General features: G+C 68.8%; 101 protein-coding genes and 14 pseudogenes. 58 read left to right on the top strand and 57 right to left on the bottom strand.

What is annotated here, in order from left to right; genetic code table 11:
- The first annotated feature begins 312 nt into the window (after positions 1–312).
- The 6 genes and pseudogenes from OHU89_RS49415 to pflA all read left to right on the top strand — a co-directional run bounded on the left by OHU89_RS49415 (position 313) and on the right by pflA (position 7,838).
- Complete coding sequence (locus tag OHU89_RS49415; protein ID WP_405653117.1) at positions 313–1,527, top strand: globin domain-containing protein; 1,215 nt, start codon at positions 313–315, stop codon at positions 1,525–1,527.
- A 39-nt stretch (positions 1,528–1,566) separates the two neighbouring features.
- Positions 1,567–1,941 (top strand): hypothetical protein, encoded by a 375-nt coding sequence (locus OHU89_RS49410; protein ID WP_405653114.1) that lies wholly within the window; start codon positions 1,567–1,569, stop codon positions 1,939–1,941.
- Between the two features lie 190 nt (positions 1,942–2,131).
- Positions 2,132–3,706 (top strand): oleate hydratase, encoded by a 1,575-nt coding sequence (locus OHU89_RS49405; RefSeq protein WP_405653111.1) that lies wholly within the window; start codon positions 2,132–2,134, stop codon positions 3,704–3,706.
- 173 nt (positions 3,707–3,879) lie between these two features.
- Positions 3,880–4,698: pseudogene (locus OHU89_RS49400) on the top strand (carbamate kinase); the annotation flags it as partial.
- A 138-nt stretch (positions 4,699–4,836) separates the two neighbouring features.
- Positions 4,837–7,095: a formate C-acetyltransferase gene (gene pflB / locus OHU89_RS49395; RefSeq protein WP_405655023.1), complete on the top strand. Its 2,259-nt coding sequence runs from the start codon at positions 4,837–4,839 to the stop codon at positions 7,093–7,095.
- 5 nt (positions 7,096–7,100) lie between these two features.
- Positions 7,101–7,838 carry a pyruvate formate-lyase-activating protein gene (pflA, locus tag OHU89_RS49390; RefSeq protein ID WP_405655021.1) on the top strand — a complete coding sequence of 246 codons (738 nt, stop codon included), beginning with the start codon at positions 7,101–7,103 and terminating at the stop codon, positions 7,836–7,838.
- A gap of 65 nt (positions 7,839–7,903) precedes the next feature.
- Here the strand turns inward: pflA and tnpB are convergent.
- Positions 7,904–9,324 (bottom strand): annotated as a pseudogene (gene tnpB, locus OHU89_RS49385) (IS607 family element RNA-guided endonuclease TnpB).
- Positions 9,325–9,353: 29 nt separating this feature from the next.
- Positions 9,354–9,929: an IS607 family transposase gene (locus OHU89_RS49380; protein WP_405653109.1), complete on the bottom strand. Its 576-nt coding sequence runs from the start codon at positions 9,927–9,929 to the stop codon at positions 9,354–9,356.
- A 593-nt stretch (positions 9,930–10,522) separates the two neighbouring features.
- On the opposite strand from OHU89_RS49380, the gene OHU89_RS49375 reads away from it, so the two are divergent.
- From OHU89_RS49375 to OHU89_RS49345, 7 genes and pseudogenes are all read left to right on the top strand, one after another.
- Complete coding sequence (locus OHU89_RS49375; RefSeq protein WP_405653106.1) at positions 10,523–11,152, top strand: hypothetical protein; 630 nt, start codon at positions 10,523–10,525, stop codon at positions 11,150–11,152.
- 161 nt (positions 11,153–11,313) lie between these two features.
- Positions 11,314–12,219, top strand: coding sequence for a universal stress protein (locus tag OHU89_RS49370; protein WP_405653103.1), 906 nt, complete (start codon positions 11,314–11,316; stop codon positions 12,217–12,219).
- 12 nt (positions 12,220–12,231) lie between these two features.
- Entirely contained in the window at positions 12,232–13,254 is a 1,023-nt protein-coding gene (gene adhP, locus OHU89_RS49365; RefSeq protein ID WP_405653101.1) for an alcohol dehydrogenase AdhP, read from the top strand.
- A 5-nt stretch (positions 13,255–13,259) separates the two neighbouring features.
- A complete protein-coding gene (locus OHU89_RS49360; RefSeq protein WP_405653098.1) occupies positions 13,260–14,132 on the top strand; it encodes a universal stress protein in 873 nt (290 codons plus the stop codon).
- 32 nt (positions 14,133–14,164) lie between these two features.
- Positions 14,165–14,350, top strand: a pseudogene (locus tag OHU89_RS49355) (type I glyceraldehyde-3-phosphate dehydrogenase); the annotation flags it as partial.
- Between the two features lie 349 nt (positions 14,351–14,699).
- Positions 14,700–15,431: a CBS domain-containing protein gene (locus OHU89_RS49350; protein ID WP_405653095.1), complete on the top strand. Its 732-nt coding sequence runs from the start codon at positions 14,700–14,702 to the stop codon at positions 15,429–15,431.
- Positions 15,432–15,446: 15 nt separating this feature from the next.
- Positions 15,447–15,539, top strand: a pseudogene (locus tag OHU89_RS49345) (flavodoxin); the annotation flags it as partial.
- 157 nt (positions 15,540–15,696) lie between these two features.
- Here the strand turns inward: OHU89_RS49345 and OHU89_RS49340 are convergent.
- From OHU89_RS49340 to OHU89_RS49330, 3 genes are all read right to left on the bottom strand, one after another.
- Entirely contained in the window at positions 15,697–16,125 is a 429-nt protein-coding gene (locus OHU89_RS49340; protein WP_405653092.1) for a universal stress protein, read from the bottom strand.
- 130 nt (positions 16,126–16,255) lie between these two features.
- Entirely contained in the window at positions 16,256–16,837 is a 582-nt protein-coding gene (locus OHU89_RS49335) for a hypothetical protein (RefSeq protein ID WP_405653090.1), read from the bottom strand.
- A gap of 57 nt (positions 16,838–16,894) precedes the next feature.
- Complete coding sequence (locus OHU89_RS49330; RefSeq protein ID WP_405653087.1) at positions 16,895–17,314, bottom strand: STAS domain-containing protein; 420 nt, start codon at positions 17,312–17,314, stop codon at positions 16,895–16,897.
- 282 nt (positions 17,315–17,596) lie between these two features.
- Between OHU89_RS49330 and OHU89_RS49325 the strand changes: the two genes are divergently transcribed.
- From OHU89_RS49325 to OHU89_RS49300, 6 genes and pseudogenes are all read left to right on the top strand, one after another.
- The gene (locus tag OHU89_RS49325) at positions 17,597–18,667 is read left to right on the top strand and encodes a zinc-dependent alcohol dehydrogenase family protein (RefSeq protein ID WP_405653085.1); all 1,071 of its coding nucleotides are present in this window, start codon (positions 17,597–17,599) and stop codon (positions 18,665–18,667) included.
- Positions 18,668–18,685: 18 nt separating this feature from the next.
- A complete protein-coding gene (locus OHU89_RS49320) occupies positions 18,686–19,366 on the top strand; it encodes a helix-turn-helix domain-containing protein (protein WP_405653083.1) in 681 nt (226 codons plus the stop codon).
- Between the two features lie 37 nt (positions 19,367–19,403).
- A pseudogene (locus OHU89_RS49315) lies at positions 19,404–19,840 on the top strand (pyridoxamine 5'-phosphate oxidase family protein).
- Positions 19,841–20,085: 245 nt separating this feature from the next.
- Positions 20,086–20,418: a zinc ribbon domain-containing protein gene (locus OHU89_RS49310; protein WP_405653081.1), complete on the top strand. Its 333-nt coding sequence runs from the start codon at positions 20,086–20,088 to the stop codon at positions 20,416–20,418.
- Positions 20,419–20,479: 61 nt separating this feature from the next.
- Positions 20,480–20,923 (top strand): annotated as a pseudogene (gene narI, locus OHU89_RS49305) (respiratory nitrate reductase subunit gamma); the annotation flags it as partial.
- Between the two features lie 169 nt (positions 20,924–21,092).
- On the top strand, positions 21,093–21,929 hold the full coding sequence (locus tag OHU89_RS49300; RefSeq protein ID WP_405653077.1) for a universal stress protein: 837 nt from the start codon (positions 21,093–21,095) through the stop codon (positions 21,927–21,929).
- A gap of 77 nt (positions 21,930–22,006) precedes the next feature.
- Here OHU89_RS49300 and OHU89_RS49295 read toward each other — a convergent pair whose 3' ends face one another.
- Together OHU89_RS49295 and ppdK are read right to left on the bottom strand one after the other, a co-directional pair.
- The gene (locus tag OHU89_RS49295; RefSeq protein ID WP_405653075.1) at positions 22,007–22,474 is read right to left on the bottom strand and encodes a pyridoxamine 5'-phosphate oxidase family protein; all 468 of its coding nucleotides are present in this window, start codon (positions 22,472–22,474) and stop codon (positions 22,007–22,009) included.
- A 164-nt stretch (positions 22,475–22,638) separates the two neighbouring features.
- Positions 22,639–25,326: a pyruvate, phosphate dikinase gene (gene ppdK / locus OHU89_RS49290; RefSeq protein ID WP_405653072.1), complete on the bottom strand. Its 2,688-nt coding sequence runs from the start codon at positions 25,324–25,326 to the stop codon at positions 22,639–22,641.
- Between the two features lie 302 nt (positions 25,327–25,628).
- Between ppdK and OHU89_RS49285 the strand changes: the two genes are divergently transcribed.
- The 5 genes and pseudogenes from OHU89_RS49285 to OHU89_RS49265 all read left to right on the top strand — a co-directional run bounded on the left by OHU89_RS49285 (position 25,629) and on the right by OHU89_RS49265 (position 29,780).
- Positions 25,629–27,371, top strand: coding sequence for a GAF domain-containing protein (locus OHU89_RS49285; RefSeq protein ID WP_405653069.1), 1,743 nt, complete (start codon positions 25,629–25,631; stop codon positions 27,369–27,371).
- Positions 27,372–27,656: 285 nt separating this feature from the next.
- Positions 27,657–27,746: pseudogene (locus tag OHU89_RS49280) on the top strand (IS5/IS1182 family transposase); the annotation flags it as partial.
- Between the two features lie 82 nt (positions 27,747–27,828).
- Complete coding sequence (locus OHU89_RS49275; RefSeq protein ID WP_405653066.1) at positions 27,829–28,428, top strand: Helicase associated domain protein; 600 nt, start codon at positions 27,829–27,831, stop codon at positions 28,426–28,428.
- A 170-nt stretch (positions 28,429–28,598) separates the two neighbouring features.
- Entirely contained in the window at positions 28,599–29,117 is a 519-nt protein-coding gene (locus tag OHU89_RS49270) for a hypothetical protein (protein WP_405653063.1), read from the top strand.
- A gap of 216 nt (positions 29,118–29,333) precedes the next feature.
- A complete protein-coding gene (locus OHU89_RS49265; protein WP_405653060.1) occupies positions 29,334–29,780 on the top strand; it encodes a hypothetical protein in 447 nt (148 codons plus the stop codon).
- Here the strand turns inward: OHU89_RS49265 and OHU89_RS49260 are convergent.
- Positions 29,773–30,219, bottom strand: coding sequence for an anthrone oxygenase family protein (locus OHU89_RS49260; protein ID WP_405653058.1), 447 nt, complete (start codon positions 30,217–30,219; stop codon positions 29,773–29,775). The two genes, OHU89_RS49265 and OHU89_RS49260, sit on opposite strands and share 8 nt — an antisense overlap.
- Before the next feature lie 91 nt (positions 30,220–30,310).
- Here OHU89_RS49260 and OHU89_RS49255 point away from each other — a divergent pair, with 91 nt between their 5' ends.
- The gene (locus OHU89_RS49255; RefSeq protein ID WP_405653056.1) at positions 30,311–30,889 is read left to right on the top strand and encodes a TetR/AcrR family transcriptional regulator; all 579 of its coding nucleotides are present in this window, start codon (positions 30,311–30,313) and stop codon (positions 30,887–30,889) included.
- Positions 30,890–31,403: 514 nt separating this feature from the next.
- On the opposite strand, the gene OHU89_RS49250 is transcribed toward OHU89_RS49255, so the two are convergent.
- Positions 31,404–32,171, bottom strand: coding sequence for a dienelactone hydrolase family protein (locus tag OHU89_RS49250; RefSeq protein ID WP_405653054.1), 768 nt, complete (start codon positions 32,169–32,171; stop codon positions 31,404–31,406).
- Positions 32,172–32,371: 200 nt separating this feature from the next.
- Positions 32,372–32,740, bottom strand: a pseudogene (locus OHU89_RS49245) (nucleotidyltransferase domain-containing protein); the annotation flags it as partial.
- Positions 32,741–33,456: 716 nt separating this feature from the next.
- On the opposite strand from OHU89_RS49245, the gene recA reads away from it, so the two are divergent.
- From recA to OHU89_RS49230, 3 genes are all read left to right on the top strand, one after another.
- Positions 33,457–34,533 (top strand): recombinase RecA, encoded by a 1,077-nt coding sequence (gene recA, locus OHU89_RS49240; RefSeq protein WP_405653052.1) that lies wholly within the window; start codon positions 33,457–33,459, stop codon positions 34,531–34,533.
- Between the two features lie 875 nt (positions 34,534–35,408).
- Complete coding sequence (locus tag OHU89_RS49235; RefSeq protein ID WP_405653050.1) at positions 35,409–35,681, top strand: sigma 54 modulation/S30EA ribosomal C-terminal domain-containing protein; 273 nt, start codon at positions 35,409–35,411, stop codon at positions 35,679–35,681.
- Between the two features lie 85 nt (positions 35,682–35,766).
- The gene (locus OHU89_RS49230) at positions 35,767–36,792 is read left to right on the top strand and encodes a 6-phosphofructokinase (RefSeq protein WP_405653048.1); all 1,026 of its coding nucleotides are present in this window, start codon (positions 35,767–35,769) and stop codon (positions 36,790–36,792) included.
- A 66-nt stretch (positions 36,793–36,858) separates the two neighbouring features.
- Here OHU89_RS49230 and OHU89_RS49225 read toward each other — a convergent pair whose 3' ends face one another.
- Positions 36,859–37,749, bottom strand: a complete 891-nt coding sequence (locus OHU89_RS49225) for a universal stress protein (protein ID WP_405653046.1) — start codon at positions 37,747–37,749, stop codon at positions 36,859–36,861.
- Between the two features lie 316 nt (positions 37,750–38,065).
- Between OHU89_RS49225 and OHU89_RS49220 the strand changes: the two genes are divergently transcribed.
- The 4 genes from OHU89_RS49220 to OHU89_RS49205 all read left to right on the top strand — a co-directional run bounded on the left by OHU89_RS49220 (position 38,066) and on the right by OHU89_RS49205 (position 41,409).
- Complete coding sequence (locus tag OHU89_RS49220) at positions 38,066–38,350, top strand: DUF1540 domain-containing protein (protein WP_405653044.1); 285 nt, start codon at positions 38,066–38,068, stop codon at positions 38,348–38,350.
- Positions 38,351–38,588: 238 nt separating this feature from the next.
- Positions 38,589–39,641, top strand: a complete 1,053-nt coding sequence (locus OHU89_RS49215) for a class I fructose-bisphosphate aldolase (RefSeq protein ID WP_405653041.1) — start codon at positions 38,589–38,591, stop codon at positions 39,639–39,641.
- A gap of 986 nt (positions 39,642–40,627) precedes the next feature.
- Positions 40,628–41,080 carry a DUF6325 family protein gene (locus OHU89_RS49210; protein WP_405653039.1) on the top strand — a complete coding sequence of 151 codons (453 nt, stop codon included), beginning with the start codon at positions 40,628–40,630 and terminating at the stop codon, positions 41,078–41,080.
- Positions 41,081–41,115: 35 nt separating this feature from the next.
- Complete coding sequence (locus tag OHU89_RS49205) at positions 41,116–41,409, top strand: SHOCT domain-containing protein (RefSeq protein ID WP_405653037.1); 294 nt, start codon at positions 41,116–41,118, stop codon at positions 41,407–41,409.
- Positions 41,410–41,450: 41 nt separating this feature from the next.
- Here the strand turns inward: OHU89_RS49205 and OHU89_RS49200 are convergent, their stop codons facing one another.
- The 4 genes from OHU89_RS49200 to OHU89_RS49185 all read right to left on the bottom strand — a co-directional run bounded on the left by OHU89_RS49200 (position 41,451) and on the right by OHU89_RS49185 (position 46,665).
- Positions 41,451–42,830 (bottom strand): chloride channel protein, encoded by a 1,380-nt coding sequence (locus tag OHU89_RS49200; protein ID WP_405653035.1) that lies wholly within the window; start codon positions 42,828–42,830, stop codon positions 41,451–41,453.
- A complete protein-coding gene (locus OHU89_RS49195; RefSeq protein WP_405653032.1) occupies positions 42,827–43,399 on the bottom strand; it encodes a potassium channel family protein in 573 nt (190 codons plus the stop codon). The genes OHU89_RS49200 and OHU89_RS49195 overlap by 4 nt, the downstream gene beginning before the upstream one ends.
- Positions 43,396–44,760: a hypothetical protein gene (locus tag OHU89_RS49190; RefSeq protein ID WP_405653030.1), complete on the bottom strand. Its 1,365-nt coding sequence runs from the start codon at positions 44,758–44,760 to the stop codon at positions 43,396–43,398. The genes OHU89_RS49195 and OHU89_RS49190 overlap by 4 nt, the downstream gene beginning before the upstream one ends.
- A gap of 612 nt (positions 44,761–45,372) precedes the next feature.
- Positions 45,373–46,665, bottom strand: a complete 1,293-nt coding sequence (locus OHU89_RS49185; protein WP_405653028.1) for a DUF2254 domain-containing protein — start codon at positions 46,663–46,665, stop codon at positions 45,373–45,375.
- Between the two features lie 305 nt (positions 46,666–46,970).
- On the opposite strand from OHU89_RS49185, the gene OHU89_RS49180 reads away from it, so the two are divergent.
- Positions 46,971–48,815, top strand: a complete 1,845-nt coding sequence (locus tag OHU89_RS49180; protein ID WP_405653026.1) for a glycoside hydrolase family 15 protein — start codon at positions 46,971–46,973, stop codon at positions 48,813–48,815.
- 39 nt (positions 48,816–48,854) lie between these two features.
- Here OHU89_RS49180 and OHU89_RS49175 read toward each other — a convergent pair whose 3' ends face one another.
- The 9 genes from OHU89_RS49175 to OHU89_RS49135 form a co-directional block, all read right to left on the bottom strand.
- Positions 48,855–50,624: a cation:proton antiporter gene (locus OHU89_RS49175; protein WP_405653024.1), complete on the bottom strand. Its 1,770-nt coding sequence runs from the start codon at positions 50,622–50,624 to the stop codon at positions 48,855–48,857.
- A 50-nt stretch (positions 50,625–50,674) separates the two neighbouring features.
- Positions 50,675–51,727, bottom strand: coding sequence for a cytochrome d ubiquinol oxidase subunit II (locus OHU89_RS49170; RefSeq protein ID WP_405653022.1), 1,053 nt, complete (start codon positions 51,725–51,727; stop codon positions 50,675–50,677).
- On the bottom strand, positions 51,724–53,190 hold the full coding sequence (locus OHU89_RS49165) for a cytochrome ubiquinol oxidase subunit I (RefSeq protein WP_405653020.1): 1,467 nt from the start codon (positions 53,188–53,190) through the stop codon (positions 51,724–51,726). The genes OHU89_RS49170 and OHU89_RS49165 overlap by 4 nt, the downstream gene beginning before the upstream one ends.
- A gap of 36 nt (positions 53,191–53,226) precedes the next feature.
- A complete protein-coding gene (locus OHU89_RS49160) occupies positions 53,227–54,066 on the bottom strand; it encodes an SDR family oxidoreductase (RefSeq protein WP_405653018.1) in 840 nt (279 codons plus the stop codon).
- A 159-nt stretch (positions 54,067–54,225) separates the two neighbouring features.
- Entirely contained in the window at positions 54,226–55,830 is a 1,605-nt protein-coding gene (locus OHU89_RS49155) for a GMC oxidoreductase (protein ID WP_405653016.1), read from the bottom strand.
- A gap of 133 nt (positions 55,831–55,963) precedes the next feature.
- On the bottom strand, positions 55,964–56,881 hold the full coding sequence (locus OHU89_RS49150) for a cyclase family protein (protein WP_405655019.1): 918 nt from the start codon (positions 56,879–56,881) through the stop codon (positions 55,964–55,966).
- A gap of 32 nt (positions 56,882–56,913) precedes the next feature.
- Complete coding sequence (locus tag OHU89_RS49145) at positions 56,914–58,434, bottom strand: gluconokinase, GntK/IdnK-type (protein WP_405653014.1); 1,521 nt, start codon at positions 58,432–58,434, stop codon at positions 56,914–56,916.
- A 20-nt stretch (positions 58,435–58,454) separates the two neighbouring features.
- Positions 58,455–58,793 (bottom strand): hypothetical protein, encoded by a 339-nt coding sequence (locus tag OHU89_RS49140; protein ID WP_405655016.1) that lies wholly within the window; start codon positions 58,791–58,793, stop codon positions 58,455–58,457.
- Between the two features lie 362 nt (positions 58,794–59,155).
- Positions 59,156–60,352 (bottom strand): RNA-guided endonuclease InsQ/TnpB family protein, encoded by a 1,197-nt coding sequence (locus OHU89_RS49135; protein ID WP_405653011.1) that lies wholly within the window; start codon positions 60,350–60,352, stop codon positions 59,156–59,158.
- A 175-nt stretch (positions 60,353–60,527) separates the two neighbouring features.
- On the opposite strand from OHU89_RS49135, the gene OHU89_RS49130 reads away from it, so the two are divergent.
- Positions 60,528–60,872 (top strand): hypothetical protein, encoded by a 345-nt coding sequence (locus OHU89_RS49130; protein ID WP_405655014.1) that lies wholly within the window; start codon positions 60,528–60,530, stop codon positions 60,870–60,872.
- Between the two features lie 531 nt (positions 60,873–61,403).
- Here OHU89_RS49130 and OHU89_RS49125 read toward each other — a convergent pair.
- Positions 61,404–61,871 carry an ester cyclase gene (locus tag OHU89_RS49125; RefSeq protein WP_405653009.1) on the bottom strand — a complete coding sequence of 156 codons (468 nt, stop codon included), beginning with the start codon at positions 61,869–61,871 and terminating at the stop codon, positions 61,404–61,406.
- Between the two features lie 90 nt (positions 61,872–61,961).
- Between OHU89_RS49125 and OHU89_RS49120 the strand changes: the two genes are divergently transcribed.
- Positions 61,962–62,312, top strand: a complete 351-nt coding sequence (locus tag OHU89_RS49120) for a winged helix-turn-helix transcriptional regulator (RefSeq protein ID WP_405653007.1) — start codon at positions 61,962–61,964, stop codon at positions 62,310–62,312.
- 332 nt (positions 62,313–62,644) lie between these two features.
- On the opposite strand, the pseudogene OHU89_RS49115 reads toward OHU89_RS49120, so the two are convergent.
- The 4 genes and pseudogenes from OHU89_RS49115 to OHU89_RS49100 all read right to left on the bottom strand — a co-directional run.
- A pseudogene (locus OHU89_RS49115) lies at positions 62,645–62,830 on the bottom strand (hypothetical protein); the annotation flags it as partial.
- Between the two features lie 106 nt (positions 62,831–62,936).
- Positions 62,937–64,373, bottom strand: coding sequence for a DUF2252 domain-containing protein (locus OHU89_RS49110; RefSeq protein ID WP_405653005.1), 1,437 nt, complete (start codon positions 64,371–64,373; stop codon positions 62,937–62,939).
- Between the two features lie 163 nt (positions 64,374–64,536).
- Complete coding sequence (locus OHU89_RS49105; protein WP_405653003.1) at positions 64,537–64,860, bottom strand: carboxymuconolactone decarboxylase family protein; 324 nt, start codon at positions 64,858–64,860, stop codon at positions 64,537–64,539.
- A gap of 266 nt (positions 64,861–65,126) precedes the next feature.
- Positions 65,127–66,335, bottom strand: coding sequence for an RNA-guided endonuclease InsQ/TnpB family protein (locus OHU89_RS49100; protein ID WP_405653001.1), 1,209 nt, complete (start codon positions 66,333–66,335; stop codon positions 65,127–65,129).
- 161 nt (positions 66,336–66,496) lie between these two features.
- Between OHU89_RS49100 and OHU89_RS49095 the strand changes: the two genes are divergently transcribed.
- Positions 66,497–66,871, top strand: a complete 375-nt coding sequence (locus tag OHU89_RS49095; protein ID WP_405652999.1) for an amphi-Trp domain-containing protein — start codon at positions 66,497–66,499, stop codon at positions 66,869–66,871.
- A 116-nt stretch (positions 66,872–66,987) separates the two neighbouring features.
- A pseudogene (locus OHU89_RS49090) lies at positions 66,988–67,308 on the top strand (GNAT family N-acetyltransferase); the annotation flags it as partial.
- A gap of 148 nt (positions 67,309–67,456) precedes the next feature.
- Here the strand turns inward: OHU89_RS49090 and OHU89_RS49085 are convergent.
- Entirely contained in the window at positions 67,457–68,857 is a 1,401-nt protein-coding gene (locus OHU89_RS49085; RefSeq protein WP_405652997.1) for a pyridoxal phosphate-dependent decarboxylase family protein, read from the bottom strand.
- Between the two features lie 199 nt (positions 68,858–69,056).
- Here OHU89_RS49085 and OHU89_RS49080 point away from each other — a divergent pair, with 199 nt between their 5' ends.
- Positions 69,057–69,545, top strand: coding sequence for an Lrp/AsnC family transcriptional regulator (locus OHU89_RS49080; RefSeq protein WP_266898712.1), 489 nt, complete (start codon positions 69,057–69,059; stop codon positions 69,543–69,545).
- Between the two features lie 274 nt (positions 69,546–69,819).
- Here OHU89_RS49080 and OHU89_RS49075 read toward each other — a convergent pair whose 3' ends face one another.
- The 3 genes from OHU89_RS49075 to OHU89_RS49065 form a co-directional block, all read right to left on the bottom strand.
- Positions 69,820–70,191: a MerR family transcriptional regulator gene (locus OHU89_RS49075; RefSeq protein ID WP_405655012.1), complete on the bottom strand. Its 372-nt coding sequence runs from the start codon at positions 70,189–70,191 to the stop codon at positions 69,820–69,822.
- Positions 70,192–70,217: 26 nt separating this feature from the next.
- A complete protein-coding gene (locus OHU89_RS49070) occupies positions 70,218–70,985 on the bottom strand; it encodes an SDR family NAD(P)-dependent oxidoreductase (RefSeq protein WP_405652995.1) in 768 nt (255 codons plus the stop codon).
- Positions 70,986–71,302: 317 nt separating this feature from the next.
- Positions 71,303–71,809, bottom strand: coding sequence for a YcxB family protein (locus OHU89_RS49065; RefSeq protein WP_405652993.1), 507 nt, complete (start codon positions 71,807–71,809; stop codon positions 71,303–71,305).
- A 110-nt stretch (positions 71,810–71,919) separates the two neighbouring features.
- Here OHU89_RS49065 and istA point away from each other — a divergent pair, with 110 nt between their 5' ends.
- Positions 71,920–73,197 (top strand): IS21 family transposase, encoded by a 1,278-nt coding sequence (gene istA / locus OHU89_RS49060; protein ID WP_405652990.1) that lies wholly within the window; start codon positions 71,920–71,922, stop codon positions 73,195–73,197.
- Between the two features lie 2 nt (positions 73,198–73,199).
- Positions 73,200–74,027, top strand: coding sequence for an IS21-like element helper ATPase IstB (gene istB, locus OHU89_RS49055; protein WP_405652987.1), 828 nt, complete (start codon positions 73,200–73,202; stop codon positions 74,025–74,027).
- Positions 74,028–74,225: 198 nt separating this feature from the next.
- On the opposite strand, the gene OHU89_RS49050 is transcribed toward istB, so the two are convergent.
- Positions 74,226–74,666: a hypothetical protein gene (locus OHU89_RS49050; RefSeq protein WP_405652984.1), complete on the bottom strand. Its 441-nt coding sequence runs from the start codon at positions 74,664–74,666 to the stop codon at positions 74,226–74,228.
- Positions 74,667–74,928: 262 nt separating this feature from the next.
- Here OHU89_RS49050 and OHU89_RS49045 point away from each other — a divergent pair.
- Positions 74,929–76,109 (top strand): IS3 family transposase gene (locus OHU89_RS49045; RefSeq protein ID WP_405652982.1). Its coding sequence is split into 2 segments (ribosomal slippage): positions 74,929–75,193 and positions 75,193–76,109, totalling 1,182 coding nucleotides; the frame shifts between segments, so codons are not numbered across the junction.
- A 144-nt stretch (positions 76,110–76,253) separates the two neighbouring features.
- Positions 76,254–76,739: a hypothetical protein gene (locus tag OHU89_RS49040; RefSeq protein ID WP_405652980.1), complete on the top strand. Its 486-nt coding sequence runs from the start codon at positions 76,254–76,256 to the stop codon at positions 76,737–76,739.
- A 283-nt stretch (positions 76,740–77,022) separates the two neighbouring features.
- On the opposite strand, the gene OHU89_RS49035 is transcribed toward OHU89_RS49040, so the two are convergent.
- Positions 77,023–77,721, bottom strand: a complete 699-nt coding sequence (locus OHU89_RS49035; RefSeq protein WP_405652977.1) for a DUF4232 domain-containing protein — start codon at positions 77,719–77,721, stop codon at positions 77,023–77,025.
- Positions 77,722–77,931: 210 nt separating this feature from the next.
- Here OHU89_RS49035 and OHU89_RS49030 point away from each other — a divergent pair, with 210 nt between their 5' ends.
- Both OHU89_RS49030 and OHU89_RS49025 read left to right on the top strand, forming a co-directional pair.
- Positions 77,932–78,303, top strand: coding sequence for a hypothetical protein (locus OHU89_RS49030; RefSeq protein ID WP_405652975.1), 372 nt, complete (start codon positions 77,932–77,934; stop codon positions 78,301–78,303).
- Positions 78,304–78,369: 66 nt separating this feature from the next.
- Positions 78,370–78,975 carry a dihydrofolate reductase family protein gene (locus tag OHU89_RS49025; RefSeq protein WP_405652973.1) on the top strand — a complete coding sequence of 202 codons (606 nt, stop codon included), beginning with the start codon at positions 78,370–78,372 and terminating at the stop codon, positions 78,973–78,975.
- A gap of 469 nt (positions 78,976–79,444) precedes the next feature.
- Here the strand turns inward: OHU89_RS49025 and OHU89_RS49020 are convergent, their stop codons facing one another.
- The 3 genes from OHU89_RS49020 to OHU89_RS49010 all read right to left on the bottom strand — a co-directional run bounded on the left by OHU89_RS49020 (position 79,445) and on the right by OHU89_RS49010 (position 83,308).
- Positions 79,445–79,804, bottom strand: coding sequence for a LexA family protein (locus tag OHU89_RS49020; RefSeq protein WP_405652970.1), 360 nt, complete (start codon positions 79,802–79,804; stop codon positions 79,445–79,447).
- 203 nt (positions 79,805–80,007) lie between these two features.
- On the bottom strand, positions 80,008–82,809 hold the full coding sequence (locus tag OHU89_RS49015; RefSeq protein WP_405652967.1) for a BTAD domain-containing putative transcriptional regulator: 2,802 nt from the start codon (positions 82,807–82,809) through the stop codon (positions 80,008–80,010).
- A 247-nt stretch (positions 82,810–83,056) separates the two neighbouring features.
- Positions 83,057–83,308 carry a hypothetical protein gene (locus OHU89_RS49010; RefSeq protein WP_405652965.1) on the bottom strand — a complete coding sequence of 84 codons (252 nt, stop codon included), beginning with the start codon at positions 83,306–83,308 and terminating at the stop codon, positions 83,057–83,059.
- A 620-nt stretch (positions 83,309–83,928) separates the two neighbouring features.
- On the opposite strand from OHU89_RS49010, the gene lanL reads away from it, so the two are divergent.
- The 5 genes from lanL (at position 83,929) to OHU89_RS48985 (ending at position 92,817) form a co-directional block, all read left to right on the top strand.
- Positions 83,929–86,712 carry a class IV lanthionine synthetase LanL gene (gene lanL, locus OHU89_RS49005; protein ID WP_405652963.1) on the top strand — a complete coding sequence of 928 codons (2,784 nt, stop codon included), beginning with the start codon at positions 83,929–83,931 and terminating at the stop codon, positions 86,710–86,712.
- Entirely contained in the window at positions 86,709–88,565 is a 1,857-nt protein-coding gene (locus OHU89_RS49000; protein ID WP_405652961.1) for an alpha/beta hydrolase family protein, read from the top strand. Before lanL ends, OHU89_RS49000 begins: the two co-directional genes overlap by 4 nt.
- Before the next feature lie 52 nt (positions 88,566–88,617).
- Entirely contained in the window at positions 88,618–88,776 is a 159-nt protein-coding gene (locus tag OHU89_RS48995; protein ID WP_405652959.1) for an ALQxL family class IV lanthipeptide, read from the top strand.
- Between the two features lie 517 nt (positions 88,777–89,293).
- Positions 89,294–91,024 carry an ABC transporter ATP-binding protein gene (locus OHU89_RS48990; protein ID WP_405652957.1) on the top strand — a complete coding sequence of 577 codons (1,731 nt, stop codon included), beginning with the start codon at positions 89,294–89,296 and terminating at the stop codon, positions 91,022–91,024.
- A gap of 110 nt (positions 91,025–91,134) precedes the next feature.
- Complete coding sequence (locus tag OHU89_RS48985) at positions 91,135–92,817, top strand: ABC transporter ATP-binding protein (protein WP_405652955.1); 1,683 nt, start codon at positions 91,135–91,137, stop codon at positions 92,815–92,817.
- A gap of 236 nt (positions 92,818–93,053) precedes the next feature.
- Here OHU89_RS48985 and xerC read toward each other — a convergent pair whose 3' ends face one another.
- The 3 genes from xerC to OHU89_RS48970 form a co-directional block, all read right to left on the bottom strand.
- Entirely contained in the window at positions 93,054–95,363 is a 2,310-nt protein-coding gene (gene xerC, locus OHU89_RS48980) for a tyrosine recombinase XerC (RefSeq protein WP_405652952.1), read from the bottom strand.
- Positions 95,364–95,480: 117 nt separating this feature from the next.
- On the bottom strand, positions 95,481–95,813 hold the full coding sequence (locus OHU89_RS48975; protein ID WP_405652950.1) for a helix-turn-helix domain-containing protein: 333 nt from the start codon (positions 95,811–95,813) through the stop codon (positions 95,481–95,483).
- A 4-nt stretch (positions 95,814–95,817) separates the two neighbouring features.
- The gene (locus tag OHU89_RS48970; RefSeq protein WP_405652947.1) at positions 95,818–96,945 is read right to left on the bottom strand and encodes a site-specific integrase; all 1,128 of its coding nucleotides are present in this window, start codon (positions 96,943–96,945) and stop codon (positions 95,818–95,820) included.
- Between the two features lie 445 nt (positions 96,946–97,390).
- Here OHU89_RS48970 and OHU89_RS48965 point away from each other — a divergent pair, with 445 nt between their 5' ends.
- A complete protein-coding gene (locus tag OHU89_RS48965) occupies positions 97,391–98,635 on the top strand; it encodes an IS256 family transposase (RefSeq protein WP_405652945.1) in 1,245 nt (414 codons plus the stop codon).
- Positions 98,636–98,654: 19 nt separating this feature from the next.
- Here the strand turns inward: OHU89_RS48965 and OHU89_RS48960 are convergent.
- The 4 genes and pseudogenes from OHU89_RS48960 to OHU89_RS48945 all read right to left on the bottom strand — a co-directional run.
- Positions 98,655–99,017: pseudogene (locus OHU89_RS48960) on the bottom strand (LexA family protein); the annotation flags it as partial.
- Positions 99,018–99,189: 172 nt separating this feature from the next.
- Positions 99,190–99,347 (bottom strand): annotated as a pseudogene (locus OHU89_RS48955) (IS110 family transposase); the annotation flags it as partial.
- A gap of 45 nt (positions 99,348–99,392) precedes the next feature.
- On the bottom strand, positions 99,393–99,719 hold the full coding sequence (locus OHU89_RS48950) for a hypothetical protein (protein WP_405652942.1): 327 nt from the start codon (positions 99,717–99,719) through the stop codon (positions 99,393–99,395).
- 28 nt (positions 99,720–99,747) lie between these two features.
- Positions 99,748–100,284: a dihydrofolate reductase family protein gene (locus OHU89_RS48945; RefSeq protein WP_405652940.1), complete on the bottom strand. Its 537-nt coding sequence runs from the start codon at positions 100,282–100,284 to the stop codon at positions 99,748–99,750.
- A gap of 46 nt (positions 100,285–100,330) precedes the next feature.
- On the opposite strand from OHU89_RS48945, the gene OHU89_RS48940 reads away from it, so the two are divergent.
- Positions 100,331–100,828 (top strand): hypothetical protein, encoded by a 498-nt coding sequence (locus tag OHU89_RS48940; protein WP_405652938.1) that lies wholly within the window; start codon positions 100,331–100,333, stop codon positions 100,826–100,828.
- Between the two features lie 211 nt (positions 100,829–101,039).
- Here the strand turns inward: OHU89_RS48940 and OHU89_RS48935 are convergent, their stop codons facing one another.
- Positions 101,040–101,483, bottom strand: coding sequence for a hypothetical protein (locus OHU89_RS48935; protein WP_405652936.1), 444 nt, complete (start codon positions 101,481–101,483; stop codon positions 101,040–101,042).
- A 612-nt stretch (positions 101,484–102,095) separates the two neighbouring features.
- Here OHU89_RS48935 and OHU89_RS48930 point away from each other — a divergent pair.
- The 3 genes and pseudogenes from OHU89_RS48930 to OHU89_RS48920 all read left to right on the top strand — a co-directional run.
- Positions 102,096–102,359, top strand: a pseudogene (locus OHU89_RS48930) (RHS repeat-associated core domain-containing protein); the annotation flags it as partial.
- Positions 102,360–102,897: 538 nt separating this feature from the next.
- A complete protein-coding gene (locus OHU89_RS48925; RefSeq protein WP_405655134.1) occupies positions 102,898–103,344 on the top strand; it encodes a hypothetical protein in 447 nt (148 codons plus the stop codon).
- Between the two features lie 71 nt (positions 103,345–103,415).
- Entirely contained in the window at positions 103,416–103,814 is a 399-nt protein-coding gene (locus OHU89_RS48920) for a DUF4440 domain-containing protein (protein WP_405652934.1), read from the top strand.
- Positions 103,815–103,858: 44 nt separating this feature from the next.
- Here the strand turns inward: OHU89_RS48920 and OHU89_RS48915 are convergent, their stop codons facing one another.
- The 4 genes from OHU89_RS48915 to OHU89_RS48900 form a co-directional block, all read right to left on the bottom strand.
- Positions 103,859–104,407: a GNAT family N-acetyltransferase gene (locus tag OHU89_RS48915; protein WP_405652932.1), complete on the bottom strand. Its 549-nt coding sequence runs from the start codon at positions 104,405–104,407 to the stop codon at positions 103,859–103,861.
- A gap of 98 nt (positions 104,408–104,505) precedes the next feature.
- Positions 104,506–105,588: a hypothetical protein gene (locus OHU89_RS48910; RefSeq protein WP_405652930.1), complete on the bottom strand. Its 1,083-nt coding sequence runs from the start codon at positions 105,586–105,588 to the stop codon at positions 104,506–104,508.
- 10 nt (positions 105,589–105,598) lie between these two features.
- Entirely contained in the window at positions 105,599–106,492 is an 894-nt protein-coding gene (locus OHU89_RS48905) for an XRE family transcriptional regulator (protein WP_405652928.1), read from the bottom strand.
- Positions 106,489–106,836 carry a hypothetical protein gene (locus OHU89_RS48900; protein WP_405652926.1) on the bottom strand — a complete coding sequence of 116 codons (348 nt, stop codon included), beginning with the start codon at positions 106,834–106,836 and terminating at the stop codon, positions 106,489–106,491. Before OHU89_RS48900 ends, OHU89_RS48905 begins: the two co-directional genes overlap by 4 nt.
- Positions 106,837–107,505: 669 nt before the next feature.
- Here OHU89_RS48900 and OHU89_RS48895 point away from each other — a divergent pair.
- A complete protein-coding gene (locus OHU89_RS48895) occupies positions 107,506–107,856 on the top strand; it encodes a GNAT family N-acetyltransferase (protein ID WP_405652925.1) in 351 nt (116 codons plus the stop codon).
- A gap of 378 nt (positions 107,857–108,234) precedes the next feature.
- Here the strand turns inward: OHU89_RS48895 and OHU89_RS48890 are convergent, their stop codons facing one another.
- The 4 genes and pseudogenes from OHU89_RS48890 to OHU89_RS48875 all read right to left on the bottom strand — a co-directional run bounded on the left by OHU89_RS48890 (position 108,235) and on the right by OHU89_RS48875 (position 110,656).
- Entirely contained in the window at positions 108,235–109,152 is a 918-nt protein-coding gene (locus OHU89_RS48890) for an IS3 family transposase (RefSeq protein ID WP_405638656.1), read from the bottom strand.
- A complete protein-coding gene (locus OHU89_RS48885; protein ID WP_405638658.1) occupies positions 109,149–109,457 on the bottom strand; it encodes a transposase in 309 nt (102 codons plus the stop codon). The genes OHU89_RS48890 and OHU89_RS48885 overlap by 4 nt, the downstream gene beginning before the upstream one ends.
- Positions 109,458–109,654: 197 nt before the next feature.
- A pseudogene (locus tag OHU89_RS48880) lies at positions 109,655–109,850 on the bottom strand (XRE family transcriptional regulator); the annotation flags it as partial.
- Entirely contained in the window at positions 109,841–110,656 is an 816-nt protein-coding gene (locus tag OHU89_RS48875) for a hypothetical protein (RefSeq protein ID WP_405652922.1), read from the bottom strand. The pseudogene OHU89_RS48880 and the gene OHU89_RS48875, both read right to left, overlap by 10 nt.
- 502 nt (positions 110,657–111,158) lie before the next feature.
- Here OHU89_RS48875 and OHU89_RS48870 point away from each other — a divergent pair.
- Positions 111,159–111,671, top strand: a complete 513-nt coding sequence (locus OHU89_RS48870; protein ID WP_405652920.1) for a hypothetical protein — start codon at positions 111,159–111,161, stop codon at positions 111,669–111,671.
- Positions 111,672–112,175: 504 nt separating this feature from the next.
- Here OHU89_RS48870 and OHU89_RS48865 read toward each other — a convergent pair.
- The gene (locus OHU89_RS48865; RefSeq protein WP_405652919.1) at positions 112,176–112,355 is read right to left on the bottom strand and encodes a hypothetical protein; all 180 of its coding nucleotides are present in this window, start codon (positions 112,353–112,355) and stop codon (positions 112,176–112,178) included.
- 299 nt (positions 112,356–112,654) lie between these two features.
- Here OHU89_RS48865 and OHU89_RS48860 point away from each other — a divergent pair, with 299 nt between their 5' ends.
- Together OHU89_RS48860 and OHU89_RS48855 are read left to right on the top strand one after the other, a co-directional pair.
- Complete coding sequence (locus OHU89_RS48860) at positions 112,655–113,164, top strand: helix-turn-helix domain-containing protein (RefSeq protein WP_405652916.1); 510 nt, start codon at positions 112,655–112,657, stop codon at positions 113,162–113,164.
- A 216-nt stretch (positions 113,165–113,380) separates the two neighbouring features.
- The gene (locus tag OHU89_RS48855) at positions 113,381–114,316 is read left to right on the top strand and encodes a GNAT family N-acetyltransferase (RefSeq protein ID WP_405652914.1); all 936 of its coding nucleotides are present in this window, start codon (positions 113,381–113,383) and stop codon (positions 114,314–114,316) included.
- 131 nt (positions 114,317–114,447) lie between these two features.
- On the opposite strand, the gene OHU89_RS48850 is transcribed toward OHU89_RS48855, so the two are convergent.
- Together OHU89_RS48850 and OHU89_RS48845 are read right to left on the bottom strand one after the other, a co-directional pair.
- Complete coding sequence (locus tag OHU89_RS48850; protein ID WP_405652912.1) at positions 114,448–114,780, bottom strand: transposase; 333 nt, start codon at positions 114,778–114,780, stop codon at positions 114,448–114,450.
- Positions 114,781–114,858: 78 nt separating this feature from the next.
- The gene (locus OHU89_RS48845; protein WP_405652909.1) at positions 114,859–115,326 is read right to left on the bottom strand and encodes a hypothetical protein; all 468 of its coding nucleotides are present in this window, start codon (positions 115,324–115,326) and stop codon (positions 114,859–114,861) included.
- Positions 115,327–115,343: the final 17 nt, after the last annotated feature.

Below are 115,343 nucleotides of genomic sequence, written 5' to 3'. Positions count from 1 at the left end.
CTGGCGCATCCCCCTCAGCCGCCAGGACCCGGCCGCACCCCCTGGCCCCCGCGCGCCTGACCGGGGAACCCATTCGGCTCCGTCCCGGCTTCGCCGCGCGACGGCTCCCTCCAGCAGCGGACGCCGCCGTACGGACCTGTCGCCGAGGTAGCTGTTGGGCCGATGCGCCCGAGTCGATGGGGCCGTTGGTCCCTACTTGGCCAGGTGGGGCGAAACAGCGCCGAAACGCGGGCCATCGCCTGATACACAGAAGAGCGCCGCCCAGTCCGATGCGGCGCTCTTCCCCTTCTTCCGCCCTGCCTGGGAGGCTTCATGCTGTCCGCAGAATCCGCCGCCTTGGTCCGTGCCACCCTCCCCGCTGTGGCCGGAGCACTCGACGAGATCACGACACGCTTCTACGGCGCCATGTTCCGGGACCGGCCGGAACTGCTCGACGGCATGTTCAACCGAGGCAACCAGGCCAGTGGCGCGCAGCGCCGAGCCCTGGCCGGCTCGATCGCCGGGTTCGCGACCGCGCTGCTCGACGCCCCGGACACGCGCCCGGACACACTCCTGGCCCGGATCGCGCACAAGCACGCCGCCGTCGGGGTCACCGACGACCAGTACACGATCGTGCACAAGTACCTCTTCGGCGCGATAACCGAGGTCCTCGGCGACGCGGTCACCCCCGAGGTCGCGGCCGCCTGGGACGAGGTGTACTGGCTGATGGCCGGCGCCCTGATCGGCCAGGAGGCCCGGCTCTACCAGGACGCGGGTGTGCAGCCCGGCCGCATCTGGCGGCAGTGGACGGTCGTGGAACGCCGTACCGAGACCGCGGACGTGGTGTCCTTCCTGCTCCGCCCGGCCGACGGCGAACCGGCCCCGCGGGCACGGGCGGGCCAGTACGTGAGTGTGCGCGTCCGCATGGCCGACGGCGTACACCAGCTGCGGCAGTACAGCCTGTCCTCGGACCCCGGCGGGGACCTGCGGCGGATCACCGTGAAGCGGGTCGAGGGGACGGCGGGCGAGCCGGACGGCGAAGTCTCGGGTCTGCTGCACGAGCAGACCCGCGCGGGCGATGAACTCACGCTCTCCGCACCCTTCGGCGACGTCTGCCTCGACGACCCGACCGACGCCACCGCCCCGCTCGTCCTGGTCTCGGCGGGCATCGGCTGCACCCCCATGACCGGCATACTGGCCCACCTCACCGCCCTCGGCTCCCCTCGCACGGTGCTGGTCCTGCACGCCGACCGCTCCCCCGCCGACCACGCCCTGCGCACCGAGACACGAGAGCTCACCAGCCGGCTTCCGGACGCTCGCGCCGTGTTCTGGTACGAGCGGCCCGGTCCGGAGGAACCCGACGCCCGCACCGGCCTGATGGACCTCGGCGGGATCGAAGTCCCTGACGACGCCACGGTGTTCCTGTGTGGCCCGCTGCCGTTCATGCAAGCGGTACGCGGACAACTGCTGCACGCCGGAGTGCCGGCGCGACGGATCCGCTACGAGGTCTTCGGCCCCGACCTGTGGCTGCCCGGCACGGCGGCATGAAACGCGCCGTCCCTACTTCGCTCTGAGGAAGGAACCCCCATGACCAGCGACAACACTCAAGCAGCACCCGCGATTCGGCTGCGCGGCGAAGGAGCCGTGGACGAGGACACCCTGGCGTACGCGCGTACGAAGATCGACGCCGTCGTCAGTCGGCCGGGGCTGCCCGCCGTGACGGGCGAGGTGCGGATCGTACGAGCGGCCGCCCACCACGCGAGCCGCCCCTGGTCGGCCACGGCCGACCTGTACGTGGGCAGTCGGCAGGTCGTGGTCCTCGCGGAGGAGGCCACCGCCACGGAGGTCGTCGACCAGCTCCAGGACCGGCTGCGCCGGCAGACCGACAAGGCCGCCCACTCCGGGGGCACCGGTCACCGGACAGCCGTCCCTCCGTGGCGTGGCGGGCAGCAGTCCGCTTGAGTCCACGGTGACACGGCCCGGTCGGGGACAGTCCGCCGACCGGGCCGTCGCGCTGTCCCCGCGCGTGGGGCGGCCCGATCAGTGGGCCGTCCGGACCGGGCCGGTGACCAATGGCCCACTGACGGCACGACCTGCACGGGAAACCGTGGGACGTGCGGTTCCCGATCGACGGGCGAGAACGAGGAGTTGTGTGATGGCACAGGCGTATCTGGTGGGCAGCGGTATAGCGGCGCTCGCCGCGGCCGCATTCCTGATCCGCGACGGCGGCTTCGACGGAGCGGACATCCACCTCTTCGAGGAGCAGCGCGAGATCGGGGGCAGTCTCGATGCGGGCGGCACGGCGGACGCCGGCTACACCATGCGGGGCGGGCGGATGTTCGAGGCCGAGTTCCGCTGCACGTACGACCTGCTGTCCGCCATTCCCACCCTGGACGACCCCTCGGTGTCCGTGACACAGGAGATCCTGGACGGCCACGAGGACTTCGCCTGGGACGACATCGCCCGTCTCGTCGACGGCGACGGGAAGATCGTCGACACGCGGGCGATGGGGTTCTCCGAGCGCGACCGGCTGGAGCTGGTCCGCTGCCTGGCGAACCCGGAGGGGCATCTGGACGGCAAGCGGATCACGGACTGCTTCGGCGAGCACTTCTTCACCACGAACTTCTGGTTCATGTGGTGCACCACGTTCGCCTTCCAGCCCTGGCACAGCGCCATCGAGTTCCGTCGCTACCTGAGGCGTTTCATCCACCTGTTCCCCGAGTTCGCCTCGATGTCGGGCATCCACCGCACTCGCTACAACCAGTACGACTCGATCGTGCGGCCCCTGACGGCCTGGCTGCGCGAGCACGGTGTCACCGTCCACACCGGCTGCCGGGTCACCGACCTGGGGTTCACCCCGGGGATCCGGAGCGGCACGGTGGACACCATCTACCTGACCAGAGGCGGTCACGAGGAGAAGATCCCGGTCGCCCCCACGGACCTGGTCCTGGTCACCAACGGTTCCATGACCGACGCCTCCAGCCTCGGCACACACACCAGCGCGCCCCGGCCCGCTCCCCCTCGCTCGGATGCCTGGCTGCTCTGGCACCGGCTGGCTCGGGGCCGGGAGAACTTCGGCGACCCGGCCGTCTTCGACAAGCATGTGAAGGAGTCCCGCTGGGAGTCGTTCACGGTCACTTCCAAGGACCCGGCCTTCCTCGGCGCGCTGGAGAAGTTCAGCGGCCGCGAGACCGGAAGGGGCGGCCTGATGACCTTCACCGAATCCAATTGGCTGCTCACCATCGTCGCCAACCGCCAGCCCGTGTACCGGGACCAGCCCGAGGGCGTCTCGGTCTGGTGGGGCTACGGTCTGTTCCCCGGGCGCCCGGGCAACCACACACCCAAGCCGATGACGATGTGTTCCGGCCGGGAGATCCTCGAAGAGGTCCTGCATCATCTGCAACTCGATGAGCCGACGGCGGCCCGTGTCCTTGAGACCTCCACCGTCGTGCCCTGCGTGATGCCGTACATCACCAGCCAGTTCCTGGCTCGCCGCCGGGGTGACCGGCCCAAGGTCGTGCCGGAGGGCTCGGTCAACCTCGCCTTCATCGGCCAGTTCGCGGAGGTGCCCGACGACGTGGTCTTCACCGTCGAGTACTCCGTACGCACCGCCTGGACCGCGGTAGCTCAGCTCCTCGGGCTCGACAAGCAGCCGCCCGCTGTCCACAAGGGTCACCACGACCCGCACGTACTGGCGGTCGCCCTGGAAACCATGCACCGCCGGTGACCCCGTGGTTCGTCACGGCGCGACGAGCATGACGACGGGGCTTCAACACAACGTGGCGTAACCGACCCCTCAGGACTATTTCCCAGGCGGATCGCCATCTGCGCGTGGGACGGGTGGGCGTCCGTCGAAGCCGACAAGTCGTTCGCGCAGGTCCGGCCATTCCCGTGCCTGGTGCCGTCCAGCAGGCCAACATCGACCAGGTCGCCACCGTGCTCGCCGCACTCCCCCGAGCTGGTCATCACCCACGGCAACGGTTCCCCGACGGCCTGCTCGCCGTGGAGAGCGCGGCCGATCCCGCGCTGAGCACCCCGTTTCCACTGCACCTGCTCGTCGCCCGGACCCAGGGCATGATCGGCTCCTTGCCGTCCTGCACCCTGCACAACGCCCTGGCCGGCCGCCGCATCGCCACCCTGGTCGCTCATACCCTCGTACGAGCACATGTCCGGCCTTCGACCGGCCCAGGAAGTTCGTCGGCCAGGTCTGCCCCCGCGAGGTGGCGGTGTCCCTGGTGCGCGAGCGTGGCTGGCACATCGCCCAGGACGCCGGAGGCTGGCGGCGGGTCGTTCCCTCGCCTGTCCCCGACCGAATCGTGGAGACCGACACGATCAACGACCTGCTCGGCGGCGGAGGCGTAGCCGTCACCGCCGACTGCAACACAGGTGCCTTGACGGGCCTGGAGGCCGTCATCGACAAGGACCTCACCGCGGCCCTGCTCGCCTAGGACCTCAAGCGGCACTTCCTGCTAAATCCTCACCGACGTGCCCAACGTCTACGAGAAGTACGGCACCCCGGCCCAGCGCCCCGTCCGCAACGCCACCCTCACGCAACTGCGCGGCCGAGGCATCCCTGAATGTTCCATGGGGCCGAAGGCCGAGGCCTCCGCCCGGTTCGTCGAGCGCACCGGAGGGCCGACCGCGATCGGGGCCCTGAACGCGGCGTACGAGATCGTCAACGGCCGGTCGGGCACGCTGGTCCGGCGCGATCTCACCGCCGCCTGGCGGAGGGGGCCGCACGGGCAGCGAGGCAGGGACCGTATGGCCCTGTCCCGGGCCCTGGTCGGCCCTCCCCTCGACCGCTGCCGCTCACCAGGATCAGAAGGGGACCATGCACGAGTACGGGAGGGAACGGCGATGACCATCACCGTGACAGCAGACGACCGGATGGCCGGTTCCTGGCGAGGCTTCGCGGGAACCGGCTGGCGTGAGCGCATCGACGTCCGTGACTTCATCCAGGCCAACTACACACCGTACGAAGGCGACGCGTCGTTCCTGACCGGTCCCACCGACCGCACCCGCGCCGTCTGGGAGAAGGTCAGCTCGCTGTTCCCCGAGGAACGCCGCCGGGGCATCCTGGACGTCGACACCGCCACCCCCTCCACGATCACCTCGCACGCCCCCGGCTACATCGACCGCGACCGCGAACTGATCGTCGGCCTCCAGACCGATGCCCCGCTGAAGCGCGCGATCATGCCGAACGGCGGCCTGCGCATGGTCGAGAACAGCCTCAAGGCGTACGGCTACGAGCCCGACCCGTTCGTCACGAGGGTCTTCGGCACCTACCGCAAGACCCACAACGACGGCGTCTTCGACGCCTACACCCCCGAGATGCGCGCCGCCCGCAAGGCCGGCATCATCACCGGGCTGCCCGATGCCTACGGCCGGGGCCGGATCATCGGCGACTACCGGCGGGTGGCGCTGTACGGCACCGACCGGCTGATCGAGGTCAAGAAGGGCGAGCGGTCCCTGCTGGACGCCCGTCCCTCCAGCGCCGAGGTCATCCGGGACCGGGAAGAACTCGCCGAGCAGATCAGGGCGTTGGGCGAACTCAATGCGATGGCGGCGACATACGGCTGTGACATCTCCCGCCCGGCGTCCACCGCCCACGAGGCCGTGCAGTGGCTCTACCTCGGTTACCTCGCCGCCGTGAAGGAGCAGAACGGCGCCGCGATGTCCCTGGGCCGTACCTCGACCTTCCTCGACGTCTACCTCCAGCGGGACCTGACGGACGGGATCCTCGACGAGACCCGTACCCAGGAACTGATCGACGACTTCGTGATCAAGCTACGGATCGTACGGTTCCTGCGCACCCCTGAGTACGACGCCCTCTTCTCCGGCGACCCGACCTGGGTGACGGAGTCCATCGGGGGCATGGGGGCCGACGGGCAGACCCTGGTCACCCGTACCTCCTTCCGCTTCCTGCAGACCCTCTACAACCTCGGCCCAGCTCCGGAGCCGAACCTGACTGTGCTCTGGTCGCCCCGTCTGCCCGCCGGTTTCAAGGAGTTCTGCGCCCAGGTCTCCATCGACACCAGCGCCGTCCAGTACGAGTCCGACGACCTGATGCGCCCGCGCACCGGGGACGACACCGCGATCGCCTGCTGTGTCTCCGCGATGGCGGTCGGAAAGCAGATGCAGTTCTTCGGGGCGAGGGTCAACCTGGCCAAGGCGCTGTTGTACGCCGTGAATGGCGGCCTGGACGAGATGACCGGCGAACAGGTCGCACCGCCGACGCCTCCGCTGACCGGGGAGTTCCTGGACTACGACGAGCTGTCGTCGGCGTACGACCGGGTCCTGGACTGGCTGGCCCAGACGTACGTCGACGCACTGAACGTCATCCACTACATGCACGACAAGTACGCCTACGAGCGCATCGAGATGGCCCTGCACGACCACCCGGTGCACCGCTTCATGGCCTGCGGAATCGCTGGCCTGTCGGTCGCCACGGACAGCCTGTCCGCCGTCAAGTACGCCCGTGTGAAGGTGTTCCGGGACGCCACCGGCCTCGCCGTCGACTTCCGTACCGAGGGAGACTTCCCGGCGTACGGCAACAACGACGACCGCGCCGACAGCATCGCCGTGGGCCTGGTGAAGTCCTTCATGGCGAAGGTGCGCCGGCACCCCACCTACCGGGACGCCGAGCACACCCAGTCCGTGCTGACGATCACCTCGAACGTCGTCTACGGCAAACACACCGGCAACACCCCCGACGGCCGCCGTGCCGGAGAGCCCTTCGCGCCCGGCGCCAACCCGATGAACGGCCGTGACCGGCACGGGGTCGCCGCCTCGGCGCTGTCGGTGGCCAAACTGCCGTACGAGCAGGCCCGTGACGGCATTTCGCTGACCACGACCATCACCCCGGAGGGACTCGGGCACTGCCCGCCTGAGCGGGCGGGTCACCTGGTCGGCATCCTCGACGCGTACATGGCCTCGGGCGGCTTCCACATGAACGTCAACGTGCTCGACCGGGTCACGCTGGAAGACGCCATGGACCACCCCGAGAAGTACCCGGACCTGACCATCCGCGTCTCCGGCTACGCCGTCAATTTCGTTCGGCTGACGCGCGAGCAGCAGCTCGACGTGATCAGTCGTACCTTCCACGGAACGCTGTGAGCCCGATGTCGGCGACGATGAACGGCCGGATCCACTCCTGGGACCTGTCCACCGGCGTGGACGGCCCCGGGACCCGGTTCGTCCTCTTCGTCTCCGGTTGTCCTCTGCGCTGCCTGTACTGCGCCAACCCCGACACCTGGCACATGCGGGACGGCAAGGAGACGACCGTGGAGCAGGTGATGGAGGAAGTGGAGAAGTACCGGGCGTTCATCACCACGGCCGGCGGTGGAGTGACCATCACGGGCGGCGAGCCGCTGCTCCAGCCCGCCTTCACCGGCGAGATCCTGCGCCGCTGCAAGGAGACCGGACTGCACACGGCTCTCGACACCTCGGGCCTTCTCGGTGCCCGTGCCTCCGACGAGCTCCTGTCCCGAACCGACCTGGTGCTCCTGGACATCAAGTCCTTCGACGTCACGACCTATCGCCACCTGACAGGCGGCGAACTCGCCCCCACGCTGAACTTCGCCACCCGCCTCCACCGGCTCGGCGTCCGGACGTGGATCAGGTACGTCCTGGTGCCGGGCTGGACGGACCGGGCGGAGCACGTCGACGGCCTGGCCCGCTTCGTCGCGGGCCTCGACTCGGTCGATCGGGTGGACGTCCTGCCGTTCCACAAGCTCGGCGCCGCGAAATACGAAGCCTCGGGCATCCCCTTCCCGCTGCGGGACAACCCCGTCCCCACCCCCGAACTGGTCGCACGCGTGCGTGAGCAGTTCCACGCGTACGGCCTCGCGGCCTACTGAACCGTTGCCGAGACCGTAGTCAGGTCTCAGCATTCCGGACGTTTCTGCCCGGAAGGTCCGTCTCGTCACCAGAGCGTGAGGGCTTCGGCTTGAGTACGGTCTCTCGCTTCCGTCTGCCGCTGGTGCGGCAGGGTCGCGCCACCTGCCCGCCCCGCCTCCGCTTTGCGGCGGGGGCGGATGGTGCGGGTCTTCTGGTCGGCTCCACGAGGCTTCGACACCGCTTGGGCGTCCTGGTCTGCGGCCACTCCGGTACCAGTTGTTGCGGCTGCCGCGAGCGCGGCGAGGTTGAGTGCGGCGTTGTCGTCCCGGTCGATGACCAGACCGCAGGCGTCGCACTGGTAGGTCCTCACGTGCAGCGGCAGTTTGGCTTTCACCGCGCCGCACCCGGAACAGGTCTTCGAGGAGGGGTACCAGCGGTCCGCCGCGATCGTGCGGGTGGCGTGGCGCTGGCGGGTCTTGTAGGTGAGCTGGCGGCGGATCTCCCCGAACCCGGCGTCGGCGATCCTTCGCGCGAGACGCCGGTTGCGGAGCATCCCGGCGACGTGGAGGTCTTCGACCACGACCGTGCCGTACTCGGCCGCCACGGCGGTGGTGAGCTTGTGCAGGGCGTCCGCGCGGAGGTTGGCCACCCGGTGATGCACCTTGTTGCGGGCGGCGTTGGCCTTCTCCACCGCTTCGACGGCTTCTGCCCGGTCCGCCGGTCGGGGCCGCGTCGTCGAGAGGCGACGCGGGAGGCGCGGCGCAGCTGCTTGCGTGCCCGGTCGTAGTGCCCGGGATTGGCGATGGTGCGGATCTCGCCGGTGCTGTCGGCCATGACCGCGAGGGTCTTCACCCCGAGGTCGATGCCGACCGCCACGTCCGGCCGCGCCACGCGTTCGAGGTCCCGCTCGACCTCGGCCTGGAACGAGACGAACCAGCGTCCGCGCTCGTGCCGCACGGTCGCGGACAGGATCCGGGCCGTCCCGGCCCGGACGCGGGCGAGGAGCTTCACCGTGGGCTCGTGGGTGCGGATCGTGCCCAGCCGGGGCAGGGTGACGTGACGGCCGTCAGCGTCCGCGCGGATCACGCCGGTGGTGAACCGGCAGGCAAGGCGCGCCTTGCGCTTCGACTTGAACCGCGGCGCACCCATCCGCTTGCCGCGCCGTTTGCCGTTCTTGGACTTCGCGTAGTTGTCGAACGCGGCCGACGCGTTCGCCAGGCCGGTGGAGTACGCCTCCTTGGAGTTCTCCTCCCACCAAGCGGCGAACCTCGGATCGGTGTGCTTGGCCTCGTTGAACGCCTTCCGCAGCGCGGGCAGCGACCACGGCCGCCACTTGGTCAGCCCGGCCTCGCCGATGCCGTAGGACTCCTCCGCGCGGCGCTGCCACCAAGAGGCACTCACCCAGCCGACGGCCCAGTTGTAGGCGGCACGCGCCGCGCCGCAGTGCGAGCGCAGAGCATGCTCCTGGGTGGCGTTCGGGTCCAGCGCGAAGCGGTACGCCTGCACCACGAACCCGGGCTGCGGCTGGAACTTCTTCACCCGGCGGCCTCGCCGGTCGCTACGGCCACCGCGCGGGCGGCCCGGTTCTTCGCTGCCCGCCGCCCGTACAGGCGGGCGCACATGGAGGTGAGCACCTCGGTGATGTCGCGTACCAGGTCATCGGCGGACTCGGTGGGGTCCAGGACGACCAGGCGCCGCCCGGACGCCGACAGCGCGGCCTCCAGGTGCTCGACGCCGAACCGGGCCAGCCGGTCGCGGTGCTCGACCACGATCACCACCGTCTGCGGGTCGGACAGCAGCCGGTGCAGCTTGCGGCGCCGCCCGTTCAACCCGGATCCCACCTCGGTGACGACCTCAGCGACGGCCAGGCCCAGCCCGTTCGCACCGGACACGACCCGGGCGGCCTGCCGCTCAAGATCGGCTTTCTGGTCAACGGACGACACGCGGCAGTACGCCACCACACGCCCGGACGGCTGGACGGCGACCTCGTCGACCAACCACGTCCCGGACGGCGCCTGGCGAACGGGGACGGGCATCTTCCCGTCCTTCACCCACCGCCAGGCGGTCTGGTAGCTCACGCCCTGCTGACGGGCCCACTCCGAAAGCTTCACCAGACCAAGTTACCTGAGACATACGACTAGGGATGACTATGAATGACTAGAAACGCTGTAGCAGCTTTCACCCCCGTTGGGAATAGCTCCGAGCCGCTCGTCTTCACCCCGGTGAGCCTGGGCAGCTGATCAACCATCATGATCAGCACGGCGCCCGCCGGGTAGCCGATCAGGACGGGCCGGGAGAGTAGGTCGGCGACGCCCGCGTACGCCATGACCTGCGGGACGAGATGCTCGGCCACGGTGACGCCGACCGGCAGGTCACCCCTCAATCAAGTGCACCGGCAGCCGACAACGGCGGCGGCTCCAGGCACCAGGTCGCGCCACCCCGGACCGTGTCTGCCCGCGTCCTGGGAGTTGAGCCGCCGTTCTCCGTTCGATCGGTCTCAGGATCGCCCTGCAGACACCCGATCGCGGCAGGTGAGCCGTGTCCGTTGGGCCGGAGCCCGATCATGCACCCCAACGGCCTCTGAACACAGGGACGTTCAGCCCTCTGGCCACGGGCCTTCGGCATCCGGCGGTCACCGCCGAACGTGGCGAGAGTGAGGGATGTCAGACACCGAACGGACCCACCCCCTGAAGGGATCACCACTATGGCCGTGCACGAGCACCCGCACCGGAGTTCCGGCTTCCGCCTGCCGATCTTCCGCAGGCACCGGACCGCCCCGGCATCCGAGTCCGCCGTGTCGGCACGCAGCGACACGCACACCGCGCGGGCCTACGTCTTCGCATCCCTGCGTCTGCTGACGGGGTTCGTCTTCTTGTGGGCCTTCCTCGACAAGACCTTCGGCCTCGGCTACGCCACCCGGTCCGGCAACGCCTGGATCGACGGCGGCTCGCCCACCAAGGGCTTCCTCGGCGGAGTGGCCGCCGGACCGATGGAGTCGACCTTCCACTCCTGGGCCGGGGACGCCTGGGCCGACTGGCTGTTCATGCTCGGTCTGCTCGGCATCGGCATCGCGCTCGTCGCCGGTGTGGCGCTGCGGTTCGCGGCCGTCGCGGGCACCGTGATGATGACGCTGATGTGGGTCGCCGAGTGGCCGCCCGCCCGGCACCTCTCCGACGGTTCGCCGAGCATGTCGACGAACCCGTTCGCGGAGTACCACCTCGTCTACGCGATCGTCCTGATCGCCCTCGCCGTCGCCTCCGCCGGCGACACCCTCGGCCTCGGCAAGGCCTGGGCCAAGCTCCCGCTCGTCCGCCGCAGCCGCTGGCTGCGCTGACCACGGGAGGCGCGGCGGACTCCACCAGGGGAAGCGGGTCCGCCGCACCAAGAGTCCGGCCTTGGGCCGGTCGGCCCCCGGCAGGGACCTGCGGCCCCTGCCGGGGCCCTCATTCGAAGACAAAGCTCGAATCGGGACCCCCGATTCAGGAGGTGGAGATCATGACCCGCACCATCACCGTCGGTCTCGACGGCTCCGGCGAGAGCCGCGCCGCGGCCGAATGGGCGGCCCGCGAGGCCCAGCTGCTCGGCCTGCCGCTGAAGCTGGTCCACGTCTGGGAGCCGGTGCCGGCCCCCATGGCCCAGGCACCGCTTCTGGGAGCCGAGACCCAGCAGCACTGGACCGAGCGGATCCCCCGGGAGGCGGCCGATGGTGTCCGACTGCGTCACCCCGGGCTGAATGTCGCCACCGAGCAGTTGTCCGGCCACCCCGCCGACGTCCTGACGAGCGCGGCGCAGGACGCCGAGCTGCTGGTGCTGGGCTCGCGCGGTCTCAGTGGGATCGGCGGGTTCATGATCGGTTCGGTCGGCCTCTCCGTCGTGGCGCACGCCGAACGGCCGGTCGTCCTCGTGCGTGCCGGGGAACAGGCCGCCGACGAGCACGAGATGGATCCTGCAGGTATCCCGTCCGCCGCTGCCCCGTTCCGGCCCGTCGTGCTCGGCCTCGACACCGAGAACACGGACGAGGAGCTGATCGAGTTCGCGTTCGCCGCAGCGGCTCGCCGTGGCACGTCCCTGCGGGTCGTCCACGGCTGGAACCCGCCCCCGTACTACGCCTACGGGCTCTCCGCGAACCTGGAACTCCACGGCGCTCTGGCTCGGCGCGAGAACGCTGCGCTGACCGAGGCCCTGTCGCCATGGCGCAAGAAGCACCCGGACGTCGAGGTCACCGAGGAGTCCTCCTACGGCACCCCCGGCAACCACCTGGTCGACGCCTCCCGGGATGCCTCCCTGGTCGTCGTCGGCCGTCGCATCCGCCGCAGCCCGTTCGGCGCCCACATCGGCCCCGTCACCCACGCCGTCCTGCACCACTCCACCGCCCCCGTCGCCGTCGTCCCCCACTCCTGAGGAGAAGCAGTCATGAAAGCAGCGGTCGTACGAGCCTTCGGTGAACCCCTGGTCATCGAGGACCGCCCCGACCCCGAGCCGGGCCCCGGCCAGGCCCGCATCCGCGTCGAGGCTTCCGGACTGTGCCACACCGACATCCACGCCGCCCATGGCGACTGGCCCGTCAAGCCCAGCCCGCCCTTCGTCCCCGGCCACGAGGGTGTCGGCCTGGTCGAGAAGCTCGGCGAAGGCGTCACCCACCTGAGCGTCGGACAGCGGGTCGCGGTGCCCTGGCTGGGCAAGGCCTGCGGGCGGTGCGAGCACTGCCTGACCGGCTGGGAGACGCTGTGCGAGCAACAGATCAACACGGGCTACGGCTGCGACGGCGGATACGCCGAGAAGATGCTGGCCTGGGCCGACTTCGCCCAGCCGGTGCCCGAGGGAATCAGCCCCTTCGACGCCGCCCCGCTGACCTGCGCCGGCGTGACCACGTACAAGGCGCTCAAGGTGGCCGACGTGCGGCCCACGCAGCTCGTGGCGATCTCCGGCATCGGCGGACTCGGGCACCTCGCCCTGCAGTACGCGAAGATCGCCGGCGCCACCGTCGCAGCGATCGACGTGACCGACGAGAAGCTCGAACTCGCCGCCGAGCTGGGCGCGGACCTCGTCATCGACGCCCGCAAGGACAACGTGGGCGAGGTGCTGAAGCAGCACGGCGGCGCGCACGCGGGGATCGCCCTCGCCGTGAACGAGGCCGCCTTCACCGCGGTCAACTCCGGGCTCCGGCGCGGCGGCAGGCTCGTCATGGTCGCTCTCCCCGCGCACGGCACGATCCAGGTCCCGATCTTCGACACCGTCCTCAACGGGACGAGCGTGATCGGTTCGATCGTCGGCACCCGGCAGGATCTCGCCGAGGTCTTCCAGCTGCACGCGGCCGGACGCACCCGGGTGATCCATGAGAGGCGACCTCTGGAATCGGTGAACGAGTCCATCGACGAGGTACTGCGCGGCGAGATCAAGGCCCGCATCGTCTTCGACCTCGGTGCGGGAAGGTGAGCGCGATGGACCTGCCGGTCGTCGTCGGAGTCGACGGCTCCGAGCCCAGCATGCGCGCACTCGACTGGGCGGCCGACGAAGCCGCTCGGCGCGGTGTACCGCTGCGGCTGGTGTACGCCTCGCTCTGGGAGCGGTACGAGGGCGCGCAGCTCGCCGAGGATTTGGGCAAGCCGTCCGGGCGGCTGCGTGCCGAGGACATCGTCGAGACCGCGGCCCGCCGCGCCCACGGTCGCCGGCCCGACCTGAAGATCTCCACCGAAGTGCTGGCCGAGGAGCCCGAGTACGTGCTGGTGCGGGAGAGCCGCAACGCCTCTCTGCTGGTGACGGGCACCCGCGGCCGCGGCGGTATCGCCGAGGCGCTGCTGGGGTCCGTGAGCCTGACCGTGGCCGGGCACGCACACTGCCCGATGATCGTCGTACGCGGCAGCCACGACAACCAAACCGGATCAACCACGCACGGCCGCGTCGTCGTCGGCATCGGAGCCAAGCCGGCACTCTCGGGGGCGCTGCGGTTCGCCTTCGAGGAGGCGCGGCGGCGGGGAGTACAGGTCGAAGCGGTACGGGCCTGGAGGTGCCCCGCGCACGAGACCACCGACCATCCCCTGCTGGCTGGAGAGCCTGCCAGGCTGCACGAACAGCGGGCGGCCGAGGAACTCGAAGCGGCACTCCAGGACGCCCCGGCCGATGTCGAACTGCACCGCCGTACCGTCGAGGGCCACACCCGGACCGCACTGGTGAACGCCTCGCACGACGCCGACCTCCTGGTCATCGGAGCCCGGCGCCATCAACGCCACTTCGGGCTCCAACTGGGTCGGGTGGCCCATGGAGTACTGCACCACTCCGCCTGCCCGGTCGCCATCGTGCCCGAACAGGCGTGACCGCGAGGACGACCTCGCCGTGGTCCTGAACCATCCTCCGGGTGCCGAAGGCGCCCATCGTGTCCCGCGATGTCATCGGCGATCCCGCCTCCTGCATCTTCGACCCGACCCTGACCCAGGCCAGCGGGACGCTGGTCAAGGTCTTCGGCTGGTACGACAACGAGTGGGGCTGCACCAATTGCCTCCTCGACCTCACGGCCCTCATCGCCGACGACTGACCACTTACGGGAGGGACCGGTGCCGCCGATCACCGGTCCCCTCCGCATGCCGGGACAACCAGCGGAAAACGTTGGGCCGACCGGCCCGCAGAGCACCCTGGACAGCCCATGGGGCCCCTCGCCGATCCGCTGGATGCTCGAAGTGCCGAGAGAGGTTTGGAGGGCATCCCCGATGACGGACGACGTGCTCAACCGACCCGCGGTCCATGCCCTGCTCTCCGAGGTCGACTTCAACCCCTGTCCTCGCCACACCAGGCCAGGTCACCGTGCTCGACGCCCGTGTCCGCCTGACACCGCGCGCCGACCCCAGGCCTCCCATCTGCGTCGACTCCGCTGAGGAGGAACAGTCATGAAGCACAACAAGGTCGGCTCCGTGATGACCAGTGACGTCGTCCGGGCCGAGTACGGCACACCGTTCAAGAAGGTGGCACAGCTGCTCGCCGACCACCGGATCAGCGGTCTGCCGGTGGTCGACGAGGACGACGAGGTGATCGGTGTCATCTCCGAGACGGACCTCATGGTCCGCCAGGCGGCGACCCCCGACCCCTTCGACCGGCCACGCCGTCGGCGACTCGCCGGGCTCACGCGCAGCGCCCGGCGACAGGCCGCGAAGGCACGTGCCCGCACGGCCGGCCAGTTGATGACCGAACCGCCGGTCACCGTGCATGCCGACGACAGCATCGTCGAAGCCGCCCGGACCATGGCCCAACGGCGCGTGGAGCGACTACCGGTGGTCGACGAGGAGGACCGGCTGATCGGCATCGTCACCCGTCGCGACCTGCTGCAGGTCTTCCTGCGGCCCGACGCGGAGATCCGCGCGCAGGTCGCCCAGGAGGTGCTGGTCCGCGCCTTGTGGGTGCCGCCCCACAGCATCGACGTCGCCGTGACACAAGGCGTCGTCGCCCTCACCGGCCAGATGGAGCGCAAGAGCGAGACGGAGATCGCCGTCTCGATGACCCGGCAGATAGACGGCGTGGTCGCCGTCATCGACAAGCTCACCTGGCGCCTGGACGACGCACGGCTCCGACCCTACGAGCAGGCACTGAGCGGTGTGGCCGACGACTGGGTGCGCCGGTTGTAGGAGGAGGCGACCACCATGACGGGCAAGGTGTTGGTCGCATCCGGAACGACGAACGGATCGGCCGCGCAGATAGCCGAAGCGCTCGCTGAGGTTCTGCGCAAGGACGGACACAACGACGTCCGCCGCTTCATGCGGCGGTACGGAAAGGTCCGCCGAACTGCGCCTTCTCCGGTAGGTGAGTTGACGGACTGTGAGAGGTGCGGAGGGCAGAGGCGCCGCCCCCGGCGCTCGGAGAGCGGGTACCGGGGGTCGGTGACGAACCGGCCTATGCGGGCACAACAGCCACAGGACACAGGGACTCACGCAGAAGGACCCGTTCGACCGCCCCTGATCCGCCACCGGACCGCCGGCCCACAACCACCAGACCGGCGCCCGCGGACAGCCTGACCAGGGCCTGCGCCGGCGGAAGCAGCCGGACGTCCTCCAGTACTTCCACGTGCGGGTACTCCTCGCGCCACGGCCGCAGTTCGTCGGCAAACAGCTGCACCTCTTGGTCCTCCCAGGCGCCGCGGTCCGCCTCCGGTACACCGAACGGCAGTTCGGCCACGCAAGAGGGGAAACGCCACGCGTGCACGGCCCGTAGCCGTACGCCCCACCGCTGTGCGGTGTCGAAGGCGAAGTCGACAGCCCCTTCGGCAGGGTCGTGGGCGTCCATGCCGAGCGTGATCTCAGCGTGGTGACGTGCAATCGGCACGAAGATGACAGGGCAGGCGCAGTCCGTATGTACGCTCCCCGGCCCGCCCGTCACGACCAGCCGCGCCTGGCCCGGGACCACTTGCTCCATGACGTTCGCCTTTCCCTCGAGAGGATGCGTGGCAGCAACTTCAGGTGGTCCTGTGTCCCCATCGCGGACCCACCAGATCCCACTCCCTGCCCCACCCGTCGACGCGCCGCAGTTCCAGCCGCCATCGTGCAAGGGCTCCCAGGGCGTAGACGACACCGGTGAGGGCGAAACCGGCCAGGGTGCCCAGAGCGCCTGCCTCGACAGCGGCCTCCGTGGGACTCGGCGGTTCGGTGGCCAGCGCGCCCTGGTCGTCCTGCCAGAGAACGACCCGGCTTTGGGCGGGCTGCCCGACGTCGACCAGGGTCTGGCCGGTGCGGGTGGAGCCGTCGGGGGCCGTCCAACGGACCGTGGCCAGGGCCTTGTCGCTCGACGACCGGACCGAAGAGGTGCCGTCGGACACATCGGTGAGGAGGACGGCCTGCACGGAGTGCCGCTCCGCACGCTGGCGCGCGAACGTCTCGTCCGCGGCGTGCGCGGTCACCAGACCGGCAGCCGTGCCGCCCACTGCGACGACCGCCCACACGGCCAAGACGATCCAGGCCTCGACGATGTCGTCGTGTCGTCGCAGCGGATTGCTCCGCCAGCGCCACAACCGCTTCCTCATGAACTTGCCGCCGCCCATGGCTCCGCACCTCCTCCAGCCGTCACACCTTCGAAGGTCGCAGTTCGGGCCAAGCGTTCACATGGGCCGAGCAGACGACAATGCAGGGCCGCTCGGTACCGGTTCCCGGCCGGGGATGGGGCCGTTCGGCCCAGAGGACGGCAGCCGAGGGTGCACCTCGAACACGCCACCCAGCCCTGCGGCGCGGAGAACCCGCAAGAAGCCGCCACTCTCAGTGACCAGCCGGAGCCGACCGTGCCGCGCTCCGACCCGGTTCCGAGTACGGCACAGGACCCCCAGGCCGGCGCAGTCGATGAACGACACGGGACGTAGATCGAGCACCAGATCCGGGTGCGGGCCCGAGGAAAGGGCGTCGAGACGGGATACCAGCGGGATCGCCGTCACGAGGTCGATCTCACCGTGCAGCGTCACGATGGTCGTTCCGTCGACCTCGCGTGCCACGAGAGGCGGCGCATGCCTCGTGTGCTTTTCGGACATGGTGCGATCAAAGTCGCACCATGGGACGGAGGGGAAGGGCCGAACGGTCCCTGGAGGCTGGGTCCGGCGGCCCACGGGGTTGCTCCGTGGGCCGCCGTTGCCCAGCGGTCCCGTCCCGGTCAGGGATGTGGCCCGACCGGCCCAAGCGGCCCCTGCACAAGCGGGCCAGGCTGGACTTGCGGGGCAAATCCGGCGCGAGAGCGGTACCAGGCACGTACTGGCAACTGAGGCCCCGCCGCCGGACCCGGACTCCGCAACCGATCGAGTGGGGTGAGGAGCGTCATGAAAGCCTTCGTGTTCCACGGCGCCGGACAGTCCGCCTGGGAAGAGGTCCCGGACCCGGCCATCAAGGAGCCCACCGACGCAATCGTGCGCGTCGGGGCCGTCACCATCTGCGGCACGGACCTGCACATCCTCAAGGGCGATGTCCCCGAGGTGCGTCCCGGCACGGTGCTGGGGCATGAGGCAGTCGGCGAGATCGTCGAAACCGGCAGCGACGTCCGGACCGTACGGCCAGGAGACCGTGTTCTGGTGTCCTGCATCAGCGCGTGCGGGCGGTGCGCCTACTGCCGTCAGGGAACGTACGGCCAGTGCCGCGCCGACGGGGGCTGGATCCTCGGTCACCTGATCGACGGCACCCAGGCCGAGTACGTCCGCGTGCCCTACGCCGACCTGTCCGTGCACCCCCTGCCCGCCGCCATGGACAGCAAGGACGCCGTCCTCTTCGCCGACATCTTCCCGACCTCCTACGAGGTGGGCGTACTCAACGGACGCGTACGTCCCGGAGACACCGTCGTCGTGGTCGGCGCCGGCCCCATCGGGCTGGCCGCGATCGCCACCGCCCAGCTGTTCACCCCCGAACGGATCGTCGCCGTGGATCTGGCCGCCGCCCGGCTGGAGGCCGCGCGGAAGCTCGGCGCCGACGCCGTGGCCGACGCCCGCGAGACCCCTGAGCAGCTGGTCGCCGACCTCACCGACGGACTCGGTGCGGACGTCGTCATCGAGGCCGTCGGCGTACCCGAGAGCTTCGAACTGTGCACCCGCATGGTCCGGCCCGGCGGCCATGTCGCCAACGTCGGCGTGCACGGCTCACCGGCGACCCTGCACCTCGAGGATCTGTGGATCAAGAACGTCACCATCACCACCGGTCTGGTCGACACCTACTCCACCCCCACCCTGCTGCGCATGGCAGCCGCCGGACGGTTGCCCACCGCGCAACTGGTCACCCACACCTTCCCGCTCGGCCGCATGGAGGAGGCGTACGACGTCTTCGCCCACGCCGCCGACACCGGCGCCCTCAAGGTCGTGCTCGGCGAAGAGCGGCACGAGGCCGTCGCCGTGCGCGCAGTCTGACGAAAGGACGTGACGACCATGTCTGAACGGACGCGACCCGACGCCGGTACGACGGCCGAACGACCCGTGGGCGACCTGGGACGCCGCCTCGCCACCCGGCGAGCACAACTGGGCCTGACCCGGCAGGAGGCAGCCACCCGGGCGGGCATGGCCCCCAGCTATCTGAAGCACCTGGAGGAGCATCCTGGCGCCGCACCGAACAGGGGCGCCCTTCACAGCCTGGCCGCGGCCCTGCTCACCACGATGGCGGAGCTCACCGGCGGAGCCGACGACCTGCCGCCCGGGCTCGAACAGGCCAATCGCAGCCCTGAGCTCACGGAACTCAGCACGGACGAGTGCGAGTCCCTGCTCGGCACGCACGGCGTGGGGAGGATCGCGGTGACGACCGCGTCGGGACCGGTCATTCTGCCGGTCAACTACAGCGTCGTCGACGGCACGATCGTCTTCCGGACGAACTCCGGCGCGACGCCGTCGCTGGCGTCCGGTCAGCAGGTGGCCTTCGAGGTCGACCGCATCGACGACGCCTTCAGCAGCGGCTGGAGCGTCCTCGTGCGCGGGCCCGCGCGAACCGTCACGGATGCGGACGAGGCACGCCGGCTCGATGAGCAGGCGTACAGCGCCCCTTGGGCCGGCGGCCGACGCGACCTCTGGGTGCGGATCGAGTCCCACACCGTCACAGGGCGCCGGATCGCGGTGTGATGTCCATGCCCGCGCAACCACCGAGGAAGTGCGGCTGATGTACGCCAACGACGGATTCCGCGAGCTCGACCGCCGCGAGTGCCTGCGCCTGCTGGCGCAGGCACCCGTAGGCCGCATCGTCCACACGCGCCGGGCCCTGCCCGCCGTACTGCCTGTCAATTCGCCCTGGACGACGAAGCGGTGGTCGTGCGCACCTCGGCCGCCTCGGAACTCGTGCGCGCGATCGACGGTTCGGTCGTCGCCTTCGAGGCCGACGAGGTCGACACGGAATCGCACTCCGGCTGGAGCGTCGTGGTCACCGGTTCGGCCACGCTGGTCACCGACCGGTCCGACCACGCCCGGCTGTTGCGGACCGGCCCGCGATCCTGGGTGCCTTGTCCCGAGGAGACCTTCGGCCGCATAGAGCCTGAGCTGGTGACAGGACGGGTACTCGTCGGCGAGCTCACGGTCGATGGCCCAATACCCAGGAGCTGAGAAGCCCGATCCGCCGCCCGGCGCAAGAGTCTGCGCCGGGCGGCCGTGTATTGGACCACGAACAATCAGCGGGACACTTCTCGGACGGCTCCGCCCGCCGCAGGGTTCGGGGAGGACGCCGTTCCGCTCCCTGCCGATCGGTTGCACAGCAGGTCGGTGGCAGTGATCAATCGGTCCGGCCAGCTCGGGTCGGTCAGGAACTGGCCGCTCGCCTCAGCCAGGACCTCCTCGACACCGGTCAGTCCGTGCGCCTCCCCCTGCATGGACGGTCCCAGCACCGAGGCCATCTCGCGGGCGAGCTCGGCCATGCGGACGACCTCGCCGTCTCTCCGGGCCTCCCTCACCCGGCTGATGAGCGTCGCGACGCTCTCGTACCCCCGCCCCTGCACATCAGGGAGTGGACCTGTGCCGCCTGCGGAGCGGTCCACGACCGGGACCACAATGCCGCGAAGAATGTGAAAACGGCCGCCGGACTGGCGGTCGAAGCCTGTGGAGCGCAGGTAAGACCAGGCCGCGTCCTGGCACAGCGCAGCGAAGCAGGAAGCCACGGATTCTCTCCTGACCCCCGTGCCGCGTAGCGGAACAGCAACGGAAGAGAAGGCCAGAATCCTCGGGCTTCAGCCCGAGGAGCAAGTCAAGGCCGTATGGCCAGGTTCGGTTGCGGGCGTCGCCATGGTCGCGGGGCTCGGCATGCTGTGTGCCCGCCGACTGCTGACGCGGAGGATCAGGCTCAGCACCGACCGCAGTGACAAGCTGCTGTTCCCGCTGCTGTCCGCCACCGTCCTGCTCGGCATCGCCGCCACCGCCGCGCACAACGTCTTCGGCGGCGGCTACGAGTACCGCGATTCCGTCGCCGTCTGGTTCCGCGGCATCTTCACCTTCCAGCCGGAAGCGGTCAGCGGTGCCCCGTTGCTGTTCCAGCTCCACACCCTCACTGCCTGCCTCCTCTTCGCCGTCTGGCCGTTCACCCGGCTCGTCCATGTGTGGAGCGCCCCGCTCGGTTACCTCGTCCGTCCCTACCTGGTCTACCGACGCCGTGCCACGACACCGGCCCTGGAAGCGCATCCACGTCGCGCGGCCTGATCGAACCGTTGCTGTCGACGGCGCCTCGTAGCGGACCGAAGGGCCCTGTCCTAAAGGGTCGTTCGGCCGTTCGGTGGGTGCTCTCGGCCCCTGACGCGGACAACGGCAGACGACGAGCATCGCAGGTGGAAGCAGACCAACAGAGCGCGCACGGAAGGGAAGCAGGGCTATGACTCTCCACCGTCACGTGGTCGTCGGAGTAGACGGTTCGCTGGTCTCGACCCGGGCACTGGATCTCGCCGCGGACGAGGCGGCCCGTCGCGGAACTGCGTTGCGCGTGGTGTACGCCGTGCCCGACCGTGACGAAGCGGCTCCTGTCCTGTCCTCCGCCGCGTCGCGAGTTCACGAGCGACACCCTGAAGTGAGGGTCGTGCCCACAGCCGTGGAAGGGAACGCCACAAGGGTGCTCACACGCGAGAGCGCGGACGCGGCCCTCACCGTCGTGGGCACCAGGAGCCTGCCCGGTTTCGCCGGCCTCCTCGCCGGAGCCGTGAGTTCGCACCTCGCCGCGCACACGCACAGCCCACTGCTTGTCGTACGTGGCGACCGACCGTGCGATGTCGACCGCCGAGACGTGCTCCTCGGCCTGGAGAGCGACGCCCACACGGAGGCTGCCGTCTACGCGGTCCAGGAGGCGGAGCGGCGCGGCGCGCGCCTTCAGGTGCTGCATTCCTGGAAGCACCGACACACCACCCCCGAGCTGCCCTCGCCGATGCCGTCGACGAGCCCTGGACAGACACGCCAGGCTCTGCACGGCAGGGCGGAGGAGGCGGTGTCCCGCTTCGCCATGGCAGCGATACGAGAACAGCACCCCGGCGTGGAGGTCGAGAGCCGGACAGTCCGCACCTCCCCGGCACGCGCCCTGGTCGAGGCTTCCCGCGGGGCCGCCGTCGTCGTCATCGGAGTGCATCACACGGGTGGCCCTCACGGCGCTCGTCCTGGGCCGGTCGCCCACGCCCTCCTGCACCGTTCACACTGCCCTGTTCTCGTCGTCCCCACCGAGTGAGCACCCCCGCACCTCCCGATTCGGTGGCTCTGTCACTCGCAGCGCAACGACCTCTCGCTCAGCCGCCCGGGCGGGTTTCAAACCGCGCCCGGGCGGCCGTCTGCGGTGAGCAGGATGCCGGTGACCAGGTCCGGATGGATGCGGATCGCCTGGTCCATGGCCTGTTCCACCCATGGGTTCAACATGGCCTGATAGCGCGCCAGTTCACTGGAGTCGGTCACCAGATGGGCGTATCCGGTCACCACCACGCTCCAGCCCAGATGTGTGTCCGGGTGAATGTCGTCGGCCTCGTAGGCGACGACCACACCGGGACTGTCGGTCTGTCGCGCGTACGAGGTCAGGGTGGCGGCCTCGTGTGTGCGGATGACGATGTCCCCGCCGTCCATGATGTGGTTGACCGGGCGGATGGTGGGCAGCGCGTGGCGGGTGAAGACGATCCGCCCCAGGGAAACGCTGCCCAGCAGGCGCAGCGCCTCGGTGCTGTCGAGCTCGATGCGGCGGCGCGGTTCCGTCGGCGTGTGCCGGTGGTTGTTGTGGTGGACCATGGCGGGCTTCCGTTGGCGTGCGTTCGAGGTGGGGTGTTCGCCGCCCGGTCGGCGTACGGGCGGAGCGACACCGCGGGGGATCGGTGCCGCTCCTGAGTTCACTGTCTCCCGGACCACGGCGTTTTTCGTAGGGCCGATGGACCCTGGTAGGGGTCCGTGCGGCCTCATCGGCTGTCGCTGCCCTCGGTCGTGGGCAGTGCGGCCCGGCCCGCTTCCAGCCGGGCTACCGGCACCCGAAACGGGGAGCAGGACACGTAGTCCAGTCCCGCGGCGTGGAAGAAGTGGACGGAGTCGGGGTCGCCGCCGTGCTCACCGCACACGCCGATCTTCAGGTCGGGGCGGGTCGCACGACCTTCGTCGACCGCGATCCGGACCAGGCGGCCCACGCCATCGCGGTCGATGGTCTCGAAGGGGGAGGCCGGGAAGACGCCCTTGTCGAGGTAGGTGGAGAAGAAGGCCGCCTCGACGTCGTCGCGGGAGAAGCCCCAGGTGGTCTGGGTCAGGTCGTTGGTGCCGAAGGAGAAGAACTGCGCCTCCTCAGCGATCCGGCCGGCTGTGAGCGCCGCGCGGGGCAGCTCGATCATCGTGCCGACCGGGCACCGCACGGGAACCCCGGCCTCCGCGGACACCTCGGCCAGCACCCGCTCCACTTCCACGCGCTCGATCCGCAGTTCCTCCACGGCGCCGACCAGCGGCACCATGATCTCGGCCTGCGGCGAGCCACCGGCCCGTATACGGGCCACAACGGCCTCGCCGACGGCCCGCACCTGCATGGCGACCAGGCCCGGAACGACCAAGCCGAGACGCACGCCCCGCAGGCCGAGCATCGGGTTCTCCTCGTGCATCCGGTTGACCGCGTCGAGCAACTCGACCTCGTGCGCCGCCGGTTGCTCACCACGGGCCTCGGCCGCGGCGATGCGTACGGCGAGTTGAGTGCGGTCGGGCAGGAACTCGTGCAGCGGCGGATCCAGCAGTCGGATCGTGACAGGCAAGCCGTCCATCGCTTCCAGGATGCCGACGAAGTCCTGTCGCTGGAGCGGCAGAAGAGCCGCCAGCGCCCGCTCACGCTCGGCGTCGTCGCGGGCAAGGATCATCTCTTCGACCAGCTTGCGGCGCTCGCCGAGAAACATGTGCTCGGTACGGCACAGCCCGATGCCTTGGGCGCCGAACCGGCGGGCGCGCTCCGCGTCCTGGGGGGTATCGGCATTGGCACGCACCTCCAACCTCCGCACTGAGTCGGCCTGTTGAAGAGCTCCGGCCACCGCGGCCACCACCCCGTCGGACTGCTCACCCGTCTCCAGATACCGCATCGCCTCGGAGGCGACCATCGGAACCGCACCCGCGTACACGGCTCCGGCGGACCCATCCACCGAGATGACCGTGCCCTCCTCCACGACAGTCCCGTCGGAGGTGGTGAATCGCCGGGCCTCAGTGTCCACGCTGAGGCCCTCCGCCCCGCAGACACAGACCTTGCCCATACCTCGGGCGACTACGGCCGCATGGCTCGTCTTGCCGCCCCGGCTGGTCAGCACGGCCTCGGCGGCAACCATGCCGGGCAGATCGTCGGGAGTGGTCTCCTGGCGGACGAGGACCACCTTCTCACCGGCCGCGGCCCGCCTGACGGCCTCGGCGGAGTCGAACACCGCCCCACCGACCGCAGCGCCCGGGGACGCCGCGAGGCCGTGAGCGAGCGCCTCAGCGGTGGCGTCGGCGTCGAAACGCGGGAACATCAGCCGGGCCAGGCCGTCTCCACTGACCCGGGCCAGTGCCTCTTCCGAAGTGATCCGCCCTTCCTCCACCAACTGGGCGGCGATGGCGAACGCGGCCTCGGCCGTGCGCTTGCCGACCCGGGTCTGCAGCATCCACAGCGTGCCGCGCTCGATGGTGAACTCGATGTCGCAGAGGTCACGGTAGTGCCGTTCCAGGCGCTCCATGTGCTCACGCAGACGCCCGTACGCATCGGGGTCGAACCGCTCCAGCTCGGTCAGGGGCACGGTGTTACGGATACCGGCGACGACGTCCTCACCCTGCGCGTTGGCCAGGTAGTCGCCGTACAGGCCGCGCCGCCCCGTGGCCGGGTCGCGGGTGAAAGCGACGCCGCTGCCGGAGTCCGGGCCGAGATTGCCGTACACCATGCGCTGTACGGTGACGGCCGTGCCCAGGTCGTCAGGGATCTGCTCGCGTCGGCGGTAGAGGCGGGCGCGCTCGCCGTTCCAGGACCGGAACACCGCGAGGATCGCCAGCCGCAGTTGCTCGGCGGGTGACTGGGGAAACGCCTGACCCGTCTCGCCGAGGATCAACCGCTTGTAGGCCTCCACCAGGCCGGCCAGGTCGGCCGCGTCGAGGTGGAGGTCGTCAAGGGCTCCACGGTCCTGCTTGAGCAGGGTCATGGCCTCGTCGAACAGGGTGGCGTCGACGCCCATGACCGTACTCCCGAACATCTGGACGAGCCGACGGTAGGAGTCCCAGGCGAAGCGATCATTGCCGGACGTCTTGGCGAGGCCAAGGACGGACTCGTCGTTCAGGCCGATGTCCAGGACGGTCTCCATCATGCCGGGCATGGAGAACCGCGCCCCGGACCGGACGGACACCAGGAGGGGATCGTCCCGTTGCCCCAGTCGACGGCCGGCGGAATCCTCCAGCGCGGACAGGTGCCCGGAGACCTCGGCCGACATGCCCTCCGGTTCAGCACCGGTCGTGAGAAAGACCCGGCAGGCATCGGTGGTCACAGTGAAGCCGGGCGGGACCGGCAGGCCCAGCCGGGTCATCTCGGCCAGGTTCGCGCCCTTGCCGCCCAGCAGGTCCGCCATGTCCCGGCGGCCCTCGCGGAAGTCGTACACGTAACGGACCATGACGCCGCACTCCTCGGCTCGACAGGCTCGGTTCGGCATTTCGATCACGACACAGCCCCAGCGTCGAACAGAGCCGGGCCTGCCCGGCAGGTGCTGTCCGTCCTCAACGCAGGGCCGAACGGCCCCAGTGCGATCGGCGAGGGCGATGGCACGTCGCGTCATACATCCGTTCACACCAAGGGCAAGCACCTGACCGACGCCCGCCGAGTGCGAACCCGTACCGCCCCTCGCCGTCGGCCGGTAGCGTGACCCATGACCGGAGCGGCTGGTGTCAGCCCGCCCGAGGACCCGAGGAGACGCAGGTGCGAAGCCCCGAGGAGCCTCAGGAAGCCCGCGTACGGCTGCCGCAGCTGAGGCTGGACGAGCTCCTGGAGGAACTGCAGGCCCGGCTGGACGCCGCCCGGGGCACCCGGGACCGGGTGCACAGCCTGCTGGAGGCGGTCCTCTCGGTGGGGCGGGACCTGAACCTGGAGCAGGCCCTGCACAGCATCGTCGAAGCGGCCGCGGTACTGGTCGACGCCGAGTACGCGGCACTCGGGGTGATCGGGCCGGACGGCAGGCGGCTGTCGGCCTTCCACACGATCGGGGTGACCGAGCAGCAGATCGCCCGGATCGGCCCGTTCCCCGAGGGCCACGGCATCCTCGGCGAGCTGATCAGGCACCCCGAGCCGCTGCGACTGACGAAGATCTCCGAGCACCCGGCCTCGTACGGCTTCCCCTCGAACCACCCCCCGATGAACACCTTCCTCGGCGTCCCCATCCGGGTGCGCGACCAGGTCTTCGGCAACCTGTACCTCACCGAGAAACGCGGCGGGGCGCAGTTCGACGAGGAGGACGAGTCCGTCCTGTCGACCCTGGCGGTGGCCGCGGGCGTCGCCATCGACAACGCCCGTCTCTACGAGCAGTCCCGGCTGCGGGAACGCTGGCTGCGGGCCAACGCCGAGATCACGCACAACCTGTTGTCCGGGAGCGGGCGCACCGAGGTGCTCGGCCTGATCGCCGAGCGGGCCGGCGAGATCACGGGGTCGGCCCTGTCCGCGGTCGCCTTGCCCATGGAGGACACCGATTCGCTCGCCGTGGAGATCGCCGTCGGGCTGGACTCAGAGGCCCACCGGGGACTCGTACTGCCCGTGGACATGACCTTGATGGGACTCGCCTTCTCCACCGGTGCCCCGGCCGTCAGCGCGGACGTCTCCCACGATGACCGGATCTCTCCGGAGCTTCCCCGCTTCCAGGGGCTGGGCCCCGCCGTGGCCGTGCCGATCGGCACGGGCGAGGGTGTCCGGGGTGTGCTGCTGCTGGCGCGGAACTCCGGCCGACCCGAGTTCTCCCCGACGGAGACCGAGACCCTGCAGGCCTTCGCGGCACAGGCCGCCATCGCGATGGAACTCGCGGAACGACGTCAGGACGCGGAGGAGGTCGCAGTCCTCAAGGATCGCGACCGGATCGCCCGTGACCTGCACGATCTGGCGATCCAGCGGCTGTTCGCCACCGGCATGACCCTGCAGAGCGCGGGCCGCTTCATCGAGCATCCCGGGGCCTCCGAGCGCGTGGTGCGCGCGGTAGACGACCTGGACGAGACCATCAAGATCATCAGGTCCACGATCTTCGGCCTGCGCTCCCGCCAGGGCGCCGACGGAACCGGGCTGCGGGCACACGTGGTGCAGATCGCGGGCGAGGCGGCGCCGGTGCTGGGCTTCGCGCCCAGCGTGCGGATGGAAGGGCTACTCGACACCGACTTGCCGCGGGAGATCTCAGACCACGTGGTGGCCGTGCTCTCAGAGGCCCTCACCAACATCGCCCGGCACGCCCATGCCACGCGCGCCGACGTCGCCCTCACGGCCGACTCCCACCAGGTCCGTCTCACCGTGACCGACAACGGCGCCGGCATCCCGTCCGACGGCCGTCGAAGCGGGCTGCGCAATATGGCGGAGCGGGCCGAACAGCTGGGTGGGGAGCTCGAGTTGAGCCGTCCTGCTGACGGCGGCACCACACTGGTGTGGTGGGTGCCGGTGCCAACTGATCTGACAGGGCAGCGCATCTAGGTCCCTCGGCCGCCAGGAAGGGGACACTCGGCCATGTTCTGAATCCGGCGGCCAAATGGCTGTCAGAGGTCGTTCTCATCTGCGGTGTGGGGACAACTACATATTTATGCAGGGCGATGGTCTGGTACTGGTGGGGTCGATGGGCCGACTGCGGTTTTCGAATCGGATGATGCGGCGTCCGGGACGGGATCCGGCTTACGCCTGTCTCATTCCAAGACGTCCGGGTCTGTTCCGTGCTTCCGCGGGGGCCGGGTGCGCGCCCCAGTTCGGCGGTACGCCGACGTCATGACGGAACGTCGTGCGTATCCGAGTGATCTGTCCGATGCCCGCTGGGAGTTGATCGGGCCGGTGCTGTCCGCCTGGCGCTTCGAGCGCCACGGCCGGGCGCTGGACGTTGCCCGGCTGCTGCGGGCCGGACCTGGGAGTGTAAATCCAACGGCCCTGTCTCACATTCGGGATGCTGTTGGTGATCTCCGGGCGGCAGGGTGAGGTTCCGCGGGGTCTTGCTGTTGAGTTCCGGGGTGTGCTGCGCTGGTGGCGCGGGGCGGATCGAGCGGTCGAAGGGGTGGCCGCGGTGTCGATGGGTGTGGGTTCTGGGCGGTCGATTCCGGCGTTGACGGTCCGGATGGCGCGGGCGAGTAATCCGCGGGGCACGCCGGCGTTGTGGGTACGGGACCGGTTGGATGAGCTGTTCGTGGACGATGACTTCGCCGACTGGTTCCCGGCCGATGGGCGGCGGGGTCTGTCGCCGGCACGGCTGGCGATGGCGTCAGTGCTGCAGTATGCGGAGAATCTGACCGACCGGCAGGCCGCCGAGGCGGTAGGGGGTCCGCCCGATACAACCTCCCAGGACGAATTGTGCGAGCGGAACATGGCTGCCGCGCGGCAGTTCCAGCCCGCGATGGGCAGGCATCTTCGCGGGCCGCGGCAACATCGCGAGAACGTCGACGGCGAACTCCTCAGGCTCGGATCATTCGTCGCCAACGCCCGCAGAAGAGCCGCCAAGCTGAGCCCCGAACGCCGTGAGTCTCTCAACGCGTTGGGGATGCGCTGGTAGATCTCTTGCCGTGTACGGCTGAAGAGGGCTTCGAGCAGGCGAAGTACGTCGAACCTGTGCACCAATCTGGTACCGGTGCCCAAAATGCATGCGTGACGCGGGGGTTCACACGAGATGATCACCTGGTTCTGTACACCTGCTTGGCTTCTGCCTGCACTTCGGGGGACCTCATGTACCGCTTCACCCGCCACACCGGCCGTGCTCTGACCGCCGTCGCGCTGATTACCGGCATGGCATCGGCCTGTTCCGACTCGCCTACGCCGTCCAAGGCTCCCCAGTCCCAGAAGGCGGCGAGCTCCACCGCGTCACCCACAGCGCAGCCACCCTCCCCGTCCGGCCGGGAGCAGCTGAACAAGGAAGCCCGCGACCTGCTCAACATGACGGATCGCCTGGAGTCGGACGAGGAGGGCTTGGTCTCGTCCGGCACCCTCGCGGTGCCTGGAGAGAACCTGGACAAGACCATCAAGCCCGGCACCCCCCTGCGGGTGGAGGTGGCATGCGCAGGAGAGGGCACGGTCACCTTCACGGTCGCCTCAGGCGCCGCCAAGACAGCCAAGCGCGTCGACTGCACCCAGCCGATGACGAACGAGTTCGACTTCACCACGGCCGGGCCGGGCCTCACGATCCAGGCAGACTCACCCGAGGAAGACAGGGTGGGCACCGCCTACATGGTCAGCCACATCTCCTGACCGTCCCGACGGACGGCCCTGATCGCCCTGGTCTCAGCTCGCAGCCGCCTGCTACCTGTCCGAGCGAGTGGTCCCACCGTCATCCCCGACCTCGAACAGGCCGGCGATCTGCAGGGGCGCTCGGACGACCAGCCGGTCGCGTCGAAAGCGTGGAATCTCGTGCGCACCTGGGGGAACAGGGGCCGGTGCGGGCTCGGGCGGTGGAAGACGTCGACCATGTCTCCGTCTGTGCCGTCCGGCTGGCCGCTGCCCGAGCCGATGCGCGCCGTGCCGGTCAACGATCCGGCGCTGCCTGCGGGGTGGGCGGCGCAGCCGAAGTGGGATGGCTACCGTGCCCTGGCCGGCCGGTGGGCCGACGGCCATGTCGCCGTACGCAGCCGCAACAGCAGCGACTTGAGCGGGGCGTTCCCGGAGATCGAGGAGGCCGTCCGCCAGCTGCCGGACGACACGGCGGTCGACTGCGAGCTCATCGTGTGGGAGGCGGGCCGAACCAGAGCCGTACCTGCCGCGCAGGTGATCGAGGGGCGTAGCTTGTCGGGATCGCAGGTGTGGACTCTCAGCGGCAGCTGCATGCCCGGACGTCGGGATTTCGGTGGCCCGCTGCCGCCCGGGGAGTGGGGATATAGCGCCGACCCCGTCGCGCCGGCCCGCGGGCTCAGGTGAGGGCGGCCGCCAGGCAGGCGAAGGCGGCGATGATGACGGCGACGCGGACGTAGTGCCAGCGGTCCCAGCGCGTCATCTGCTCCTTCCAGTCGTCCGGCCGGCTGCCGGCGGTCCACGTCTTGACCCGGTTGTTGATCGGGACGAGCACCAGGATCGACATGAGCACGCTGACGATCAGCAGCGCGGCGGCGGTCACGACGAGGCCGGTGCCACCGTCGTCCCATCCGGCGGCGGCCCAGACCCCGACGAGGACGAGCGAGCCGATGTACCAGAACGGCATCACGGCGCCGCCCAGTCGGGCTCCGTGGACGCGGCCGCGCAGGCCGTTGTCGCCGGGGAGTGCGTTGAGGATCGGGTTGCTGAAGAAGGGGACGGAGAACTCCACCCCCACCATCACGCCGACGACCACGACGGTGACGACCTCAAGTGCATTGAGCATGACGACCCCTTTTGATATCTAGCAACGCTAGCTGATGAGGCAACGCTAGTACTGCTGCCGCTCGCTTGTCTAGCGGTGCTAGGATCGATTCATGTCGGTACAGGAACGCAAGCAGCGCGAACGGGCGGAGCGCGAGCGCCTCATCGTGGCCACGGCCCGCGAACTCGCCGAGCAGCAGGGCTGGGACGCGGTCACCACCCGGCGGCTCGCCGAACGCATCGAATACAGCCAGCCCGTCCTCTACAGCCACTTCCGCGGCAAGCGCGAGATCATCGGCGCCGTCGCTCTGCAGGGCGCTTCCGAGATGGCCGTGGCGATGCGGGCCGCGACCGTCGCCGCCGACGGCCCCCGCGCCCGGGTCACCGCGCTGGCCCGCGCCTACCTCGCCTTCGCCGAACGCCATCCGGCGGTCTACGACGCCCTGTTCCAGCTCGACGGCGGCCTGGCGTACGCGCAGGAGGACACCCCTGAACCGTTGAAGGACGCCTTCGCCGCGCTGCTGGAGTGCCTCAGCGAGGTCGCCGGGGACGGCGTGCGCCCGGAGCTGTTCACCGAGACGTTCTGGGCGTCCCTGCACGGACTGGCCACCCTGACCCGAGCCGGACGGCTCCCGCCGCAGGACACCGAGCGCAGGACGGAGCTGCTGGTGGACCGGCTCGCCACGCTCTGACGCACCGTCCCGGACGGCACACGGCCGGCGTCCTCGGGCCCCGCCGCCTGCCTGCGGCATCGCTTCCGGTCACTCGCGCCCACACGGCGCAACCACAGATCGCCGGCCCCGTACCCCCGACGGGGCACCCAGCCCGGAAGCCGCGGTACTCATTGATCACGACTCCATACGCGCCCTAGTTCGAGGTGCGTGCTGCGTGCTTCAGCCGTCGACGCAGTGCGCGGCGTCGGACGGCGATGCTGGGCGAGGCCTCCAGTCCAGCCGAGATACGCGTCAAGGGGGCAACGAGTAGATCCTGATGCGGCTTTACGCGTGGTCAGCACAGAGTGACGCCGCAGTAAATGCGCACATCTCGCCCTGGAAGCCGGAATGGTCCGCCGCAGGTCGCGACGATCACGGCCAGGGCTCCGTCGCAGTAAATCCGGTATTTACTGCGGCAGTTGCGAACGCGTTTCCGCGATCGAGCATCCGCCCGCATGCGGTTCTGCTGTGCGGACTTGAGGGGAGGGGACTGTCAGTGCCCGGCGCCAGCACGCTTACCCGGGCCATGCCCCAGGTCCTCCATCACAGGCAGGCACTCGGCGAGCAGGTCGACGACGTCGCGCCAGGCTCGCTGCGCGTGCTGCGGGTGGTAGCCGACGCCGGGGACCGTGGGGTGGTCGACCGGCGGGTGGTGGAAGGCGTGCAAGGCGCCGCCGTAGACCGTGAGGCGCCAGTCGACGCCCGCGGCCTGCATCTCGGCGGTGAACGCGTTCCGTTGCGCGGGCGGCATGATCGGGTCTTCCGACCCGACCCCGGCCCACACCGGGCAGCGAATGCGCGCTGCTTCGCCCGGTCGGCCCGTGGTAGTTGCGTTGACTGTGCCGATCGCGCGCAGGTCGACGCCGTCGCGCCCGAGTTCCAGCCCGACGGCGCCCCCGGTGCCGTAGCCGACGGCGGCGATCCGGTCGGGGTCGGTCCGCGGTTCGGCGCGCAACACGTCGAGCGCTGCATGGCCGATGCCCCGCATCCGGTCGGGATCAGAGAGCAGCGGCAGGCAACGGGCCAGCATCTCCTCGGGGTCGCTCAAATAGCGCCCGCCGTGGAGGTCGAAGGCCAGCGCTATGTATCCCAGTTCGGCGAGAGCATCGGCCCGGCGACGCTCGACGTCACTGAGCCCCGTGCCCTCTGGTCCGAGCAGCACGGCGGGCCGGCGGTCGACACCGGCCGGGAGCGCGAGGTGCCCGATCATCGTCAGACCGTCGGCCGGGTACTCGACCGTACGCGTCGTAATCGTCGTCATGAGACGGGACTGTAGTGATCGTCGAGCCCGGTCCGGCCGCTGTTCTGCCGCCGGCAGAACAGCGCGGTGTCCCTCTGAAATACGGGACGGGCCCGGCACTCAGGGCTTCAAGATCATCCCGTTGCCCCTTTGGCGCGTATTCCAGTTTTTCACACCCCCAGTAGCCAACTACAGATCCGCAATCCAGGGATGCCTCGGGTGTCGAGCAGGTAGTTGCCGGTGGCCGGATCGCGGAGCCACGTCTGATGTACGGCGGCCAGCACCTCCGGTGTGGCGTCCTCCCAGATCCGGCCGCTGCCTGCCGCGTCGAAGACGTATCCGGGGAAGTGGTGGTTGACCTCGGGAAAGCTCGCGGCCGGAATCGCGATCTCGATGTCCCCATGAGCGCGCGTCTGCCTGCCGCGGAACAGGTCCAGCGCCCAGCCCGCGGCCACGTACCAGGGCGTGCCGATCCCGGCCAACTGCTGCGCGACCTCACTCGGGGTCCAGCAGGAAGACCACCTGGCGTGGAGGGCTTCGATCTCGCTGGGTGACAGTTCGATGCCGCCGCCGGGCAGTTGCTCGCTCACCGCGGGAATCTATCAGCGGTCTCGAAGAGAGCCCCAGACCACAATCGATGAACCAGGCCAGCGGAAGGGGGAGCCCCAGACGGTGCATGCCCCTAACCTGTGCGCGATACAGCCGAGAACACCGGCCAACACGCGAGTCCGCCTTTGTGCTCTTCGGTGTGATCGTCTGGATCTTCGGCACCCGCCTACACGAGCGGCGTCGCGAACGCGGGTTCCGTCTGGTCATGCACGCGTGGCTGGTGGCTCGTCCTCGCAGGCACCGGATTCGTTTGGGCACTGGTGCATGCCGTCGAGAATGCCTGACGTTGTTACGTGAGGTCGGTGGAGTCTTATTGACTTTGTCCAGGGCGAGGCGGGCCCCTGGGGCTCAGGCCTCGTCTTCGTTGAGGCCGAACCCGTCCGGGACCTCCAGCAGGGCATCGCGCCATGGTCCCTCGGGTTCTTTCATGGCCGCGTCGCGAAAGAGGTCTGCGAGTCGCTGTCGATCCTCTGCACCGAGACGGTCAAAGAGATAAAAGCGGGCGGCGGCGCGGTCTGCGTCCGGAGCGGCCCGGTGCGCGACCCGTCCCGCTCCCCACATGTTTGATACCTTTCACCGGACACGCAAATCGATCGGATGTTCGTTTACTGGGACCTCTGAGACGTCCGTTGTCGGCAGTAGACGCTCACGTCCTCCGACGTGCGGCGTGCCACACAATCGGACCGGGTGAAAGCTCATGGCAGGAACCGACCACGAAAAGGCGCTGGACACCGCGCTCGCACAGATCGAACGGAAATTTGGCAGGGGCGCGGTCATGCGTCTCGGCGAGCGGCCCAATGAGCCCATCGAGGTGATCCCTACAGGATCGACCGCGCTGGACGTGGCGCTCGGCGTGGGCGGTCTGCCCCGCGGCCGTGTGGTGGAGGTATACGGGCCGGAGTCCTCCGGCAAGACGACCCTGACGTTGCACGCAGTAGCGAACGCACAGAAGGCCGGCGGCTCGGTGGCCTTCATCGACGCCGAGCACGCACTCGACCCCGAGTACGCCAAGAAGCTCGGCGTCGACACCGACAATCTCATCCTGTCCCAGCCGGACAACGGTGAACAGGCGCTGGAGATCGTCGACATCCTGATCCGCTCCGGCGCGATCGACTTGATCGTGATCGACTCCGTCGCGGCCCTGGTGCCACGCGCCGAGATCGAGGGCGAGATGGGCGACTCCCACATGGGTCTGCAGGCCCGTCTGATGAGCCAGGCGCTGCGGAAGATCACCGGCGCGCTGAGCCAGTCCAAGACCACCGCGATCTTCATCAACCAGCTCCGCGAGAAGATCGGCGTGATGTTCGGCTCCCCGGAGACCACGACCGGTGGCCGGGCGCTGAAGTTCTACGCCTCGGTGCGACTCGACATCCGCCGTATCGAGACCCTGAAGGACGGCACGGACGCGGTCGGCAACCGCACCCGCGTCAAGGTCGTCAAGAACAAGGTCGCGCCGCCCTTCAAGCAGGCCGAGTTCGACATCCTCTACGGGCACGGCATCAGCCGCGAGGGCGGCTTGATCGACATGGGCGTGGAGCACGGCTTCGTCCGCAAGGCCGGCGCCTGGTACACGTACGAGGGCGACCAGCTCGGCCAGGGCAAGGAGAACGCCCGCAACTTCCTCAAGGACAACCCCGACCTCGCCAACGAGATCGAGAAGAAGATCCTCGAGAAGCTCGGAATCGGGGCACCGGCGAAGGCCGCAGTCGCCGAGGACACGGGCGCCGTCCCGGTCCCTGGTGCCGCCCGGACCTCGGCGGGAAACGCCGCCTGACAGGCACGGGCGCGGCCTGGCCGGGGGCAGGCTTCCGGCATGTTCAGCATCTCGGCGTGCTCCACGGCCCAGATCCGCTCGCGTCCCTGTTCCGTGCCGAGAACCTGCTCATGCGCGTCCGGGCGATACCAGCCCATAGGCGAGGCGCAGAGGACACCGCGCTCGGCAAGGAATCGATGACCGCGTCAGGATCCGGCTGGTCGGGAGCGGCCGGATGGGTCGGGGATGCCGGGTACTTCGGGCATGGCTCTCTCCTCGCGGGGTCGGCTGGAGGCACAGGTGACTGGGGAGCACAGGGAGTTGTGCATCCCGCGCGAGCGGAGGTGTTCCGTCGCGCAAGATCCGGACCATTCCCGGACCAAGTTGGCGGCAATCACCGACAGCACTCTCGTTTTCGCAGATCAACGCAGCCGCCACGGGTGTACCAGCAGCAGACCCAGAACCTGCCGGTAGGCGGCCTCTCTAGCCCGTGGGGGTAGGGCGAGCAGCGGACTCCTTGCCGTCGTGAGTAGCCTCTCCGAGCAAGAATGCGGCCTGTTTGCTGATCGGAACGGTGCGAGGCGGACCCTTCACGGGAGCAACTTGGGCGGAGTGTTTGGAAGGCGCCTGGTAATCAACGGCTGGCTGGCCCGCGCGCACGTCGCAGGGCAGGCCGCCACACAGTCCGTCGACCTGCCCCAGGACCGGTTGGCAGAACAGCCCGCCCGGCTGGCCGAGCACTGGGAGCCCCGCTGCGGCCGGATGCCCGGCATCCGGGCCCGAACAAGTGGCGGCACGGCGATGAACCCATCCACCGCCCCGACCACTACCCACTACCCGCGGCCCGCGGCCCGCGGAGGAACGGCAGGTCGTCCGCCACAAGTCCTTCACCCCGCATGGAAACACCGCACGAGGCGGTCTTTGAGATGGAGTCGATGGACTACGGCTTCCGTCTGTTCACCGACGCCGATTCCGGTGAGGACAGCGTGCTCTGCTCCGCACGGGGTTGTCCCGGGCCCGGTCACACAGGTCGCCCCTCCGACACGGCCCGCACCTGTCCAGCGGGTCCAGGCCGCCTCGAGGGCCGGGCAGAAGTCCCCACGAGCGAGCTGCCTGGATCCGGCGTCCGTCGAGTGGCCACTGTGGATCGAACGGAGGGAGGCTGGTAGCAGGCGATTACGTACCCCGACAGCGGTTTTCGATCTCCGAGAAGGCCGCAAACAGGCGGGGTGACCAGCGGATGGGAGTAAGCCCATGAAGGTCGGAGTACTGACCGGCGGCGGTGACTGTCCCGGCCTCAACGCCGTGATCCGCAGTGTCGTCCGCAAAGGCGTCCAGGAATACGCCTTCGACTTCGTCGGCGTACGGGACGGCTGGCTCGGTTTGCTCCAGGGTGATGTCATGCCGCTGGACATCTCCAGCGTGCGGGGGATTCTCCCCCTCGGCGGAACCATCCTCGGCTCCTCCCGCACCAACCCGTTCAAGCACGAGGACGGGCTGCGACGCGTGCAGGACACCCTTGCCACGCACGACGTGGACGCGCTCGTCGTGATCGGCGGCGAGGACACGCTCGGTGTGGCCACCGAGCTGAGCCGGCAGGGGATCCACCTGGTCGGCGTGCCGAAGACCATCGACAACGACGTCTCCGGCACCGACTACACCTTCGGCTTCAACACAGCCGTCGGTATCGCGACCGAGGCCATCGACCGTCTGCACACCACTGCCGAGTCACACATGCGCGCCCTGGTGGTGGAGGTGATGGGGCGGCACTCCGGGTGGATCGCCCTGCACGCCGGCATCGCGGGCGGCGCTAACGTGATCCTCATCCCGGAGCGACCGTTCGACATCGATCAGGTCTGTGATCAGGTGAAGAGCCGATTCAAGATCAACTATGCGCCGATCGTCGCCGTAGCCGAAGGGGCCGTCCCCAAAGAGGGGCAGATGATCCTCAAGGATCGGTCGCTGGACGAGTTCGGCCATGTGCGGCTGTCCGGCATCGGTGAGTGGCTGGCCCAGGAGATCTCGGAACGCACCGGCAAGGATGCCCGCACCACGGTGCTGGGTCACATCCAGCGAGGGGGCACCCCGAGCGCATTCGACCGGTGGCTGGCCACGCGCTTCGGGCTGCACGCCATCGACGCGGTCAAGGACGGTGACTTCGGCGTCATGGTCGCCCTGCAGGGCACCCGGATCGTCCGCGTCCCCCTCGCCGATGCCACGGCGCAGACCAAGCTGGTCGATCCGTCGCTGTACGACGAGTTCGAGGTGTTCTTCGGCTGACCGGCCCCGGCGCTCACCGGATCGCTGTCGGTCCTGCCGATCCGCCGCCAGCCCTCTGGGCGGCCGTTATCCGGCGTGCGGTACGACCGCCACCGGGCAGTCGGCGTGGTGTAGTACGGCGTGCGTGACCGGGCCCAGTCGGCCTTCGGCCGCCTGCGGGTCGGTGCGGCGGCCCACGACGAGCAGGGCCGCATCCCCGGATGCGTTCAAGAGCGCTTCCGCGGGGTGGAGCAGCACGACATCGGTGCGGACCGTCACACGGGGGTACTTCTCCTGCCAAACGCGCAGCGCGTCGGAGAGCTGCAAGACCTCCTGGTCCTCCCACGTGGCGCGGTCCTCCCCGGTCACCACCAGCGTCCGCGGAGAGACGGCCTCGGCAGGAAAGGCCCATGCCTGGACCACCCGCAGAGGTGCTCCGCGTGCCGCAGCGGCCGAGAACGCGAAGTCCGCCACCTCACCGACCGGGCGATGCGCGTCGAACCCCACCACGACCCGGGCAGCGCCGCGCGCCGCATGCACCCCTTCTCTGAAGGCGCCGGGCCGCTGGGGGACCAACACGACAGGACATGGGGCTGCTGCCGCCATCCGCAGGGCCACCGAGCCGACCGCGAGCCCGTCGAAACCGCCTGTCCCCCGTGTGCCGACGACGAGGAGCCCGGCAGCGCGGGCCGCGACGAGGAGAGCCGCGGCGGGGGCGTCATCGGCCTGCTCGCCCCGCACCTCGACATCCGGGTAGCGGTCGCCGAGGTCTGCTACCACGCGTTCGAGCATCTGCGCACCCATGTAATGCAGCCTGTCCAGGGCCGGACCCGGCACGGTGGCGGGGCCAGGAAGCCGCGGGAAGGCATGGAACAGGCGCAGCGGAACGCCGCGCAGCGCGGCCTCCCTCGCCGCCCAGTCGGCTGCCGCCGAACTGCGTTCGGACCCGTCGATGCCCGCCAGCACAGGGTGACTCATCGTGTCCTCCTTCGCCCGGTGCACCTCCGCGGGCGTCACACGGCTCGTGTCTCCTCCTCTCCACTGTTCCACGGCAGGATCGCTCAGGCGCCCGGACCCGATGCGGGTTCCACGCAGGTCTTGGCGGCGCGCATCGCAGCCACATCCGTTCAGGGTCCGCAGGACGGCTCACGCGTGGTGTCCCGTTCGGCGGCAGCCCGCTGGCCGTCGGTGGCGCCGACGAACACGATGGACCTGTTGGGCCCACGCTCACGTCAGCCGCTCACCGGTCGCCGCCGACGAGCCGGACAAACACCGACACCCGGAGACTGCCGCCATGGAAATGCCCGTCGTGACCGAGTGCGCGGTCGAGGACTGTGCCTACAACCGGGACCGCGCCTGTCACGCTCTGGCCATCACCGTGGGCGACATCCTGCACGCACACTGCGACACCTTCTTCACCTCCCCGGCCAAGGGCGGCGACCGGTCCGCCACCGGCCGGGTCGGCGCCTGCAAGATGTCCGACTGCCGGCACAACATCGACTTCGAATGCCGCGCCCCCGGCATCGCCGTGGGCTACCAGCAGACCGAGGTCGACTGTCTGACCTACACACCCGCCTGAGCCCCATGGGCACCACTACCGGGCAAGACCGCTGGTGCTCCCGGCGGGGAGGGGGCATTGGCCCGGGGCATGGATGATCACGGCTGTGCCCGCGTCGCCGCTGAAGCCGTCAAGACGCCGAACAGGCGTGCACGTACGGACGTACATGGGGCCGGCGGTTACGGGAAGCCGGGCCTCACTCCTCGGCAATCCGCGGGCCTCGCCCCTCGGCAATTCGAACGACCGGAGAGGCGAGCCTATGACCGACATCCAAGCCTTGCTAGGCGACGAGGCCAAGTACCTGCTGGCTCATGCCGCCCAAGGAATTCCCAAGGAAGACCTGGTACTGCCGGGCCATGACTTCGTCGACCGGACCGTGGCCGCAACCGACCGCTCGCCCCGGGTGCTGCGCAACCTGCAGTCCCTCTTCGACCACGGCCGTCTGGCCGGCACGGGGTACGTGTCGATCCTCCCGGTCGATCAGGGCATCGAGCACTCCGCGGCGTCGGCGTTCGCCGCGAACCCCCGCTACCTCGACCCACGGAACATCGTCGAACTCGCCATCGAGGGCGGCTGCAACGCGGTCGCGAGCACACTCGGCGTGCTGGGGGCCGTGTCGCGGCGCTACGCGCACAAGATCCCGTTCATCGTGAAGCTCAATCACAACGAGCTGCTGACCTATCCGAACCATTACGACCAGATCATGTTCGGCAATGTCGAGCAGTGCTTCGAACTCGGTGCGGCCGGTGTCGGCGCCACGGTCTACTTCGGTTCGGAGCAGTCGGACCGCCAGTTGCAGGAAGCCAGCGAAGTCTTCGCGCGGGCCCATGAACTGGGCATGTTCACCGTACTGTGGTGCTACCTGCGCAACCCGGCGTTCAAGAAGGACGGCGTGGACTACTCGGTGTCGGCCGACCTCACCGGGCAAGCCAACCACCTCGGCGTGACCATCCAGGCCGACATCGTCAAGCAGAAGCAGCCGGAGAACAACGGCGGCTACACCGCACTGGACTTCGGCAGAACCGACAAGCTCCTGTACGACAGGCTCACCACCGATCACCCGATCGACCTCACCCGCTGGCAGGTGGCCAACTGCTACATGGGCAGGGTCGGGCTCATCAACAGCGGCGGTGCTTCGGCCGGCAAAGGGGACCTCGCGCAGGCCGTACGGACGGCAGTGATCAACAAGCGGGCCGGCGGCACCGGGCTCATCACCGGCCGCAAAGCCTTCCAGCGGCCCACCGACGAGGGCATCGAACTCCTCCACGCCGTCCAGGACGTCTACCTCGACGACAGCATCACTGTGGCCTGACCAGGTCCCAGTCTCCCCGGCTTCCTCCGAGGTCACAGCTCGGCGCGGCCGCCTGCCCCTGTGCGTGCGCGGATCATCAGCCACCGGTTTTCTGCCATGGCGTCGCGATGGCACCGTACCTCGTCCACAGGAATGGCGGCCGTGCCGGCCGTCGCCACGCCCGCCGCGGTCATCGCTATGTCCGCGTCCGCGCAGTTGCGCCAGCCTGCACCGGCCACAAATACGTCTCGACGTGATGCTCCGCACGACCTCTCTCGCCGCCCGGGGCCCCATTACGCTCTCGCCGCGAACCAACCCCGGGGATCTCACCGCGCTGTGCGGCGGACAGGCACCCGTCATCAAGATCTGACACAGCTCCCTTGTCGATCGCGTCCCCCACCATGCTCCGCGCCGTCTGGCGAGCAACGCGTGCCGTCCGGGGGCGTGTCATCGGTGGCGAGTACCGACAACCCATCGCCGGTGCAGCACCGTCTGGAGACCTTAAAAGTTACGTGGAATCAGCCTGGGTGATCCTGTAGCCCGGCTTCGTCCACGAACCTGGGGAACGGCTTGACCAACGCATCGACACTCGTAGCCAGGTGGCCGGTACTGGCACGGCATGAGCATGCAGAGACCTGGTTGCAGGCGTGGCAGGACCTCGCTCGTGCACCGCGAACCTTGGACGCCAATAGGCCCCGGCCTCCCGCCAGGACGGGCTGACTGACCGGAACCTGATCGAGTATGAAGGCGGCCGCGACGACACGGTGGCCGTCGTACCGCGAGCTTCAGTCAGTTCTCCGTCAGCTGACGAAGCGGCTCGGGCCCTCCACCCGCTCGGGACAGACCCAGCTCTCCGCCCAACCGGTGAGCAGTTCACTGGCCCACGGCCGCCCGAAGGTGCGTGCGAGGTCCCGCGGTGTTGGAATTGAAGGCGGAAATGAGCACGATCGGCGGGGCGCGCCTGTCGCGCCGACGGAGGCAGCAGGCCACCAGGCAAGGAGTTCGGTATGAACGTCGACGCATTGCCCGAGGTGGGACCTGTCGATTACCTGATCCTGGAATTCCCCGGTAATCGCATGACCGGCGAAGGCCTGCCGCTCCTACTCGACCTCGTCGATCGGCACATCATCCGTGTCCTCGACCTGTCCTTCGTCCGCAAGGACGAGGACGGCTCGATCAGAGCGCTCCAGCTCACCGACATGGACGGCGACGGGGAACTCGACCTGGCCGTGTTCGAAGGCGCCTCTTCGGGCCTGCTCGGCGAGGACGACCTCCAGGAGGCCGCCGCCGTCCTCGAACCCGGCAACTCCGCGGGCGTCATCGTGTACGAGAACGTGTGGGCGGCGCCGCTGGCAGCGGCCCTGCGGCGCGGCGGAGCCAGAATGGTGGCCAACGGCAGGATCCCGGTCGAGGACCTCCTGGCGACTCTGGAAGCCACCGAGGCCCGGTCCGCCTCCTAACGGCCCACGCCCGCCCGACGACAAGGACACCTGTCATGCCTGGTCTGCTCCGCGGGGTCGCCCGCACCGCCGTCATCTCCGGTACCGCCACCGCCGTCTCCAACCGGGTGTCACGACGCCAGGCCGGCCGATGGGCGCAGCAGGACTACGGGCAGCCTGCCGCTGCAGCGCCGGCCTCCAGCGCTCCGGCACCCGCACCCGAGCCGGCGGCCGCGGCGTCGATGGACACGAAGATCTCTCAGTTGAAGGAGCTCGCTCAGCTCAAGGAGCAAGGGGTGCTCTCCGATGCTGAGTTCGCAGCCCAGAAGAGCCGCATCCTCGCACTCTGAACCGGACGAACCTCCTCGGCGTCCGATCGAAGGCCCTCCCGCTACGCGCCGCCCGCCGCCTTCTCCTGTAGGCGGCGCGCGGCGGCCTTCTCACGTGGGCGGCGCGTAGCGGCCGACGGTCCCTTCGGGAGCAACTCGGCAGTGACGAAGGACGTCACGGACGCCAGGATCACCACGGGGATCGTCTCGGAGTTGCCGAGCACCAGGACCACCAGGGCCACGCTGCTGACCGGAAGCCGCAGGGCGGCTGCCGACGCCGCGGCCATGCCGACAGCGACACCGGGGATCACCCCGAGGCCCGGCAACGGCGCGAGCAGCACTCCTGCCGCCGCACCCAAAAAGAGCGCGGGAAAGACCAGGCCGCCGCGGAGACTGCCCAGACACAGGGCGTACGCGACGGATTTGAACAGCAGGACGGCCAGAAGTGCACCGACGCCCCAGGCATGGGGATCGGCCGCAAGTCCGGCCAGCGTGGCCTGTCCGGACGAGGCGACCTCGACCGGGGTGCGGCCCGTGATGACCGCGTAGAGGGCGGCACAGCCCCCTGCGGCGACCGCGCAGGTCACCGTCCTGACCAACGGGGAACCCGCCACGAAAGCGGCGATCAGCCGACCAACGATGATCACCAGGTGCAGGAGCGCACCGACGCCTGCCGCCAGCACGATCGACCACACCACATCACCGGTGTCCAGACGCGGGGGCGACGTGGGGAAGCGGACGGTGAGACTGCCGGTCTCAAGGCCCGTCCAGCGTCCGAAGCCCGTGAACACCACGGCTCCGACGCCGCTCGACAGCAGCGCGGGGAGCATCACGATGAACAGTTGTGGACCGCCCACGCCCGCCACTTCGATCAGAAGGACCGCGGCGATGAGCGGATTGCCGAAGATGGCGGCAATGGCTGCCGCCGCGCCTGCCGAGTACAGCAACGCGGTGCTCTGCGGGGTGGCGGGGGCGCGGACGAGATGCCGGAACAGCATGGCCAGACCGGCACCGAGGGCGATCAGAGGTGCCTCCGGGCCGAGGGCGGCACCGAGCGGCAGGCTCGCAGCCGCAGCGATGATCACTCCTGGCAGCGCCGCCGCCGAGGCGCCACCCGCTTTCAGGCCGTACGCGGGGACGTGACCGCCCGCGCCGGGCAGGTGAGTCGCCACCAGCCCCACGAGGACCCCGGCGACGGCGAGCAGCGGCAGCGGCCACCAGGCTGGCGGGGTGTCCCAGCCCCAGGCCTTCGGCAGGTCCGCCCAGATCGCGTGCTCCAGCTCGTGCAGGCCGACGAGGAACCCGAAGGCCGCCAGCGAGATCGGAATGCCGATCAGTGCGCTGAAGATCAGGAGCTTGCGGTATGCGGGCGTACACAGCAGATCGCGCAATCGGTCGGCTTCGGGGGATTCAGGGGATTCGGTACCAGGGTCAGGAGTCAAGGTGCACGCTCCTCCGGCGCGGGCGAGGACTGACGTCGCTCCAGGCCGAGCCGGACCGCCCCGACCATGACCTTCGCGATCATGCCTACGAGGATGAGGTCGGCCACCATCTGGCACGTGGTCAGGACTCGGGCTGTTTGCGAGACGGGCACGATGTCGCCGAAGCCGACGGTCGCGAAGACAGTCACCGTGAAGTACAGGGCGTCGTTCCTGCTGAGCGGTTCGGAGAAGGAGTGCGCTCCTTGCTCTTGCGCGTACAGGAAATAGGTGGCCGAGAACAGCAGCAGAAAGAGAGGAACGGCAGTGGTCAGCGCCTCGATGGCGCGCAGCCGAGGATGCGGCGAACCGATGATGCTCACCGCTTGCAGGGCAAGCAGTGCGCCGATGCCCAGCAGGCCCATGCCGAGCACCGTGGCGGTGTGCTGGTCCAGGTCACGGTCCAGGGGGAGCAGGTAGTACGCCAAGGTGGAGGCTGCCACCGCGGCCATGGAACGCAGGAGCGGCAGGAGCAGGCGTACGCGGTGCGGGCGCAGCCGGCGGCCCCGGTCGCCTTCCTGTGGCGTGCTCACGAAGGCTGCGGTTCCTTCTCGCCGCCATCCCGCCTGGTCCCGTCCGCCGTGTCGTCGGCCTCGTCGAGGAACTCGCGCACGGCGAAGGCGGCCAGGACCGCGGCCACGATCCACAGCACGACCACCGTGCTCGGATACGACCAGGTGACGAGGACGATCAGCGCGATCAGGAGGATCAGCCCGCCGAGCCAGCGCTTGTGGCGATGGACGAAGCGGCCCGTCGCGCCGAGCCGCAGGCCCGCCGAGCCGGCGACCCCGCGCATGGATGCGATGCCGCTGGCGCACGCCTGCCGGATCGTGACGGCCGCGCGCGAAGGCCCGGTCAGGAAGGCACCGCAGGCTGTGACCAGGGCGACGGCGGCCACCGCACGGACGGTGGCCCGCAGGAATCTGACGAGCGCGTCGAACACGGCGGCCGCCGCGTCCTGCGACATCCCGGCCGGCAGGCGGTCGAGGTAGATACCGCGGAAGACGGTCAGGCTCACTCCGAGAACCAGCATGCCGAAGGCCACGGCAAGCGCCGCCGCCACCAGGACGCGCCGCCGGTGGGCCGCCAGGAAAACCGCTGCGGCGGCGATCAGTACGGTGATCACCGGCAGCCACGAGCCGACGATCTGCAGAATCCGGGTGTACGTCTTGACCTTGGCGAGCTCTTCCGAGGAGAAGACGACGAAGTCGCTGTGCACCTGCGGGATGCGCCCGGCGCGGGAGAAGCCGGATTTCACCAGTTCGTTCTTGGCCCGCTCCACGATGGGGCCGACGTCGATGGCCACCTGATCGTCCTTCAGGGTGACGGCGCCGCCGCCTTTGCCCGTGAGCGCCTTGTCCAAGGACCGGTGTGCGACGCGGTTGGCGTCCGTCCACAGCGTTTCGAAAGCGGAACTCGACACGAGCCGCTGGACCGTGGTGCTCACCAATGCCTTGAGTCCGTTCTCGATGGGGCCGTTCAGCTCGCCGATCAGTTTCGCGGCGGCGGGACGGGTCCCTTCCTGCTGGACTGCTGTGGAGAGCTCCGCCACCAGGGCCTTTACGTCGATCTTCTCGAGGATCACCGTCGTGGCTCGATTGGTCACCGCCGTCTGCACCGCCGGGTCCGCGGCGAGCGGCGCGACGGTGTCGACGTAGCGGTCGGTGTCCTCGACCATGCTGTTGGCCCACACCGCGAGGACCGACAGCACGGACAGCAGCGCGGCCAGGACCACCAGCACGGCGGACAGAAACGACCGCCAGCGATGCCGGCGCGGTCTCCCGCCGCCCTCCAGCTCAGCGATGCGGCGCTGCAGATCCGCCAACTCGTCCCTCTGTGCATGCGGAGAGGGCGTGCCGGGTGACGGATCCGGCCGGCTGGGCTGAGCTTCCATACGGATCTCCTGCGAGGAAACTTCGAGGGTGACCGAGAGCGACGGAGCAACCGCCGCCAGTCCAGCAAAGGCGCTCCCGGCAGGTCCCGCGACCGGAGCCACGACGTCGGCCCCTTGAGGCGTGCCCTCATGGGGCCGACGTCGTGGCTCCACGGACGGACACCGGCCGGAGCCGCACGGCCGCATACGGCCGGTCGGATGAACGCCCCCTCTGACCCGGTTCGCTGCCGGCAGTGACGCGGCCCCACGACGGTGCTGGACCTCCTCGGCCTCGCGCGGAGGAGGTCCAGCCGCCGCGAATGAACGGTCGTCGGCGCGGCTGACAAGAGAATCGCCCCTCAGCCTCACGACGGGCCAAGCCGCCCGTGCGGAGCATCGGCCGTCGCGTCGGGCCGGTTGACGCGGCCTGCCCGCGGATGGCGATCTCCCCGATCACGTCGGCGCTCAGGGCCCGCTCCGGTTGTCGGAGTCCATGGGGAGCCGGGCCGTACCCCGTACTGCTGCCGCGTCGGCCGAGGAATGGCCCAGTCCGTCCCCAAGGACGGACTCGCCCGGCTGCATACCCACGAGGCCCGGGCCCCGTCGATCCCCACGGGATCGCCTTCGAACTGCCTACTTCTGCGAGGGGTAGCGCCCGCCGATGCCCTGTCGGTCGGCCTGCTCGGCGACAGCGCGCCGGGCCGCGTCGGGAAACTCCCGCTCGACCGACTCCTGGAGCAGACTCAACTCGGCTCGCACGGAGGGATGCTGTTCTGGCGGAAGGGTATCGAGCAGGCCGTCGAGCAACGCGCGGAGCCGACGGCAGATCTGCACCGACGATGCTCCGTAGTCGCGGATCTCGCAGAGAGCGAGCTGAAGGTAGCTTTCCCAGTCCCGCCCGAGCAGCACGAGCCGGGGATGCCCCTGGCGATCGGCCAGAACATAGCGACCGGGCAGGGGCGCTGTGCGCACCATGTGCAGGAACGACTCGATGTAGTTGAGCACCTGCACCGCGGTCGTGGGGTCGTTCACCGCGGGGGAAAGGGCCCTGATGGCGATGTCGACGAGGATCCTGAGGGCGAAGGCGGGGTCCTGCTCGATCGTGCGCTCGGCCCCGAGGGCGACCAGAGCGGTCACCCGTTCCGGGTCGGGTTGCGACGTGCCGCCGTGGACCTCTACGAGGACCGCACCAGGCGGTGCGAAGTCTCCGATGAGCCGGGTGACGACGAAGACGCAGTCGCGACGCGTCGCCTCGGCGACCAGCCCGGCCACGTTGAAGGACTGGATGGCGCCGCCGCGTTCGGAACAAATCCGCATCACCGGGGTCCCGGACGGCACGGCCTCGTTCGAGTTCGGCGCCGCGCCGCGGATCTCCACGGCGCCACGGCGGAAAACGGCTCGCCCCATGCGTGCGACCAGGTCGGCGATGGCCACCGGTCTCAGACTGTGCGTGAACCGGTTCAGGTAGACGAGCAGGAGCACCAGGCTGATGGCCACCGCTCCGCCGGCCAGGGTGACCCCGAGGTCGGGCACGGAGTCGTCCTCGATGCTGCGCAGCAAGGAGAAGGCGAACGCGAAGGTCCCGGTGAAGGTCGCCAACACCGCCTTCTGCAGACGGTCGCGGTACCACAGGCGCATATAGCGAGGAGAGAGTGTCCCGGTGGCCTGCTGGACGACGAGGACACCGATGGTGACAACGAACCCCAGCAACGCCACCATCGCCCCGACAATGGCGGTGAGCACGCCGCTCGCCGTACTCGCGGAATAATGCCAGCCGCTGGGCGGCCACCCCGTTCCGTCGGCCGCAATGGCCCATTCGGCGAGAGTGCCGCCCAGGGCGAGACCGAGCAGCGGGACGATCCACAGGCTGGACTTGATGTATTGCCGCACCCTGAATCTGGTCGCCCAGGACGCCACGATCTTCACCTCACGCCCCTTTGCCGGAGGAGCCCAGTACTGATGGGCGCGCTGGAGCGCCTGGCTTGGTCTGCGGGACCGCTGTCTCTCACGGTAGGGCCGTTCTCTGGGGAGTGCAGCGGCAGTGCCATGGCGCCCCGGCGGCACTTCGCTCGGCAGGACGGCGCGACGTCAGAGGCCTAAGCTGACGGATGGCACCGGATCCGCCCTCGCGCTGCCTAACCGGTGACCTCTCTCGCCGCCGCGTGCGGAGCCCTACGAGGCCGCTCAGGCGGATCCCGATCCTTGTCGGCGCAGGCCGAAAGGGGCTCACGATGGACGACTATCCCCTGATCGAGAACCATGGGCTGATCGGTGATCTGCAGACCGCGGCCCTGGTCACCACCGACGCCACGATCGACTGGTTCTGCTGTCCACGCTTCGATTCACCCAGCGTCTTCGGCGCTCTGCTCGACCGGCGCAAAGGCGGCCACTTCACCGTCCGACCGGCCGCGAGCGACTACGAGACCAAGCAGCTGTACCACCCCGACACCGCCGTCCTGGTGACACGCTTCATGACGGAGGCCGGCGCCGGCGAGGTCGTCGACTTCATGCCGGTGACCGGGACGACGGCGACGCCGCGCCACCGGCTGGTCCGCATGCTGCGCTGTGTGCGCGGCAGCATGACGTTCGAGGGCGAGATCGCCCCGCGCTTCGACTACGGCCGCAAGCCGCACGAGCTTCACATCACCGAGCACGGGGCCCTGTTCAGCTCGGAGGACATGGACCTCGCCGTGCACGCCGTCCGGGAGCCGCACGACGAGCGACTCCTGAACGCTCTCTCGGGCGACAAGGACCTCCGCTTCACCCTGACCCTGCAGGCGGGACAACAACGCGGCCTGGTCATCGAGTCATCGCCCGCAGGGCCGCCCCACGAGGTTCGGCTCGCGGAATTCGAGGAGCTGTTCCACGAGACGGTCCGCTTCTGGCGCTCATGGCTCAGCCAGTCCACCTACACAGGCCGGTGGCGCGAGGCGGTCGAACGCTCGGCCGTGACGCTCAAGCTCATGACCTACGCGCCGAGCGGCGCCCTGGTCGCCGCCCCCACGACGGCGCTGCCGGAGCAGCTGGGCGGCGAGCGCAACTGGGACTACCGCTTCACCTGGATCCGCGACGCGTCCTTCTCCGTGTACGCCTTGCTGGGCCTGGGTTTCAAAGAAGAGGCGACGGCGTTCATCAGCTGGCTCCACAACCGGGTGAAGGAAGAGGCCGGCCAGGGCAACGGCACCGGGCCGCTGAACATCATGTACCGGGTCGACGGCTCGTCCGACCTGGTGGAGGAGGAGCTGAAGCACTGGGAGGGCTACCGCGGCTCCGCCCCCGTCCGCATCGGCAATGGAGCCGCGGACCAGCTGCAACTGGACATCTACGGCGAGGCGCTGGACAGCATCTACTTCGCGCACCAGCACGGCATCCACCTCGACACCCGGGGATGGACCGCGCTGCACACCCTTCTCGACTGGCTGGTCGGCCACTGGGACCAGCCCGGAGAAGGGCTGTGGGAGACCCGCGGCGGCCGCAAGGACTTCACCTACGGCCGAGTGATGTCCTGGGTGGCCTTCGACCGCGCCCTGCGCATCTCCTACGACGACGGGCGCCCGGCGGCCCGGGGCCGCTGGATGGCCGAGCGCGACAACCTCTATGCGCAGGTCCTCGACCAAGGATGGAATCAGCAGAAGCAGTCCTTCGTGCAGCACTACGGTGACGATGTGCTGGACTCGTCGCTGCTGCGCATGCCGACGGTGGGCTTCATCACGCCCGATGACCCGATGTGGAAGTCCACCATGGACGCGATGGACCGTGAACTGGTCAGCGACAGCCTGGTCTACCGCTACAACCCCGAAGCGTCACCGGACGGATTGCGCGGCACCGAAGGGACCTTCTCCCTGTGCACGTTCATGTACGTCGATGCCCTGGCGCGGGCCGGTCGCACGGATCAGGCCAGACTGGTGCTGGAAAAGATGCTCACCTACGCCAACCATCTGGGCCTGTACTCCGAGGAGATCGCCCTGACAGGCCGTCAACTGGGCAATTTCCCCCAGGCCTTCACCCACCTGGCGCTGATCGATGCGGCCATCACCCTCGACGCGACCCTCAACAGCAAGCGCGTGACGGCATAGGGAAACCGGTGAAACGCCGGCTCCGCTGCCCTTCGACGCTCAACCTTGGGAGGAAGCGGAGCCGAGCAGCACCACCTGGTCGCCCTCCCCCGGGATGACCTGCCGCTTGTCGGTGACCGGCTCCAGCCGCCGGTCGGCGCGGACGACGAACAGGGTGTCGTGGCCCTCCGGGAGGGGGGCCGAGCCGGGCCTGATCACGAAGCGGGCTCCCAGCTCGTAGCGTGCCGCCAGGACGTGGCGAACCAGCGCGGTGCCGAACAGGATGTCGCCGCCGGTGTAAGGGGCCACGACGCCATGGCCGCCGTGCGGCGGTCCCACCCGGTACACGGGGCCTTCGACGCTGTCCTGCATCACCACGGCGGCGAGCGCGTTGAAATCGTCGTCGTCGGTGGCCAGGAAGACGGCCGTCACACCCTCCAGCCTCGCCCCGGGATTGGTGGCCGTGGCCAGCAGATCACCGGTGGCCAGCTCGATTCCCGCGGCATCGATGCGTTCTCGTTCCGCGTCGCCCCCCGCCCACATCAGTACGTCCAGGCCGGCGCTCTGCAACGTCCTTCCCAGGTCCACCACCCATGGCTCCCCGCCCACCAGCAGGATCCGATGTCCCCCGGGTTCGACGATGCCGAGCCGTCGCGCCACCGGCGCCGCGGTCAGCGCGTACAGCACGACGGTGCCCACGATCACCAGGAAGGTGACGGGAAGGATGCGGGATGCCCCGGGTTCCCCCTGTTCGACGAGGCCCGCTGCGAATGCCGAGGCCGTCGCCGCGGCCACGATGCCTCGCGGTGCCATCCATCCGATGAAGGCCCGCTCCCCGAGGGTCAGGCCGGACCGGGTGGTCGACGCGAAGGCGATCACGGGGCGCACGATCAGGACGAGCAGAGCGATGAGGCCCAGTGCCGGCAACAGCACGGGCGTCACGGAGGCGGGAGGGACGCTGGCGGAGATGGAGACGAACAAGAGACCGATGATCAGTTGGGCCAGTGTCTCGAAGAAGGGCCGTCGGGCCGGAATGTCGAAGCCGCGGATGTTGGTCACGGCGAGACCCGCCACGATCGCGGCGATGAGCCCGGTGTCGTCCCGGACGACGTCGCACACCGCGGACACGGTGATCACCGTGGCCAGTTGCGCCAGCGTTCCCAGGGTCTCGCCCAGCCGCAGGGTGCGCAGCGTCAGCCACAGCACGGCCGTCGCCACCGCTCCCCCGACCAGGCCCACAATGAGGCTGAGCGCGAACTGACCCAGTTGGTGCCCCCGGCCGATGTCGACCTGGTGCGTCGTGGCCACGGCATGGAACACGAGCGCGCCCAGGATGCCGCCGATCGGATCCGTCAGCGTCCCTTCCCAGATCAGGATGCGGCGCACCTTGTCGTTCGGACGGACGAAGTCGAGCAGTGGACCGACGACGGTCGGGCCGGAGACCACGAGGATCACACCGAGCATCGCGGCCACCCGCAGGGGCATGTCGAACATCGCGGGCGCCACCGCTGCCGTGACGAAGAACGTGAGCAGCACGCCGACCAGCAGCAGCCTCCCCACGATCCATCGCGTCCCACCCGTGAGTTTGCCCAGATTGAGCCCGAGGCCCGCGTCGTAGAGGATCACCGCGACGGCCATCGAGACCAGTGCGGAGAAGTCCGGGCCTATCAGCTTGTCCGGATGGATGACGTCCGTCAGCGCCCCGGCCGCGAAACCCGCCGGCAGCAGGATGATCAGTGCGGGGACGCGCAGCTTGCTCGCCAGGATCTGAGATCCGGTGGCGAGAGCGAACGTCAGAGCGATCCCGAGAAGGATCTCGTCGTCCGTCACAACAGTTCCCTCATTCGGAGTGCGGGCGCGATCGGGATACGGCGGTGGCCTCAGGCGGCGCCGGAGGGGCCGTCCTCGCCCGCGCCGCTGTGTCGCAGTTCGGCGTCCGTGAGTTCCTCCAGTTCGCCGTGGGTGTCCAGCCAGTACAGGAGCGCGACGGCCGGGAGGACCACGACCACGGCGATCACCGTGACCACCACCAGCCACGTGAGTGTGGCGGGGGCACCCGCCCCGTCGGACACGGTCAACGACGTCGGAAGGAGGTAGGGGCGCTGGGCCATGCCCCAGGCGAGCACCGCACCCGCGACAACCGCGACAGCTGCGACCCGGACCCAGACGCCCGGCGTCCGCAGAAGCAGCCCGATCGTCGCGAGGGCGGCCACTCCCGCGGCGATGACGAAGCCCAGACCCACGCCATGGGTCAGTCCGTGCCATACGTGCGCACTGTCGTCCCGGGTGACGGACAACGCGAGCACGGCCAGCACGGACACGACCCCGAGACTGGCCAGCGCGCGCCGCCGGAAGTAGCCGACCAGACCGGCATCGAGGCGCCGGGCGTCCCCCGTGAGGAAGACCGCGCCGAGGAACGCCGTACCCGCGACAGCGGTCAGACCGAACATCAGCGAGGTGGGGTTGACCCACGCGTCCGCCGAGGCCTCCGTGCCGGGCGAGACCCGGCCCGACGCGACCCCGCCGACAGCCGAGCCGAGGAAGAACGGCGTCACGAGTGAGGCCACGGCGAACACCGCACCGTACAAGCGCCGTCCCACGAGCCGGCGGGCGGGCTTGCGGAAGGCGAAGCCCGCGCCGCGCAGGACCATGCCCATCGCGGCCAGGGCCAACGGCAGCCACATCGCGGAGAACACGGTCTGGAAGAGGGTCGGAAAGCCGGTCCACATGATGACGAAGACGAAGATCAGCCAGACGTTGTTCACCTCCCACACGGGAGCCATGGCGTGGTCGATGAGCTGCCGGGGACGCTTGCCGCGCTCCGCCCCACCCGCCGTGAGATCCCAGAATCCGGCGCCGTAGTCGGTGCCGCCCGCACACGCGTACGCGGCGACGGCGAGGAGCAGCGTCACGGCGATGACGTCGGCGGTCACGGGCGGCCGTCCCGGGGCCTGCCTCCGGTGCCGGAGGTGAGGATGTCGCCGGCCTGAGGAGCTGTTCTCGGCCCGTAGGGGGTATCGGCCTCCGGTGCGTGCGCCGCCTGTTGCTCGTCGGCGAGCCGCCAGCGCGCCCGCATCTTGAGCAGGACCGTGAGCAGCGAGCCGAAGACGAACACGTACACCACGAGCACCAGGCCGAACATGATCCACAGGGTGGTGGAGCGGGTCGAGGTGACCGCCTCGGCGACCCGCATGTTCTGGTAGACGATCCAGGGCTGGCGGCCGACCTCGGTGGCGACCCACCCGCACTCCACCGCCACGACGGACGCGACTCCGGCGCATGCCGCGCCGCGATAGAACCACTTGGATTCGGGAAGCCGGCGGTGGCGCAGCCAGATCCATCCGTAGCACAGCGCGAGCAGCAGCAACGCGGTGCCGATGAAGACCATCGTGTCGAAGGCCCAGTGGGCGATGGTCGCCTGGGTGGCGGTCGGCCGTTCGCTGGCCGGGACGGAGGTCAGCCCGACCACCTTGGTGTCCGGGCGGAACCCGGCCAGTACGGAGTCGAGCAGGGGAATCTTGATACCGCCGGAGATCGAACCGTCCGGGTGCAGGCGACCGTAGAGGTATTCCGGTACACGGGTGTCGGTCTTCCAAACGATCTCCATGGCCGCGAACTTCACCGGCTGTTTGTGGAAGACCGACCGCGCGATGGAGTCGCCCAGGACCATCTGCACGGGCGCGGCGATGGATGCGATCGTGAAGGGAATGGCGAACCCGAGCCGGTGATACCGGTCCCGCCGGCCCCGCAGCCAGCCCACGGCATAGACGCCGGCCACCATGTAACCCGCCGTCATCAGCATGGCTACGACGAAGTGCCAGTACTGCGGCCCGAACATGGGCGTGAAGATCGCCTTCCACACGTTGACGTCGACCGGTCTTCCCGCGGCGTCGAGGGAGAACCCCTGCGGTGTGTTCATCCAGGAGTTGGCGGCCAAAATGCCGAACGCGCCCAGCAGGGCGGTGGCCGGGAGCGGCAGCCCGAGCAGGAAATGGGTACGCGGTTTCAGCCTGCGCCACCCGTAGAGGTAGATCGCGATGAGCACCGCCTCGAGGAAGAACGCCCAGGCCTCGACACCGAACCCGATGCCGAAGACGTCGCCCCACCGCCCCATCAGTCCGGGCCAGAGCAGACCGAACTCGAAGGAAAGCACCGTGCCGGTGACGACGCCGACCGCGAACTGCACCGCCATGACGGCCGACCAGCGCCGGGCCAGGAGCAGCGCGGTGGCATCGTGGCGGCGCAGCCCTCGGTAGTGCATGACCAGGGTGAGGAAAGGGAGCGCCACGCCCAGGGGCACCAGGATGATGTGGGAGGCCAGGGTGAAGGCCATGAGCTCCCGGGCCGGCAGCAGTTGCGCTGGGGCATCCGCCACCAGCGAGACGTAGGTGTGCATCGACGCCCTTACTGTTCGCGGCGTACCAGGGAAAGGTCAGCCGCCGGTGGCGAACCCGGGGAAGAGGGTCATGCCGCCGTCCACGTACAGGGTTGTCCCCACGACGTAGTCCATGAGGTCGGACGAGAGGGCGACGACGGCGTGGGCGATGTCGTCGGGGTCGCCGATCCGGTCGTAGGGAATCAGCCGCAGCAGGTCTTCCCGGGCCTCGGGCGTCTCCCAGGCGCTGCGGTTGATCGGCGTCTTGATCGCACCGGGGGCGACCGCGTTCACCCTGATCTTCTCCGGGGCGAGCTCCTGGGCCAGGGTCTGCATCATCATCTGCACGCCCCCCTTGGAGGACGCGTAGTTGACATGACCGGACCACGGGATGAGCTGGTGCACCGAGCTCATGCAGATGATCTTCCCGGCCGCGCGGGACACCTCGGGGACGACACCGCGGCGCCGGAACTCCTTGGCCGCCTCCCTCGCGCACAGGAACTGCCCCGTGAGGTTGACATCGATCACCGTCTGCCACTGCGCCAGCGTCATATCGGTGAGCCGGGCGTCGCGCTGCAGCCCGGCGTTGGCCACCAGGATGTCGATCGTCCCGAATTCCTGGACCATCCGATCCACCATGGCGACGACCTGGTCCTCCTTCGACACGTCCGCCTCGTAGGCGGCCGCGCGCACCCCGAAGGAAGTGAGCTCCTCGACGACCTTCTCAGCGGCGTCACGATCCGCCACGTAGTTCACGACCACGTCCGCGCCGGCCCGGCCGAGCCCGAGTGCGGTGGCCCTTCCGATGCCCGAATTCGCTCCCGTGACCAGTGCCTTCTGACCCCTCAGCAGGTGCGCCGGAATGACGCCCTGGGGTGCTTCGGTCGCATCCACCATGTTCTGCCTCCTCGCAGCGCGGCCAGGGCCCGCCGCCTGCGGCCGGCCCGGCACGCAGGTCACGCAATCACCGGTCGCGGCGGACAGCATGGCCACGCAGCGGTCGTTGAGCCGTTGGGTCGAGCATCTTCGTCCCATCGGACGAGCGGCCCCGACCGGTCAGCCGAGCCGCGCGAGGAGATGGTCGCCGATCCGCAGCGCGTTGGCGATGGCCGTCAGGGACGGGTTCACCGCGCCGATGCTCGGGAAGAAGCTCGTGTCGACGACGTACAGATTGTCCAGGTCGTGGGCCTTGCAGTTGACGTCCAGCGCGGAGGAAGCCGGGTCGGTTCCGAAGCGGACGGTGCCCGCCTGATGCGCCGTCGCGCCGATCGGCATGCCCTTGTGCAGGTAGATGCTGCGGGACAGCAGCCGGTGTTCATGCATGCCCAAGTGGCCGAGCATGCCCTGAAGCTTGTGCCTCAGCCGCTTCATACCCTCGATGTTGTTCGTCTCGTCGAGAGCCAGACGGATACGGCCCTCGGATTCGACAGTGACCCGGTTGTCGGCCAGGGGCAGGTCCTCACCGCACAGCCAGAAGTCCACGGCGTGGTGCGCCAACACCTCGAAGGGCATGTCCGGAGCGACCGCTCCCGCCCATCGCGGAGCCTGGCCGTGAATCTGCTCGGCGTCCGACTTGCCCAGCATCTGAATGCCGCCCAGAGGGTAGTCCCAGTCGTCCGCGCCGAAGTACCAGTCGTGCAGAGCCAGGGTCTTCTGGAACTGGGTGTCGTTGGGCTCCTTCGAAATGGCCATCAGAGCAAGGTTGTTGTGCCGCATGTAGAACCGGCCCACCACATCGGAGCTGTTCGCCAGTCCGCGTGGATGCTGCTCGTTCGCCGACGCGAGAAGCAGCGCGGCGGAGTTGACCGCGCCGCAGGAGACGACCACCACATCCGCCGTGAACCGCACCTCCGAGCCATCGGCAAGCCGGCCGACGACGCCGCTGACGCTGCGCCCCGTCGCATCCGTCTCCAGCCGGACCACTTGTGTGTTGGTGGTCATCTCGACCTGAGGATGGAGCAGAGCGGGTTCCACACAGATCACTTCGGCATCGGACTTGGCACGCACCAGGCAGGGAAAGCCGTCCACCCGGTTGCATCGGATACAGACGCTGGAGTGGGTGGCACGCCCGGTTCCGTCCTGGCTGAGATTCACGCCGATCGGCAGGTGGAAAGGGTGCAGGCCCCGCTTCTCCAAGTCATCGCTCAGTTGCTGGATACGCGGTTCGTGCTCCACGGGCGGATGGGCATACTGCGCGCTGGCCACGCCCCCACTCGGATCCTCGCCGTGCCGGCCGTGCACGAGGTACAGGTGCTCGGCCTGCGTGTAGTACGGCTCCAGCTCCTCGTACGTGATCGGCCAGGCAGGCGAGAGACCCCCGTGATGCCGGATTTCCCCGAAGTCCTCGGGGCGGAGCCGGAAGAGCGCGGCGCCGTAGAACTTCGTGTTTCCGCCGACGTAGTAGTTGACCTCGGGCGGGAACTCGGTCCCGTGCCGGTCGATCCAGAACTCCGGTGCGCGGTACTTGCCCTTGACGAACACGGCTGTTGAGTCCCAGTTGTCCCGCTCACGCGGCAGGTAATCGCCCCGCTCGATGAGGAGCACGCGCTTGCCGGAAGGGGCGAGCCGGTGGGCCAGCGTGCCGCCACCCGCGCCGGTACCGATGATGATGACATCGTAGTGAGGGGTGTCGCCCACGACGACCACCGTCCTTGCGATCACGGCCCTGACCTGCGTCAGAGCCTGTCCCCCCTGGCCGAGGCCGAGTTGGTCCCCCACGTGCGAACGTAACTCCGCCGCCGGTGATCGGCGACCGCACGGGCAGCGCCCTCGACACGAGCCGCAGCACCTCGATTCACAACACGGCGATCGGGTTGACCGGCGAGCCGGTGGCGGCGGGCAACCGGAGCGGGGCGATCACACACAGGAAACTCCAGCGCCCGGTCTCGGCGCACACCGGGGCCAGCTCCTCGAACTGCAGGTAGTCCAGCAGATGCACGCCCATGGCCTGCATGGCCAGGGCATGTACCGGGAAGTCGATGCCCTCGACCGGGCTGGGAGCGGCGTCGTTGTTGCCGTCCCCGCCCAGGACCGCGACGTTGCGGTCGGCCAGGAACTCCAGGGCGAGGGGATGCAGCCCGGCGCGCTCCTGCGCCGCGTTCCACGCCCCGTGCTCGCTGCGACGGCGGCGATGGCCCACCCGGACGAGCAGGACATCCCCGGGGCCCACCCGGACTCCCTGAGCGGTCTCGGCGGCGGTCAGATCGTCCGCGGTCACCGCTTCGCCCGGTTCCAGCCAGGCGACGCCGCGCAGCCGCGGGATGTCGAGGAGCACACCGCGTCCGACAATGCCGTTCGCGACCAGGTCCAGGGTCAGCGCGTGGGCCCCCTCCTGCGTCACGCTGTCCGCGGACACACCGGCGTGCAGCCGGCCGTCGAACAGCACGTGACAGAGCGCGTCGAGATGGCTGTCCGCATCCCCGTGCACGTTCATGGCGAAGCGGTCGGTGGCGAATTGCAGCCCTTCCGGTCGCCCACCGGAAGACAGTGGTCCGGTCATCCAGTGGCAGGCCGGGTCGGGGTTGTCCGGACCCGGCCGGATATCGATCGGTGCGGCCAGCGACACCGTGCGCCCGTACCGCACCTCAGTGGCGGCCGCCACGACCCGATCAGGTGTCAGATGGGCCAGTGCCCCGCGCGCGTTCGTCTCGCCCTCCGTCCACGCCGCGTCCCGCAACCGGGTGTGGAGCACCCGGAACTCGCACTCGTCCATGCGCGCGGCGGCCGGGCCAGGACCGGCCGACGTCACGGGGAATCCCACGAGGTGATCCCCCATCGCAGCACATGGGTGTCACCCGGCTCGAGAACCGTGAGACCGGTGCCGCTGCAAAGCGCGTCCGCCGGACAGGACATGGGCTCCACCGCCACGCCCCGGCGTCTGCGTTCGGGCTCGGCCAGCGTGTCACCCGTGTACACCTGGACGTAGCGGGTCCCGTCGCCGAGCCACAGATCGACGCCTCGCAGCCCGGAAGGATGGGCCAGCCTGACGACCGTCCGGCCGCGCGCGTCGCGGTCGAGACCGGTGAAGGCGGTGTCCAGCCGCAGATCGCCGATGGGGCGGGCAGCGCGGAAGTCGTACATGGTTCCCCCCACAGGCTCCTGGCCGACAGGCAGGCCCTGGTCGTCAGTGAGCAGCCGGTACCCGGCCGGAACGGTCAGCAGGGCGGTGTCGACAAGGTCGGTGCCGACCGTCAGATACGGATGCTGCCCCACCCCGTAAGGAGCGCGGACCGTACCGGAGTTGGTAGCGAAGACGGAGGCTTCCAGGCCTTCCGGACCGAGCCGGTACTCCGCACAGACCTCGAGGAGGAAGGGATAACCCGGCTGTGGGCACAGTGTGGTGCCGATCCTGAGCGAGTCCTCGCTGTGGGCGAGCAGCTTCCACAAGGTCCACCGCAGCAGACCGTGGATGGCGTTGCGCTGCACCGGTTCCGTCAAGGGGAGTTGCAGGTCGTGGCCGTCAAAGCGGTAGCGCCCGTCGGCCACACGGTTCGGCCAGGGGACAAGGAGCTGTCCCCGCCCTCCCGTGATGGCCGAGTCGCTGGTGAACCCATCGAGCAGCGACCGGTCGTTCACGACGTACTCGCGCAACGCGCCGCCCAGTTGGACGATGGAAGCCCGCTGCCCACCACGGCGCAACTGCCACTGGTCGCCCGTCGGGCCGGCGGAGACGAGCGGCTCCTCGCGTCGCGCGAGGCGCTCGATGAGCGGTCCGGGCGGCGGGTCGCCCGCAGCGTCTTCTCGGCGCATCAGCGAAAGCACCGACAGGGCAACAGCCTCCGGAGACTGGTCGATCTCGACCACCAACGGATGTTCATCGGGCACCGGCTCCTGTAGTTCGGCGAACTGACTGTCCAGCAGACCGGCCGGGAAGAAGTGGCCGTGCCGGGCGGCCAGCCGTGAACGGACCAGATCGTGCGACCCGTGCAGGTACACCAGACGCACTCCAGGGCGCCCCGCCACCAGGCGGTCCCGGTAGACACGCTTGAGCGCGGAACAGGTCACCACAGCCGACCGGCCGGCGGCGATCTCGCGGTCCATCCAGGCACCGATGGCATCGAGCCAGGGTTCTCGGTCGCTGTCCGTGAGTGCATGGCCGGCGGCCATTTTGGCGCGGTTGGCCTCGGAGTGGAACTCATCCGCGTCCCGATACGGCCGGCCCAGCCGCTGCGCCACGAGACGCGCCACCGTCGTCTTGCCCGACCCGGCGACGCCGACGATGAGCAGCACGTCCGGCGGCGGCCCGGCCACTGTCTCGCCCGCCACGGGCGTCGAGGTCCTGGACCTCAGTCCCGCATCGGCCCAGGGGCTACGCACAGCGCCCAGATGACGAAGGCATCGATGGCGATGAAGAGCAGCGCCCACCACGGGTTGTAAGGGAGCCACATGAAGTTCGCGATCATACTGAGACCCGCCAGCACCACGCCGACGACCCTGGCCCACGTGGCGCCCTTGAACAGGGCGAAGCCGGCACAGGCGATCACGAGGCCCAGTATGAGGTGGATCCAGCCCCACCCGGTGAGATCGAGCTCGTAGACGTAGTTGCGGGTACTCAAGAACACGTCGTCCTCGGCGATGGCCGAGATACCCGCGAGCAGCGTCATGATGCCACTGAAGATCATCATCACGGCGGCGAACACGACCCAGCCGCTGCCGTGCGCCGTCCTGGCCGGGCCGGCTTCTCTCACATTGGTTGTCACTACAGGTTCCTCCCTGTCGTGGGCTGCCCGTCGACGTTTCCGTGCGACAAGTCCGATACATCCAATCTGAACCTCCACGTCCCCCGGCGCACATCGGCGGCGCAGACCCGGGAGAACCCTGCGCAGTCGACTGCTCGTCCGCGGTCGGCAGCGGATGCGGCAGGAAGGGAGCGACGGTACTGGGGGGCACACAAACGGAGTCGACCCATGGACGACTATCCGCTGCTCGCTGCTGCGGAACGTCTTCCTCACGTTGACTTCCTCCTCCTCGTGAACGAAGAGGATTCCTACGGCTCACGCCGTGGGGGTTTCTGCTTCATCGCCGACTGCCCGCCCGGAGAACTCCGTTGAGGTCTTACACCGGCTCCACAGACCGTCGCCGCCAGCCCGGCGGCCAGAAGGTTCTTCGCCGCGTTCACGTCCCGGTCATGGGCCGTCCCGCAGGTCCCGCACGTCCAGGCACGGACGCTGAGTGGCATCCTCTCCCGCAGGTTGCCGCAGGCGGAGCACAGTCTGGAGGAGGGGAAGTAGCGGTCCACCGCGATCACTTCCCGCCCGTACCAGGCGGCCTTGTACTCCAGCAGGCAGCGGAATTCACGCCAGCCCGCATCCGCAATAGCCCGGGCGAGCGGGCGGTTCCTGACCATGTTGGTCACGGTCAGGTCCTCGATCACGAGCGTTTGATTTTCACGCACGAGCCGAGTCGTCAGCTGGTGAAGCAGGTCCCGGCGCCGGTCGGCGATCCGCGCATGGACTGTGGCGACGCGACGGCGGGCCTTTTGCCGGTTCGCCGAGCCCTTGGCCTTGCGGGACAGCTCCCGCTGCGCCTTGGCCAGCCGGGCCCGGTCACGGCGCTCATGCCGGGGGTTGGCGACCTTCTCCCCCGTGGACAGGGCGAGGAGATGGTTGAGGCCGACATCGATGCCGATCGCCGCATCGGTGGCGGGAAGCGGTGTGACACTGGGGTCTTCGCACAGGATCGAGACGAACCAGCGTCCGGCCGGGTCCTGGGACACGGTCACCGTGGACGGCTTCGCTCCTTCGGGCAGCGGCCGGGACCACACGATGTCCAGCGGATCCGTCATCTTCGCCAGCGTCAGGGCGCCGTCGCGGAGGCGGAACCCGCTGGTGGTGTACTCCGCCGACTTCCGCGACGCCTTCCGCGACTTGAAGCGCGGGTACTTCGCCCGCTTGGCGAAAAAGTGGGTGAACGCGCTCTGCAGGTGCCGCAGCGTCTGCTGCAACGGCACCGACGACACCTCGTTGAGGAAGGCCAGTTCCTCGGTCTTCTTCCACGCCGTCAACATCGCCGAAGTCTGGTGGTAGTTGACCCGCTCCTGCCGCGCCCACGCCTCACTACGGGCGGCGAGCGCCAGGTTGTAGACCTTGCGCACGCAACCGAACGTCCGCAACAGCTCCGCCGCCTGCACATCACTCGGATAGAAGCGGTACCTGAACGCCCGCTTCACAGAGTGCACGACCACGCCCACAACCTAGCCAGACCGCAGGCAGCGATCAAACCTGCCGGTCACGGCACTGCGATCCGCCCTGACGGCGCATCCCAGCCCTTTGCCCTGCTCCGCAGGAGTTTCGTTTCCTCCCCCGGCCGAAGCCGGGGGTATCCACGAAAGATTCCGATGATGGCTCTTGGTGTGGACGATGTGGTTCTTCCTGCTCTTCAAGCTGGTCACCAACCTCTGCCGGGACCACTCCCTGAACGGCTGGGCAAAAGCCCTCTGGCTGATCGGCGTCATCGTCCTCCCGCACATGGGCGTCTTCATCTACCTCGTCGCCCGCGCTCGCACCATGGGCGAGCGGGACGTCGAGCAGGCCCAGCATCGGGAAGCTGAACGCGCAACAGCAGATGGACGCCGCCCGATCCCGCGAGGCGCACCCTCACCCGTCCCCGCCCTTCCCTTTTCCCTTCTCCTTGTCTCGTCGGGGGCGTGGGGGTGTGCAGAGGAGGATGTCGGGCTCCAGACCATGGCTGGTCAGGGGTGGTGAGCTGCGGATACTCCGTCAGACCCGGTAAGGGTGCGGACCGTTGTCGGCGGGGTTGTGGGCGGGGTGCATGACGGGGATGCGAGCTTGGTCGGGGGCGGGGTCGTCCCATCGTCGCGCTGGGGTCCTCAGGGTCGCCAGTGTGGTCGGGGCCGGCTGATGCCGTAGCCGTACGCGGCGTCGGCAGGATGTGCTTCTGCCGCAGGGGGCTCGCTGGGGAAGTCTCAGTCGAAGTTCGATCTGTATACGCCGCGATATGCCGTGACCACTGTGATGGGCTGTCCCGGCGGGCTCTGCAGCGCAAGCACAACGTCACCTGGCACCCGGTGCGGCGGGCCTTGGACGGGCTGTGGCCAGCTGAGGCCATCCCCGGTGAGGGACAGAGGCTCCGGTGGTGCCGATGGCCCGCGGCCCCACCCACTCACGGCCGCCGGAATGCCTTTCCCGGACTGGCCCTGGAACGAGTGCACCGCGTCGAGGGGCGGTTGCCGATCAGGGCTCAGGGGCAGGCGTGGTCCGAGAAGGTCTCGATCTTCAGGCCGGCTGCGCGCCGGTGTTGATCTGTTGGGTGAGCTTGAGCAGCTCTTCGACGTGGTAGATCTCGGTGATCTTGCCGTCAACAACACGGACGATGTCGGTGCCCGTGATGTCGACCGGGTTGCCGCTGGCGGCGAACCCGAAGGCGTCCTCGGTGTGCGTCCCGGTCATCCGCCAGTGCAGGACCACCCAGCCGCCGGGAAGCTCCTGCTGGAACAGGATCCGGTGCTGCGTGCCGGTGAATCCGTCTCGGACCGCGGCGATCAGCACTCGCATGCCGTCGAGGCCCGAGGCGGCGCCGTCAGCGGGGTTGTGGTCGATCACGTCGGGGGCGAACACCTCGTCCGCCCCGGCGACGTTGCCGGTGTCGTAGAGCTCAAGGTTGCGCGCGGCGACCCGCAGCGCGGTGGTCGTGGCCGAGCGCACCATCTCGCTTGCGGTGTTGGCCGTACTGATCGCGGTCATGAGGTCCTCCATGGTGTGGGGTGGGTGCGGGCTGCTCCGCTATGGTTCCCTGAGGGAATCAGTTCCCTCAAATGAACTATTGGGGAGAGCATGAGTGAGCTGGATCACCCTTTGCCGGAATGTCCGATCGCCCGGTTCCTGACCGTGCTGGACGGGCCCTGGGCGACGCTGATCGTGCGGGAGCTGCTGACCGGCCCGAAACGCTTCACCGAGCTGCGTACCGGACTTCCGGGGATCAGCCCCAAGACCCTGTCCTCACGGCTGCGACGATTCGTACTCCTGGGGCTGGTCACCCGCACGGCCTATCCGGAGATCCCGCCCCGCGTGGAGTACGAACTCACCCCGGCAGGCGCACGGCTCGAGGTCGTGCTGGCCACCATGGGCGCCTGGGCCGAACAAGACCTGCCCCGCACTGGCGCGTTCCCCGTCGAAGATCGGTAACCAAGACCGGCCGACTGCCCGGCACTGAGCGTAAGAGAGTGGCCAGGGCGCCCGAAACAGTGTCTGCCAGAACACCTCAGGCCGAAAGGGCGGGCTGGCCGACGGGACTTGGAGACCCCGGGACCGCAGACAGGTGCTGACGCAGCGGCGCAGTGACATCGATTCCCATCGACATTGATCACGAAAACGCGCACCAAGTGACTCTCAGACTCAGGTCGAAACGACATCCAATCGACGTGGGCGCGCTGCCGTCGGCGCCCGCCTCCCCCACTGGGCAGCGGGTACGCGCCCGGATCACCGCCCGGCCCGCGTATCGATGTGCCGTCTGCGGCCACCAGGGTCAACGGGGTTCCGCGAGTCTGGTCGAGGTGGTCGACGAGCCGCTGCCGCCTCAGGAACGTGGCGGGCCGCGCAGGGAGGGCGAACCGGGTGCGCAGGAACGGGTCCCCCCAAGGATTGGCGCAGGGAGCGGCTGGAAGGGTCGGTCCTTGGGTGGTGTTCTCGTGGGTCTGGGCCACGGCGCGCTCACCGCCCCTGTCTGCTGAAGTGACGACCGCGAGCGGCCCTCGCTGGAGTAGCGGAGGGCCCTACGCGTTCGGGGCGAGCCGGGTTTCCTGTCGCGGGTCAGGCTGCCGGCAGCTCCTCCGCGGGGAGCCGGCCGGCCCGTACCGCGTCGAGCAGAGCCTGGTGGTCCCGCTCGTTCTGGTCGGCGTATGACTCCGCGAAGGAGGCGAGTGCGCGGTCGAAGGAGTCGCCGCTGCCGAGGTATGCGGCGATCGCGATGCGGTCGCCGGACCGCGCGTGCGCACGCGCCAGTGTGGCTCCGCACAGTTCGCCGAACGCCTTCAGGTCCTTCGGCCGCATCCTCTCCGGCATGGCGATGCCCTTCCAGTCGCGCAGCTGGCGGACGTAGAAGTCGCGTCGTTTGCCGTCGATCCCGTCCACCCGCTCCCAGCCGAGGAAGATGTCGCTGGTGGCCTGCATCAGCCGCTGGCCCGAGACCACCCGCTCGCCCTGATTGCGGTATCGGCTTGCGCCGATGTGCGCGGCGAGCACGGAGGTGTCGGCCTCCTTGGCCTGGAGGAAGAGCGGGTCCTGGTCGTCGCGGCCGAGGAGCAGGAAGATCCAGCATCGGGTGCCGACGCTGCCGACGCCGACCACCTTGCGGGCCACGTCGGCCAGTCGGTAGTCCTCCAGGAGCGTGCGCCGGTCGGAGGCGAGCGTGCGCCCGTACCGCTCGACCAGACCGCGGAACTGGCGCTCCAGCGCGCTGCGCTCCACGTCCGGCAGCAGGTCACCGGCCGGGATGAGCAGCGGGGGGTCCGCCGCGATCCTGGGCCGGCCGTCGACCTGCTCGGTGAGCTTGTCGAAAGCCTGGAGGCTGTCGCGGGTGCGGGCCTTCGCGATCGCGTGGGCCAGGTTCTTGCGACCGCGCTTCGTTGCATGGAGCCGGCCTGAGGCCAGTGATTCGAGGAGGTCCGCGTCGATCTTCGTGTACCAGACGTCAAGGTTGCCCGTTTCCGCGAAGCGGATCATCGCTTTGCGGTACGAACGGACTGTGGCGCGCACGATGCGGGCGCGTTCGTCGTCGTCGAAGCCGTTCTCCCGGCCCGCGATGACGAGGCTCGCCGACAGGCGCTTGACGTCCCACTCCCAGGGGCCCGGCAACGTCTCGTCGAAGTCGTTGATGTCGAACACCAACTGCCGTTCCGGTGAGGCGAGCAGACGGAAGTTCAGCAGGTGTGCGTCCCCGCACAGCTGGGCGGTGAGGCCTGAGACCGGGCTGTCGGCCAGGTCGGACGCCATGATCGCGGCGGCGCCCCGGTAGAAGCGGAACGGGGACTCCATCATCCGGGCGTAGCGGATCGGGACGAGTTCGGGCACCCGCGCCTCGGACTGCGCCTCAAGAATCGACAGCGGATCCGGCCGGTCGGGAGACGGCGTGTACACGGCGTGGTCCGACCGCGGCGAGCGGCGCCGTGCCTCCTTGCCGAGAGCCGCGCGGTTCTCGGGCGTGGTGTGGGGTGCGGCACGCATGGCCGTGGTCGCGTTCTGGGACATCGGAGACGCTCCTGCCTGGTCCTGCCTGCTCCTGCCTGCTCCTGCCTGCTCCTGCCGCCATGGGGGCGCCCGGCACGGGGCACGTCATACCCGGCGGGCAGATCCTTGGCCCTCTTCCTCATGCCGGCCGTGCGGATCACCGATGCCGGACGGGCGGCTGCTCTCAGCCCTGGGCTGCGATCTCGGCATCGGCGACGGCGATGGCCATGCCGAGCGCCGTGGCGATATTGCCCGCCGCGGTCATGACGCGGGCGGTGCCCACGATGGGTGCGATGGCGACCAGGACGTCCTGCAATTGTTCGACGGTCAGACCGGTTCTGATGGCCGGGTCGATGTGGGCCGCGTAGGAGATGGGCGGGGCGTCCGAGGCGGCGAGTGCCGCGATGCGCGTGAGGATGAGCGTGTCCGGGGCAAGCCCGCACCGCTCGACCGAGTCGACCGTCATGGCGGCGAGGGTGTCCAGGACGGGAGTGTCCGATGTGGACATGGCGTATGCCCTCCTGGTGAGTGTCGAGCCCGAGGGGGCGTGAGACGGAAGAACCGCATTCGGTATATATGAGACCCCTCAACCGTAGATCGCATTCGGGGCTCGCGCATCGCGCGCCGATGCTCCGCGGGCCCCGACGTGCGCGGCGGACCGCAGGGGACGAGATTGGAGGTGACCCGGCCGCTCGAACGTGACCGGCGGTTGCGCGGGGCGGCCCGACACCCAGGCAGTAAGCGGATCGGAGACACCTTGACTTCCTCCCCTGCCTAAAGGCGGGGGATTCCAGCGGTCGCCCGCTGGGGTTCCTGCTTCACCGACGACCGCCCCGTCCGGGAGGACTCCCGTTGAGGTCTTACACCGTCTCCACAGGCAGATGCCGCCAGCCCGGCGGCCAGGATGTTGCGTGCCGCGTTCACGTCGCGGTCATGCACCGCACCGCAGGCGCACGTCCACACGCGGACGTTCAGCGGCATCTTCGCCGCGACCGTGCCGCAGGCCCCGCACAGCTTCGAGCTGGGGAACCAGCGGTCGATCACGACGAGTTCACGCCCGTACCAGGCGCACTTGTACTCCAGCATGGAGCGCAGTTGCGTCCACGACGCATCGGAGATGGCGCGTGCGAGCGTGCCGTTCTGCAGCAGGTTGCGGACGGTGAGGTCCTCGATCACGACCGTTTGGTTCTCACGGACGAGACGAGTCGACAGCTTGTGCAGGAAGTCCCGGCGCCGGTCGGCCATTCGCGCATGCACGCGGGCGACTTTGCGGCGGGCTTTCTCCCGGTTCGCCGAGCCCTTCGCCTTGCGCGACAGCTCACGCTGCGCGCGCGCCAGCCGCGCGCGGTCACGCCTCTCATGCCTCGGGTTGGCGACCTTCTCCCCGGTGGACAGGGTCACCAGGGAGGTGATCCCGGCATCCAGGCCGACGGCCGCCGTGGTGGCAGCGGCCGGGGCGATGTGGTCCTCGCACAGCAAGGACACGAACCAGCGACCCGCCGCGTCACGGGACACCGTCACCGTGGTCGGCTCCGTCCCCTCGGGCAGCGGACGCGACCAACGGATGTCCAAGGGCTCCGTCATCTTGGCCAAAGTCAGCTGTCCGTCGCGCCAGGTGAAGGCGCTGCGGGTGTACTCGGCCGACGCACCCGACTTCTTCCGGCTCTTGTACCGGGGGTACTTCGCGCGCTGGGCGAAGAAGTTCCCGAACGCCGTCTGCAGATGGCGCAGCGCCTGCTGCAGCGGAACCGAGGACACCTCGGCCAAAAAAGCCAGTTCCCCGGTCTTCTTCCACTGCGTCAGCGCGGCGGAGGACTGCACGTAGGAGATGCGGCGCTGCTCGCCGTACCAGGCCCGTGTTCGCTCCTCCAGCGCCTTGTTGTAGACGAGGCGGACACAGCCGAACGTGCGGGACAGCTCAGCCGCCTGCTCGTTCGTGGGGTAAAAGCGGTACTTGAATGCCCGCTGGACCTGCCGCGTCACGTCTCACACTTTATCAACTTCCGTGTGGGCAGCGGGTGTCGTCCGGGGGGCGGTGGACCCCGGTCCGCCCTGACGGCGAACCGGCTTCCCCTGCCCTGCTCCGCAGGAGCTTCGTTTCCTCCCCGGCCTGAAGGCCGGGGTATCCACGAAGGAGAACACCGATGAAGGACCTCAAGTTCGAGCGGAAGCGCTCCCTGTCACGCCTTGAGGCGGCCGACCAACTCACGGCACTGGCCACCGCGCTACGCAAAGGCGGGGAGGCCGAAGTGGAACTCAGTCCCGGAACGCTGAGCCTGCACATCCCCGACGACCTTCGCAGCGAGATAGAGGTCGAGATCGGTGATGGGGAGATCGAGCTGGAGATCGAGTTCACGTGGCCGACCGCATCGCCTGGGACAGCGCCGTCACAAACGGCCGCAAGCGCGGAGAAGCCCACCACACGCACGCGCAAGAAGGCGCCCGCAAAGCCGAGGCGCAGCGCTACGAGCACCAACAGCGGCACAAGCGCGAAGCGGGCCGCGACGAAAAAGCCCTGAGAACCCGTCCGTCGGGGCGCAGCGCCGGCCTCCGTTGGTGAGGGCGGGTCCCGGACCGATGGCTTGATCGTTCGGGAAGTCCTGATCGCTGCTGGGCCCGTTGATTGGCCGGCGTCATGACTGATCTCGGACCGGTCGCCCGGCCGCCTGTCCCGATCAGGGCCGACAGGCTCGTGCTCCGTGAGTCTGAGGCCCGGGACCGTGCGGCGTTCATCGAGCTGCTGGCGTCGCCACAGGTGCACACCTACCTCGGCGGCCCCCACCGACGCGAAGAACTTGAGCGCGAGCTGCCCGAAGTGCCTGAGCGGTGGCCCGGGAGCTTCGTCGTCGAGCTCGACGGGACGATGATCGGCCAGATCCTGCTCAGGACAGCACCGGAGCACAGTCGCCCGGCTTCTGCGGGGAAGGCCGATCTCGGCTACATGTTCCTGCCGCGAGACTTGCCCGGAGACACGCTCGTCGTGCTGTTCCGGGACGCCGAGGGCAACCTCTTCTCTCCGTTGTCCACCTACGGCTTCTCCCGGTATGCGCCGACCCACGGCGAGTTCGTCGGCGACGTCTGAGCATCGCAGGGGCTGAAGATCGCTACGCGGTGGTGTGGCGCTTGGCCTCGGCAGTGATGATCTCCAGCGCCTCGGCGATGCGGTCGTGGTGGGTGCGGTGGGAGACCACGCAGACGCGCAGGCTGTAGCGGTTGTCGACAACCGTGCTGGAGAGCACGATGCGCCGGTGGCCGTTGATCCGCTCCAGCAGACGGCGACTCGCCTCATCGGCTCGCTCGGCGGCGGCCCGGCTGCCGTCAGTGGGACGGACGCGGAAGATCACGGTGGACAGGTCCGGGCGCTGCGGGACCTCCAGCTCCGCAACACCGCAGAGCGTGTCGTGGACGTGTTCGGCCAGGTCGAGCTTTTCGTCCAGAGCCTCGCGGAAGGCGTCCACCCCGTGCAGGTGCAGGGGAAGCCAGGCCCGCAGACCACGGATCTCGTGGGTCAGCTCGGGCCCGAGGCGGCCGGAGTCCGGGACGCTCCCCGCTCCCATGTCCTGAAGGTAGCTGCCGGTGCCGTCGTGCGCGGCGTGCAGGGCGGCGATGTCGCGGACCACCAGGGCGCCGGTGCCGAACGGCATGAACAGGGTCTTGTGCGGGTCCAGAGTGATCGAGTCGGCCTCCTCGAAACCGTCGAGGCGTTTCGCACCGCGTGCGGTGAGCCGGAAGAAGCCTCCATAAGCCGCGTCGACGTGGAACCACACGGCCTCGCGGCGGGCCAGGTCGGCCAGCTGAGGCAGTGGGTCGACGGTACCGGTGTCGGTGGTACCGGCGGTGGCCACCAGCAGGAACGGCCGCAGCCCGGCGTCCCGGTCGGCGCGGATCATCGCCGCCGCGGCCTGCGGGTCCATTCGCAGGTCCGGGGTGTGCGGCACGGTACGTATGTGTGCGGCGCGGATACCGGCGAGGCGGGCGGCTTTGGCGACGGAGTGGTGGGCGAAGGCGGTGGTGTAGACGGTGCCGCCGGCGAGATCCTCCCCGAGCCTGTGGTGGCGGGCGGCGACCGTCGCGGAGAACGTGGCCATCGAGCCACCGCTGGTCAGCAGCCCGCCGCTGCCCTCCGGCAGGCCGCACACCTCTTGGGCCATCCAGCGGATCACACTCTCCTCCAGCGCGGCGAGCGCCGGGGCGACCGAGGCCAGGCCGCCGTAACGGTTGACGGCACGGTTGTAGAACTCGGCGAGCGCGGCCGCGTACAGACCGCCGCCCGGGATGTACGCGAGGTGGCCGGGCCCGGCCGTCTCCACAGCGCAGTCGGCGGCCTCGTCCAGGCGCGCGAGCAGAGCCTTCAGGTCACCGCCCCGCTCGGGCGGCGGCGCCAGGAATGACTCCACCAGATCGGCCTCGGCCTGTGGGCCCAGGGGGCTGCTCGCTGGGCGGGCCGCGAGCCTTTCGGTGCGGTCGACGACCCGGTCCAGGACGAGACGACCCATTTCGGTCATCGAGGCGCGGTCGGGTTCCAGGGGGAAGCAGTGCATGACAAGTCCGAACGTGAGAGGGGTACGAAGGCGCGGTCCGGCGTACCGGCCGGAGCACGTGCCCAGGATGCGTCGCCAAGCCCGGCACACGATGGCGTAAACAAGGCCCAGGCGGCCCTGGGGCGCAGGATTATTCGCCGATCCGGCCAGTACGCTGCATTTCATGCCACGACCTCTGTACGACCGTATCGACCGGGCGATCCTGGACCACCTTCAGCGCCACGGACGCATCCCCAACGTCGACCTCGCCGAGGCCGTACGCCTGTCCCCCTCGTCCTGCCTGCGCCGCGTCAAGGCACTGGAGGAGGACGGGGTCCTGGCCGGCTACCGGGCCGATCTGGACCGCGAACGCCTGGGCCTCGGGCTGACGGTGTTCCTCTCCCTCAAGGTCGAGCACTCCCGCACCACCTCAAAGGTGGTCGCCGAGGCACTCAAGGCGATCGACCACGTGGTCGCCTGCCACGTGGTCTCCGGCGACGCCGACTTCTTCGTCGAGCTCGCCGTGCCGGACCTGCGCACCTTCGAAACCGTGCTCACGGACCAGATCATGGCCATCGCTCCCGTACGCGACGCCCGCAGCACCTTCTGCATCCGCACCGTCATCGACCGCGGCCCGCTCCCCCTCAACTCCTGGCCCGCCCCGCACGCATGACCGCACGACACGGCTTCATCCGCCGGAGCAGCACCGCGATTCCCCGGCCCGAAGAGGAAGCAGCACGCCGAGCGCCGCAGCAGCCAACTTAAGTACTCCGCACGGACACCGGGATCAGTGCGGACCGAGCCTCCCCGGCCCGCCCGTGCCGGCGCCGAACCGGTCGGGCACGCCCGCCTCGGCTATGCCCGATAGCCGTGCATGAGGCATGCCCAGTCGAGGCTGCCTCATCTTGTTCCGCCAATTCTTCGCCCCTGGCAGTGAGACACCTTGGTCAGGCCACGGGGCGGATCCGATCGCCGGTCGTCTCCCGGAGTGCGGCTTCCAGCCGGTCGCGGGCCTCGGTCTGGGCGGCGATCCGTTCGTTGAGGAGCGCCAGCCGTTCCCGCGCGACCCGCAGGCCCTTGGTGGAGGGCGGTGCGGCAGCCACATCGCCGTCCAGGCATGGCAGGAACACACGCACGTCGTCCAGGGTGAGCCCGACGGCCAGCAGGTAGCGGATGTTGCGGACCCGCACCAGGGCCCGCTCGTCATAGACGCGATAGCCGTTGGAGGCACGTTCGCAGGAGATCAGCCCGGCCTGCTCGTAGTGCCGCAGCGCACGAGCGGTCGTCCCCGTTGCCCTGGCCAGCTCACCGATCCGCACCCCTTCCACCTCCCGGGCCACTCCTATCACGCCACAACCGCTCCGCCGTCCACTGGGAGCACCACTCCGGTGATGAACGATGCCGCCGGTGCGGCAAGCTGGGTGACCGCCCAGGCCACCTCCTCGGGTCGGCCGATCCGGGCCAGCGGAGTGTGCGCCAGCTGCCACTCCCGAACTGCGGCCATCCGCTCCGGCGTCAGGCCCTGGTGCTCGCCAATGGGCGTATCGATCGCGCCAGGGGCGACCGCCACCACCCGGACACCACGGGGCGCCAGCTCGACCGCCCAACTGCGGGTCAGCAGTTCCAGGGCGGTCTTGGTCGCCGCGTAGACCGAGCTGCCGGGCCACGCCCGCTGCCCCACCGACGTAGTGACATTGACGATCACTCCGCCAGACGTCTCCAGGAGCGGCAGCGCAGCCTGGGCCAGCAGGGTGGGGGCGACGAGGTTGGTGGAAAGCTGCGCCTCGATCATCTCCAGCGTCAGCGTGCCGAGGGCTCCGCTGTGCACGATGCCGGCGTTGTTGACCAGCACGTCCAATCGGCCGTATGTCTCCCACACAGTCTGGACGATCCGCTCGGGCTCGCCCTCGGCGGTGATGTCGACGGGCAGCGCCATGATCCGGTCGTTGTCACCAGCCGTCTCTTTGAGCGGCTCGACCCGCCGCCCGATCGCAACCACGTGCGCGCCCTCGGCGGCGAAAGCGCGGGCGGTGCCCCGGCCGATCCCGGTGCCGGCTCCCGTGACGACGACAGTTCTGCTGCTCTGCGGCGTGGTGCTGTTCATGCCGGTCATCGTTCAACCTTGCCGCCAGTGGCAAGGTCAAGCAGCTTGCCGCGTGTACCCGGCCAACGGTTCGCCGGGCAGGGGAACGCCTCGGCCCAAGAGACGGGGCTATGGCCTGAACCTGTACCAGGCCATAGCTCAACTCCAGGCCGCACTGACCGTCACACTCTGGCGCTGCCCAGCCTGCCGCCGCGCCAGCCCCGATTGGGCCTTACTCGATCACGGATCATGACCAAGCCCTATACGACATGACCAAGCCCTGTACGAGGGGAGGGACACGATAGTTGCCGCAGAGGCGCGCCTGTTGCCACAACGGCGGATACCTGTCACACGCGAGGGGTGTACTGGTCCAGGATCGCCCGTAGCCGTTCAAGGTCCCCAGTCTCATGTGCGCCCCGCTTGGGCAAGACGTCGAGGCACATGATGTTGGGATCCCGGCTGAGCAGGACAAAGTGACCTGCCGTTTCCCGGTACCCCTGGAAAAAGGACCATTTCTGGATCAGTGTGCCGTGGTCGGTACGGCAGGTGATCCCGGCCGGAGACACGGTGGCGCGGTACTCGCCCTGCCATCCGACGAGCCGCTGCAGATGGGCGGCTTGCAGCCGCGGGTATCCCCACACCAGCAAGACGACCAACAGGAACAGAGCCGTCGGGAACACGTCGACACTGCCGCGGGCGACGGTGGTGAGCAGCCAGTTTCCTACCGACAGGAAGAGGAATGCACCCCGCAGTAGTAGCCCGGCCCACTTGATCCGCTCACGGACCCGCAGACCGACCAGGGTGTCGGCAGACTGGGGCCGGTACACCAGTTCAACTACGGTCCGCTCATCCACGACATTGTGTCGGCGTCGTCTGAACGGTGACCCTCTGGTGGCGGATCAAAACTGACTCACTTCGTGGCATCCATACCAACCTGATCTTGATTGGAGATCGGGAGGAGAGGGTGATCCAAGTGGAGGACTGGGCAGAGATCCGCAGGCTGCACCGGGCCGAGGAGATGCCGATCAGGGCGATCGCAAGGCATCTGGGCATCTCGAAGAACACGGTGAAACGGGCGCTGGCCACGGACCGGCCGCCGGTGTACTCCCGGCCGCTGAAGGGCTCGGCGGTCGACGCGGTCGAACCGCAGATCCGTGAGCTGCTGAAACAGACCCCGACGATGCCGGCGACGGTGATCGCGGAGCGGATCGGCTGGGACCGCGGGATGACGATTCTCAAGGACCGTGTCCGCGAGCTGCGGCCGGCCTACCTCCCTGTCGATCCGGTCTCGCGCACGACGTATCAGCCCGGCGAACTGGCTCAGTGCGACCTGTGGTTCCCGCCGGTGGACATCCCGCTCGGCTATGGCCAGTCCGGGCGGCCACCGGTACTGGTGATGGTCTCGGGCTACTCGAGGATCATCGCCGCGCGGATGCTGCCGAGCCGGATGACAGGCGATCTGATCGACGGTCACTGGCAGCTGCTGACCGGCTGGAATGCGGTGCCGAAAATGCTGGTCTGGGACAACGAGGCCGGTATCGGCCAGGGCAAGGTCACCGTCGACTTCGCCGCCTTCGCCGGACTCCTCGCGGTCAAGATCTTCCTCTGCCGGCCCCGTGATCCAGAAGCGAAGGGGCTGGTCGAGAGGGCCAACGGCTACCTCGAGACGAGCTTTCTGCCCGGCCGCACCTTCAGCGGACCCGGCGACTTCAACACCCAGCTCGGACAGTGGCTGCACGTCGCCAACCGGCGCATCCACCGCACCCTGGGCACCCGTCCCGTCGAGCGGTGGGAGGCCGACCGGGCCGGCATGCTCGCCCTCCCGCCCGTCGATCCGCCCCGCTGGTCGCGCTTCTTCACCCGCATCGGACGCGACCACTACATCCGCGTCGACACCTGCGACTACTCCGTGCACCCCCTGGCGATCGGCAAGAAAGTCCAGGTCACCACCAGCATCGAGGAGGTCATCGCCACCCTCGCTCCCGGCGGGGCCGTCGTGGCCCGCCATGCCCGCTGCTGGGCCAAGCACCAGACCATCACCGATCCCGATCACGCCCGCACCGCCGCTGCCCTGCGCGGTGAGTACCGCCACCACACCGCGGCCCAGGCCGCCCGACTCCGCGCCACGGCCGCCGACCGCCTGGTCGATGTCGAGCAACGCGAACTGACCGACTACGACCGGGTGTTCACCCTCATCGAGGGCGACGCCGGCCGCGACGAGACCGGGGACGGGGTGTCCTGAATATGGCCCGCACCGCCACCACACCGGTCACTGCGAAGACGGGCAGCGGCCGGACCGGCGAGCAGACCGCATCCGACCTGGCCTTCTACTCCCGGGCGATGAAGGCCCCGGCCCTGCTGGACGCCGCCGAGCGCCTCGCCGAGCGGGCCCGCACCGAATCCTGGACCCACGCCGAGTTCCTGGTCGCCTGCCTGCAGCGCGAAGTCGCCGCCCGCGAGAGCCACGGCGGCGAGGCCCGCATCCGCGGCGCCCGCTTCCCCGCGATCAAGACGATCGAGGAACTCGACGTCACCCATCTGCGCGGCATAACGCGCCAACAGCTCGCGCATCTGGGCACGTTGGACTTCATCACCGGCAAAGAGAACACAGTTTTTCTGGGACCGCCCGGGACCGGGAAGACACACCTGGCGATCGGACTTGCGGTCCGCGCCTGCCAGGCCGGCCACCGGGTCGCGTTCGCCACCGCCGCCGAATGGGTCGACCGCCTGGCCGCCGCCCACCACGCCGGACACCTCCAGGCCGAGCTCACCAAACTGTCCCGCTATCCGCTGATCGTGGTCGACGAAGTCGGCTACATCCCCTTCGAAGCCGAGGCCGCCAACCTGTTCTTCCAGCTCATCTCGAACCGATACGAACGCGCGTCCGTGATCGTCACGAGCAACAAGCCCTTCGGACGCTGGGGAGAGGTCTTCGGCGACGAGACCGTGGCCGCCGCCATGATCGACCGCCTCGTCCACCACGCCGAGGTCCACTCCCTCAAAGGCGATTCCTACCGGATGCGCGGACGGCAACTCGGCCGCGTCCCCACCGCCACAACAGAAACCGACTGAACCACCACCAACCACAGGCCACACGGGTCACGATTCAACCGACCAGACTGGGTCCGCGTTCAACCGCCGCCGACACATTGTCAGAGGTTTCCGCATTGTTGGTGCCTTGGTCGCTGTGGCCTTCGGCCATGGTCCCTCCCGTTACAAGACATGCGGATCACAACGAACTGAGCGTCGACCACGCCGACAGCCGCTGGGTCAGGGGCACAGGCCACTGTCCGAGTTGTAGTAGATGTCGATCGAACCGCTCCAGGTCATGCACAGGCCCGGCTTGGGCAGGTCCTTGTACACCGGGCCGGCGAAGGGCGTGTAGGAGCCAGCGTCCGTCGCCGGGGTGCTACTGGTCGGCCAGGTGTCCAGGGTGACCTCCATGAACACGCGGGCACCGGGCTTGCTGCGCACGGTGACGGCGCACCACTGCTTGTCCGCGGAACTGTAGGCCACGTAGGTGGTGGCGGCCACGGTGGTCTGCGAGGACTTGATCGGAGTCGAGGTGAAGACCTCGTACCCCGTGCCGCACGCCCCGTTGTAGGCGCCGACAGCGGCGGCCGAGGCTGGCGCTGTCGCGGCGAGCGTGCCGCCCAGGGCCAGGATGGCAAGGGCGCCAGCGGTCGCTGCCCTGTGCCGGATCGACTTCATGATGTTCCCCCGTTGGTGTCATGGCGGGACGGCCGGTCGTTGCCGTCCACGCAGGTGAGACCGGACAGGCCCCCTGACAGTTGTGGGCTTTCTTGTCTCAGTCCTGTCACCGCTGCCACAAGGGCCGTTACGACCACTGAAGCCACCAGCCGCTCGGCCCGCTGAGCGTCGGCCGATATCGAAGAATTTGCTGGTTGAGGGGCCACGAAGTTTCCGGACAGGCACCCAATAGGGTTGTCCTGAACAAGGAAACGAGGAAGAAGTGGCGCCACCCAGTAAGTACTCGCCGGAGTTCCGCGAGGAAGCCGTCCAGATCGCGTTGAGGTCAAGCAAGACGATCTCCGAAGTCGCCCGGGAGCTTGAGCTGAACTCGGAGACGCTACGCGGCTGGGTGAAGAAGTACCAGAAGCAGCAGGAACCGGCCCCCGATGCGGAACTGACGGTGAACGAGCGGGCGCGCCTGAAGGAACTCGAACGACGCAACCGCGAGCTGGAGATGGAAGTTACCTTCCTGAAAAAAGCCGCAGCGTACTTCGCGAAGGATCCCCGGTAGCAAGCAAGTACGAGTTCATCGACGAGATGCGGCTCGACACCGAGAAGTACGCATACAGCGTCGAGTTCATGTGCGGCCGACTTGGCGTCTCCAGATCCGGCTACTACGACTGGCGATCCCGCCCGGAATCCGCGACAGCTCAGCGGCGCGAAGAACTGAAATTGCTCATCGAGGAAGCTTTCGACATGTCCGACAGCACCTATGGGCACCGGCGCATCCAGGCCCAGCTGCACCGCTGGGGCGTCGCCGCGGGCGTGGAGTTGGTCCGCCGCCTCATGCGCGAACTGGGCCTGGTGCCCTGCCTGCCACGGCCGAAGAGGTTCAACCTCACTCAGGCTGCGGCCGGCCAGGTGCCGGACCTCGTCGGCCGCGACTTCACCGCGGATGCGCCCGGCGAGAAGCTCGTCGGTGACATTACCTATATCGCGACCGGGGAAGGCTGGCTGTACCTCGCAACGGTCATCGACTGCTGCACGAAGGAAGTCATCGGTTACGCGATGGATGACCACTACCAAACCCCACTGATATCCAGGGCGATCCGTAACGCGGCACGGAACAGGAACCTCGCGGCCGACGCGATATTTCACTCGGATCGCGGAAGTAACTACATGTCAGCCGAGTTCGGGAGGATGCTGGACCACTTCGGGCTCCGCAGATCTGCCGGCCGCACCGGGATCTGTTTCGACAACGCCATGGCCGAATCATTCTTCGGCGCCCTGAAGAACGAGCGCGTATCAAGGGTGACTTACCTGACCCGCGAGGACGCCCGGCAGGACATCACTCGCTACATCGAATTCTGGTACAATCGCAAACGCCTCCATTCGGCGGTGGGTTACCGCCCTCCGCGCGAAGTCCACGCCGAGTACGAGACGTTGCGAATCGCCGCGTGAAACAAACGGTCAGAAGCCTGTCCGGAAAACGCGAGGCCACTCAGGTCAGCACTCTCGCCATCCCCCAGACTCAGATGCGTGCGAGGGGCCCTGGCGATCAGCGCTGGGAGGCCAAAACCGGTGGCTGGAGGGAGGTGAACGAGGGTGGCCCACCTGCGACTCGCCTGGGTCCTGTCCGGACGGGGTTGGGCCGACTGCCTCGTCGGCGACCACCAGGCAGAAGCGGAAGTCGCGGCGTCCTATATCACCGCTGCACCTGAAGATCTCTTGACGGCAGTGACACGTCTGGTCGTCGGCGAGACCGAATGCCGGGCACAGTTCGAGGCCGAGCCCACCGCCTTCCGATGGGTCTTCTACCGTGAAGGCACTCACGTGTGGATCCGCCTACTCGAGCTGGCCCGCGGCAGTGACCACGACAACACCGGGACCGAGATCTGGTCCACCCTGCAGAGCATCGACGTCGTTGCCCGAGCAGTGATCCGCTGCTTCGACGAGGTCGTGAGGGAATACGGCGAGAGCGCATACCGCGGCAAGTGGGGTGAGCACTTCCCTCGCACCGAGCTCGAAGCCCTCAGGACCGCGCGGCGCGACCACCGAGGCGACGGGGCCGCCTCTTGGGCACCACCATGAGGGGACGAGGTCGGTGTGGACGTCGCCGGGTGCGAGACGGAGCAGGCCGAGGAGGCGGTGGGCGAAGCCGGGAGGAGAGGCCCTCGGTTGCGAGGGCCGTAGCGGCGAAGCACACGGCTTTCTGTTCGTCTGAAAAGTCCCGCACGTGCCACGCCTTGTAGGAGCGGCGCAGGGTGAGGACTTCGTCCCACATCAGCTTCTCCAGTCGGGTGAGCAGCGCTGCCGGACACCGCTCCGCTCGACTTCGTCCTGCTGCGCGCGCTGGTGCTGCGGCTGGAATCGGTCAAGAAGGCCTGACCGCCGATACGGCGGTGACGGTTACGGTGTCGTCGCACTCGGCGAACTGCCCGTCGTCCAGGGCCACCTGGTGCGCCCCGGACCCCGGCAGCCGGACGACCATCGTGGGATACACCACGGGCGCCGAACCGGACACGCAGTACCCGTCGGCCTCTCCCTGCACCTGCACGAACGTCAGCTTCACCCACGCCTTGCCGCCGGGGACAACCTTCACCGGCGCCGCGGCCCCGGTCGGCTTGACGGTGAGCGGCACGTTCATCTCGGGAGAGCCGTTCCCGGCACCTGCCACCGTGGGGTGCCCCTTGAGGACGCACGTCCGCCCGGACACGTTGGTGAACTCGACGACGGCCGCCCCAGTCCCCGTACCGGCCGGCCGCACGGCGGCCTGACGGGCGGTCGCCTTCAGGCTGCCCGCGGAACAGGTCGCCGCCGAACCGCCCGGAGCGGGTGCGGACGACGGGGGTGCGGAGGCGGCGGGCGCGGAGGAACCGGAGGCGGAGCTGCCGGGCTTCGGGGCGCCGGGCGTGGAGGAGGAGGCCGTTGAGCTGACGGCCCCGGACGGGGTGACGCCGCCGTCCGCGGTGTCCGCACCGCCCCCGCCGGGCTGACATCCAGCCACTGCCAGCGCCGCCGAAGCCATGACAACCGCCACCGCCGAACCGCGCATTCCGTTCACGTACCGCATGCTGTCCCCCGAGTCCCCGTTGTCCGGAGCACGGCTCCTCGCCGCCCTCGTCGAACCAGACAGAACCGTGGAGCCGGCAGTTCTCCCACACTCCGACCTGTGACCCACCGGTGACGAATTCCGGCCACAACCACCATGGAACGCCCGGGCAGACCGAGCTCCCGACCTGCGGCCTTTGAACCCGAGAAGCTTCGCCGGAACAAGTGCACTGTGGAGGAGTGGAGCACAAGCAGCGCCAACGTGCTGTGGTGCACAGCAGCTTCACAAGGCCCGCCAGGGCTCGCCGACCGGATCACGCTGCCGCGGGCCAGCCGAACGCGGGAGTGCTTCGCCACCCGCTACGGAGCCGAAGTCGCCTCCGAGTGGCCGGAACTGCGCGAGTGGCAGCCAGTCAAGCCGGGCGCGCATCGCACCGCCGCCCGGCTACGGGTCAGCCAGGCCCTGCCCCTCGCCGAGACCGGCCTGGCCTTCATGCAGGATTTCCGTCGCAGCGGGGACGTGTGCCCGCCGCTGGACTGGATCCCCGAGGTCTACCAATCCCTCGGCAGCGGGGAAGCCGTCATCCCCGACGCGCTGCTGTAGCGCGGCCGATGAGTTTTTGGCTCCCGGCCGGTCCAAGCTGGTGACACCTGAGGAAAGGACACCGCCATGTCGGAGCTTCTCGTCGACTTCATCACTTCCCTCGACGGTTACGCATCGGGAGAGGGCTGGCCCGGGTTCTGGGGCCTGGAGGGCCCGGAGTACCTCGCATGGCTCGGCGAGCAGCCCGAGGCCACCTACCTGATGGGAGCGAACACCTACCGCCTGATGTCGGGCTTCGCCGCAGGTGAGGTCCCGAGTGGCCAAGACGAGTTCAGGCCCGAAGAAGAGGCGTCCGTCGACGAGCTCACGCAAGCGTCCAAGGTGGTGTTCTCCTCCTCACTCAAGGAGCCACTGACGTGGGCCAACTCCACGCTCGTCCGCGACGACGCCGTCGAGGCGGTCCGCGCCATGAAGTCGAATGGCTCGGGGCTCCTCAGCACGATCGGCAGCCTCAGCCTGTGCCGGTCCCTGCTACGCGCCGGACTCGTCGACCGCTTCCGGGTCGTGATGTTCCCGGTGATCACCGGGGCCACAGGCGAAGAACGCATCTACGACGGCTATCCGGACGTTGCCCTCGAGATGATCGAGCACCGCACCTTCGACGGCCGCACCCAGCTGGTCGAGTACAAGCCCTGCGTGCTCGAGCACCCGCCGCTCGGCGTCCCTGCGTGACGTCGCCCCGTCGGCGCCGGTCTGGACGGCCGCCAGGCCGGCGCCGACGGGCGCGGAGCGCGAATACGAGGTTCACAGGCTGGCCGGCGCGCTACGGCAATGGCACATGTGCTGGACGTCCTCCATGCCCATAGCCCGGTGCCACCCGCATCCAGGCGGTGTACCAGTCGCTCGCAAAGCGCGGGTCCGCCGACCACCGGACCGTCGGCGACCTTCACGCCCTCCGCCTGTACCAACTGCCTCGCCGACGTCGTCGGACCCGCACGGCGGTGAGGAGCGTTCCGCGGATGAGGTCTCCCGGTTCGCGCGCAAGGCCGCTGAAGGCAGCGGCTGGGTAATCAGCTTCGGCCGCTTGATGGCTGATGGCCACGGGCCCTCCACCACTCACGAGCTCCTGCCCAGCGATGCTCGGCTGCGTTCGGCCAGGCTATCGGTCCACCGTCGGACAGCTGCCGTCTTCGTGTGGTGATCAGAGCAGGCGCAGGACGCCGACGACCTTGCCGAGGATCTGCGCCTGGTCGCCGGGGATCGGCTCATAGGCGGGGTTGCGGGGCATGAGCCACACGCGGCCGTCTCCCTCTTGCCTGCGCAGCACCTTGACGGTCGCTTCGTCGTCCAGCAGCGCGGCGACGATGTCGCCGTGGTCGGCGCTGTCCTGGCGCCGTACGGTCACGATGTCGCCGTCGCAGATCGCCGCGTCGATCATCGAGTCGCCGGCCACCGGAACCCGATGGGTTCGTCGATTCCTGGAGCACTCTCGCGACGAACCCGAGGGGCCTGATGCCGGAACATCCCACCTTGCCCGTTGGGTTCGTAGCCCGTAAGTCACGGACGCCGACTCCTCTGGGGCGCTCACTTCAGTGTGGGAGGCGACCACGATCACCAAGGTGGCGGCCGTCAGCTGGACGAGTCGGTCCGCGATCCAGTCCAGGTTTCGTGCCCGGAGCGTCGCGCCGCACGTGCGACAGTCCGTCGACGACTGAGTCGGGTCCGAACAGGATGCCCGGATTCAGTCCCGTAGCCCTGGGCGGTTCATGGTTTTAGGGTTCGCAGCTTGTCCCGGAGCTGCTTGGCGTCATCCTCGCGATGCTGTACTTGGTAGAGGTCGGCCGCCTGCTGCCAGCTTTGACGGGCTTGGTCGTGTTGGCCGAGGTCATGATGGACGTCGCCGATGTGGGCCAGGGCGTTGGCTTCTTCGTAGGCGTGGCCGATGTCCCGCAGCAGTACCAGTGCCTGCTGGAAGCGGGTCAGGGCCAGAGTGTGCTGCCCGTTCTGGTGGGCCAGGCGGCCCAGCGTGCCAAGGACGTCTGCCTCGCCGTCCCGTTCCTGGTGACGGCGGAACAGGTCGAGCGAGGTCTCGCCATGGGCGCGGGCCTCCTCGTACTGGCGCAGCCGGGCGCAGTACAGGCCGACCTGGTTGTGCGCCTGCGCCTCCCAGACCGGTGCTTCCAGCGTCTCGAAAAGGGCGAGGGCCTCGCGGGAGTGCTCAAGTGCCTGCTCATGGTTCTGCTGGCGCTCCCAGGCATAGGCCAGTACCAGGCAAGTGTGGCCCGTCTGGGCGACGTCCGCGGAAGCCCTGCTCAGAGTCAAGGCGTGGTGGAGGTGGGTCAGCGCCTCGTCGTGGAGGTCGGACCTGATGCAGGCGATGCCCAGGTTGCGGCGGGCGAAGATCTCCGCCTCCGAGTCGCCGAGTTTCCGGGTTGCCTCCAACCCTTTTCTCCAGGCGACGAGTTGGGCGTGCAGGTGGCCGTTGCGGCGGTGAAAGGTGTCCAGTACCCACGCCATCCGCCACACCACGTCGTACCAGCCTGAGTCGGCAGCCAATCGCTGGGTCGCCAGCAACCCGGCGTGCTGGGTCTCCAGCCAGTCCATTGCCTCCGCCTGATCCACCAGTGCCAGCGGCCGGCAGTCGGCGGACGGCTCCGGGAATTCGATTCTTGTGCGGTGCGGGTGCAGGAGCTGTTCGGCTTCGCGGGCTGTGTGGAGGTAGAAATCGGCCAGCCGCCGCAGCGCGACGTGGCACTCTTGCTGTCGGTCGGTCCGGTGAGCCTGCTCCGTCGCGTACAGGCGCAGCAGGTCGTGCAGGCGATACCGGCCGGGTGCGAACTGCTGAATGAGGTGAGCGTTCTCCAGTTCCCGCAGCGCCGCACGTACGGCGGTGACAGGACGGGCGACGAGGCTGGCGCCGGCTGCCAGCCCGATCTCCGGCCCCGGAGCCAGTCCCACGAGCCGGAATACCTCCGCCGCCCCGACGGTCAGGGCGCGGTACGACACAGTGAAGGCTGAGCGCACGTTGGCCGTCAGGTCACCCGCGTCCAGGCCGTCCAGCCGCGCCGACTCGTCCTGGAGCTCCTCAGCCAGCGCTGTCAGCGGGAAATCCGGATGAGCCGCAGCGCGGGCTCCCACCACACTGATCGCCAGCGGCAACCCCGAGCAGTGTTCCAGCAAGGCGGCGACGGCTTCCGGTTCGGACGCTACCCGGTCCGCCCCCAGGTGGCGGCCCATCAGCTCCCGTGCTTCGGTGTCGGTCAGCACGTCGAGCGTCAGCATCCGGGCCCCGTGGGCGCTTGCCAGCCCGGCCAGCCGTCGGCGGCTGGTGACCAGCACCGTGCAGGTGGCGCTGCCTGGCAGGAGCGCGGTTCCCTGCTCGGCGTCGGCGGCGTTGTCCAGCACGATCAGCATTCGTTTGCCCTGGACCAGGCTCCGGTACAGTCCGATCTGAGCCTGCACGTCCACCGGCACGGCGCCGGAATCCACTCCCAGCGCGTCGAGGAACCCGCGTACCGCCGCGGCCGGTGTGACAGGGTCTCCCGAGGGATCGAAACCGCGCAGATCGACGTAAAGTTGCCCGCCCGGGAACCGGTCGATGTTCTGGTGCGCCCAGTGGAGGGCCAGCCAGGTCTTTCCGATCCCACCGCTGCCGCCGATCGCGGAGATCACTACGGTCCCGCCCGGCTCACCCGCCGAGTCCAACGCCTTGGTGAGCTCCGCGAGCTGGTGCTCCCGGCCGGTGAACCAGCGCGGCCGGCCGGGAAGCTGGCGGGGCACCGGGGCGGGTGCCCCGGTGCGCGGGGCGGGCTCTGGCTTCGAGAGGGTCAGGGCCACGTCGGCGGTGAGGATCTGCTGGTGCAACTGCCGCAGTGGCTGCCCGGGGTCGGTGCCCAGTTCCTCCGCCAACTGCCGCCGCAGATCCTCGTAGCAGGTCAGGGCGTCGGCGGCCCGTCCACTGCGATACAGCGCGAGCATGAACTGACCGGCCAGTCGCTCGTCCAGCGGGTGCTGCCCGACGCGGGCGGTGAGCTCGGGCAGCAGCTCGCCGTGCAGCCCGCTCCGTAATCGGATGTCGGCGCCATCCAGCTCGGCCGACAGCCGTTCCCTCTTCAGGGCTTGGCGCAGATCGCAGAACCACGGGGTGTCCACGGTGGCGAACGGCTCCCCCCGCCACAGCCCCAGCGCCTGTCCCATCAGCGGCGCCGCCTGCTCGTCGCCGACCGTCCGGGCCTTCGCGACCAGGTCCCGGAACCGGTGGAGGTCCACGGCGCCCGCGTCCACCTCCAGGACGTAGCCGCCGGGCTGCCGCGCGATCCGCACCTCCTGCGCGGCGGCCTCCAGCGTCTGGCGCAGACGGGACAGATAGCCGTACAGCGTTCCCCTGACCCGCTGCGGCGCCCGACCTGCCCACACCCTGTCGATAAGCTCGTCGACCGATATCACCCGGTTGGCATCCACGAGCAAAGCGGCCAGCACACACCGTTGCCGAAGGTGTCCCACCTCCGCCGGACGGCCATCGACCCGCGCCTCAATCGTGCCGAGTAAGCCGAACTCCACCGCCATCCCAACCACCCCCTCGGCCGGAACCCTAGCCCCGGGACAACTGCCCCCACCAGCCGTTTCAAGGTCCATCCAAGATTCGTCCGATACCCGTCGAACACAGTGGTGTCAGTTCCAACCGCCTTCAACAAATAGGGGAGAGAACAATGCGACTGCGTCACGCACTTGCAAGTGCAGGGCTCGGAACCGCGGTGGCCATCGGCACGATGGTCGTGCCCGCCCAGGCCGCCTCAACGACAACCGCAGCGGTTCAGTCCTCTGCGGCAGCGTGCACGGAGTGGTTCGACAATGCCGGCAGCGGCGGCGCTGAGCGATACCACGTGCAGTGCCCCGGGTACTTCGTGACGGTCTGGGTGACCTGCAGCTCCGGCTCGCCCATCAACGGACCGAAGCGGAAGGGGTACCAGAAAGCGGAATGCCGCAACGGTGCGTACATCACCAGCGGTGGCTTCGACGCGACTCGGACCTGAAGCGACAACGCGCTCAGCAGGAACCAGGTCATTCCCGGACCGCAACACGCCGACCGAGGGAGCCAGGGTCCCGCGCAGACGGGAGATGCAGCTGTACAGCGTTTGAGGGCGCGTTACGGAGGACGCTCGCTCCACACCCGGCCGACCAGATGATCCACCGGCACCACGTGGTTCGCGCCGACCAGCAGCGCCGCCGGCACGGACGTGTCTGGCAGGGCCGAAGTCGACCGATTCGGTATCGATGGACGCCTCGATGCTGCCGAGCAGTCCGAATCTGACGACCCTCCTGATCGCCCCCTCCCGTGGACCTCCATCCCGAAGCAGGAGCCCGTACCAGCCGTTTTCACGTTTCCCGCACGTTGATATTCAGCCGCCCTGACCAGCGTTTTCAACGCTACTTCGCACAAGGTCTGCCGAGCGCGGTGGTGGCCATCTCGTCCAGCGGGTTCGTGACGGCAACCGATGGCGACGCGATGTGTCAGGAATCGCGAAACCAAGATCACTTCGTCGGGAACGGCCGAGGCGTCGGGCGATATGGCGTCGGCACAACAACGGCCGTCCACATCACGTCGAAACAGCCGGCAAGACCCGCGAGGGCGTACTGCTCGCTGTGGTCGCGTACCGCCGCACCCGGCAGATTGAGGAGAAGACCGTGACCGACCGGGAAAACGAGTGGGAACCATCGGACCACTCCTACATCGACACGTTCCTGCGGGTCCGAGACGAAGTGGTGCCGCTGCACGGCTGGCGGCACCGGCCCGACCAGATGTGGTGCTACCTGACTCCTCCTGGCACCGCGACCCAGCCACAGGGCTGGAAAATACATGTAACGGCGACACCTCGTTCGGCCGAAGACGTCCTCGCCGCGGTCTCGCGGGTGCTGCTGGAACGCCGAGTCACCTTCAAGTTCGCCAGAGGGCTGAAGCAGTTGCGGATGCTGCTGTCGATTCGGATGGCCCGCGGCTCCGGAGGAAAATTCATTACCGTCTACCCGGAGGGGCCGGAGCAGTTCACGGAACTGCTGGAGGTACTGCACGAGGCCACCGAAGGCATGGAAGGACCGGCCATCCTCTCTGATCGCCGGTACCGTCCGGGGAGCCTGGTCCACTACCGCTACGGCGGCTTCAGCGCCAGTCAGCAAGTGCTCGATGTGGATGGGTCTTACATGCACATGCTGGTCGCCCCCGACGGCCGGTGGACACAGGACGAGCGCAATGCCTGGTACAGCCCTCCCGCCTGGGCACCGGTACCGCTGTCCGACCCGGAGCCCGTACGCCCGTCCTCCGAGCGCGGGAAGTCGCAGGTGCTGCTGAATGATCGCTACGTCGTCCACGAGGCGATCCGGCATTCCAACCGCGGTGGCGTCTACCGCGCTCGCGACGAACGCACCGGCCAGAAGGTGGTCATCAAGGAGGCAAGGCCCTTCGTAGGGGCGGAAGTCGACGGCACGGACGCCCGTGACTACCTGCGCAACGAGTATCAGACGCTACGTGCCCTGGAGCCCCTGGGCATCGCCGTACGCCCGGTCGACCTGTTCGAGTACCAGGGGCACTTGTTTCTGGCCGAGGAGGAGGTCCCCGGGGTCACGCTTCGCACCTGGGTCGACGACATGGTCAGGAGGGATCCCGGCCGGACGATGCCTTTCGACCGGGTGCTGGACGTCGCGCGACGCCTCGTCGACATGGCGGCCGCGGTCCATGACAAGGGGCTGGTGTTCCGTGATCTCACGCCGAACAACGTGATGATCACGCCGGACGGTGAACTGGTGCTCATCGACACCGAGTTCCTCGCCGTGCCCAACGAGCAGGTGACCCGGGTGCAGACCCTGTCCTATGCGGCACCCGAGGAGGCCAACGGCCCTGTCCGCTACCCCGCGCCGCGCCCGGTCGCCGACCTGTACAGCGTCGGGGCGACCCTGTTTCACCTGTGCACGGGGGTGCACGCCTACATCCCCCCGGAGGGCCGCGCGGACGAGTCGGCGCGATCGGGCGATGCTTCCCCCGATCGCACTCCCGGCGGCGATGCTCTCCTGCGCTCCTATGACGAGCGGGTGAGGTTCCTGGTGCGGGCGGTCGCCGCGGATTACGCCACGCTCCGCGCCTTCGCCCCGATCGTCCTCGGCCTGCTGAGGGAGCGGCCGGAGCAGCGCCTGTCACTGCTGCGGGTGCGGGAGATGCTGGAGGACCTGCGGCCGGCACGTTCCGGCCCTCGGCCGATGCGCCTTCCGGCGGCGGACCAGGAACGGTTGCTCACCGACGGACGGGCCCAGCTCGTCACCGGTATGACCCCCGACAGCCCCGACGCCCTGTGGCCCGCGCCTCCTGTGGAGGGGCGCATGTTCGACACTCTGGCCCTCCAGGCCGGATCGGCCGGCACCCTGGAGGTGATGCGCCGCGGCGTGCGGGCCACCGGGGACGCCCGGCAACGCTCGGCACTACGTACCGGTCTGGCCTGGCTGGACGAGAAGGTGGACCGCGGTCCCCGACAGCTCCCCGGGCTGTACTTCGGCCGGGGCGGGACCTACTGGGCCATGTACGAGGCGGCCACCGAACTCGGCGACGGCGCCGTACAGCGGCGCAGCATCGAACGCGTCAAGAGCCTGCCGGTGGTCTGGAGCAACCCCGACATCACCCATGGCGTGGCCGGTGGCGGGCTGGCCCACCTCCACCTGTGGCGCCGCGCCGGGGACGAGGAACTGCGCGAGCGGGTGCTGCTCTGCGTGGAGTCGGTGCTGGCCGCCCGGGCGCCCGACGGCCTGGTCTGGCCGGTACCCAAATCCATGGGTCGGGGAGAGGGACTGACCCACTACGGATTCGCGCACGGCGTGGCAGGCATCTGCTCCTTCCTCCTCAGCGTCGCCCGCGAGTTGGAGCGGCCGGATCTGCTCGAGTCCGCCGTCGTCGGCGGGGACTTCCTCCTGTCCCTGGCCCGGGACCACGGGGACGGTCTGCGCTGGCCGACCGCCGAGGCCAAGAACAAAGCACTGGACGATTCCTTCGACGGCGTGTGCTGGTGGTGCAGCGGCGCTCCCGGAATCGGTACATTTCTGATCAGGCTGTGGCGTGCCACCGCCGACAGGCGTTACCTCGACGCCGCGCACAGGGCTGCGGTGAGTACCCGCCGGGAGAAGTGGTTCCTGTCCGCCAGCCACTGTCATGGCCTGGCCGGTAACGGCGAATTCCTGTTGGACATGGCGGCGGCCACCGGCGAAACCCTGTACCTGGAATGGGCCGAGGAACACGCCGCCGCACTCTACCGGCTGTGCGGCCTGCACAAAGGGCGCCTGGTACTGCTGGATGAGACCGGTACGGGCATGACCTACAGCTACAACATCGGCATGGCCGGCGCCATCGGCTTCCTCCACCGACTCCGGCACGGCGGCGAACGGTGGTGGATGGTCGACGACTTCACCCTCACCCCTCGGGAGGAGCGGTGACCGCGACCGTACGACGAACCCCTGAACTGTGGTCGACACTAGCCACCCTGCGCTCGCGACTGACGTTCCGGTTCTCCGGCACAGGACGCGGCGCCACCGCCCTGGTGGCCGACGGGCGCGGCTTCCTCTACGGCGAGTTCTGGCACCTCGGTGCCGACCGGCCGAGCTGCCGCACCGTAACGGGCCTGCGGTACCGCGCTGACGGCGCCCCGGAGAGACTGCCGAACGACGCCGTGCCCTTCGACGACGGGGCCGTCCTCCTAATCAGCCCCGGCGAACTGCTGTTCCTGTCACCGGACGGGAAACAGCGACCCGCCGGGCGGCTTCCCGCCCCGCCCGTGATGGTCGCGCCAGCTCCGGACGGGTCTCGTACCGTGCTCTTCATCGTGCGCGGCACGCTGTCCGGCGAGTGCTCGGCGTGGTTGTGGCCCGGCCCCGGGACGCCAGTACGACGCCTCGGCGCGCTGCCCGCGCTGCTGCCCCGAGGCGGAGGGTGGCTGGATCCCGGCGGCAACCAATACGTACTCAACGTCCGTGAAGGCGGACAGACAATACCTACCGTCTACGACCTGCGAACCGGTGCGAGGACGGTACTTCCCGTCGACCCGGTGGACGGCGACATCGCGTGGCACACCGCCCCACGCACGGGTGAGGTGCTGCTCGTCAGCGCGGGGGCAGACGGCGAGGGCCATCGCCTTCGCCTCTTCCGGCCAGACGGATCCACCCGAGAGGTGTCCGCGACGCAGGGCCTGTCCGGCACGGTGACACCTCTAGCCATGCACCCGGGCGGGGGGCTGGTCGCGCTCCACGTGGTCGACAGCCCACACCAGGAGCTGATGGTCCTGGAGACGGCCACCGACGAGGTCCGGCCGATGAAGTCCCCGGACCCGTGCGCCGTGGGCGCGGGGGCCTGGAGTGAAATGCCGTCCGGCGCGGCACGGTTCTGGAGCATGTCGATCGGCGCCGGTCTGCCCGCCCGCATGGTCGCCCATGACTCCGAGGGCTGGTTCGACGTGCACGACGGCACCGCGGCCGGGAGATCCACCTCATGGGCGCCCAGCCGTGCGGAGCGCATGCCAGGAGCTGAAGGCGAGATCGAAGCGATCGTGTGCGGCCACCAGGACTGGCACTCGGCGCGTCACGTGGTGATCGGCCTGCACGGTGGTCCCGCCGACCGGTGGGTCCTGAAGTTCTCCCAGCTCTTTCAAGTCCTCGCCGAGCAGGGCGTGACCGTCATTGCGCCCAATCCACGCGGCAGCGTCGGCTACGGAAAGGCATTTCACCGACTCATCGTCGGCTCCTGGGCGGGCCCGGACCTCGCGGACGTACTCGCGCTGGCCCGCCACGTCCGCGGCTCCCGGGGAGGCAAGCCACTGGCTCTGTACGGTGCGAGCTACGGCGCTTTCCTCGCGCTGCTCGCCGCCGGCATCTCGCCGGATCTGTGGTCACGGGTGCTCGCTGTCGCTCCCTTCCTCAGTGGCGACCGGCTCCATCCCGTGGCTTCGCCTCAGGTCCGCGCCATGATCGACAGGCTGGGAGGACGTGCCGTTCTGGTCGACGAGGCCGGGCCGCGTGACGTGCTGGCCCAACTCCCGCGTATCACCGCACCGCTTGTTGTCCTGCATGGGGAGCAGGACCCGATCGTTCCGGCGAGCCAGTCCTTGCGGCTTGTCCAGGAACTCAGACGTCTCGGCCGTCGTCCTGGCATCGACTTCCACCATCTGGAGATCGCCGAAGCGGGGCATGCCCCGCTGGACGGCTCGGCCGAGCTGCATCACATGGTTGCTCGGTTCCTCGCCCATGGTGAGTGGGCCGTGCCACCGATTCCTTCCGTTTCGCGCTCCGGCAATTGAGCGGCAGGAAATCATCCGGCACTGAGGAAAACCAACAAGGAGGTGAACCATCGTGACCCTTGACATTACAGCCCTCCAGGAGCTGGCGAGCACTGAAGACGTCGGACTGGCCATTTGCAGCCTTCCCGGATTGGGAAGCTGCTGCAGCGCCATCGGAGGAATTCCGACCATCGTGACCTGCTTCGGCTGCACCTTCGGCACCAACAGCTGATCGCGCAACGACCGTTCACCCGGACTCCCTTCTGAAAGGAGGTGATCCAGTGTCGATCTCCATCGAACTGCTCCAGGAACTGCCCTCTACAGAAGAGGCATCTCTGGCCGCCGCGGACTGTTGCTGGTCCAGCATCCTCGACGGCTGCCAGTTCTTTTCCCTCACCATCTCAAGCTGCCACAGCTGCACGAACACGGGCAGCTAGGTCACAGAGGACTCACGTCCGGCCATCCACCAGCGAATTCCATGAAGGAGGTGAGAAGTGGTGGATATCTTGCAGCTCCAGGAACTCCCGCCCATCGAGAACGAGATGTCAGCACAGGGGTGCTGCGCCCTGGGATCGATCGTGACGTGCCCGTGGCGCACCTTCGACTGGTGACGGAATTCCCGTTCTGACGGACCACGGATCGTCCCAAGGTATCGAGTCGCCCAGTGGCGACGGCTGCCCTGCCACACACCATGTGGGGCAGGGCAGCCGCAGAAGTCCAATCGACCACTTGCCCAGGAGCGTTGCGACATGCGGATAGAACAAGGACTGCTCGCAGGACTACTGCGCTCGGCCGCGGGCTGGAACGCCGCCTATCTCGTGGCGGCCATCTGCGCCGGGGGCGCCGCGATGCTCCTGCCTGTTACCCTGGGCGCGGCAGTGGACGCCGCCCTTGGAGGGGGCACGTCACCCGCTCTGCTCCTGTGCGGTGTCGTCGTCCTCGGCGTCCTCGCCGAAGCGGCCACCGAACTGCTCGACGCCAGGGCCACCACCCAAGGCACGGCCTGGCTGCGCCATGGCCTGCTCGGCCGCATACTCTCCTTCGACCTGCGCGGACAACACCGCTTTCCGCAAGGAGACATGCTCGGCCGACTGCTGCAGAGTACGGCGGAGACCGCGAGGCTCGTCCCGTCCACCGTGAGCGCGATCGTGTCGCTGGTCACCTCGTTGGGCGGCATCACCGCCCTGCTGCTCATCGACGCGTGGACCGGCCTCACCTTCCTCCTGGGTGTCCCGCTGGTCTGGCTGATCTCTAGGGGCTTCCTGAACCGGGCCGCCGTACTGACCGAGGACTACCAGCGGGTGCACGGCGAGCTCGCCGACCGTTTCGTGGGGGCGATGCGGGGCATCCGGACGATTCGCGCGTGCGGCACCGCCGAGCGCGAAGCGGTCCGCGTACTGCGACCGCTCGCTGCGCTGCGCTCCAGCGGGGAGAGGTTCTGGCGCATGCAGCGCGACGCGGGCTGGCAACTTTCACTGCTCGCCCCGCTGCTCCACGTCGGGGTAATAGCCACCGCGGCGCACGGCGTGACCACCGGGCGGGTCAGCCCGGGGGACCTCCTCGCAGCCACTGGCTACCTCAGCCTCGCCTTCGGTGTCTTCCGGCAGGTCGGCGTGCTGGCCCAGTTCGGCCAGGTCCACGGATCCGCGAGCCGCCTGCGCGCGCTGCTGGACGGAGGCGGGGCGCCCACCGGCTCCGCATCCCTGCCACGCGGAGGCGGTGCCCTGCGACTGCGTGGCATATGCGTCGCGGCCGAGGGTCGCACCGTCCTCGACCGCATTGATCTGAGCATCCCCGCCGGAAGCGAAGTGGCGATTGTGGGCGCCTCCGGTGTGGGCAAGTCGACCCTGGCCGCCGTAGCTGGCGGGCTGTTGCGCCCGGACGCCGGCACAGTCGACGTCGACGGAATAGACCTCGCCGAAGCCGATCCCGTGGAACTGCGCCGTGCGATTGGCTACGCTTTCGAGCGCCCGGTGCTTCTCGGCCGCACCGTCCGGGAGGCCGTCGGCTACGCCGACCAGGAGATCGACGGCGCGGCGATCGAATCGGCGCTGCGGGACAGCAGAGCGGACGGGTTCGTCGCCAGACTGCCCCGGCGGCTGGACACCCCGCTGCCGGCACTCCACGTCTCTGGCGGCGAACTCCAACGGCTGGGGCTGGCGCGCGCCTTCTGCCGCGAGCCCCGGGTACTGATCCTCGACGACGCCACGTCGAGCGTGGACGTGGCCACCGAGCGGCAGATCACCCGGGCACTGGCGGCCCGATCGGGTACCAAGCTGATCGTCGCCCATCGGATGTCCACCGCGGCCCGCGCCGATCTGGTGGTGTGGCTCAAGGACGGCCGGGTCGCGGCGTTCGGCCCGCACCGGGAACTGCTGGACCAACCCGGGTACGCCGAGCGGTTCGGTCTCCCGTCGCCGCACGACGACCGTGCGCCGGTCACGGTGACCTCGGCACCCGGACGAGGGAGGGAAGAGTGAAACCGATGCACGGGCAGCCCGGTCCCCGCGCGGCCCAGGATCCGGACCGCGGGTGCGGTAGCGACACCCGCAGCGCTCGTGGCCGTGGCTGGACTCTGGTCCGTCCGGCCGTGACCGCCGAGCGTTCCGCGGTGCGCGCGATGCTGGCCTGGTCCCTGCTGGAGGCCGTCCCGGTTCTGTTGTCAGGCCGACTCATGGCGTCCGCGCTGGACCGGGGCTTCCTCGCCGGTGACTCGTGTACCGGCCTGGCCTACCTCGGCGCCTACAGCGCGGCGCTTCTGCTCGGCGCCTTCGGGACCCGTCAGGTAATGAGGCCATTGGCAAGCGTCGTCGAGTCCGTGCGGGACCGGTTGGTGCGGCTTGTCGTGTCCGCAGAACTGCGCCGGGCCGTCCTTGTCGACACGGAGGCCGACACCGGTGCCGTGGCCCGCACCACTCGACAGACCGAAGGCGTGCGACAGATGACCGCCGGACTCTTGATGACCGCGCGCACGGTAGCTTTCTCCGTGGCCGCCGTAGTGATCGGACTGCTGGCTCTGGTGCCCCAGATCGCGCTGGTGACCATGGTGGCGTTGGCCGTCTCCGGCGTCCTCCTCGTCCTGCTTTCCCGCAGACTACGCCAGCGGTACGCGACCTCGCTGTCGGCCGAGGAGGACCTCTCCAAAGAGGCCGGCGAGGTCCTGCGAGGGCTGCGCGACGTGTATGCCTGCGGGGCCGTGGCGACGGCCGACCGCCAGGTGGGTCATGCGGTCGACACCCAGGCCGCGGCCTCGATGGCGGTTGCCCGGCTCGCTGCCGGACGGCTTGGGGTGATCGTCGTCGGCGCCAGGCTACCGCTCGTCGCCACCCTGCTCATGGCCCCCTGGCTCGTCCGTTCCGGCACGGTCACCCCTGGCGAGATCCTGGGCACGGCCACCTACTTGATCATCGGCCTCGAACCCGCCCTGCGGTCAGTAGTGCAGACAGTCGCGAATGTCGGACTACAGCTCGGCGTGCTGCTGCTCCGCCTCGCCGACCGCGTCACCGTGCCTTCGGAACCGGGAGGCGGATCCGCGAAGGTTGCGCACACCGGCCTGAAACTCGAAGAAGTGACCTTCGGCTACGGCCCCCACTCGGAACCCGTGGTCCAGAAGCTGTCTCTGAGTATCGAGGAGGGGGAGCACCTGGCGGTGATGGGGCCGAGCGGGGCCGGCAAGTCCACCCTCGCCAGTCTCCTCGCGGGACTGGACCGCCCTGGCGCCGGGGAGGTGCGCATCGGCGGCCGCCCGGTGGAGGAGCTGGACCGGGCGTGGCTGCGCCGTACGATCGCCCTCGTACCGCAGGAGGCGTACGTCTTCGCGGGAACCGTGCGGGAGAACCTTTCCTACCTGCGGCCGGAGCCTAGGCCCGGGGATGGCGAACTGGCGTCCGTCATCACCCTGTTCGGCTTGGACGAGCTAGTCGCCCGCTCTGGTGGCACGGACGGCGTGATCGGGCGACCGGATGCCCTCTCACAGGGGGAACGACAGCTCCTCGTGCTGGCCCGGGTGTACCTGTCCACCGCCCCCGTCGTCATTCTCGACGAGGCCACCTGCCACCTCGACCCGGTCGCCGAGGCCCGCGCCGAGCAAGCGTTCATCGCTCGGCCTGGCACTCTGGTGGTCATCGCTCACCGGATCAGTTCGGTGCTGCGAGCCCCTCGCGTCCTCGTTGTCGAGTCCGGAACCGTGGCCGACGGAAGTCACCAGAACCTGCTGGAGCGGTCACCGCTGTACGCGGACTTGGTCGGGAATGGCAGCAATTCGAGCGCCTGATGAGGAAGATCGCCCCGGAGGCCGCGGTACGCCTTGCCGAGCCAGACGCGGTCCAGAATCAGAGCTTTCGGCGCGCCTCGCACAAGACATCGGCGCTCGACGAGGTCGCCACCACCTGCACACACTCCACTCCCGTACCTCTCGGTGTCAGCCTTACACGCCAGTGTGCGAGCGGCGGCGCCCGGTGGGCACCGCCGTCTCGAGTTCGCCACAGACTGCGGCGACTGTGATCGGCCCTACGGGGCGATGGGGCCGTTCTTCTTGTCCGGGTGTGCCGACAGGACGTAGCGGGTGGCGGAGAGGTTGGACAGGCCGAAGAGCTCCATCAGCCGGACGGGGTCGGCGCTATGGCGCGCCTCGTCGACTATGCGATCCACGCGCAGGCGGCCGGCCGGCAGGCCGACTCGTTGGAAAAGCTGCTGGACCACGCCGGCACTGATTGGGGGGCCGGAGTCGTCGACGGCGGTGTTGCGGGTGACGAAGAGGTGGGGGTTGGAGCTGTCGGGCCAGCGCCGGTGGCGCTGGAGTTCCCACGCTGTGGCCAGGCGCAGGGTGAAGGCGTCGAGGTAGATGACGTGGTCCATGCGTCCCGGCCGACGCAGGCACAGTTGGCCCTTGCTGCGGTCGAGGTCGGTTCGTCGAAGATGGACGAGCTGACCGGGGAGGAAGGCATAGATGGCGACGAGGGCGACCATCAGGCGGTCGCGGGGGTCGTCGAGGCAGTCGAGGAGGCCGGCGATGCGGTCGGAAGGCAGCGCAGTCGGCACGGTTCGGCTGCTGGTGAGGGAGATACTGCGGGCCGGATCGCGGAAGACGAGGCGTTCGCGCTTGAGAGCCCTGAAGAAGGAGCGCAGTGAACTGTGCAGGCGGCGGGCCTGATCGCCGCGGAGCGGGTCCAGGACGTCCTCGATGTGCTTCTTGGTGACCTCGCGGGGATCGGTGAGCCCGTCGGCGATCCATGCGGCGAGAGTGTCCAGGATGGCGGTCACGTAGTTCTCGACGGTCTTGGGGCTGCGGGCCCGGCTGGAGGTGCTGCCCTGGCCGAGGAGTACGTCGATGAAGGTGTGCACCGCTGCGGAGAAGGCCGGGTGACTGATGGCGGTGGCATGGTGCCGGGCGCGCGCGGTGCACGGGTCGCTGGACGGTTGGGCGTCGAGCAGGCCGCGTAGGCGGAGGTAGTTGATGACGCGGGCGCCCTGGAGGTCGGCTCTCATGGAGGCCAAGGCCCGGATGTCGCTCTCCTGGATGGGAAAGTCGGTACCGAGGTGTCCCGTCACAATGCGCAGGGTTCGGATGCTGCCGCTGAAGAAGTCGGTGTTCCATCCGCGGCCACGCATGTACTCGGTGAAGTCAGCGACCAGGTTGTCTGCCGCCATGGTGAGAGCGGGCGGCCTGGTGGTGTCCAGACGGGTCCAGTCCCGGGGCGGAGCTGGGAAGAGTTCCAGCTGGGCGGGGTCGAGAAGGTGCTCGGACAGTCGGCGTGCGGACTTGGCCTGGGTGCGGGCGCGGCGGCGTTTGAGAGCGAAGCGGCCTTGGAGCGGCGCGGTGCCGGGCAGCAGGCGTCCGACGGCCAGTCCGGCGGCGTGGGGGCGGGCGAACCACAGCTGGTCGCCGTTCTTCATCGCGATCTGGGCGGTATCGACCTCGGTTTCGGCGACGACGATCCGGCACATGCGGCACATCCCGCCGCTGAGCATCAGCTTGCGGTGGCAGCGGTCGCACTGGGCCTCGTTGCCGCCGCGTTTGCGGATCTCGTGGCACCAGCTGGTGCACGGCGCACACAGGACTCGGCGGTCGTTCGCCCAGGCCAGACAGTGCGTGCACTGTCCTCGCAGCTCAGGGTCCCGCTGCCCACCCTGGCGGGTGGGGCCGGTTCCGCGCGGCGGGACCACCCGGCGCGGTGGGGGCAGTGCGAGGAGACCGGCACGGTCCAGGGCCTGTCCGAGGATCGGGCCGTTGTAGAGGAGGTCCTTCAGGGCCACGGCGGCGACCTGGTGCTGATCGGGGTCGCGGGCGGCCAGCGCCAGGCGGGCGAAGCCTTCGAGCCGCCAGATCCACACGGTCCGGGCGCGTACCCGGCGCTCGTCCGCCATCTGCTGCAGTTGCTCGGAGACGGCCTCGAACCCGGGAATGTTCCGGTCACTGATACGGGCCGCGTGGGTGCGGGCGAACTGGCGGGCCGGGGTGGGGAAGAGCCCCAGTTGCCCGGGAACCTGGGGCGGGCAGATCCGGGGATCGTCCTGGACCGGCTGGGGAAGCCGGGCCCGTAACCACGCGGGGATGGCCGCTCGCCGCCCGGATTTGGCCTGAGGCATCCGCACCGGCCTCGCCTCGGGCAGGGCGATCCCGTCGATGTCCAGAGCAAGCTGACGCGGCCGGCCCGGGGCCAGGGCTTCGTCGTGGAGCTCGCCCCATGCCCAAGGGTCGTCCTCGCCGAGGCGGACCGCCAGCAGGCAGGGCGCGCACACGCCCGCCCGCGGCACCGGCACGGTCCAGGCGCAGCGGCGGCACAAAGCCTCGCTCCAGCCGTCCCTGCCCAAGGACACGCGGATCCACGCCCGCGCGCACCGAAGGCACATGGCGTTCCCGTTCACCGCTCCCCAGCTCGCGCACGTCTCGCACGACCCGAGCAGCCGGAATCCCCTGATCACCGGTCGACCGGGTCAGTTCGGCGGCAGCTGGCGCCGGGCTCCGCCGCTGCCGGGCCGGGGAATCGGGCGTGCGGGCGCGCTCTCGCCGACGGCGCGCTGCTCGGTCTCCGGGCGTCCCTCGGCGGCCGCCACCGGCTCGGCTTCCATCAGGTCCGCGACCGTGCACTTCAGGGCGGCGCAGATCATGTCCAGGTCCTCCAGCCGGACGGTGACCGGCTTGCCCGACCACAGCGCGGCCACCTTGCTCAGGGACGGGGTGAACCCCACCTCCCGGAAGGCCGCCTGCAGCTGGGTCGGGCGCCAGATGTCGCGCTTTGCCGCGGCCCAGCGCAGGTTCCACTTCAATGGATCACGCCTCCGTGCTCAGTCGGCGAACCGCTCGCCGGGAAGACTCCAGGCTTGCCCACTCCGGGTCGCCCTTGGCGGTCGCGAGGTATCCGACCGTGGTGGATGCCCAGACGTGGCCGAGCAAGACCTGCACGTCCCACAACGGCATCCCTGCCTCATAGTTGTGGGTCGCGCAGGCGTGCCGCAGGAGATGCGGAAAGAGCTCGCTCACCGGGCCCCGTAGATACTCGAGCGATGCCATCTTCAGCGCGCGCCGGAACGTGTCGGGCACCACCGGCGGGGCGAGCAGCCCTTCCATGCCGGCCAGCGACTTCGCCAGCCGTTCGGATGGGAACAGCGGCGCCCGCGGGTCGGAGGAGTCATCGGGAAACTCGCCCCGCACCTCCTCGACGTACCACCACAAGAGCGCGCGGCCCTCTTCGAAGAGGAAGGCTTCGCGGTCCCGGGGGCCGGAGCCGCCGGCGCCCTTTCCGTGGACCAGGAACCGGCCCCACTGCCCGTTCTCCCAGTGCACGTCCCCGAGCTGCACCTGGCACAGCTCCGCAGCCCGGACCCCGGAGATGTACGTCAGCTTCGACATCACGTAGTTCCGGATCGCCACCGGGTACTTCCGCGCCCGCGGCAGAGCCTCCCGCCACGCGGCGAAGAACTCCTTCGTCGCTCGGGCCGACGGCGGGATCCGGAGCCCGAAGTCCCCCCGGTGGACAGGCCGGTTGAACGCGTCAACGGGTGATTCGACCACCGCGCCGAACCGGCGGTGGATCTCGCCGGCGTACCGCTGTTCCAGGAATGCGTAGTAGAGATCGATCCGGTTGATCTTCGACCGGATCGTCGTATGCCGTGGCCGCTTGCCCGGGCCCGCGAAGTACTTGTCCAGCTGACGCGAGCTCAGGTGCCACGGCATGACGTCGTAGTACGAGCAGATCTCCAGCACCGGCTGGACCAGCGACTCCAATGTCCGGGGTGACAGCCCAGCAACGTCCCGGGCCCACACGTACTCAGCGAGGGAGTCCTGGAAGAGCGCCCGCTCGGCATCGGCGGACTCGGTTGCCGCGGTCTGGCGCTGGAGCGTGAGGACGTCAGCCAGGCCCGGCTCCGGCCCCTCTTGCCCGCCAGGCCGGTCCTTCACAGCTACGTCGCCACCCGTGATGAGGGAGAAGCGGCGAGTCCCGGAATCCGTCACAAGCAAGCAAATTACGGAGAGAACTCCTGAAATCTGCGAGGAATCGTCAGATCCCCACACGATCGAGTGAAGCGTCTACGCGCAGCCCCGACCTGCATGAACAGCCACAACTCCCGCACGGAGCACCGCAACGAACCCGTCGGCGCTCCAGTTTGAGGGCGAACAGGTCGCCGTCGCCTACGACTTGGCGGGGCAGGGAGTAGACGTCCTCGACCATCTCCTCGGCGAGCAGGATGGCGTCCCGCGTGGTGGTGTAGGCGATCACTGTGCGGGTGTGCGCGGGCGGGTGCCCGGGGCGTGCATCCGGTGACGGCTTCCGCTCCCTGCGCATAGGGCAGGCCACCGTGCAAATCTCCCTGGTGAACGGCCAGTTCAACCCTGGAGGTGCCCGATGGCCTTGTCCCAGTCTGACCTACAACGCCTGCTGGAGTCACTACGCACGGCGGACGGGATCGAGCTCGTCCGCAACGTCGCCGAGCGCATGCTGCAGGAGCTGATCGAGGCTGAGCTCAGCGGCCGGATCGGTGCGCAGTGGAATGAGCACACCGAGGAACGCACCGGCTACCGCAACGGTCATCGCGACAAGACCCTCGCCACTCAGGCCGGCGATCTGGACCTGACCATCCCGAAGGTGCGCAGCGGCAATTTCTTCCCCAGCCTCCTTCAACGCCGGCGCCGCATCGACCAGGCGCTCTACGCCGTCATCATGGAGGCGTACGTGCATGGGGTGTCCACCCGCTCGGTCGACGACCTGGTCAAGGCGCTCGGTGCGGACAGCGGCATCTCCAAGAGTGAGGTCTCACGCATCTGCGGCGACCTGGACGAACAGCTCACGGTCTTCCGCGGCCGGCCCCTGGATCACAGCCGCTTCCCCTACCTCTACCTCGACGCGACCTACTGCAAGGTCCGTGTGAACCACCGGATCGTCTCCCAGGCCGTGGTCATCGCCACCGGCATCAGCGAGGACGGCGGCCGTGAGGTGCTCGGCGTGATGGTCGGGGACAGTGAGACCGAAGCGTTCTGGAGCGAGTTCCTGCGCTCCTTGCGCGAACGCGGCCTGGGCGGGGTCCGTCTGGTCATCTCCGACAGCCACAGCGGCCTGGTGGCAGCGATCCGCAAGGTCATGCTGGGCGCCGCCTGGCAGCGTTGTCGTGTCCATTTCCTGCGAAATGTGTTCTCCGTGATACCCAAGGGATCCGGCGAAATGGTCGCGGCCACCATCCGCACCATCTTCATCCAGCCCACCGCCCAGGCCGTCCACCACCAGCTCGACGCGGTGGCCGACATGCTCGGACAACAGTTCCCCAAAGTCAGGCAGATGCTCCTGGACGCCAAGGAGGACCTGACCGCCTTCGCCGCCTTCCCCATCTCCCACTGGAAAAAGATCCAGTCCTCAAATCCCCTGGAACGGATCAACCGCGAGATCAAACGCCGCACCGACGTCGTGCAGGTCTTCCCCAACCCGCCCGCCCTCGAACGGCTGGTCACCGCCGTGCTCAGCGAGATGCACGACGAATGGATCGCCTTCCCCCGCCGCTACCTCTCCGAAGCCAGCATGACGGTCATCTACGCCGACGAACGCGCCGACCGCACCACCCGCGCACTCCCCAACACCCCGAACGCTACGGACGGTTGATCGCCTACACCATCACAGGGGACGTGACCGCGAGCAGCGGTGCGCCGGCGGCGATCCGGCCGACGAGCGGTACGTCGACGGGCGCCTCACTGCGGTTGCCCAGGTCGGGTGCCCACGAGGGCCTGACCCGGTAGGCGCGAGGACGGTGCGGGTCGCGGTAGAGGACGCCCTTGTTCTCGAGCGCCATCAGCTGGTGGGCGACCGAGGAGGTACTGGCGAGATCCACGGCTGCGCCGATTTCCCGCATCGACGGCGGATAGCCCTGCCGGTCGACGGACTCCGTGATGTAGCGGACGATCGCGGCCTGGCGGTCCGTCAGCTCGCCCGCAGCGGTCCGCGGGCCCGGAGGGCGGCCTCGACGAGCGTGGCTGGTGGCATCCATCCGGGCACCTCCATACAAGATCAGCAGAACGCGACCTTAACCCGCCACCCTCTACAAATGGAACACTCTTTCGACTTCTGGGGTGATCGGACGTCTTCGATACGCCGTCGGAGGACGGGGTCGCCGTCGTTGAGAGGATGCCCCTCGGTTACGGGACTTCCCAATGCTGATGTCAAGCCGCCTCTACGACGGGGCGCGAAGGGTCGTAGCACTCTCTGTCACGGACCATCGCCCATAGAACGTTGACGCGGCGGCAGGCGAGCGCCAGCAGGGCCTGTTTGTGGCCTTTCCCTCGCTCCTCTTTCGCTGGGAGTACGCCTTGGACTCGGGGCTGCCGGGCCGAGGGCAGGAGTCATGCCCCGTGGATCAGGTCGTTCAGGCCGCGTGGCTCTCGGAGCATCCGACGAGGTGGCCGCGCTCGAAGCGGGCTCCGGCACGGACCAGGGCGACGAGGTGGGCTGCGTTCACGGCCCGCCACTGCGGCCGGGCGCACTCGACGAGCTCGAAAATCATGGCCAGGGCGGCAGCCGCGCTGCCGGCGCCCGAGTTGACTTTCGCCACGGTCCGGCTGCAGACCAAGGTCTCCCGGTACGCGTCGATCGTGTTGGAAGCCCGACCGATGTTCGCCATGAACTGCAGCCACCGTCGGGCCAGTTGATGCTCAGCGAGAGTGGGAAACTTGCCCCACGGGATGGGGGCCATGACAGCAGGCTAATCGTTGCGACCGTGCCTACTTGCGCACGTGGAAGCGCAGCATCGTGACCCCGCCCGACTGGACGTTGCTGAACGGTTCCAGGTCGATCCGGTCGAGGCCCGGCGGCGCGAAGCGGACGCCGTCGCCCAGCAGCACCGGCAGCACGTACACGAGGATCTCGTCGACGAGGCCGCGCTGCAGGCACTGGGCGGCCACGTCGGCGCCGAGGATCTCCAGGTTCTTGTCGCCGGCGGCGCGGCGTGCCGTGGCCACGGCTTCCTTGATGTCGCAGGTGAGGAAGGTGACGTTGGGGTCCGGCTCGTCGGGCGGGCGGTGGGTGAGGACGAACTGCGCCCCGCCGTCGTAGTCGGGGTTCTCGTCGGACATGCGCTTGCCGACCTCGTACGTGCTCCGGCCGATGAGCATGGCGCCCGTGGCCGCCATGACCTCGGGGAACGTCGCCGACGTCATGTGCTCGAAGATCCAGTCCATCGTGTGGCCGGGACCGGCGATGAACCCATCGAGGGACATCACCCTGTTCACGACCACCTTGCCGGTGCTCGCATCCGTCATGCGTCTTCTCCAAGCAGGTGGAGGGCCGGGATCGCATCATAGGCCGGTGAGCAACATATTCTCCGGCGGAAGCCACGACCTGGACCTGTCCAATGGCGCCACCGCGGTGTTCATCGATGTGCTGATGCTGGCCGTGTCCGATCTGGCCTCCGAGGGCTGGGACTTCCGCTTCGCGGCGCTGCTGACCCTGCAGGACCAGAACGTCATGGGGCGCGGTGCCGTCGGGTTCGACCTGGCGGCGTTCGACTGGGGTGCGACGGAGCGGGAACGCGCCCGCGCGAAGGACTTCGTGCTGCGTGCCACAGCACTCGCGGCGAGTGGACATCGCTGGAGCGAGCTGGGCTACCACCCGCCCCGTGTGCATGACTACCTGCACCGCTTCATGACCATGGTGGAGTCCTGCACCCCGTCCGCTGACAGCAGCGCCGCACGTGGCTTCCCCGGCCCGGACGAGGCCGCGATGGCCTCGTGCGTGCGCCACCGCGTCCTCAGCGCGGTCCCGCTGTGGGACGGCTGCTTCCTCTGCAATCGGCCGCACTACTAGCCCGGATCGATTCCTCATAAGGGGCGCGCTGCCGAGCGACTATCCGCCGTTCAGGACGGTGTTCGGCTTCTTCAGCCGCTGTGGCGTTCGCCACGGCAGAAGGATATGTGCGTAGCTCTTGTCCAGTGAGCTCCTTTGGCGCGGATCGTCGCTGATCACGCTGGTTTGCCGGGTCAGCACTCCGACTGATCGCCCAGCCGCATCCCCTCGTTCAGGGGCTTGGGGAGATGCTGGGAGACGGGACTCCTGCCGCCGCACACGCGGACTGTGGCTCGTTCTCTACAGCCAGTTCCGTGACGGTGACCGCAGACCTCCGATGGTCGTCCGGGGTGACGTCGAAGGTGAAGCACCCCGTCACGAATGTCTCGCTGGTGAGGAAGACCCCCGGCCCGATGCCCAGTAGTTCTGCTGTCACCCGGACTTCAGGACCGTGCCGCTCGATCCTGACCAGGCCCTGAGCCGGCTTTCCTCTGGGGAAAACCTGAGCGATCTCGCTGTCGTCCAGCACACCGTCGGCCGACGCCCCGACGAGCTCTTCCTGCCGAGCTGCAGCAGCACTCCGCATATCAGCGCGGGCCTTTCCCTCGGCGCGGTCATCCGCCGTGGCCGCCCAGATCCACAGCCCGATGACGCACACAAGCAACAGCACGAGCACAGCCAGGCAGCCGTTGAACAGGCACCCTCCGGCCGTTCCTCTCCGCACCCCGTCGCGTCTCGCCATGACCTGAGCATGTCGGTGCCCCGACGGGCCGGGGGGTACGAGTCCAAGCTGTTACTCACTCTGCCCCTGCCCGAAACCACTCTGGCGGATCCGCACGCAGATCAACTGGCCTGCGTACGCACCCAGTTGGGGCAGGCTCTCGCACACCACCACGTCGATTCCGAGGGCCAGAAACTCACGCGACCAGTATTACGCAGAGGTCGATTCTGTAACTGGAACGCGAATGCGGCGCATGTGCAGAAGTTCGGAGAGTGGCCTGCATGCTCGTAGCTCCTGACCACCCCTCAATACGAGCTGGTGGGAGGGGAGATCGCCTCCGACCGCACGCGTTGATCAGCCGTCTCCTTTCGCCCGCTCTTCCATCTGTGCAGCGCGGCCGGTGACTTCTCGGCCGTCTGTCGGGACGCTGCGGGCAGCGCTGCACTCCTTCAACCCGGACGCGACGACTTCATCGAACGCTGTCTGGCCGCAGTGCTGTGCCAACGGGGGCTGGCCGGACACCGCGTGCCGCAAGACCGGGTGAAACGGGCGCACAGACTCGCTGACGGTGTGGACACCGGATTCATCCGCGAACCCGGGAGCACCTTGAATGCCATGACGACTGGGGGGAAGTCCTACTACTGCCTCACCAACGCCATCGGCAACGTCCCGGGCCTGGTCGACGACGCGGGCAAGCGCACCCACGCCTACGCCTACGACCCCCAACTCGGCCGCTTCACCCAGCCCGACCCGTCGGGACAGGAGACCAACCCCTACCTGTACGCGGGCGGCGACTTCATCAGCAACACAGCCCCCGCCGGGCTGCTTTCGCTGCGGACCAGGCCACGACGTATTAGGCCTCAAAGTCAGCGCGGCCCTGGACACGGACGGCCGGGCCCAGCTCGCCGCGGGTCGCACCCGGCAGGAGAAGGGCCACCGGCGCCAACTGGCCACCGTGGTCGGGCCGGTGACCGTCACCCGGTGTGCACAGCGCGCCCCGGGGCCCTGCCCAACTGCTATCCGGCCGACCAGGTGCTGGGGCTGCCACGCGAGCGGCACAGCCTGGGGCTGCGCCGGCTGGTGGTGCTGGAAGCCGCCCGCGGCTCCTACAACCACGCCCTGGAGACGATCGGACGCCGCTGCGGGACACCGGCGGTCGGCAAACGCCAGGCCGAACAGCTCGTGCGGGCGGCCGCGGTGGACATCGCCGCCTTCTATGCCGCCCGCACCCCCGCTTCGGCAGCCAGCACGACGCTGCTGGTGCTCAGCGTCGACGACAAGGGGATCGTGATGCGCCCGGGTCACCTGCGGGACGCGACGCGGTCCTCCACATCGTGCATGTGCTCGAGAAGTTATGGGCGGCTGCGCGGTGTTTCCACACCGCCACCGATCCCGGAGCCGAAGACTGGGGCGGGGCCAAGACCGCCCGGATCCTGGCCGGCGACGCCCCGGAGCCGTCGGCGACATCCACGCCGAAGCCGACCGCACGGGCCTGTCCCCAGATCAGCGGGCCGCGGCGGACAGGGCCTGCCGCTACCTGGAGAACAATGCCGTCTTCGTCCACTACGACAAGGCCCTCGATGCCGGCTGGCCGATCGCCAGCGGCATCGTCGAAGGAACAGCCCGCCATCTGATCGCCGACCGACTCGACATCACTGGCGGCCGATGGAGCGTCTGCGGAGCCGAAGCCGTCCTTACCCTCCGCGCCGTCATCAGCAACGGTGACTTCCCGCAGTACTGGACCTTCCACACCTGCAGAGAACGCGAACGCCTATGCCCCGCCCCCGACCAGGCCGAATCCGACCTGACCGCATGAATACGACCGTCACTCAGGAAAGCCGCACACATCACGCAAGGGCGAACCGGTGCCGGTGCTACGGTGCCGGTATGTCCAAGGCCAAGATCGACGGCGTCGCCGCCGAGTTCTTCAGTGCGTTCGACAACAGGGGCGGCAAGGCCGCAGATGTGGATCGGGTCCGCCGACTGGTAGTGCCTGGGGGCGTCCTCATCAAGGCAGGGCCGGAGTTCACGGTGTACACCGTGGAGGAATTCATCGAGCCACGCCAACAACTGCTGGCCGAGGGCCGACTGGTGAACTTCAACGAGTGGGAGACTGCGGAGCGCACCGAGACCGTCGGCGCCATCGCATCGCGGTTCAGCGAGTACCGGAAATCCGGGATCCTCGACGGCGTGCCGTTCGAGGGCGGCGGGACGAAGACGATGCAGTTCGTACTCACCCCGGATGGCTGGCGGATCGCTGCGGTCTCCTGGTGCGATTGGCCCTGAGGTCAAAAGCGGCACCGCCGCACGATCTGGAGTACCCCTCCAGGTCAGCTCGAAGGAGGCAGGCGCAGTTGCATCCAGACCGAGCTGATGTAACCGCCGTTCTTCGTGGCGTACTCGTCGAAGGTGCCCACGTCGGTGAAGCCGAACTTACGGTGCAGAGCTACCGAAGCGTCATTGGGAAGTGCGATCCCAGCCAGCGCGACATGGACCGGCTGCAGGCGCAGCGTTTCGATGAGGGTGCGGTACAGCGCCGAACCAATCCCAGCGGCCCGCGCATCGGGATCCACGTAGACGCCCAGTTCAACCGTTTGATCGAAGGCCGGATGCGTCCGGTAGGCACTGCTTGAGGCGCACCCGAGTACCCGATCGCCGGTAGTGGCCACAAACAGCTGGTGCGGACCCGTGTCGGAGAATCTCTCGAACCACTGCAAGCGGCTCTCTACCGTGACCGGTTGGGTATCGAAAGTGATGATCGAGTGGGTGACGTAGTGGTTGTAGATCCGCACCAGCTCAGGAAGATCATCTTTGCGTCCGGTGCGTACTACCAGCCCGTCGCCGGCACGACGCCCGGCCTCGCGGTCTCTTCCTGCCATGGGCCGCATCATGCCATGGTCGTTCTCCCAGATCAGCCCGTCCCTGCAGAAGAGCTCACCTAATCCGATTTACGACCCACTGGAGTTCATGCCTTCGCCTACAGCCGGTACAGCGGTGCCGGCGCGCTACCAGAGGGTGATGCGGATCTGAGCTGGCCGAAGCCGGAGGGTGCCGGCGAGAGGCGTTGGGCGAAGCGGCGCAGGCGGTAGGCCATGGAGTTGCCGCGGGTGTCGTGTTCGGTGGCGGTGGCGGTCTTCCAGCAGATGGCTGCGGCGTTCTCGAAGAAGGTGTGCGCGGTGGTGGGTTCGTGGTCGGCGCCGGTGACCTGGACCAGAAGGTGTTCGGGACCGCGGGGGGCGGCCTTGGTGAGGATGTGCTTGCGGCCCTCGTCGGGGGCGAGCCGGTTGGGCAGGTCCTCGGCCGGAGATGTCGACGTGTTCGTGGGTGCGGCGTGTGCGGGGGCGGGCTGGAAGTGGTCGCGGGTGCTGGTGGTGGCGGCGACGATGATTTCGAGTTGTTCGGCGAAGTAGGTGCCGGGTAGGGGCATTTCGAGGTCGGGGTGGCGGGTGTAGCCGCCGGTGACGGCGGAGGCGACGAATTCGATGACGGCGCGGGCCGCTGGGGTGTGGCGTCGGGTGGGCAGGGTCCGGGTGAGCTGGGCCAGGACGCGCAGGACGGTGGCCAGGCTGGTGTCGGCGTTCATGGAGTGCAGGGCGGGCGCGTATTCGACCGGGTCGGTGTCTTCCTGCTGGGCGGTGTAGGCGTCGGCTTGGGCGTGCCAGAGGGCGGCGGCGTGGGTTTCGCCGTGGGCGAGGTGTTGGAGGTGGAGGCAGTAGGAGGCGGGGGCGTCTTCGGCGCCGGCGGCGTATTGCCACCAGAAGCGGGCGCCGATGTCGATGCCGGCCAGGTGCAGGGCGCAGCCCAGGATGCGGGCGGTGGGGGGTTGGGGGATCTGGTCGGTGAGGAAGTCGGCGAGTTGGTCGGGGGTGCAGTGGCTGATGACGGTTTCGCACAGGGCGTCGAGGCTGTGGGCGGCGCTGGTGTCGGTGGTTTCGTTGGTGCGGTGCTGCCATAGCAGGAGGTCGTCGTCGGGAGTGTCATGGTGGGGGACGATGTCGGCGGGGACGTGGGGGTCGCGCTGCAGTAGTGACTGGGCGAGGAGGTCGTCGATGGTGCTCATGACGGCGGGATCACTCCTGGGGTTCGGTGTCGGGGAAGAGCTGCTTGAGGGCCCAGCGGGCGTGGTGGTCCAGGGTGTGGACCAGGGCCGGGGGCAGGCCGACAACGGCGGGGATGGTGTCGGGGTCGAGGCCGCACAGGTAGCGCAGGACGGTGACGTCCATCTGGTCGTCGGGCAGCTGGGCGATCGCGTCGAAGAAGCGGGCCAGGACGTCGATGCGGGCCAGGCGTTCGATCAGGTGGGGGGCCTGGGCCTGGTGGGTGGTGGAGAAGGCGGCGGCGCGCAGGTCGTAGTGGCCGGCGGGCCGCTGGGCGGCGCGGGACAGGACGGTGGTGCGCAGCAGTTGCCAGGCGTGGCGAGGTGTGTCCGGGCTGGAGGTGGCGTCGTCCCAGGTCAGCCAGAGCAGGTCGAAGACTTCGCCGACGGCGTGGCGGGCGCGGGGCAGGGACTGCAGGAAGGCCTGGGCGTAGGCGTGGTAGGGCACGGCCATGGCCTGATGGAGCGCCACGTGGGCGAGGGGCCGCTGGTCGGCGTCGGCGGGTGGGACGGCCTGGAGACGGTCGTCGATCCAGGACGGTTTCTTGTCCGCCTCGATCGCGGCGACCTTCCACAGCCGGCGCAGCGGGCCGACGGGTAAGTCCAGGGCGCGGACCACGCTGTAGGTGATCTCCCAGGTGGGGTAGAGGCCTTTGCCGCGCATCAGTTCCGACAGGCGGGTCTTGGAGAACCCGGACCGGCCGACCAGGTCGTCCAGGGTCAGGCCGCTGGCGGTGAAGCGGCTGCGGACCGGCTCCAGCCAGGTGCGGTGCGCCAGACCGGCACTCGCGCAGATCGGCTCCGGCGGACGGCCCCGGCGATGGGGAGGATCCGCCGGCCGCTCCGGTACAGAGGGTGTTGTTGTCACTGCGGCGGCTCCTGACTTCCCGCCGGCCCCGCGGCCGGCGCAGGCGCCGGTGCCGGTGCCGGTGCCGGTGCCGGTGCCGGTGCGGCAGTCGGTGCCGGTGCCGGTGCCGGTGCGGCAGTCGGTGCCGGTGCCGGTGCCGGTGCCGGTGCGGCAGTCGGTGCAGCAGCCGCCGTGGTGGCCCGGGACTCCGGGCCGGACAGCGCGGAGACGATCTGCTGGATGAGGAGACCCAGCGTGGGCAACAGCGCGATCAACGCTGTGAGTTGGCCCAGCACGGTCATCACCGTGCTCCATGCGAGGACCGCCGCGAGAACGAGGACGGTCATCACCTGCTTGCCTGTCATGGCACCTTCCCTGGGAGGACATACCAGTGTCTGGAAAGGCCCCTCCGAGGCGGTGCTCACGCGCCCCGGAGGAGTTGCACGACAGCATGCTGTGTGAGACGGCCACCACTCAACGTGATCATGGGATTGCGGAACAATGCCACCGAGTGAACACATCGTCACCAGGTGGCCACACGGTATCGATGATGTCCCGTCAGCCCCCGCCATACCAGGGCGCGTTACCGCAACGACGCCCATACCGTCACCAGATCACGCCGGAATGAACCCTTTTGATGGCGAACCCGTACTTCCCCTTGCGACACCAACCGGAAGGCGCACCATAGACAACGGACGCCTCCCCCGGCGTCGCACCTTCCATGTCTGGAAGGCCGCGCGGCCCCCTCGTGCTCAAGAACTACCGGAGGGGAAACCGCCCCGCTTCCGCCCAGCCGCCCACGCGCTGGGCGGAAGCGGAACCCGCAGAGCCCACGCAACCGCCCCGGGGCCGGGGCAAGGCTGTGCCCGCCAAAACGGGGAGCCTGACGGGCACCAGCCCGCTCCTCGCTCCACCGGCAGCGGCAGCGGCAGCGGCAGCGGCAGCGGCAGCGGCAGCGGCAGCGGCAGCGGCAGCGGCAGCGGCAGCGGCAGCAAGGAATTGGGCCATGTTCGCCTCGACTGTCAGATTGCTCGGTGATCGTCAGACTTGCGCGGCAGCAGGACTTTCCCGGCTTTCATAGCGCCGTCAGCAAGAACATTCGCCAGTCCAGGGCGCTCGTCGCGGTCTCTTCGGGCTCCGAGCTCGTCGTCTCCGAGAAGGAACGCGGGAAGGGCGCCGGTCGCGCACTGATGACGGAGGCGATGGATAGGTTCGTGCAGGGCCCGGGCAGCATTGAGGTCGTCACCTTCGGGGCCGACCACCCCGGTGCCGTTGCCAGCGGTGCACGCGTCTTCTACGAGCGTCTTGGTTTCGACCCTGCCGAGGCTGCCGATCCCGGCCCCGAAGGCGGTTCACGGCAGGTCTATCGCCGGGCCGTCACGTGAGCCATGCGCAGTCGCCATCGACGGGCCGACGGGTACTCAAACCGCCGAGGACCCTGGCGGCGAGGCGAAAGCTGTTCGACGATCGCCGTGTCACGGTCGACGTCCCGGGACCCTCCGGCCGCTGGGCGTGGCCGATCAACCCGCCCCGCTGCGGCACTCTGGGGCCCGGCATCGTCTGTCAGTGCCCCCTGCCAGGATGCACCCATGACCCAACCGGCCCCCGGCTCCCCCACCACGACGATCAGCCACGTGCCCAGCTTCTCGGGCTGGTCGGTGCCATCGAGGCCTGGGACGACCTGGAGCACATCCACCTCACGACCGCCAGGACCAGGTGGACGGCTGGCCACTGAGGTTCCCCCGTCATACGGGAGCCGCTGATCAGCTGGTCAGCAGGGGTTGACGGGTGTTGAGGTTCGTTAGTTCGGCCGTCGCCTGCTCGGCGTAGTACTTCTCCTCGAACTCGATCGGGCTGAGGAAGCCGAGCCGTTTCTGGATGCGGCGGGAGTTATAGAAGCCGTCGATGTATTCGAAGAGCGCGAGGTTCGCCTCGGCCCTCGTGGTGAAGGTGCGGCCACGGAGGCCCTCGGTTTTGATGAGCATCCAGAGGTTCTCCGCGAGGGCGTTATCGTACGAGTCCCCGACGGAGCCCATGGATGCCTCAACTCCCGCTCGCATCAGACGGGTTGTGAGCTTGATGGATGTGTACTGACAGCCGTGGTCGGCGTGGTGGATGAGCTGCCCGGGCTCGACCTCGCGGGACGCGAGTGCGTACTCCAGGGTGGTCAGGACCAGGTCGGCGTCCGCGCGGGCGGAGGTCTCCCACGCGACCACCCGGCGGGAGAAGGCGTCCCGGATCGCAGAGAGCCACAACGGTCCCTCGCCGGTGGAGATCATCGTCAGGTCGGTGACCCACAACCGGTTCGGCGCCGGTGCGGTGAAGTCCCGGTTGACCAGGTCCGGGGCGAGGCTGGCCGTGGGATCGCGGCGCGTGAAGCCCTTCCGCCGGGGGCTGATCCCTGCGATGTCGGCCTCGCGCATCAGGCGCTCGACCCGCTTGCGGCCCACGTGGACGCCCTCGCGTTTGAGGACGGCGTGCACGCGCGGTGAGCCGTAATTGCCGCCGGACTCGGTGTGGATCTCCTTGATCCGCTCGGTCAGTTCGACGTCGCGGCGCCGCCGTTCGCACGGCTCCTTCTCCGCACGGCGCCACCGGTAGTAGGTGGAAGAGGCGATATGCAGTTCCCGCAGGACGCACTCGACTCCCAGGCGGGGATGCTCGTCAACGAGCGCCGTCACCTGGGCCGGGTCGGGTCGAGCTGCGCCGCGAAAAAAGCTGAGGCCGTCCGCAGGACGTCGTTGGCCCGCTTGAGCTGGGCGTTCTCCTTGCGCAGCGCGGCGAGCTCGGCCCGCTCGTCGGTGGTGAGACGGTCGTCGCGCTCGCCGGCATCGGCCTCGGCCTGCCGGATCCAGCCGCGCAGGGCCTCAGGATGCACACCGAGGTCGACGGCCAGCTTCTTGATCTGTGGCTTCGGCTCGGTGGTGCGATACATCTGCACCGCACGCTCACGCAACTCCAGCGAGTATTTCCTGGGGGCAGCCATGGTCATAGGTCCTCTCATGAGTCCCATCTGACCGGCTGTCAGCTTCCTCCGCATCTCGGGGGAACTTCACCACGGCAACTCGGCCTGGACGCTGGCCTGACTGGCATGGAGGACTGCGCGGACATAGGACGCGCCCCACCTGGTCCTCGGCAGCTCCCATGTCGGTGACCAGGAAACCGTGCCGATCGGTGACTGCCTCACAGGTCGAACTCGAAGTGCTCGATATCGGTGAACCGGACCTCTTCCAGGGAGCCAGCACGGCGGCCGCCGTCCTGGACGTACACCTCCTTGAGCACTTCAACCGCGATCCCCTTGAGCTCCTGATCGGTGGCGGCCGGCCTCCTGTGCGTCGAAGAGCCGGGCCGCTGTTTCAACGCCTGTGGTCAGGTCGCGGTGGGTATGTAGGGCGCTGCTGCGACCTGGGCCATAGTCCGAAGTTTCGTGAAGTAGGAGGCGCAGTACTCCTCGTTGATCAGAGGAATGATCTTGTCCAGGTCGGCGATGCATCCCCAGAGGTAGGCGATGCCACTGTCGTCGAGTACGCCCTTCAGCTCCCTCTGCACGAGGCCGGCGACGTCGGCGTCCAGGAGGACCAGGTCTACGCCATCGAAGTCCACGCCGCGGAAGCCGTCGGGGAACAGCGCGTGCAGGTGGTCCTCCCACAGCCGGGCGAGGCCGCCGTCGGGCTGTGCTCCGCCCTCGTCGGCGGCCGTCGCCTCTGCCGTGGACGGTGGGCGAAGGAGCAGGGAGACGGCATCGAAGACGGCACGCACCATCGCGACGGCCCGGAGCGGGTGGAGGGCGGCACTGGACTCGGAGCCCTGCATGAGCTTGTCGCGCAGCAGTCGGCTGCGGTCGAGTTCGGCGGCGAGTCCGACCATGATGAGCCCCGCGTCGGTGGCCCGCTCGATGAGGACGTGGAGGGGTTCCTTCGTGGCCAGACGTTCGGCGAGGACGTGCTCCAGGGCGAACAGGGAATGCGTGACAGCGACGGTGGCGAACTCGTACCGGTAGTAGGAGTGCCGGATAAGCTCGCGGGAGGTTTCCATCGCGCTCATGACGTACATCGACGCGTCGCCGGGCAGAACCAGGTCGGCAACCAGGGCGTGCATGTCCGCGTAGTCGAGAACGAGGTCGCGGGCGCGCGGGTCCCGTACCGGCAGGAGGAGCGGGTCGGGCGGCGGTGGCAGGGTGTTCACCGGTGCAGTCTTGTCGCCGGAAGGCTGTCGGTGCCATCGGATTTGCTCGGGGTGGTTGGCGTCCCCGCTGCCACATGTCGCCACCGGCCCAGTCCGACCTTAAAGACAAGGTGAGCTCCCAAATGGGCGCCCTACACCTCGTGTAGGCGACGGCGACCACCGTGCGCAAGGCGGTCCGGTCTACGGGCCCGCGGCTAAGCCGACAACCATCCGGTGAACACGCCTAGGAGCCCACATGGTCGCTCCTGCGGTTCCGTTCCCCGTGATAGCGGGCCCGCCCTCGGAACGAACCGAGGGCGGACCCGTACCGCCTTCTACCAGGGAGGGCGTAGCTCCGTGGGGGCCGGGGGCACCATCCTCCTGGGACGGCACTGCTAACGCCCTCTCAGGACAGCCAACCTTGTGCGCGCCCGATCATCGTCTCGTTCTCATCGACTTTGGTCTCCGTGTAATAGACCATCGGCGGACGTTCGGCGCTCTGGGCAGCGACAGACTTGCAGCTATGAACTTCCGTCAACGTCCGACTTTCCCCCAGGCCGGTGCCACCGTGGTCGCTGACTCCCCGCTGGCCATCATGTTGGTGTGCGCCGTGGGCGGGACAGTTGTCGGCGGACTCGGTGAACTGGTCTGGGAATGGATGACCACCCAACCCTGGGGACCGCGGATAGGACCCACCAAGCTCCTCACCCTGCTCCCCCGCCCGTGGCCCACCATCATCGCCACCGCTGTAGGGGCAGCAGCCGGGCTCTTGTTGGGAGTCATCGAGGTCCACAAGTCCTTGTCGGTAACCGTCTCGGCCGAGCGCGTGGTCCTGATCAGCCAGGACGAGCAACGGGAGTTCGCGCGCAACGAGATACACCAGGTGCTCTTGGCGAGCAAACAGCTCATCCTGATCGATCACAACGGCCAAGAGCTCACACGCCAGGCGTGTGATCTGAAGCCACGACGGCTGTACAGCGCCTTCGTCCAGCACGGCTACTCGTGGGCGGAAGGCGCACCCCACGGCACCGCCTGACGCGACAACACCCGAACGATGCCACTTCGCCACCGGTTCCGGTCAGTGCCCCCGATCGGGTACGAACGGCGATGACCAGCGCCGGAAGTGCCTCGCCGTCTTCCGCCCCCGAGCCAGGCGCCGAGCCAGGCCTGGCTATTGTGCAGGACCCGGATGCGCAGATCACGATCTTCCTATGGTCGAATGCGTCAGACGAGGCACTGCAGGCCCTCGCCGCCGTCGACCTGGACGTACTGACGCTTTGTCGGCCAGATCGAGGACGGGTCCAGCTCGTCTGGAACCCAGCATCGGGCAAAAGGCAGATCCGTGGCCACGAGTGAGGAAAACCCGCGGGCGCACTCACGCCAGTACCGCCCGCCCGTCCAACGCGGCGGTGTGCATGGTGCCGTCCGGGCCGCGGCGGGGCTGGGTGGGTGGGTGGGTGGGTGGGTGGCCATCGCAGCGACGGTCTGTTCGTGGGTCATATCCATTCGTTGATCATTGCGTGCGACCAGCACAGTGGCCTCATAGCGGACGGCGAGCTTCATGCCCCTTCTTGCCCTCGGCGACCCGTCGTTCCACGTAGGAGCGGGTGCGGGTGTCCCCGCGCAGGCGGGCGATGACGATGGTGCAGAGCGCTGAATTGGCCTGGCGGTCGTCGCGGTTGAGCCTGCGGCGTTGGGTCTTTCCGGACGATGCTTCCACGGGGCTGGCACCGCAGAGGGCGGCAAAGATGCCACGGTGGCCAGACGGTCGGGGTTGTCGCCGGCCGCTGTCAGCAAGGCCGCGGCCTTATCCGGGCCGACGCCGTAGAGATCTGGCTTGGAAAAACGTCCGCGAAATCGAGCTGGTCAGGACACTCCCGCTTGACGAGTGAGTCCGAACCCCGCCTGAGCCGCGGTGCGTGGACATCGCCACGAACGTTCTGTTTACAGAACGTTCTGCTTGTGGAACGCTAGTCGCGTCACGACAATGCATCACCGGCACGGTAGGGGCGGAAGGCCATGGAACTGGCCCAGGAGGTGGGCGAGCGGCTGCGCCGTCTGCGCCAGGAGCGCGATCTGTCGCTGTCGGAACTGGCCCGCCGCTCCGGCGTCGGCAAGGGCACACTCTCGGAACTGGAGACCGGTCGGCGCAATCCGACCCTGGAGACGCTGTACGCGCTGACCACGGCCCTCGAGGCGCCGCTAAGCATGGTCGTCGGCCCTGCCCCGGTGCAGGGCGCGGCGGTGCACGCAGTACTGACGGACCGCGTGCAGGACGCGGCTGCGGTGTCGGAGGTGTATCGCATCCGCATTCAGAGCGGCGCGGTGCAGCGCTCGGCCGCTCATGTGCCGGGCACGGAGGAGCACTTGCTGGTCTTGAGCGGCACGGCGCGGGTTGGTCCCGCCTCCGCCCCGCTCGAGGTGGGCCCGGGTGGCCACGCCCAGTGGGCGGCGGATGTACCGCATCAGTACGAGGCGGTGGGGAGGGATGTGGAGGGGGTGTTGGTGGTGCGCTACCCGGTGGAGTGAGATGCCTACGCCGCACCGCCCTGCGCCAGGCCACGACCACCGCCGATCGGCCGTGGGATCCACCGCTGCGGCAGAAGGCCGACAGCATCCAGTCCGTAGGCCCGGGTCTGATGGTCGGTCCGACAAGGGCAGGAACAGCCAGGCCTGCCGGTGCCACTGGGTGGCGATTTCATGCAAAGCCAGCTACGTCATCGAGAGACAGGATGATCCCAGTACATGCCTGTACGTATAGCGCGCCCAGACGAACTGCCTGCCCTCGTCCAGCACCCCGACCAGCCCGAGCGCAACGCCGGGACGGCCGCCTACCTCACCGACCTGCTTGCCAAGAAGTGCACCCGGCCGGAGTGGTGCCTGGTCGCGGAGGACGAGCCCGGTCGGCTCACCGCGGCCACCGCGCTATGGACCTTCCCCGGGAACGACGTCCCGATGGCCCTGGTGCTCCTTGAGACGCCGTGGGACGAACCCGGCCTGGCCACCGGCCAGGCGCTGCTGGCCGAGGCCGTCGCCCTGGCTGGCTCGCTCGGCGCCACGGAGCTGGAGCACGTCATCGACTCGCCGACGCAGCCGCCGCAGTTCCAGGCGGAGCCGGAACTGCGCGCCGAGCTTCTCCGTCTGGCGGGCTTCGAGCGGGCCCGTGACGGTCGCCGGTTCCGCCGCCGCTCCGGGGGAGAACTCACGTCGCATGATGACCGGTTGACCTGGCGTTCCCTGCCCAGTCTGGGCCGTGAGCCGTTCATCGCTCTCCTCGCCGAGGCGTTGCCGACCAGCGCCGACGCCCAACTCGCCGCCAGGGTTGCCCGGCATGGCGCTCGGCATGCAGCGGAGAGCCTCTTCGCGGACATGGAGGAGTTCTCGTACGAGCCTTCGTGGTGGGAACTCGGCTACGCTCCGGACGGCACGCCGGCCGCCCTCAGCCTCCCCGCCCGAAACCCCTCGACCGCGGTGATCGGCCTGGTGGCTGTGTCTCCCGCCTGCCGCGGCAACGGCTACGCGACGGCGGTGGTGGCCCGCGGCACGCGGCTGCTGGTCGAAGCGGGCGCCGAGGAGATCCGTGGCGACTGTGACGCGGCCAACACCGCCATGATCATGGCTTTCGAACGGGCAGGCTACGAGAACTTCGCCGACCGCCAGGAGTTCACCCGCCGGTTGTGAGCGGGGCCGCTCCCGCGCCGTAACGAATACTGAGCGGCCCCTCCCCACCCCGGGCTGGTAGGGCTGGACGAGTACGTCCGAACTCCGAGCTTCAGGGGCTGTTCGTGGAGCCGGGTTGCTTGGTTTTCAGGCTACTGACGGGGCGGAGTTCGTACTCCACCGGGCTGAGCATTCCCAGCAGTTCGGCAGCTCTCCGGTGGATGGCCAACTCGGCCACCAACTCGCGGATACGGCTTGCGGGCCGCAGCCAGTTCGGACAAGGTCGCTGCTGTCCGTGCCTGCTGTCCGGTGTCGATGAGGTGTTGGCGCCGCCAGACGGAGATCGTCTGGTCGTTGATGCCGAGGAGCTGGGCGACCTCGGCGACCTTCCTTCCGGATGCGACGAGATCGCGGACCCTGCGGCGGAACTCGGGTGGATAGCTGCGGGGGCCACGGCCTCCGAAGTCGGGCTGCTGGATCGTCAATAGTCAGCAACCCGACTCTCGGGGCACACCACGATCGCTTGACCGTGTGATTCCATTCTGCGGCCCTTCCCCTCCCACTCACACCCTGTGCGATGAGCGCTCGTCATACAGCGGGCGCTCCTCTGACAGGTCGGAGAGGTTGCCGCGCTGGACCACGCACAGCGCCCAGATGATGAAGGCCGAGATGGCGATCATCACGACCGACCACACCGGGTAGTACGGAAGGGAGAGGAAGTTGGCGATGATGACGAGTCCGGCGATGGCCACGCCGACAACGCGCGCCCAGGTCGCGGTCCGGAGCAGCCCGATGCTGACGATCACGGCTACCGCGCCCAGAGCGAGGTGGATCCAGCCCCAGCCGGTCAGGTCGTACGCGAACACGTAATTGCGCGTCGTGAGGAAGATGTCGTCCTCGGCGATGGCCATGATGCCCCGGAAGATGTCGAGCAGGCCGACGAGGAAGAGCATCACGGCCGCGAAGGCTGTCAGGCCGGTTGCCCATTCCTGCTTCGCCGTGTGTGCCGGCTCGGTGTGTGTGGCGGTCATCTTGAGCCTCGTTTCGT

The sequence above is a fragment of the Streptomyces sp. NBC_00019 genome, assembly GCF_045041015.1.
Classification (GTDB): Bacteria; Actinomycetota; Actinomycetes; order Streptomycetales; family Streptomycetaceae; genus Streptomyces.
This window is presented reverse-complemented; position numbering and strand designations above follow the sequence as displayed.

Coding starts and splice junctions, on each gene's coding strand:
- OHU89_RS49415 (WP_405653117.1), top strand. CDS start 313: ATGCTGTCCGCAGAATCCGCCGCCTTGGTCCGTGCCACCCTCCCCGCT.
- OHU89_RS49410 (WP_405653114.1), top strand. CDS start 1,567: ATGACCAGCGACAACACTCAAGCAGCACCCGCGATTCGGCTGCGCGGC.
- pflB (WP_405655023.1), top strand. CDS start 4,837: ATGACCATCACCGTGACAGCAGACGACCGGATGGCCGGTTCCTGGCGA.
- pflA (WP_405655021.1), top strand. CDS start 7,101: ATGTCGGCGACGATGAACGGCCGGATCCACTCCTGGGACCTGTCCACC.
- OHU89_RS49375 (WP_405653106.1), top strand. CDS start 10,523: ATGGCCGTGCACGAGCACCCGCACCGGAGTTCCGGCTTCCGCCTGCCG.
- OHU89_RS49370 (WP_405653103.1), top strand. CDS start 11,314: ATGACCCGCACCATCACCGTCGGTCTCGACGGCTCCGGCGAGAGCCGC.
- adhP (WP_405653101.1), top strand. CDS start 12,232: ATGAAAGCAGCGGTCGTACGAGCCTTCGGTGAACCCCTGGTCATCGAG.
- OHU89_RS49360 (WP_405653098.1), top strand. CDS start 13,260: ATGGACCTGCCGGTCGTCGTCGGAGTCGACGGCTCCGAGCCCAGCATG.
- OHU89_RS49350 (WP_405653095.1), top strand. CDS start 14,700: ATGAAGCACAACAAGGTCGGCTCCGTGATGACCAGTGACGTCGTCCGG.
- OHU89_RS49335 (WP_405653090.1), bottom strand. CDS start 16,837: ATGGGCGGCGGCAAGTTCATGAGGAAGCGGTTGTGGCGCTGGCGGAGC.
- OHU89_RS49330 (WP_405653087.1), bottom strand. CDS start 17,314: ATGTCCGAAAAGCACACGAGGCATGCGCCGCCTCTCGTGGCACGCGAG.
- OHU89_RS49325 (WP_405653085.1), top strand. CDS start 17,597: ATGAAAGCCTTCGTGTTCCACGGCGCCGGACAGTCCGCCTGGGAAGAG.
- OHU89_RS49320 (WP_405653083.1), top strand. CDS start 18,686: ATGTCTGAACGGACGCGACCCGACGCCGGTACGACGGCCGAACGACCC.
- OHU89_RS49300 (WP_405653077.1), top strand. CDS start 21,093: ATGACTCTCCACCGTCACGTGGTCGTCGGAGTAGACGGTTCGCTGGTC.
- OHU89_RS49295 (WP_405653075.1), bottom strand. CDS start 22,474: ATGGTCCACCACAACAACCACCGGCACACGCCGACGGAACCGCGCCGC.
- ppdK (WP_405653072.1), bottom strand. CDS start 25,326: ATGGTCCGTTACGTGTACGACTTCCGCGAGGGCCGCCGGGACATGGCG.
- OHU89_RS49275 (WP_405653066.1), top strand. CDS start 27,829: ATGCTGTTGGTGATCTCCGGGCGGCAGGGTGAGGTTCCGCGGGGTCTT.
- OHU89_RS49270 (WP_405653063.1), top strand. CDS start 28,599: ATGTACCGCTTCACCCGCCACACCGGCCGTGCTCTGACCGCCGTCGCG.
- OHU89_RS49265 (WP_405653060.1), top strand. CDS start 29,334: ATGTCTCCGTCTGTGCCGTCCGGCTGGCCGCTGCCCGAGCCGATGCGC.
- OHU89_RS49260 (WP_405653058.1), bottom strand. CDS start 30,219: ATGCTCAATGCACTTGAGGTCGTCACCGTCGTGGTCGTCGGCGTGATG.
- OHU89_RS49255 (WP_405653056.1), top strand. CDS start 30,311: ATGTCGGTACAGGAACGCAAGCAGCGCGAACGGGCGGAGCGCGAGCGC.
- OHU89_RS49250 (WP_405653054.1), bottom strand. CDS start 32,171: ATGACGACGATTACGACGCGTACGGTCGAGTACCCGGCCGACGGTCTG.
- recA (WP_405653052.1), top strand. CDS start 33,457: ATGGCAGGAACCGACCACGAAAAGGCGCTGGACACCGCGCTCGCACAG.
- OHU89_RS49235 (WP_405653050.1), top strand. CDS start 35,409: ATGGAAACACCGCACGAGGCGGTCTTTGAGATGGAGTCGATGGACTAC.
- OHU89_RS49230 (WP_405653048.1), top strand. CDS start 35,767: ATGAAGGTCGGAGTACTGACCGGCGGCGGTGACTGTCCCGGCCTCAAC.
- OHU89_RS49225 (WP_405653046.1), bottom strand. CDS start 37,749: ATGAGTCACCCTGTGCTGGCGGGCATCGACGGGTCCGAACGCAGTTCG.
- OHU89_RS49220 (WP_405653044.1), top strand. CDS start 38,066: ATGGAAATGCCCGTCGTGACCGAGTGCGCGGTCGAGGACTGTGCCTAC.
- OHU89_RS49215 (WP_405653041.1), top strand. CDS start 38,589: ATGACCGACATCCAAGCCTTGCTAGGCGACGAGGCCAAGTACCTGCTG.
- OHU89_RS49210 (WP_405653039.1), top strand. CDS start 40,628: ATGAACGTCGACGCATTGCCCGAGGTGGGACCTGTCGATTACCTGATC.
- OHU89_RS49205 (WP_405653037.1), top strand. CDS start 41,116: ATGCCTGGTCTGCTCCGCGGGGTCGCCCGCACCGCCGTCATCTCCGGT.
- OHU89_RS49190 (WP_405653030.1), bottom strand. CDS start 44,760: ATGGAAGCTCAGCCCAGCCGGCCGGATCCGTCACCCGGCACGCCCTCT.
- OHU89_RS49180 (WP_405653026.1), top strand. CDS start 46,971: ATGGACGACTATCCCCTGATCGAGAACCATGGGCTGATCGGTGATCTG.
- OHU89_RS49165 (WP_405653020.1), bottom strand. CDS start 53,190: ATGCACACCTACGTCTCGCTGGTGGCGGATGCCCCAGCGCAACTGCTG.
- OHU89_RS49160 (WP_405653018.1), bottom strand. CDS start 54,066: ATGGTGGATGCGACCGAAGCACCCCAGGGCGTCATTCCGGCGCACCTG.
- OHU89_RS49150 (WP_405655019.1), bottom strand. CDS start 56,881: ATGGACGAGTGCGAGTTCCGGGTGCTCCACACCCGGTTGCGGGACGCG.
- OHU89_RS49140 (WP_405655016.1), bottom strand. CDS start 58,793: ATGATGATCTTCAGTGGCATCATGACGCTGCTCGCGGGTATCTCGGCC.
- OHU89_RS49130 (WP_405655014.1), top strand. CDS start 60,528: ATGTGGTTCTTCCTGCTCTTCAAGCTGGTCACCAACCTCTGCCGGGAC.
- OHU89_RS49125 (WP_405653009.1), bottom strand. CDS start 61,871: ATGACCGCGATCAGTACGGCCAACACCGCAAGCGAGATGGTGCGCTCG.
- OHU89_RS49120 (WP_405653007.1), top strand. CDS start 61,962: ATGAGTGAGCTGGATCACCCTTTGCCGGAATGTCCGATCGCCCGGTTC.
- OHU89_RS49110 (WP_405653005.1), bottom strand. CDS start 64,373: ATGTCCCAGAACGCGACCACGGCCATGCGTGCCGCACCCCACACCACG.
- OHU89_RS49105 (WP_405653003.1), bottom strand. CDS start 64,860: ATGTCCACATCGGACACTCCCGTCCTGGACACCCTCGCCGCCATGACG.
- OHU89_RS49095 (WP_405652999.1), top strand. CDS start 66,497: ATGAAGGACCTCAAGTTCGAGCGGAAGCGCTCCCTGTCACGCCTTGAG.
- OHU89_RS49085 (WP_405652997.1), bottom strand. CDS start 68,857: ATGACCGAAATGGGTCGTCTCGTCCTGGACCGGGTCGTCGACCGCACC.
- OHU89_RS49080 (WP_266898712.1), top strand. CDS start 69,057: ATGCCACGACCTCTGTACGACCGTATCGACCGGGCGATCCTGGACCAC.
- OHU89_RS49070 (WP_405652995.1), bottom strand. CDS start 70,985: ATGACCGGCATGAACAGCACCACGCCGCAGAGCAGCAGAACTGTCGTC.
- istB (WP_405652987.1), top strand. CDS start 73,200: ATGGCCCGCACCGCCACCACACCGGTCACTGCGAAGACGGGCAGCGGC.
- OHU89_RS49050 (WP_405652984.1), bottom strand. CDS start 74,666: ATGAAGTCGATCCGGCACAGGGCAGCGACCGCTGGCGCCCTTGCCATC.
- OHU89_RS49035 (WP_405652977.1), bottom strand. CDS start 77,721: ATGCGGTACGTGAACGGAATGCGCGGTTCGGCGGTGGCGGTTGTCATG.
- OHU89_RS49025 (WP_405652973.1), top strand. CDS start 78,370: ATGTCGGAGCTTCTCGTCGACTTCATCACTTCCCTCGACGGTTACGCA.
- OHU89_RS49015 (WP_405652967.1), bottom strand. CDS start 82,809: ATGGCGGTGGAGTTCGGCTTACTCGGCACGATTGAGGCGCGGGTCGAT.
- OHU89_RS49010 (WP_405652965.1), bottom strand. CDS start 83,308: ATGACCTGGTTCCTGCTGAGCGCGTTGTCGCTTCAGGTCCGAGTCGCG.
- OHU89_RS48990 (WP_405652957.1), top strand. CDS start 89,294: ATGCGGATAGAACAAGGACTGCTCGCAGGACTACTGCGCTCGGCCGCG.
- OHU89_RS48965 (WP_405652945.1), top strand. CDS start 97,391: ATGGCCTTGTCCCAGTCTGACCTACAACGCCTGCTGGAGTCACTACGC.
- OHU89_RS48950 (WP_405652942.1), bottom strand. CDS start 99,719: ATGGCCCCCATCCCGTGGGGCAAGTTTCCCACTCTCGCTGAGCATCAA.
- OHU89_RS48945 (WP_405652940.1), bottom strand. CDS start 100,284: ATGACGGATGCGAGCACCGGCAAGGTGGTCGTGAACAGGGTGATGTCC.
- OHU89_RS48920 (WP_405652934.1), top strand. CDS start 103,416: ATGTCCAAGGCCAAGATCGACGGCGTCGCCGCCGAGTTCTTCAGTGCG.
- OHU89_RS48915 (WP_405652932.1), bottom strand. CDS start 104,407: ATGGCAGGAAGAGACCGCGAGGCCGGGCGTCGTGCCGGCGACGGGCTG.
- OHU89_RS48910 (WP_405652930.1), bottom strand. CDS start 105,588: ATGAGCACCATCGACGACCTCCTCGCCCAGTCACTACTGCAGCGCGAC.
- OHU89_RS48900 (WP_405652926.1), bottom strand. CDS start 106,836: ATGACAGGCAAGCAGGTGATGACCGTCCTCGTTCTCGCGGCGGTCCTC.
- OHU89_RS48885 (WP_405638658.1), bottom strand. CDS start 109,457: ATGGCTGCCCCCAGGAAATACTCGCTGGAGTTGCGTGAGCGTGCGGTG.
- OHU89_RS48870 (WP_405652920.1), top strand. CDS start 111,159: ATGAACTTCCGTCAACGTCCGACTTTCCCCCAGGCCGGTGCCACCGTG.
- OHU89_RS48860 (WP_405652916.1), top strand. CDS start 112,655: ATGGAACTGGCCCAGGAGGTGGGCGAGCGGCTGCGCCGTCTGCGCCAG.
- OHU89_RS48855 (WP_405652914.1), top strand. CDS start 113,381: ATGCCTGTACGTATAGCGCGCCCAGACGAACTGCCTGCCCTCGTCCAG.
- OHU89_RS48845 (WP_405652909.1), bottom strand. CDS start 115,326: ATGACCGCCACACACACCGAGCCGGCACACACGGCGAAGCAGGAATGG.